Source organism: Micromonospora sp. NPDC005413 (assembly GCF_040606435.1).
Classification (GTDB): domain Bacteria; phylum Actinomycetota; class Actinomycetes; order Mycobacteriales; family Micromonosporaceae; genus Micromonospora.
Genome location: NZ_JBEXEV010000001.1, coordinates 172346 through 287409 on the forward strand (window position 1 = coordinate 172346; position 115064 = coordinate 287409).

The window sequence follows — 115064 nt, forward strand, 5'->3', positions numbered from 1 at the left end:
GGCAGGTAGCGCTGCTTGGCGCTGGATGTCTGGGCGTTCAAGAACACCCGCTCCACCTCGGCGAGCGCGCCCCGCAGCGGCTGGCTCGAGGTGTAGGTCACCAGGGCCGTCTCATTCTTGTTCGTCATGTCGACGGTCGCCTCGATGTTCTCGTCACCCGTGCCGTAGAGCACGCAGTGACGGAACTCCTCGGGCAGCGACTGCCACGACCGGCCGAGGTCCACGCCCCGCTTCTCGGCAAGCGCCGGTACGAACGCGTGCTCCCCTGATCGCCATTTCGCGTACCAGGGCGAGGCCCCCCCGAAGAGCGGACGCTCCGGGTCGGTGATGACCAGGTCCTCCTGCGCCTGCCAGCGCCCACCCACACCGTGGCAGTCCGCACAACTCCCTTCCGGGCTATTGCGGTCGAAGTTGGCGGTCGTCAGATGCCCGTCCCCACTCTCCACCGCCGGGTCTGCGCCGATCCCTGGAAGGCGCGAGTACAGCAGCCCCAGGTACCCGTCGATGCCGGTGATCGTCGCGACCGTGGAGCGGGGGTTGCGGTTCAGACGGCGCTGGTCGACCGCGAGCGTCGCGCCGAGGCCCAGGATCCGGTCCACCTTCGGTCGATTACGCTGGGTGATGTACTGCCGTACGAACGGCGAAAGCCCTTCCAGATAACGCAGCTGGGCTTCGTTGTGCAGGGTGTCGATGGCCAGCGAGGTCTTGCCGCTGCCGCTCACGCCGGTGAAGGCGACGAGCCGCCCCTTGGGAATACTCACGGACACGTCCCGCAGATTGTTGGTACGAGCCCCCACCACCTCGATGGTCTCGCCCCTCATACTCGCGCCGTCCCTTACCAATGCAGTCAACCTTCGTCCACCCTCTCGCAACGCAGCAGGACACGGGCGGGGAGGCCCCCACCCACGTCAATCAAACCGATCACGCCGCTACGCGGCAGATCGTCATCACATGGGGCTGAGCGGCCGCTTCACCAGATCTCTCGGCACGTGGCCGGTCCCCATGCGGCCCGTGCTGGGGATCAGGACTGGGGCACCGGAGTGAGCTTTGCGATGCCCGGGGCGTAGACAGTCATCCAGTGCGGATGCAGCCGGTCATAGACCACGTCGTTGTCCCAGTCGAAGAAGTCGTCGCCGTAGAAGTCCTTGAAGTACGCGAGCAGGTCCGGCCAGCCCGGGGCCGGCTCGTCGTTTTGTGGGTTGAGGACCTCCACCTTCCCGTGCGTGAACACGCCCAGGTCCGCACCGCGCATGTGCGCGGCGCTGTCGGCGGGCCGCGCCGCGAGGTGGCGTGCCTTGGCGGCGCCGCGCGCGCCGAAATGCCACTTGCCGTGCAGGAAGTGCCCGTCTACACCGCTGATCCGCGGCTCGCCCTTCGCCGCCATGGTGGCCAGGGCGAGGGTGCAAGATCTTCTGACGTTTCGCGCATGCAGTCCGCATCTTTTCGTATCTATCGGTGGGGCCCGGTTCCCACGCCCACCATCGACGCCGACCGGTGAGACCATGCTCGGCCCAAAATCTGACACCTTGTGTCATGTTTCTTCGTCCGTCTTTCGGACGCCCCCCTGGCCGGATGCCACCCAGCGACTGGCGCTGTTGGGCCAAGGCGTCTCGCTAACGGCACCTCTCTGTGTCAAGGCGTTGGCAACAGAGAGGTCTCCGTCAGATCCACAGTCCCAGCGAGCGCGAGGGATCGCCGCACATCGTGAGGCGATCCCTCGCGGTCGGCCGCCTGGCCTTCGTGCGGGCGCTAACCGCTGAATGCCGTTACTGGATGGGAACGTGGAGGTCGCGGAATGGGCCGACCGTGACTTTGAGGGTGTCGGCGGTGTCGGGCAGGGCGAAGAGGTTCCAGAACTCGCGGGTCTGGCCGGCTGCGAACTTCTCGGTGCTGATGCGAACACCGGAGACGTCTGTGCATGCGCAGTAGAAGTCGACGCCGTTGTCGGTGGGGACCTCGAGGCGGCCGGGTAGGTATTGGCGGTGGGCGGCAACGTCGGTCATGCGGACGTTGGTTGCGGCCTGGTACTTGTACGCCTCCCAGTCCTGAGCATGGTGAAGGTCGCGGAACCAGGTCTCGGCCGATCCGTCATTGGTGATCTTGTAGGTGAGCAGACCAAGACCGCCGGGCAGCCGGCGCAGGCCGGTGACCTGCATGGCGATGGGCTGGCCGTCGGCCTTTGTGGTGCCGGTCAGGCCGGTCGCGCCGGGAGAGGTCGGGGCCGCCGGTTCCTGGGTAGCGGGCTGAGGTTTGGGGAAGGTCACCGTGACGCGGCGGTTGCGACGTTTGCCCTCGTCGCTGTCGTTGCTGTAGAGCGGGCGGCGGGAGCCGTACCCCTGGGCCTGGAAGCGGATCCCGTTCCTGGTCAACAGCGCCGACAGGGCGTGCTCTACCGCCTGAGCACGGCGCAGCGACAGTGGGTCGTTGATGGCGTCGTTGCCGGAGGAGTCGGCGTGGCCCGCCACCGTCACGACTGTGGCGGGGGAGGCGTCGATGAGCTTGGCCGTCCGGGCCAGGACCGACTTGGCTTTGGGGGTGAGGGTGGCCTTGCCTACCGCGAACAGCACGTCGGAGGAGAGGTTGACCTGTAGGTCCTTGCCGTCGTCAGCGGTCTCTTCCGACTTGTCCAACGATTCGGAGGGGAGGACGAGGCGGCGGGTGACCGGGGTGACGGTTTCGGCATCGGGGTCGGGAAAGTCGCCAGCCGGAGCCTCGTCGCTGATGGGCACGTTGACCATCGGCGGTCCTACCGGGGTGACCACAATGGCCGTCGCGGGGTTGCCCGCCGGCGCGGGCAGCACCGCGTAGACGGTGATCGACTGGCCAGGGTCGATGAAGCGGCCGAGGCCGTCGCGGTCCCAGTCGCTGCACAGGCAGGGGGAGCCGGCGGGTTTGTACGGCAGGAGCCAGGTCCGGGCCTGCGCGTCGAGCACGCCGATGCCGGAGGCCCACTTGATCGCCCCGAGCGGGCGGGTGCGGTCGCCCATCTCGCCGGCCCAGGACAGGTGCTTCTCGGTGCCGGTGTTGGACAGCCGGATCTGGGCGATGAGGTGCTTGCCCTTGACGCGGTTGAGACCGACGACCTCGACCTTGAGGTTCTCGGTCATGGTGCTGCGGGTTTCGGCCAGGGCCGTGCCGGTGTTGGCGGTGGCGGTGGCGGCCGGAGTGCTGGAGGCGGGCGGGGACGCGGCATCCTTCTTCGGCAGCACCCCGCACCCGGCCACTGCCAACGTGAGTACGGCGCTCAGGGCCAGCATCCGGCTATACCTGGGGGAGATTGTCTGACGCCGGAAATAGCGGAGTTTGGTCATGATCCTCGACTGCGGTCGGCGTGGTTGGTCGCGAGTGGAAACGGACTGGCGCAGCAGCTTGCTCGCCTCCTCTTTCTCGTGTACCTCGTGCCGCATGGCCAGCGGGCAGCCGCGTCCGCGATTCTGGGCCGGAGCCGCCAGCTATACGTGGGTCATTGCGGCCTCAGCGGCTTATGGCGGTCTCCCGCCCCACACGCGTCAGCTTTTCGGGATTGCGTACGTGGTAGGTGCCGGTGATGTAGCCGTTCTCGACCCGCACCGCCACCACGCCGTCGATCTCCCCATTGACTCGGACGAGCAGCCCCGGGCCGCCATTGATCTGTACCACCTCGACGGACCTTTCGACGTCGCGTTTCCACCAGCCGGCGGTCAGCAAGCGAGCGACCTTTCCTGCCCCGACGATGGGCTGCAGCAGGGCATGTTTGATGCCGCCGCCGTCGCTGAGGGCGACGACGTTCGGCGCCAGGATGTCGAGCAGGCTCTGCAGGTCGCCGGTTTCGACCGCGCGCTGGAAGGCCCCGAGCGCGGCTCGGGTCTGGGCAGGGGAGGCGATGCCGCGTGGCCGGCGGGCAGCGACGTGCGCCCTCGCCCGGTAGGCGATCTGGCGTATCGCTGCCGGGGTCTTGTCGACGGCTTCGGCGATCTCGTCGTAGTCCAGGGCGAACACCTCGCGCAGTACGAACACCGCCCGCTCGATCGGCGCGAGCGTCTCCATCACCAGCAGCATCGCCATCGACAGGCTGTCGGCCAGTTCGACGTCCTCGGCCACATCGGGAGTGGTCAGCAGCGGCTCGGGCAGCCACGGCCCGACGTAGGACTCCTTGCGCCGATCGAGCGCACGCAGCCGGTCCAGCGCCTGCCGGGTGACGATCCGCACCAGGTAGGCTCGCTTCTCCCGGACGGTCATCAGATCGACGTCCATCCATCGCAGCCAGGTCTCCTGCAGGACGTCCTCGGCGTCGGCGGCCGAGCCGAGCATCTCGTAGGCGACGGTGAACAGCAGGTTGCGATGGGCAACGAACACCTCGATCGCCGAATCCACAGGGTCCACGCGGTCGGGGCGATCGAGCGGCTCGACTGTGTCCGTCGTTGGCTCGCCGCGCTGGCTCATGCCTGGCTCCCGCCTGTTCAACCTTGGTCCTGCCACACGCACTAGACGCCGCTCCCGACCGCTTTGTGACAGCCGCGAGCGATGACCCACGTCATACGCGCGCGCTGTTACAGGGCGCGGGTCGCCGGCGTCTTGTGATCGTCAGGACGCCGCCGAACGATCCGCGCGGCACGCAACACCACGAGTGAGGACGAAGTCATGGCAACCACGAAGGCGCAGGCCCCGGCAGCCGATTCGCGCCGCTGGGCCGCGTTGTTCTTTATAGGTCTGGCCCAGCTCATGATCGTTCTGGATGGGACGGTCGTGAACATCGCGCTCCCGTCGCTCCAGCGGGATCTGGGAATCTCCGACGGCGACCGACAGTGGATCATCACCGCGTACACGCTGGCATTCGGCAGCCTGCTGCTGCTCGGCGGCCGGATCGCCGACTACACCGGCCGCAAGCGAACCTTCCTGATCGGACTGCTCGGCTTCGCCGCCGCGTCGGCGCTCGGCGGCGCGGCGGACACCTTCGAGTTGCTACTGAGCGCCCGTGCCCTGCAAGGCGGCTTCGCCGCGCTGCTCGGGCCGTCCGCGCTGTCGCTGCTGACCGTGATGTTCACTCAGCCCAAGGAACGCGCCAAGGCGTTCGGGATCTGGGGCGCCATCACCGCCGTGGGCGGCGCGATCGGGCTGCTTGCCGGCGGGGCGCTGACCGACTACCTGGACTGGCGCTGGTGCCTGTACGTCAGCGTCCCGATCGCCCTGATCGCGGTGGTTGGCGGGTACACGCTGCTGGCCGAGTCGCGAAGCAGCGGCAGGGCCCGGTTCGACATCCCCGGCGTGCTGCTGGTGACCGGCGGGCTGGTCGCGATCGTGTACGGCACGAGCCAAGCGGAGTCCAACGGCTGGGGTTCGGCAAAGGTCATCGGTCTGTTGGCTGGGGGCGCGGTGCTGCTCGCCGCGTTCGCCCTCGTCGAGAGCCGGGTGTCGCAGCCAATACTGCCGCCCCGCCTGATCGCCAACCGAACCCGCGGCGGCGCCTATCTGAGCGTGGGACTGGCCATGGTCGGAATATTCGGGGCATTCCTCTTCATGACCTACTACCTGCAGGTCGTCAAGGGATACACGCCGATCAGGACGGGCGTGGCTTTCCTCCCTATGACCGTGGCGGTCCTGATGTCGGCCGGCGGGCTCGCCACCCGGCTGCTGCCCAAGGTCCCGCCGCGGATGCTGATCGTGCCGGGCATGCTGCTGATCGCCTCCGGCATGCTGTGGCTGCGCACCATGGAAATCGACACCGCCTACGTTGAGGGCGTGCTGGTCTCGGGACTCCTGCTCGGCTTCGGGGCGGGCATGATCATGCCGGTGGCCTTCAACTACGCCACCCACGGCGTCGACCAACGCGATGCGGGCGTAGCCTCGGCCAGCGTCAACACCGCGCAGCAGATCAGCAGCTCGATCGGAACCGCGCTCCTCAACACCATCGCCACCAGCGCGACCGCGAACTACTTGGCCTCGCATGCCCTGCAAGGGACGAGCCCGGTCTTCGCCAAGAAGGCGATGCTGGAAGGCTTCGTGACGGCCGGCACCTGGGCCGCGGGGATCCTCCTGGCCGGCGCGCTGATCGTCGCTCTCCTGATGAACACCCCGCGCCCCAAACACCAGGCCGTCACCGAGGACGCCAAAAGCGCGGAACAACGGCATGCGCCGTCACCGACCCCAGCGACAACCGGCTAACCCAACACAAGATCCATTTTTTAGCCGCAGGCTGACGACCTGCGGCTTTCCATTTCTGTCCCCGATGTGCGGGTCGCACGGACCTCTGCTGTGCTCAGCCTACTAAAGATCTGCGGAGGCAGCCTTTACCGTTCCTGCCGTTCGCACGACCAAGTGTTCGGTATGCCGGCATGCCGCCGGAGTCCTCGGATCCGGCCACGTGGCCGCTGGCGCACGTCGGCTTCGGCGTCGGCTACGGCCCGACGGCACAGGGCTTATTGGGCCAAGCGCGGGTCACCGAACATTGCCGCTGTCCCCGATGATCTGGTTGAAGGGCACGATCGCACCGCCGGTCGCCGGTCGCCGGTCGCCGGTCGCCGGTCGCCGGTCGCCGGCCGGCGGTCGCCGGCCGGCGCACCGCCAGCGAGCAAGGCGCTCGCCCAGTCGCCGCCGGTGGACGCGATGGTCAGCGCGGTGGTTGCGCTGCCGGCCAGGGCGCTCAGCGCCAGGAGTAGTGACGCGGACCAGGCGCCCAGCCCTGCAGAAAGACCTGGTAAGCGGCCAGAATTCGACAACAGCAGCCGTTCCGCGCAGTGAAACCGGAGCCGCAGCAGCGCGCGAGGGAGACAATCATCACATTCATTGAACTCGCCTCGTCTATTGACTCTGACGCATGTTGATGTTTGACGGAGACCTAAAAACGGACGACTTTACATTGCCCATTGTCATTCGATAACAGTGCGCGCGATGATCTCGAGCGGATCGGGTCGGACCGCCCGGGCCGGTCGGAAGGGATGCGCTCGTGAAACGAACGAACGATGGGCCCACACTGCCTGGCGAGGGTGACACCGACTATGCGCGCTACATGCGTACGGATGCGCTGCTCGACCTGCAAAGGCGGCCGGGGGAGATGATTCACCGCGATGAACTGCTCTTTCAGGTGACGCACCAGTCCACTGAACTGTGGCTCAAACTGGCGGCGGCCGAGTTGACTGAGGCGATTGCCCGGATCGACGTGGGTGAGCCGGCGCCGGCCGAACTCCTGCTCGCCAGGGCCACGCTCGCCGTACGGCTCATCACCGACCAACTCGACATGTTGGGCCACCTGCGTCCGGCGGATTTTCAGGCGATGCAGCCAGCACTTGGCAATGGGTCGGGTGCGGAGTCGCCGGGCTGGCGGCAAGCCCAGGCCGCGGGCCGCAAGCTCGGCCAGGCGTTCGCCACCTTCCTCGCCGACCGAGAGGTCGACCTGGTGACGCTCTACTCCCGGGAACCGTCCGACCCTGCCTACCGTCTCGCCGAGGCCATGGTGGAGTTCGACGATCGGGTCTCGTCATGGCGGGTGCGGCATTACAAGCTCGCGATACGAGTTGGCAGCCACGGTGTCATCGGCACCGCGGGCAGCCCATCGGGCATGCTCGCCAAACTGATCGACTACCGCTTCTTCCCCGACCTGTGGCAGGGACGCGCGAACCTTGCCCTGGGTAGCCCGGTGGGCGAGAGCTGCCTTGCATGAGCTGACGAGCTGGCTATCGGCCGGCGCCGACCCCGGTGCCTTTCCCTACACGACGGTCGTGGCTGAGTTCCACCGGACCGGCAAGCACTTCGTCGCCGACGACGTCCTCGTTCTCCTCGACCGGATTCGAGCGATCATGCCGCAGGCCGAGGAAACAAGGCTTCTGCGGGACTTTCTCGACGTCGCGCTTGACAAGCGGGACGGTCGATACGACTACCAGAGCTACTTGGCACTGAACCTGCTTCGGATGCCGCGCGATGAGTCCACCAACGACCGGCGGGTTGACCTGCGACGACAACACGACCGCCTCTACGTGCACCTCATCGCCGATGCCCTTGCGTTCGAGTTGGCAGCCGAAGCTGGTGCGACCGATCTGCTTCCCCTGCACCGACCGGGACCGGAACGGGTGGCCAAGCGTTACCGGCTCGGGCTCCGGGCGGTGTCGGCGGCGCTGGCCCGGCAGGGCCGATCGGCCACGGTCGATCCGGCCGAGCCCGCGGCTGCGGTGGCCGTGTTGCACGCCGTGGTGGTCGCGGACCAGAGCCTCTCAGAGCGGCGCGATCTGCTGATCGGAATGCTGCCGGTCTACGTGGTGCACGACGAGTACCTGTTCATCCGGGTGCTTCAGGCATACGAGGCCACGTTCGCGATGCTCGCCGCTGAGGTACGGGCGACGGTCGAGGCTCTGACAGGCGGGCACGCCGGGGCGGCGGCCGATCGACTGGCGTACGGCCGGGAGCTGCTCAATGCTGCCGCGCCGCTCTTCTCGCTGATGGCCACCATGCAGCCGGAGTCGTTCCGCACGTTCCGCGTCTACACCGAGGGTGCCAGCGCCATCCAGTCCCGGTCCTACAAGCTCGTCGAGTCACTGTGCCGCTCACCGGAGGAGCCGCGCCTGTCCTCCGCCGCCTACCTGTCGGTGCCTGAGGTGCGCGACCGGGTGCTGGCCGGCCAGCCGTCGATCGAGCACGCCTACCACGCGGCGAGTCGACTCGGCCGTCTGCGTGAACCTGACCGCCTCCTACTCGACACGCGTATGGGTGAGTTCGCGAACGCGCTGACCCAGTGGCGTCAGACCCATTACCGAATTGCTATCCGGATGCTCGGCACCCGCACGGGCACCGGATACACCGAGGGCACTCCATACCTGGCGACGGCCCGATCCATACCAGTCTTCACCACGGCAGACAACGCGAGGAGACCCGCGATGAACGGACTCCCTGAGCCTTTCGCCAATGCGCAGGCGACGATCCGCGAGCAGTTTCCATTGTTGAGCACATGCGTCTACCTCAACAACAACTCGACCGGTGCCGTACCCAAGGGTGCTGAACACGTCCTGACCCACTACTGGGAAACGCTACGTACCTGGCGCGACGGCGTCTGGGAAGGCTGGCACGACGGCCTCCAAAAATACACCGACGAATTGGCGGCGTTCATCAAAGCCCAGCCGGGCAGCGTGGCCATCGACACCAACTTGAGCACCTTACTGGCGCGGGTCGCCTCCTGTTTCGACTACCAGGCACCCCGCAACCGGGTGGTGACGACCGACCTGGAGTTCCCGACCATCCCGTTCATCTGGAACGCGTTCCGGCGATACGGTGCCGAGCTCGACGTGGTCGGCTCGGGCGGGCCACACCTCGACGAGGAGGAACTGCTGCGGCGAATCGATGAGCGGACGTTGCTCGTGTGCGTGTCACACGCCAGCTATTCGTCCGGAGCCACCGTCGACCTGGGTCGTCTGGTGAAACACGCACACAACGTCGGAGCCCTGGTGATCGTCGACGCGTTCCAGAGCGTCGGGATCATGCCGCTCGACGTCACGACACTCGACGTCGACTTTGTCCTCGGAGGCGCGCACAAGTGGATGTGCGGCGTCGGCAACGCCTTCCTGTACGTTCGCCCCGACCTGTTGCCCGGCCTCCAACCCGCGGCAACCGGCTGGCAGGCGGGCGACCGGGCGCTGACGTTCCAGCCGTCGACGGGCTGGGCGCCCGACGCGCGACGGTTCACCGGCGGGACGCCGTTCCCGCTCACGTCGCTCATCTCCCAGGTCGGCCTGGACCTGCTCAGCGGTGTCGGCATCGAGGCGATCCGAGCGCATTCACTGGTCTGCACGGACCGGATCCTCCGGCGGGCCGAGGCGGCCGGCATCCCGGTTGTCAGCCCGGTGGAGCCGCACCGGCGCGGCGGCGTGGTGTGCCTGGACATCCCCGACGGCGAGGCGGTCAAGCACCGGCTGGCCCAGCGCGACATGATCTGCAGCTGGCGTAATTACCTGCGGATCGGCCCCCACATCTACAACACGTTGGACGAGATAGACGAGTTCATGGACGCGCTCGAGGACGAGTCACGGGGAAGTCGGCGATGACCCCCACCTTTTCGCCGCGTGCGCTCATGAGCTTGCTGTTCAACGGCTCCAAAGCCGTCGACGTGGTGACGACCGCGCTCAGAATCGGGCTGCTCGACGCGCTGGAACCTGGTCCGGTGAGCCTTCGCGAGCTCGCCGAACGCTTCGAGGTGCAACCGTTGCGGCTCTACAAGTTCCTGGATTGCCTGGAGAGTCTCGGGTTCGTCGAGCGGAACGAGCCGAGCGACGACATCACCGAGACGACCTATCGCGCCGATCCGGGGCTCCGTGCCGCGGCGGCGGCTGCCGTCGGGCCGGACGCGATCGAGCGCGACCGCGACACGTACCCATGGCAGCGGTTGCACGGCCGGTTGGAGGAGAGTCTCCGCGGCGACGTGAGCATGACCGACGACGACTTCTCCTGGCCTCCGAAGACCGACGAACAGACGGAGGCGTTCGAGCGGAGCATGTCCCTCGGGCTCGGACCGGTCATCGAAACCTTCGACCAGCACGCGCACCGTCTGTGGCCAGGGCGACGCCGCTTCCTCGACGTCGGCGGTGGTGCCGGCACGCTTGCCGCGCACGTCCTCGACAACGCCCCGGACCTGCTGGCCGACGTCTACAACCTGCCGACCGTCGCTCCGCTGGTCGAGGAGACCCGCAAGCGGTGCGGCCACCCGGAACGACTCGGGTTCGTCGGCGGCGACTTCTTCACCGAGCCACTACCGGCCGGCTATGACGCGCTCGCGTTCGTCCGGGTGTTGCACGACTGGCCTACCCCGGACTCTCGCAGACTCATCGAAAAGGCGTACGAGGCCCTGCCACCGGGCGGGCTGCTGCTGATCTGCGAGGAGTTCCGCACTCCGGACCGGCTCGCGATGCAGTTCTTCTGGTCCTACTTCCTCATCGGCGTCGACAGTTCCGTCAGCCGGCTTCGCGAGGTCAGCTTCTACACCGGGGTGCTCGCGGAAATCGGATTCACCAACATTGAGGTCCTGCCCGGAAGCTGGGAACTCGTCGTGGCACACAAGCCGGGCTGACCGGACGAGCAGCGTAGAGCCGCACCGGGTTGGTGCTGCCGGAAGAAGGGAGCGCAAGGGGTCGCGCCGGTCTCGACCGGCGCGCATCCTGGGCGAGCCGGCCGTCACGTTCTCTCTGGTCTCGCCGCGCCCGGCGCGTCCGGGGGTTCGACGGGTGCCCATTGTGTCCGTCGCCTCGACGGTGCCTGCCGACTCCGGCTGGGGGTAACAGCGATCGATCAGGCAAACGGGTGTGGATCGAAGCTGATGCCACCCCGTTCGGCCATCCGGAGCACCCGTCGGCCGAGGCGCGGGGGTCTGCGCAGGTACACGGTGTAGCGCGACGCCTGGAACCGTAAGTCCATGTCGCGCCCCTCCAGGTGCCAGCAGGGCTCCCCCAGGCGCGAGGCGGGCTCCCGGCGCAGGTTCTTGAGCTCCAGCGGCAGGCACACGGAGTGCAGGCTGCCGACGATGTCCCAGACGCTGGTGAGAATCAGCGTCGCCGGCGCTACCCAGAATTGAACGTCCCGCGTGGGTCCCGACTCGACTCGGCGCACGATGTAGTCGAGGTCGAGATGCAGCTGCAGGGCTGACGGCGCGGTGGGGTCGAGGTCATCCTGCTCCTGGAACTCCTCCGGGGTCAGGTCCTCGGGTGGACCTTCGTCGTCGGTGACGGCGAGTGCGTGAATTCGGCAGTAGTCCCACGACGTCTCCGCCAGTTCCTGATCCGTCAAGGTGGCCTTCCGGAGGCCGGACTCGGAGTGCACGACTGTCTCCATGGAACGATTATCGCCACGTAGGGCGTCGACAGCTACAGAAGTCGATCGTGGTTAGAATCCACGGCTCGAACGATTCGTCGTCCAGCGTCGAGCAGTCCGTCTGGATGTCACGCCAGGCTCGACGCAGACCGAGTCAGCCGTCACTAACGCGCGGACAAGTACCGCATCGTAGACATTGACTTTGGTCAAGATCAGGTGCGCGCATCTGCCGCAGGCCGAGCGTGATGGCCGGTCGATGACATGTTCGACCGGTCAACTCACCGTAGGCGCATCGAGATGAGTCCTGACCTAGCGTTGATGGATATGTGTGAACAGCGGTTGGTCTTACGGGCGAACACCGGCGCTTTCAGGCTGTCCACGTGCATCTTGTTGTCGAGGCGTGGACCCCATGGCGTCGACGCTGAGTCTGGCCGCTCGCACCGTCGGCCGTCGTCATGACGATTTTACGGAGTACGTGTGTCGAATCGCTTGCGGTACGAAGTGGTGGACGTCTTCACGGATCGGCCGTACGGCGGTAACCCGCTGGCCGTCGTGCTGGACGCGGACGGGCTGGCCCCGGCCGCGATGCAGGCGGTGGCCCGCGAGTTCAACTTGTCCGAGACGGCGTTCGTGTGCCGCCGCACCCGCAGGGGCGCCGGGTACGCGGTGCGGATCTTCACGCCGACGACGGAGATCCCGTTCGCTGGGCACCCCACGATCGGCGCCGCGGCCACGCTGGTCCGGCTCGGCCGGGTGCCAGCCGGCCCAGTGGTGCAAGCCCGGTCGCGCGGGCGTCCGGATCTGGCCGATGAGCGGATGTTCGTGGCTACGAGTGTTCATGCGACGGTGTGGCCGTCCACGCGGCGACGACATCGACGTGGCGCAGGCCGGACCCGTCATGGCGGCAGCGGATGTTCAGGCCGCGGCCTTGGAACCTGCCCGAGCCGGTCACCATGATCAGCCACACGAGCGGCCGACAATCCTGACGGAAACTGTCAGTTGAGGGCCGTACCATCCGAGACATGCGAGCGACCGGAACATTCGACGTAGCTGACTTTACGGCGGCCTCCGTGCCGATCTCCGAGATCAAGACCGGCTTACCGGTCGGCTTCGCCACCATGCGCAAGACGTTCACCGGCGACGTCGACGGCCGATCCGAAACACTCTTCACGGCCGCCTTCGACGCCGCGACCGGCACAGGCACGTACGTCGCGATGGAGTCCTTCGAGGGCGGCATCGCCGGCCACGCGGGCACCTTCAACTTCGTGCACTCCGCCACCACCACAGGTGAGAACCGGCAGGCCGAGTTCCTGGCGATCGTCCCCACAAGCGGCACCGGCGACCTGACCGGCATCCGCGGCACAGGAGGCATGACAGTCGACGAGGACGGCACCCACCGCATCTGGTTCGACTTCGAATTGTCCTGACACCCGCCTCCCGGGTGGTCAATGGCGGCAGGGATCGTCCGGTGACTACGCCGACAGCGCACGTACTCCCGGGCGGCCCGGGGCGGGTCAGGAGTCGATGGGCGCTGGCCCGCGCGGCTGTCGTGGCACCGTTCAGCCGGCGTCAGGGTCGGGAGCTGTTGTTCTGCCTGGCCGGGCTGCCCTTCGCCATGGTTAGTCCGCTGGTGCTCTTCGTTTTCGCCGTGGACATGATCTGGTTGGCGGCCGACGGCGGACGGGGTAACCCGTCCGCAGCCGAGATGGTCATCGCCGGTGTCTGTTTGGGACTGCTGCTCGTGCTGCTGGTGTCGACGACTGGGGCCCGGAGGCTCGGCTCGTTGCAGCGCACGCTCGCGACCCGGCTGCTCGTGGTGCGAGTCGGGGCGTCGCCGCCGGTGCGGCGAAGCCCTGGCGGTCGGGCCTGGCCCCGCCCGGGCCCTCGCGACGGGGCCGGTTGGCGGGTGATGGCCTACCTGCTGGCCAAGCTGCCGGTCGGGCTGGCCGAGCTGTACGCCGTGTTCTTCTGGGTCGGCGGGCTGGTCAACCTGGCGTATCCGCTCTGGTGGGGGGCGTTCCGCAACCACCCGCCGGGGGTCCGGCTGAGTCCGGTGCCGGGGCGGTCTCGCCTTCGCAGTGGGCCTCAGCGTCGCGCCGACCCAGCTCAGCCCTGGCCGCCTGCATGATCGTCGGGGGTGCGGGCGGCCGTGGCCTCCTCGAGCTCGAGCAACCGGCGGCGGAGCCGCTCCGTCTCGGCAGGGCTTCCGTCGCGGAGGAGGACGACCGCCCGCTGCCAGGCTTGCCGCGTAGCATCTGGGCGACCGAGGCAGAGGTGACTCTCGCCGAGATGCAACAGGCTCTCGGCCTCCTGGAAGCGGTCGCCGACCTGCCGGGACAGTTCCAGAGCCAGGTCGAAGCAGGACACCGCCCGGTCGTACTCGCCGAGGCGGTGGTGGATGTATCCGAGGCTGTCCCATGTCTGGGCCGCAGCGGTGACGTTACCCATTGCCTCGTGCAGTGTGAGTGCCCGAAGGCAGTGGTCCAACGCCGTGGCAAGGTCGCCGAGTTGGGCGTGATCCCACCCCAGCGCGTTGAGCGCCCTGGCCTGGCCCACCTTGTGTCCCACGTCGGCGAAGATCGACAGGGCGCGCTCGTCCTCGGCGAGTGCCGCCCGGTGACGGCCCTGCAGCTCGTACACCCATCCGAGGTAGAGGCGGGTGTAAGCGTGGCCGGACGGTAGGTCAAGCTCGATGAAGAGCCTGCAGGCGTCGCGAAGATGGGCGACGGCTTCGTCGTGCCGGCCTACCTGCACCGCGGCCAACGCCAGTTCCCGCAGCGTGTGGGCCTGGCCGAGGATATCCCGTCCGTGCTTGGCCGCCCGCAGCGCGATGCGCTGGACCGAGGCCAGGTCCTGCCAGTACGCCTGTCGGCTCAGGAAGGTGGCGAGAGCCCAGGACAGCCGCCACGCATGGCCGTCGTAGCCGGCGCGCTCGGCGTCCGCCACGATGGCGAGCAGCACCGGACGCTCCGCGTTCAGCCAGCGCGATGCGTCGGCCCGGTCGTGCAGACGCTCGACTGCGACGCCCGTCGTCGGAGCAGGCAGGTCGATGGTGTCCCGGTGTGGATCGGTCAGGAGCGCGGCGGCGTGGGCCGTGTGCACGTAATGGTCGTAGAGGCGCTGCCGTGCGTCACGGTCGTCGTCGTCGGCGGCCAACTCGGCCGCGTAGGCGCGGACGAGGTCATGCGAGGTGTACCGGCCCAGGCCGTGCCCACTGACCAGGTGCGCCCTGGACAGATGCTCCAGAATCCGCTTCGTCGGGTTCACCGGCAGTCCGGCCAGACTGGCCGCGGCAGCGGCGCTGACGTCGGGCCCGGGGTGCAGCCCGAGCAGCCGGAACAGCCGGGCCGGCTCCGGTCTGAGCGCCCGCCACGACCAGGACAGGACCGCCCGGACGTCCGCGGTGGGTTCCCCCGTGGCCAGCGCGTCCAACCTGCCTGGGCGGTCGACCAGGTCGTCGGCCAGGTCGTCGGGCGACAGGGCTCGGTTGGTGCTCGCGCGAGCGGCGACGATGGAGAGCGCCAGGGGCAGGCCGGCGCACGATGCGACGATCTGTTCGATGCGAGCCGCCCATGCCGCCGTGCGTCCTCGCCCCAGCCTGCGAGCCAGCAGGTCGAGGGACTGCTGAGTGCTCAGCGGATCCAGCGGCAGCGGGTAGGCGCCCTCCGTGGTGAGCAGCCCCACGAGCTGATCGCGGCTGGTGATCACCACAAAGGAGTGGGATGCGGACCCGGGCAGCAGCGCGCGAACCTGATCGGCGTCGCGTGCGTTGTCCAGCAACACGAGCATCCTCCGGCCGGCCATGAGGCTGCGGTAGAGGGCCGTCTGACCGTCCAGGTCGCGCGGTATCGACTCCGGCCGTGTGCCGAGCGCCTCCAGGAAGCCACGAATCGCCGTCGACACCGGCAGTGGCCGGTTGTCGGGGGAGAAACCGCGAAGGTTCACGTAGAGCTGGCCGTCCGGAAAACGGTTCAGGTGCTGATGGGCCCAGTGCAAGGCCAGCCACGTCTTTCCCATGCCTCCGACGCCTGAGACCACCGCCGCCACGCCCGAGCAGGATGCGAGCTCGTCACCCAACAGCTCGGTGAGCCGGTTCAGTTCCTGCCGCCTGCCGACGAAGATCGGTGGGACCGCAAGTAGCTGACGTGGGACGGGAGCGTCCTCCGCGTCCATCACGGTTTCGCTGGGCGGTGGCACGACCGGGTGTGCCGAGCCCGGATCCGCGCTCCGGGCGGTGTGGCCGCTGGTAGCCCGTCCGGTGGCGGTCACCGGCCCGGAACCGGTGCCCCGGCGGGCACCGCCGGCGTTCTGCGGAGCTCCCGTCAGCAAGGCCTGGTGCAGGATCTGCAGCTCGTCGCCCGGGTCGATACCCAGTTCCTCGGCGAGGTGCTGCCGCACCGTGGCGTAGCGGTCGAGCGCCTCGGCGGTCCGCCCCGCCTGCTGCAATGCCCGCATGAGCGACGCGGCGAGCGGCTCGACCAGTGGGTAGTCGTCCGCCAGCTCGCCGAGCCGAGCGATGACCGGGTCCGGGTGATCGAGCGCCAGTTGGGCCTCCGCCCAACCGAGGGTCGCCTCGAGCCGCTGCCGACGGCAGCTCTCCCGCACCTGCTGCGGCCATGAACCGCCGAGCCCGGCCAGCGGATCGCCGCGCCACAGCTCCAGCGCCTCGTCGAGCAGCGCCGCTCGACGGTTTTGGGGCACCGCCGGTTGGCGTGCCGCGTCGACCAGTCGCCGGAAGCGGTGCAGGTCGACCGCGTCCGGGTCGACGTCGAGAAGGTACCCGTCCGGACGCCGCCGCAACCGGGTGTGAGTCTTGGGCCTCGCGGCCACCGGGGCCAGCAGCCGCCGGATCCGCATCACGTGCACGTAGAGGGCGTTGCGTGCGCCGGCTGGTGGATGCTGATCCCACACCCGATCCACCAGCACGGGGACGGACACCGGTTGACCGGCGTCGACGATCAGCGCGGCGAGGACAGCCCGTTGCTTGGGCGGCCCCAAATTCACCGATCTACCGGCAACGATCAGCTCCAATGGACCGAGTATGCGGAACTGCGCCATGGTCCCCCAATCGCGAAGCGCGACCGCCGTTTAGATTTTCTTAAGATCATTACATATGCGCCGGCGGCATGATTCCACCGTCCCGACCCGTAGAACGGGCCCGGTGCTCCGTTCGGTGCACGGCGGCACGTTCTGCTCGACCGGAAGGAGTGCACATGTATCGGAAGTTGGAGGCGGCCGGGAGCCGCTTCCTCGCGCTGTTCGTGCCGACGGTGGAGGCGGAGGCCGCCTGCGGCCCGCAGAAGGTGGTGAACTACTCGTCCTGCTGGCAGTGCGAAGCTCCCTGCGGTTACTACGCGAGGTGCAGGGCGATCTGCCGCGATGGCTGCGGTTGCCAGGTGACCACCTGCTACTGCTAGTAGCCGGCGTGCCCGGTGGCCCCACGCCACCGGGCACGCCCCGCACCCCCGCTTCGCAGCCAATCCACCAGAGGAGCAACTGTGGTCTATCTGGCAATCGGAGTTCAGTGCCTCCTCGGAACGGTGTTCGTCGTGTCGTCGTGGACGAAACTGGTCGGTCGGCATTCGTTCCGCGAATTCGTCACGTCGGTGGATGATCTCGGCCTATTGCCGATCCGCTGGGTTCGACCGATCGCGTGGCTGGTCGTCGGTGGCGAGCTTGGAGTCTGTGGCCTGCTCCTGGTTCGCGCGGTTGAGCTGGCGTACGTCCTCGCGGTGTTTCTGTTGGTCGCGTTCGCGATCGTGGTCGCGCTGACGCGGCGTCGCGGCGTCTCCGCGACCTGTCGCTGTTTTGGCGCCTCCACGGCCCCGTTCGGGCGTCGCCACATCGTCCGCAACGGAGCCCTCGCGGCGGCGGCGCTGGTCGCGGCGTTCGGTACGCAGACCGCCGCTCGCGGCAGCACCGGCGGGACGGCGGTCGCGATGCTCGCGGGCCTCCTCGTCGGAGTGGTCGTCGTGACCCTCGACGACATCCTCGACGTGCTCCGGCCGTCGCCGGTACGCCCTTGGCGCCCCGTCGACACGAAGAGCAGGGTCCACGGCTGATTCAGCACCCGGGCGCACACACCGCCCCGGCTCATCAAGGGAGTTGTTCATGTCGATCATCACTGCGGCCGTCGTCCTACTCGCGGCGGTCTGCGCGTTGCAGTTGCTCCTCACCATCGGGGTGATCAGACGGCTCCGCGAGCACACGGACGCCCTGGCTGGTCTCGCACAGTCACCGGCGTCCCTCGGGGTCGGCGACGAGGTGGGCACGTTCAGTTCGGCTACCGTGGACGGCGAACCGGTGGAGCGGGACTCGATCACCGGTGAGACTCTCGTCGCCTTCTTCACGCCCGGCTGCGGACCGTGTGAAAAGCGCCTCCCGGAGTTCGTCTCGTACGCCGGCAGCTCAGCGGGCATGCGTGATCGACCGATTGCGGTCGTCGTCGCCGCCGAGGTAGGCGACGCCGACGTCTACGTCGAGGCCCTGCGACCGGTCGCCCGGGTGTTCGTGCAGGACTCCGACGGGGCGCTGTGCAGGGCTTTCCAGGTGACCGCGTTTCCGACGGTATTGATGGTGGCACCTGAGCGGGACGGGCGGGTCGTGATCACCGCCGACCGGATCCGGCTCGACCAGCCCGCGTCCGTACCGGCATGAACCCACGGTCGTCCCGGCGTGCGGCCCTCAAGGGGCGGCGAACTCGCAGCGGACCGGTCGGGGTACGGAATCTTTCGGCCGCATGCGCGCTCCCGGCATCGGCCGCACCCGTTACGTTCGCCGGGTACGTCGGGGTGACGCTCATCGCCGGGGCGGTGCCCGTGGTGTTGGCCTGGTTGGCGAAGCTGGTGCTCGACGGCGTGGTCCGGGGCAGTACCGAAGGCCGACTGGTCGCACTCGCTGCTGGCCTGGCCGCGGCGGGAGTGGTCTCTGCGGTGCTGCCGCAACTCGGCCAGTACCTTCGCGCCGAACTCGACCGCGCCGCCGGGCTCGCCGCCCAGAAGCGGCTGTTCGACGCGGTGGACCGCTTCGTCGGGCTCGGGCCCTTCGAGGACCCGGTGTTCCTGGATCGTCTTCGGCTGGCCCAACAGTCAGCCGCGATGATGCCGACCCAGGCCGTCGACGGGGTTCTGGGCGCCGGACGGTCCGCCGTCACCATCACCGGTTTCCTCGGCACCATGTTCCTGATCAGCCCGCTGATGACGGGGCTGGTGCTGGTGGCCGGAGCGCCGACGCTGCTCGGTGAGCTGGCGCTCGCGCGAAGACGCGCGCGGATGCACTGGGAGATCGGACCGGTCGAGCGACGGGAGATGTTCTACAGCGGCTTGCTCTCCAGCCTGGAAGCGGCCAAGGAGATCCGCCTCTTCGACACGGGGGCGTTCCTGCTTCGACGCATGCTTGCCGACCGTCGCGCCGGCAACGCCGTCAAGCGGTCGATGGACCAGCGCGAACTGATCACTCAGGCCGGGCTGGGCCTGCTGGCCGCGGTCGTATCCGGCGGTGGTCTGCTGTGGGCCGTGGACACTGCCCGGCAGGGCCGCCTGTCGGTGGGGGACATCACCGTCTTCGTCGCCGCCGTGGCGGGTGTGCAGTCGGCGCTCGGCGCCCTCGCGGCCGAGGTCTCCCGCACTCATCACGCGGCACTGATGTTCGACCACTACCTCGCGGTGACCACGGCGGGGCCCGACCTACCGGTGGCGGTCGACCTGCCCGCGCTGCCCGCCCTCACGCACGGCATCGAACTGCGCGACGTGTGGTTCCGCTACTCCGACGACCATCCCTGGGTGCTGCGTGGGCTCACTCTGCGCATACCGGCCGGGTGTTCCCTCGCACTGGTGGGCCTCAACGGTGCGGGAAAGTCGACCCTGGTCAAGCTTCTCTGCCGGTTCTACGACCCCACGCGCGGCAGCATCCGTTGGGACGGCCGAGACGTCCGCGAACTGGACCCGGGGGAGTTGCGGCGGCGGGTGAGCGCGGTCTTCCAGGACTACATGGAGTACGACCTGACCGCCGGCGAGAATATCGCGCTCGGCGACCTGACGGCGCTCGACGACCCGGCGATGATCGAGGCGGCGGCGCGCCGGGCCGGGATACACGAGCGGCTGGATCGGTTGCCGCGGGGGTACGACACGCTGCTGTCACGGATCTTCTTCATGGAATCCGAGAAGGACGATCCCGATACCGGCGTGGTGCTGTCCGGTGGGCAGTGGCAGCGGCTGGCCCTGGCCCGGGCCTTCCTCCGTGGCGATCGGGACCTGTTGATCCTCGACGAGCCGTCGGCCGGGCTGGACCCGGAGGCCGAACATCTCATCCATGGCTCGCTGCGCCGGCAGCGGGCCGGGCGGACGAGCGTGCTGATCTCGCACCGGCTCGGGGCGGTGCGAGACGCCGACGTCATTGCCGTGCTCGACGACGGCCGGGTCGTCGAGCAGGGAACTCATCAGGAGCTTATGGCTGCCGGCGGCGCTTACGCCCGGCTCTTCGCTCTGCAGGCCGCCGGCTACCGGCCAGCGGAGAGGTCGTCGCTGTTGTCAGGGGCAGGGGGCGCGGTTGGCGTCCCGGACATCGGGAGGCTGTCGTGACCGTCGGATGGTGGATCGGCTCTCTGCTGGGTGCCCTGACGGCGGTGGGTCTAGCAACCCTCTACAACGGACGGCGGCTGGTTCCGGTGACGGTCCACGGTCACAGCATGTATCCGACCTACACCTCGGGTGAACGCATCGTGGTCCATCGGCGCCGCCGGGTCAGGGTGGGGCAGGTGGTGGTGGTGGAGCAACCGGCGGCGGGCGGAGGATGGGCACAGTCACCGGTGATCGGGCCGGCGCCGGCGCGGGCCGTGGCCCTGCGACGTTGGATGATCAAGCGGGTGGCTGCCCTACCGGGCGATCCACTGCCGCCGACGCCTATACCCGTCGCCGGCGGCGTCGGTGCGGCCGTGCCGTCGGGGTATCTGGTCGTGTTCGGCGACAACCAGCGGGCCAGCTTCGACTCGCGGCACATCGGCCTGGTGCCGGTGGAACGCGTGCTCGGCGTGCCGCTCGTGAATCGCCCGGCCCGCCCGCCGGACGGTGTCCACCAGGTCGGTCATCGACCCGCCTTACGGCATTGACGAGGGACGCGGGAGGGTTCGGTCAGGCACCCGTGCCACACGAGGAGCGGCCGAGAGCATCTCGATCTCCCTGCCGCCGGGCCGGGGCTCAGGCCGGGCTGATCCTCCCGGCCCTGAGCCCCGTCGGGTCAGGCTGTCGCCATCTGGCGGACGTGCTCGCCCTTGGCGAACTCCTCGACCATCTTCGTGCAGAAGGCCGGGAGGTCGCTGGGGCTGCGGCTGGTGACCAGGCCGTTGTCGACCTGCACCTGTTGGTCCACCCAGTTCCCGCCGGCGTTGCGGATGTCGGTGCGCAGGCTGGGGAACGAGGTGACGGTCCGACCGTTGACCATGCCGGTCTCGACCAACGACCAGGGGCCGTGGCAGATCGCCGCCACCGGCTTCTGTTGTTGGAAGAACGCCCGGACGAAGTCCATCGCCTGCGGGTTCATCCGGAGCCGGTCGGGGTTGACCGTCCCGCCCGGCAGCAACAGGGCGTCGTAGTCGGCCGCATCGGCCTCGTTCACGGTCCGGTCCACGTGATAGTGGTTGGCCGGATTGATGTCCTGGTTCATCGACTGGATCTCGCCGGATTGCAACGAGATCAGGTGGACCTCCGCTCCTGCCTGCTCCGCGGCAGCCCGGGACTGGGTGTATTCCACGTCCTCCACTCCGTCAGTGGCGAGGCAAGCAACTCGCTTGCCGGTCAATGGCTGCTGGCTCTGCGCCATTCTGCGGCCTCCCTCTGCGGCGCCACCCCGTCGGTGGCGCATCGCTCACTCCCGGTCGGCTTCCCGGTGCGGGCAACCACAAACGGGCCAGCGAAACGCCGCCCGTGGGTGTGCTGCCTGTCGCAGCGGGTAACGCAGGCAACCTACTGGTACCCAGGCTCCAGGGAAGGTCAACATATGATCGAGCTGCCGTCCGGCCAGACAATGCCCGTGCTCGGCCAGGGAACCTGGTACCTGGGCGAGCGCCCCGCGAGGCGGCGGGACGAGATGGCCGCCCTACACACCGGGCTCGACCTGGGCATGACCATGATCGACACTGCGGAGATGTACGGTGACGGCGCTTCCGAGGAACTCGTCGGCGAGGCGATCGTCGGACGACGTGCCGACGTCTTTCTGGTCGACAAGGTGCTGCCGTCCAATGCCAGCCGACGGGGGACCGTGCAGGCCTGCCGCCGCAGCCTGCAACGACTCGGCGTCGACCACATCGACCTCTACCTGCTGCACTGGCGCGGCACGCATCCACTCGCGGAGACGATCGAGGCGTTCGCCGAACTCGTCGACGCCGGTGACATCGGGCAGTGGGGCGTGAGCAACTTCGATCTTTCCGACATGACGGAGCTACTCGAGGCGGGCGGGCACTCCTGCGCGACCAATCAGATCCTGTACAACCTCACCCGCCGCGGTCCCGAGTACGACCTACTGCCGTGGCTACGCGAGAACCGAATCCCGGCGATGGCCTACTCGCCGATCGAGCAGGGCCGACTGCTCGGCCACCCCCAGGTCACGGAGATCGCCGCCCGGCACGGGGCCACGCCCGCTCAGGTGGCGCTGGCCTGGCTGCTGCGGCAGGAAAGGGTTGCGGCCATCCCCCGATCGTCCAAGCCCGAACACACCCGGGAGAACGCGGAAGCGCGCGACCTGCATCTGACCGAGGAGGACGGTGCGGCACTCGACACGGCGTTCCCGCCGCCGGCCGGCCCGCAACCGCTGGAGATGTTGTAGCGTCGCCAACCGCCGAATGAGGTGGGGCTTGTGGGGCTGCCGGTCGGCTTCACGTCAGCCCGACCACCGCGAAGCCTTGGTCGACCGGCCAACCCGCCCACCGCCGGGCGCGCTGGCGCTCGGCTCTCCTCTCGAACCGGATTGCGGCGGGTACCCGCCCACCCCGGCGGGCGGGTACCCGCCCGCCGGGGTGAAACCGCGGTTCGCCCGTCCTCAGCCTCTTGGTGGCCGAGGCCAGTGAGTGATCCGGCGGATCACCCGCAACTGGTAAAGGCCAGCGCTGGTGATCGCGTAGAAGACGGGTAGAAGGAGAAAGATGGCGAGGCCGAGCAACGGCGCCACCAGGTAGCCGACCATCCCCGCGAGGACGTACAGGACGACCCCGGCGAGGGCCCGGAACCGCTCGACGGGAAAGAAGCCGTCCCTGACCTGGTCCTTCAGCAGGTCGGGGTTCCGGGCCAGGTAGTGGTAGAACGCCAGCCACGTCGCGCACAGCAACGCGCCGATCAGCGCGTAGAAGGCGATCGCCACACGCTGGTCCACGTTGTTGTGCTCCTGCAACGCGTGCGACACGACGGTGGTCGGAAACGGCAGCAGCGCCGTGCTGAACAGCACCAACAAATTCATCCAGTGCAGGCCGCGATCGACCTGCTGAATGCGGTTGAACGCCGCCTTGTGGTTGAGCCAGACGACGGCCACGTACGAGTAGGACGCGAGATACGCGGCATACGACGGCCACTGGTTGAGCAGGCCGGACAGGAGGTGGCCGGGTGGGACGTCCGGTACCCGGAGGTCCAGGACCAGCAGCGTGATGATGATGGCGAAGATGGCATCGCTGAACGCCACGGCACGGCTGGTGTCCGACCGGCTGCCCGGGTCCGTGCCCGACTCGCTCACCAAGCGCACCTACCCAGGTTCGTCCGCGGCAAACAGCCGGGCACCGCTCCGACCGGATGGACGTCGCGTCCGGCCACCGCGCGCGCACGGTGGCCGGACGCGAGTGGTCCGTCAGGGTTTGAGGACGACCTTCTCGCAGCCGTCCTGCTTGTTCTTGAAGATCTCGAAGCCGCGTTCTGCCTCGTCCAGCGGCAGGGTGTGGGTGATGACCCTGGTCGGATCGATCTCCCCACGCTCGATGCGCTGCAGCAGCGGCTTCATGTAGCGCTGCACGTGGCATTGACCGGTACGCAGGGTCAGCGCGCGGTTCATCCACGCCCCGGCGGGAAACTTGTCCAGCAGACCGCCATACACGCCGATCACCGACACGATGCCACCGCTGCGGCAGGACAGAATCGCCTGCCGCAGCGCGTGCGGACGCTCGGACTCCGAGCGGACCGCCTGCTTGACCCGGTCATAGGCGTAGAGGGCCGCGCTGCCGTGCGTGGCCTCCAGACCAACCGCGTCAATGCACTTGTCCGGTCCCCGCCCACCGGTCAGTTCCAGCAGCCGGGACCGCACGTCCACCTCATCGAAGTTCACCGGCGTGTGGCCCGCCCGTTCCGCCATCTGTAGCCGGTACGGCTCCTTGTCGATGGCGATGACCTTCGCGGCACCGAGCATCCGGGCGCTGTCCATCGCGAACTGGCCGACCGGGCCGGCGCCCCACACCGCCACCACGTCGGTGGACTGGATGTCGCACATCTCGGCACCCATATAGCCGGTGGGCAGGATGTCGGAGAGGAACAGCACCTGCTCGTCGGTCAGCTCGGACTCGATCTTCAGCGGACCGACGTCGGCGAACGGCACCCGCGCATACTGCGCCTGACCCCCCGCGAAGCCGCCGGTCAGATGCGAATAGCCGAAGATCCCAGCGACCGGATGCCCGAACATCTTCTCCGCGATGCCGGCGTTGGGGTTGGAGTTCTCGCAGCAGGAATACAGCTCGGCGGCGCAGGCACCGCACGCGCCGCAGGCGATCGGGAACGGCACGACGACCCGGTCGCCGATGCGCAGCCGACTCGGACCGACGCCCGGACCGACCTCGATCACCTCACCCATGAACTCGTGACCCATGACGTCGCCGTCCTGCATCGTGGGCACATACCCATCGACCAGGTGCAGGTCCGAGCCACAGATCGCGGTGGAAGTGATCCGTACGATGGCGTCGCGCTCGTTCAGGATCCGGGGGTCCGGCACGTCACGGAACTTGACCTTGTTGCGGCCCGCCCACGTGTTCGCCCTCACGCGTGGGCCCCCTTCGCGAACTCGGAATCCGACAGCGGTTGCGCCGGACGCTGCGGGAACTCCTTGCGGGCCCGTTTGCCCCACGGGGCGCCCTCGGACCGGACCACCTCGCCGGTCTCCAGCACCTGCTTGAGCCGGCGCAGGTCGTCGTCGAGCTGCTGGTGCGGCTCCTCGCCGAAGTACTTGGCGACCGCCTTGCCGACCGCGCCGCCCGGGATGTCGTACGACAAGACGACGTGCACCTCGGTGCTCAGACCGTCCGGGGCGGGCACGAACCGGACCGTACCGGCGTTCGGCACGTCGGCGTTCCCGGTCGACCGCCACGCGATCTTCTCGCCGGGCGCGTCATCGACGATCTCCGCCTCCCACTCGACGTTCTTGCCGAACGGGGCGCCGGCGGCCCAGTGGCTCGTACGGTCACCGGTGGCGCGGACCTGCTCGAGATGAGCCATGAACGTCGGGAGGTTGTCCAGAGCGCGCCAGAACGCGTAGACCTTGGGCGGGGGTTTGCGGATGGTTGTCGTGGCTGTCAGCTCCATGGATCCTCCTTTGCGTAGGCCTCGTACCGCCGGCACTGAGCCGATCTCCTTCGCCCGGGTGGCCTGTACGGCGGTCAGCAGGTCCACCACCGTGATCCCGACGATGGCGCCAGTGACAACGACGAGCCGCCGACGGCGACGCCCGCCCCGGTGGGCGATGGCCATTCCGAGCGAGGCCAGGTCCATCGCGTCGCCCACGACCCGGGTCCACGCCCAGATGCTCTTCCGCCGGCTCGTCAGGAGCCCGACCGCGTGTATCAGCTCCCGCGCCCCGACGAGCGGCACCACCGCCCGGGACGTCGGGGAGTCGTCCACGCCGCTGATCCGGCGCACCGTGTCCGATGCCGCCAGTTGTGCCACGCCCAGACCGAGACTCATCCAGCCGAGCCCGCGCCCCCGCCGCTGCACCTCGTCCTGCCTGGCCTTGGCTGCCTCTCGGGTTGCCAGTCGAGTCACGGGTAGCCTCCGTATCCGATCGCACCCGGCCGCGCAGCCCGGCTCACGGCGATCCGGGGTACGACTCAGTGGGGCCGGTTACCCCCCGGGAACCACCTGAACCCGCCGATCGACCGCTGAATCGAGATCGCTCTACCGACCCGGGCCGCCCAGACGGCGTCCGGAGGCCGCTCATCGTCGCGGCAACCGGCCGGTGAACGCCGGGACCGGCTGCCTGCCCGGCGCGGCAACGGCCCCAGTTCCGCTGCTCAGCACGACGTCACGGCCGCGGATCACCAGCGATTCGGTCGCGCATGCCCGCTCATCCCGCCCGTGATGGGCTAGCCGTCTCGTTCCGCCCGCCGCCCGGTTCGGGATGGTAGCCGTAAGCGGCGGCCCGTACCGTTTCCTCGTTCTCCAGCCCGGAGCCGATCGCGCCGCCGACGGTGGCCAGCGAGCTGGTGATCCAGGCGAGCGTCAGGTAGTCGGTGAAATTGACCGGCCGCTGCAAGGTCTGTTCCAGCACGGATGTGTCGATCAGCAGCGCCCCGACGAGCACCGTCCCAGCAAACAGCACCAGGTAGGACAATGCCGTGGCCAGAGCGAGGGTGAGGATCGTACCCAGGTTGAACAGCCGGGCCAGCTCAGCAGGCGTCTCCCGGTCTGGCTTCTCCCACAGGTCGTGCGCGACGATCAGCCAGGCCACCAACGCGGTCAGCCCGAGCACCATGATCACGGCGAGCCTGAGTCCTCCGAGCGCATCGCCCATCTGCCAGATGGTGTCCGTGGCGAGTGCGAACGCGGCCGTGCCGAACGCGCCGACGAGCAGCTTGGACAGGCTCAGCAGGGCGCGCCCCGGGCGGTTGGCGCGGACCATTCCGATCAACAGCCGCACCCGGCCGATTAGCCGCGAGGCGACGTAGCCCAGTTCCCCGTCGGCCTCGTCGACCACCCGGTGGATGGCGGGAACACGGCTTGTGATCTCGGCCGGTGCCCAGCCTGCCGGCGGCACCCGCTGGTCGGAAGCGTCGGTGAGCAGTCGGCTCACCAGATCCGGAACGACCGCGCGGGCCGCTCGCAGCTGAGGCAGTCCCAGCGCGGGTAGAGACACCATCGCCACTGCACGCCGAGCCGAGGTCTGCGCGACCAGCGGCACCCGTTCGGCGTGCAGCGGCAGGTCGGTCAGACAGATCGCGATGTCCCACCGGTCGTCGGCACGCCGTTGGGCAAGATCCTCAAGCAGCGCCTCAACGCCACCGTCACGGCGCGGCGCCACCTCACCCCAGCCTTCCCGGATGGTCCACCGCACGTCCGCGTCCACCCGCTCGGCCAGCCGGCCGGCCAGCTCGGCGGTGAGCCGGGCGGCCACCCGGGCCGGGTGGTCCGGCGGGGTCGCCACCAGTCCGACGACGATCTCCGGGCGGTCCTGTTCGCTGTCGGTCATCGGTGCTCCTCACCGCTAGCCGGGCCCGTCGCGGTCCAGCGTCACCAATGACGGCTGTGGCGTAGGCAGCCGGAGCCAGGCTGCTGTCCGCCATCGCGGTGGCGGACAGCAGCCTGGCCACGCTGAACGACACCCGCAGGTACGTCCATGCCGCCGCGGTCGGTGCAGCGGATTCGGTGGGAGATGGTCTTGTGGTTCAGCGAGGTCGTCGCGATGTATTTCTAGCCCCGACCGTCGGGGTGCAGCAGAACCTTGGTCCAACCGTCGTTGCGGGCATCGAAGTTCTGGTACCCCGTGGGCGCCTCGTCCAGCGTGAGTTCGTGGGACACCAGAAACGACGGGTGGGCCTTGCCTGTAGCGATGAGGTTCATCAGCTGCCGGTTGTAGGCCTTCACGTTGCACTGCCCGGTTGCCATGGTCTGCCCCTTGAACCAGAACATGCCGAAGTCGAACGGCACCTTGCCCTGTTTCTGTAGCGGGTCCGGCGCTCCCGGGTCCTGAGGCACGTACACGCCGACCACGCCGATCGTGCCGCCGAACCGCACGGAGTGCACGAGGTTGTTCACGGTCAGCCCCGCCTTCTCCTGGCCACTCGGGTCGTGCGCCTGGTAACCGACGGCCTCACAGCCGCGGTCCGCGCCCATCCCGCCGGTCTGCTCCAGGATCTGGTCGACCGGTGATCCCTTCGAATCGTCGATCGGGATCGCGCCGATCTGCTCCGCCAGGCGCAGCCGGTCCGGATGGCGGTCGACCACCATCACCTTGTTGGCGCCCTTGATGATCGCGGAGTACGCGGCGAGCAGGCCGACCGGTCCGCCACCGTAGACCGCCACACTGTCGCCGGGCCGTACACAGGCGAGTTCGGTGGCGTGCCAGCCGGTCGGGAAGATGTCCGACAGCATGACGTAGTCCTTCTGCCTGCTCATGTCCCGGGCGTCCGGCGGCAGGACCAGACAGTTGAAGTCGGCCCACGGCACCCGCAGCAACTCCGCTTGGCCGCCGTTGTAAGGACCCATGTCGGCGAAGCCGTAGGCGGCACCGGCCATGCCGGGCGCCGGGTTGGCCACCAGACAGAACGCGGTCAGACCCTGGTTGCAGTTGGCGCAGGAGCCGCAGGCGACGTTGAACGGCAGGCAGACCATGTCGCCCACCTTGACGAGATCGACCCCTTCTCCGACCTCGATCACCTCACCCATGTTCTCGTGCCCGAGCACCCGGCCGGGCTCCATGTCCGTGCGTCCTTCGTACATGTGCAGGTCGGACCCGCAGATGTTCGTCGTCGTAATCCGGATCAGCGCATCAGTCGGTCTCTCGATTCTCGCGTCCGGAACCTCCTTGACGCTGACAGTCCTCGGTCCCTCGTACACGACAGCCTTCATCTGCGTCCCCCGTGAAGAATTCGCTCACCGCTGAGCCATGCCATTGCTAGCGTTCACATCCTCGCAGACCGTTGAGACCCTTAAGGGTGCTTTGCGCCACCCCTGGATGCTGAGGCGGCGTAGCTGGAACCAGGAGCACCTCACGGCCTGGTGCACCGGCGCCGACGTCGAGGGCTGCCCTCGAGGCAACTCTCTTTCCGGGCAGATCGACAAGCTCCTCGATGAACTCCCGCGTCTGCACGTCTGGTCGCTCCGCCGCGAAGGGTCCGGAAAGCGCGGACATCATGGCTACGCCCGCTCGGCATCCTCGCCGACGTACCCGAAGAATCGACAGTTCGTATCTGGCGAACGAACGCGCGTTACCGCTCGAGATGGAGCCCGGCGGCGATACGGTCCACCGCCCGCTTCGCCTCGACCAGGCTCGTGCCGGTGTGCTTGCGGTAGGCGCGAACAGCCTCAATCGTCCGTCCGCTCTCCAGGTGCCGAACTACTTCTGGTTCCACGGGCGCGGCGATGCTGAGGTGATCCATCACCAGATCTGGCGTGAGCGGACCGGGCAAGGTGGAACCCGGAACCCGGCTGACGCTGGCTTTGGCGGCAACCACGAGTACGGTTTCGGTGCTCGACAAGCACGGGCGTCGGCGGCACGTCGCCCGGCCAGCCCGGTGGCGACGGACCGCGGGAGGGAGCGAGGGTGGCGCAGCAGAGAGCATTGGTGGTCCGGGGCGGGTGGGAGGGGCACCAGCCAGTCGAGGCGACGGAGTTGTTCATCCCCTTCCTCGAACGTAGCGGCTATGCCGTACGGGTTGAGGAGTCGACGGAGATCTACGCCGATGCCGCCGAAATGGCCGACACCGACCTCGTCGTGCAGTGCGTGACGATGTCGCAGATCACCTCGGACCAGTCGGCGGGCCTCAGCGCGGCGGTCATCGCAGGTACGGGCTTCACCGGCTGGCACGGCGGTATCGTGGACTCGTTCCGCGCGTCTTCCGAGTACCTGCATCTGGTGGGCGGCCAGTTCGCGACCCATCCGGGTCTGGAGCCGTGCGAGCGTCGCGGTGGCGCGGAGGACAACTTCCTGCCGCACACGGTGCGCATCACCGACCTCGGCCGGGAGCATCCGATCACTGCGGGAATTGAGGACTTCGACCTGGTCACCGAGCAGTACTGGGTGCTGCACGACGACCTGATCGACGTACTGGCCGTCACAACCCACCCAACTCAGGCGTGGCACCCATGGCACCGTCCGGTCACCTCGCCGGCGATCTGGACCCGACTCTGGGGTGCCGGGCGCATTGTCGTGACGACCCCGGGACACAGCCTTGACGTGCTGGAGCACGCGGGCGTGCGTACCGTCATCGAGAGGGGGATGGTGTGGGCGACCCGCACCGCGTCGGCATCGTAGGTCTCGGGGTCATTTCCCGCGCGTACCTGAACACGCTCGCGAACCACCCCGCGGTGCGCATCGCCGCACTGGCCGACCTCGACGCCTCCCGGTCGGCCGCGGCCGCCGCCACGATTCCCGGCGCCGAGGCGGTGAGCGTGGAGCGACTGCTCGCCCGCCCAGACGTGCAGACGGTGCTCAACCTCACGATCCCCGCGGCGCACGCCGACATCTCGCTCGGCGCGATCGACGCGGGCAAGAACGTGTATGTCGAGAAGCCGCTCGCCGTGACGTTCCCGGACGGCCGCTCGATCATCCAACGGGCCGCGTCGGCCGGCGTCCGCGTCGGGTGCGCTCCGGACACCGTCCTGGGTACGGGTACGCAGACGGCGCGGGCGGCGATCGACGGCGGGCTCATTGGACGCCCGTTGTCCGCGTCGGCCGTCATGGTCACGCCAGGGCACGAACGCTGGCATCCCAACCCCGACTTCTACTACGCCCCGGGCGGCGGTCCGTTGCTGGACATGGGGCCGTACTACATCTCGGCGCTCATCCACCTGCTCGGGCCGGTTCGCGCGGTGGGCGGAGCCGTCAGCCGCCTGCGCGCCGAGCGCATCATCGGCTCGGGCCCGCGCATCGGCCAGCGGATCCCGGCGGAGGTGGACACCCACGTGACCGGCGTGCTCGAGCACGCCAACGGTGCTCTCTCCACCATCACCACGAGCTTCGACGGTGTCGCGACGACGGCCGCACCGATCGAGGTACATGGGGAGACCGGCACGCTCGCCGTACCCGATCCGAACGACTTCGACGGTGAGGTCCGCCTCTTCGCGCTCGGCGGCACCGAGTGGCGCGTTCTCGAACCGCGGGCCGGTTACGCCGAGGGTTCACGAGGCATCGGTCTGATCGACCTTGTCAGGGCCGACGGTCAGCGTCCGCCGCGCACTGGCGGCGACGTCGCGTTGCACGTACTCGAGACGATGACCACCCTGCTTCAGTCGGCAGCCCAAGGCCAGCGGATCGAGCTGACGACGGTGGTGGAGCGGCCCGCGCCAGTTCCGCTCATTCCGGTCGAGGACTGGAAGGCATACGACGCATACGGACACTGAACGGGGGCGCGGATTTCGGAGGCAGCCACGGGCCGGGACGGGTCGATGACTTCACTGCTCAAGCTGCTTCATCTTCCGAACGCTCAATGCAAGGGTGGCCCGGCCCCCCCGGACGCCAGAGTCGTCTGCTGGTCGCCCGGCGGGGTACGGCCGCCGGTAGTCCGACGGCGACAGGGTGCCCTGAACGACGTTGAACTCGGGTCAACGGCGTCGAACGCCCCTCAACTGCACCACGCCTCCCTGCGGTTTCCGGCCGCGATGCGGGGCTCGGGTCGACCCGAGCCCCGCGTTCGAGCGATCGGCCGCCTACGCAGCCGCGCCTATGCGCCCGAGGCGTCCCAGATGGCCTTGAGTGCCGTGTCGAGTGCCTGGTCTGCCGGGACGGGTACATCGGGGACCACTCCGACGCCTTCCCAGTTGGTGCCGGTGACGCTGTTGATGGTCCGGGCGGTCGGCACGGTCACCAGGATGTGTTCGGTGACCGCGCGGCGGGCCGTCGGATGCGCGCCGCCACGTGTCGTCTCACCGACGACGACCGCCCGGCCGTGCGCCTGAAGGGTGTACGCCACGTCCTCGCCCCCGGAGAACGTTGTCGCACTGGTGAGCACATAGACCGGGCGGTCGGCATAGCGCGGCGCGGGAAGGTGCGCGGTCGTCCAGAACTGGCGTGTGGCGCCGGTGGACCGCTCGTAGAAGTCGTTGAGGTGCACCTGATCGTCGCGGAAGAAGTAGCTGCACCACATCGCGGCTCCCTCCGGTGCTCCGCCGGCGCATGCGCGCAAGTCCAGGATGAGCGCGGAGCTGAGGGCGACCAGTTGCATGGCCGCGCCGATCGCGTCGGCGCCTTCATCGGCGTACGCGATGCGCCGCACGTCGATGAGCCCGACGTTCCCGTCCAAGTGCTCGACACGGCGGATCCCCTGGTTCTCCGCCCTGAGCAGCGCGAGAAACGCGGCCCGCCCCCCGTCCTCGTCCGCTGGATCCAGCGACCGCGGCTGGTCCGTCCACAGCAGCCGCAGATGCTTGTCCGGGCACACCTCCTGAAGGTGAGCGGTCACCGTCTCGCAGAGCACCGGCCCATCCAGGTCGTCGTACTCGCCTGCCGCGAGACGGCGCCGGATCGCGGCGGCGATGTCCACGGCCTTCGCAGGAAAGACGTACCCTGCCTCGATCCGATCCAGGGCCTGTCCAATTATCTGTTCGATTGAGAGCACGGCGGGCGACGGTAGACCGCAAACAGCCTCATGACCACCGAATTTCGCGCAGGCCTATTCAGAGCACGTTCCACCTGGATGGTGAGTCTGATCAGTCAGACGATGGTGGCGACGACTTTGTCGAATGCGGGCGCTCGTCCGTCGGCGCTGCCGTTGGCGGATCGTCGGGCGACCTGGTCCGAGCGCTCCGGGATGACGTGCCGGGCGAAGTCGGGGTCCTTCGTGCAGCGTCGATTCGGCGCCAGCCATCGCGATCGCGTCGCCCCGCCCGAGCGTGTCGTCGATGTCGAATTCGGCATGGACGATGTCGCCCGAGGTCGTTCATCCAGCGGCGGGCCTGACAGTGGAGGTCAGTCGCTGGGGCGGCGACCGGTGGAGCGGAGTGACCAGCGACCGCTCTCCTGATCCGGCTCGTCGTCCCCCACCGGCTTGCCCAGCCGGGTCACCCAGTCGACGAACTCCGCGTCCTGCCTCGGCAGCGGCTCGCCGTCCGCCGGGTTGCCCGCGCCGTCCCCGTCAACCCGGGACCTGTTGCGCCGGAACAGGCCCAGCCGCCCGCTGGCCCGTTCCGCCTCGACGACGGATGCCGGGCTGGCCGGCGCGGGAACCGCGGCGACCGGATCGGTCCCGGCGGGACCGGCCGGCGCGGCGTCGTTCGTGGGCGGGGACCCGGCGCGCCGGGCGGTCGCGAGGGCGTCCCAGTTCGCGGCCCGGTTCAGGTTGGGCAGGGGCGGCCGGCGCCGAGGTGGGAGCGCCGGTTCGGGCCTCCCTTGCGTGCCGGCCGAGTGGGTCGCCTCGGCGCCGGGGGCGGGCTCGGTCGAGGACGGCACCCGCCGCGCCGGAACGACCGTCCAGCTCGCCTGAACCGGTGTCCGGTCGGTCTTCGGCGGCTGGTACATCCGGCGGGTCCCGGGGGCGACGAGTGCCCCGTCGGGCGGCGTCGCGTCGGGTTCGATGTTGTCGGCCTCCACCTGCGCCGTCCCGGAGCCGTGCCCGCCGGGTCCCGTGGGAATGTGGGCCACCGTCGCGGGGGCCGGTTCCGATGTCTCCGGGGTGTCGTCGAGGTCGGCCGGTGTGGCGAGGTTGGCGGGTGCGGTGATAGCAGCCGGTGCAGGGGTGCGCGTCGCGGAATCGGCCGGTACGGCGCTGGCGTCCCGGTGGCCAGCCGGCGAACCGAAGCCCAGCGGTCCGGCTGCGGTCGGGAGCTTCGCTGCGACCGGCCCCGTGCCGGCCAGGTCGACGGGCTCCGGCTCGTCGGTCGTACCACCAGCGGCCAGCGTCATGGCCTCCGGCACGGCGGGGCCGGCGGGCAGCGGACGGAGGATGCCGGTCGGCTCGACGACCCGCGCTTCGGCGGTGCGTGGCAGGAGCGGCCAGCGGAACAACGCGGCGGCGGCCGAACCGAACACACCGGCGGCGACGGCGAGCAGCGCGCCATAGTACGGCGTGATCTGGTACCGGTCGACGGCGTCGCCGGGACCGGCTGTCAGGTAGGTGAACGCGACCAGCACCGTGCCGGCCGTGCCGGTCGCGCCGTTGACCAGCGGCGGATGCCCGCGCCAGCGGGCCAGCCCGCCGGTCGCCGCGCCGATGAGCAGGGCCACCGCAGGCAGAATCAGGATCGCCTGCCGGTATGCCGTGTCGGCGTCGAGCCCGGCCGGCTCCAGCACACCCAGCCGTACGGCGGGCATCGGCCCGGCGGTTGCGAGCGACGGGACGACCGAGACGAGCGCCAGCAGCCAGACCACGCCGCCCACCGCCGCCATGTTCCAGCCCAGCGGCGGCTTCAGCAGTACGGCGATCGCGGCACCCGCGCCGACCAGCGCGCCGAGGGTCGCGCAGATGCCGAGGGCCCAGATCGGGTCCACCGAGAAGCGCTCGGCGGCCTGGGCCGGCCGGAAGCAGAGGGGCGCCACGACGGTGGCGCCCAGCGCGGCGGCGGCGGCGACGGCCACCAATCTGCCGGTGCTCCCCAGCACCCCGGACCGGCGGGCCAGGCGTGCGGTGAAGACGGTGCCGGCCAGGGCGGCGTGTGCCGCGAACCAGCCCACCCAGACGAGCTGGGCAGGCCACTGGTTGGCGGTGCCGTCGGTGGAGGCGCCCGTGATCTGGACAATGCCGAAGCTGAACGCGATGCCGAGCTGACCGGCACCGGCGAGCACGCCCATCCCGAGCGCTGTGAGCAACAAATTACGCCAGGTGCGAGAGACCATGTCGGGCACGTTACGCACCAACTGCGTCGTTTTTTACCGGAATGCCGGATTCCATGTCGGACCGCCAGGTGACGCCCAGCGAAGTCGTCACCGACGTCGCCCGCTCGGCGGCCTGGCCAGCCGAACCGGCCGTGGCAGCTCATTCGGGTGCTGCCGGTTCTGCGGACGCCGCCCGGGACAGGACCCGAGCGGCGCGTCTCCGACATGGTGAACGGTGCCTGATGCGGTACTAGTTGCGCGTGCTCCACTGCTGGTTGGCACCGCCATGGCAGGCCCAGAGGTGAAGTTGCGTCCCATTGGCCGTGCCGGAACTGACGGCATCGAGGCAGAGCCCTGATTGAGTTCCAGTGATGGTGCCGTTGGTGTTCAGGTTCCACTGCTGGTTGGGTTGGCCGTTGCAGTCCCAGATGATGACAGCGGTGCCGTTGCTGCTGCCCGCCCCGCTGGCGTCCAGGCACTTGTTGCCGTAGATGGTCAGGGTGCGGTTGGCGGTGAGGGTCCAGCGCTGGTTGGTGCCACCGTGACAGTCCCACAGTTGCGCGCGGGCGCCGTTGCTCGTGCTGGAGTTGGGTATGTCCATGCAACGGCCGGACTGGCTACCCGCGATCAGCACGTTCTGCTGGCCGGCCGGCGGGCTCGATGGCGGGGGAGTGGTGGGCGGTGCGGTAGACCCGAACTGGGTGAAGAACCGCCACACCTCCTGCTTGACCCAGCTCCGCGCGCCGCTCTCACATCCGGCGCACCCATCCACTGGACCTTGCTGGTGGCCGCCGTCGAACGCGGCCCAGACCACCGGATATCCGGCCTGGCATGAGTAGGCGGTGGTGATGTGGGTCCGGCTGCCCGGCGCCGGCTCGGGCGGGTTCTGCGCGGCACAACCATTGTTCCTCACGAACCTGTCACGTAGCGACCGTCCGCTTGGGATGTTGTCGTTGATGCCGTGAATCCCCAGGTACGCCACTGGTTGGGTGCCGCCGCTGCATCCGCTGATCGCCCCTGGGGCCGCGATTGCCGCAACTGCACGAAACACCGTCGGTCGGGAACACGCCAACGAGTAGCTCATCGCGCCGCCGTAGCTGAACCCGACCGAGAACCGTTGTGTCGTGTCGACACAGAGAGCGTTCTCGATCACGCGGATCATGTCGTCGGTGAAGGTCACGTCTTCACCATTGGAATTGCCCCAGCCGTTGCTGATGCCCTGCGGGGCGACGAAAATCGTGGTGTTGTTCGCCTGGGAGAGCATGCCGTAGTAGGCCCACGCGGATCCGTCGGTTCCGCCCGACGCGACGTCATTGGCGGTGCCGCCCAGCCAGTGGAACCCGAAGGCGAGCCGGTGGGCATAGTTGTTGTTGTAGCTGTCGGGAAGCCGAAGGATGAAACTGCGGCTCTTCCCGCTGCTCTGGATGGTGTGGGTGCCGCTGTTCAGTCCGGGGGCCTTGCCGCAGCCGGCAGTGGTGGCCGCGGACGCCGATGCGACAGTCGCGACGACGTACACGCCGACGGCGACCAGGACCATGACAGCCAGGGCCGCCCCTAACCAGGGGGTGGAGAGTTTGCGATGGGGCACAGCTGAGCCTCCTTGTGGGTGAATGACCATCCGTGGGGTCGGTGCCGGGTGGTTCGGCGGCCGAGCCGCGTGGTTCCGCCGCCGAACCGGACTGGCGAGCACGGCGATCCCGGCGAGGCCGTGCACAGCCGGACCTACCGTTGCCCTCCCGAGACGTTCGCGGGGCTCAGCTCCGGCTCCATCGTTGGTTGGCCGCGCCGGTGCAGTCCCAGATCTGGATGCGCGTGCCGTTGGCCGTGCCGTTGCCGACCACGTCCAGGCACCGGCCGGAACCAACGGCGGTGATCGTGCCGTCGGCATTGAACCGCCACCGCTGGTTGGACTGGCCGTTGCAGTCCCAGATGATCACCGAGCTGCCGTTCGCGGTGCCGGCGCCGCTGACGTCGAGGCACTTTCCGCCGAAGACGCGCAGCTCCTGGGCGGCGGTCGAGGTCCAGCTCTGGTTGCTCTGGCCGTGGCAGTCCCAGATGATCGCCGCCGTGCCGTTGGCCTGTGCGGCGCTGTTGACGTCCAGGCACCGTCCGGAGGACGTGTTACGCAGGGCCGACGTGCCGCTCGGCGGCGGGGTGGTCGGCGGCGGGGTGGTCGGGCCCGACGTTGGGTCGGTGCCGCCGAACTGGGTGAAGAACCTCCACACCTCGCCCTTGGTCCAGGTCCTGACCCCGCTGTCCCCGCCGCCGTCCACCGGGCCGGGGGTGTGCCCGCCGTCGAAGGCGGCCCACACCACCGGATATCCGGACCGGCAGCCGGAGTAGGTGGTGGTGATGTGGGTCAGGCTGCCCGACCTCGGCTCGGGCGGGTTCTGTGAGGTGCACCCGTTGTTGCGCACGAACGTGTCACGTAGGGACCGCCCGGCGGAGACGTTGAGCACCGGGTCCCCGATGCCATGGATTCCCATGTACGCGATCGGCTGAGTGCCGCCGCTGCACCCGCTGAGCTGCCCACCGGAGTAGACCGCGACAGCGCGGAAGACACCTGCCCGGGAACAGGCCAGCGAATAGCTCATGCCTCCGCCGTAACTGAAGCCGAGCGCGAAGAGCTGCGTCGTGTCGACACACAGATCTGCCTCGATCAGCCTGATCATGTCGTCGACGAAGGTGACGTCCTGGCCGCCGGGGTTGGCCCAGCCGTTTCCGTTGCCCTGGGGGGCGACGAAAATGGTGCTGTTGTTCGCCTGCTGCCGCAGCCCGTAGTAGGACCAGGCCGCTCCGTCCGACCCACCGGAGTCGACGTCGTTGGCGGTGCCGCCGTTCCAGTGAAATCCGAAGATCAATCGGTACGGGTGACTCCTGTCGTAGTTGTCAGGAATCCTCAGGATGAAACTACGGTTCTGGCCGCTGCTCTGGATGGACCGTTGGCCGCTGGTCAACGTGGGCGCTCTGCCGCACCCGGCGGTCGTTGCGGCTGCTCCGGCGTTCGCGGCCGACGCAGTGGTGCTCAAGCCACCGGTCAGTGCCGCCGCGCCCACGGTCACGACGACAACCGCCGTCGTCGCAAGAAAACCAAGGATGGGTCTACGTCTTGTCATGATGGGGCTCCCGCCACTCGGCACGATCTGATTCAGGTAGAGGGGTCCACGGCGATTCCCGCGCCGCCACGACGCGCCACTCCGGGTCACCTCCGCCGACCACACTCGCCGGGGACGAAACCCAGAAGGCGCGATGTGCCCACGGCGCTGGCCGGCTCATCGCCACAGGTTCCCGCCACCGGTCTCGCCGCCCACGCGGGACCGGTCGGTCGTCGAATCGTCGGCGGTCCACACCGCACGCAACCGACCGCCGGACGGTGCTGGAGCACTCGGCTCGACGTCGAATCGATTCGCCCCGACGCTAGGTCGTGTAGTGAAGGATGTCAATGCCGGGTCCGGCACGTTGCCGCCCGGAGAGCCCGTTCGATGCGAAACGGGCCCGCGACCGTGGTCGCCGGGCGGTCCGGGGCTCGTGGGAACGGGCCCTCGCGGCGGTGCGGATCGGCAGACGGGCCCCGCCCAGCCCGCGCTGCGACCCAAATCAAACGAACATCTTCGATGCCTTGACACGCTGGATGTGCATCGCTAACACTTGTCCGCAACACGAACTTAACGAACAGAAAACATGGCGTCTGACGCGCCAGGGCTGTCCACGAGGCGCGTCGCTCGCCGTCCGCGATTGCGCAGCCCAAGTCATACGTGCGCCGGCCTTGTTAGCGCTAACGTGCGTGTTCGCACTGAGATGGTACTGCGCACAAGGGGCGCGTCATCACCGGCCACCACTCGGCGATCCGGGTGACCCCGCAACGACACCTGGTACATCGCTTACCACCGCGTATGCCCCTCCGCGAAGGAGAAGGACCCATGTCGAGAGTCCTCGCCCGGCTCTGCTTCTACCTGCGCCACTACGGGTTCGACTTCCGGCTGGAAGCCAACGACGGCACCGCCACCTTCGCCGCCGACGCCACCTTCCGGCAGGTCGCCGGCCTCGCCAACTCCTCCTGGACGTCGTTCCAGTCCTACAGCCACCCGGACCGCTACATCCGGCACTACAACTACCTGCTCCGGCTCGATCCCGCCTCCGACGCGCAGAGCCGCGCCGACGCCACCTTCCGCGTAACCAGCTGAACTCCGACTGCGCCCCCACACCGATTGGACACGTCATGACACGGACCAGCTCGCCTCCGGGTCACGGATCGCGGAGCACCTGGTCGTTGCGCCGGCTGCCGATCATCCTGGTCACCGCGTTGACCGCGATGGTTGGCGTCGTGGGCGTCGCGTCGTCGCCGGCCACTGCCGCCACCAACCAGTTCCGGGGCGTGAACTGGGCCGTGTTGGGTGACAACTTCAGCACCGGTCCGCTCGTCGTGCAGGGCCTGAGCTCGTCCGACAGCAACGCGACGGTGCGGGCCAAGGCCAACGCCCTCTACGACGACATGGCCTCCACCATCGGGGTGAACACCGTCCGGCTGCCCATCAACACCCACACGGTGGGGACGGCGTGGTGGGAGGCGTACCGAGGCGCCATCGACGCCGCCACCGCCCGCGGATTCAAGGTCATCCTGGCCTACTGGGAGGACGGCGCCGCCTCCGGCGGCAGAATCACGAACCTCGCCGCGTGGAACGCGATGTGGTCCACCGTGACCAACACGTACGGCTCGAACACCAACGTCTACTTCGAGCCGATGAACGAGCCGCACGGTTACAGCTCAGCGGAGTGGCGCAATGTCGCCGCCGACTGGCTCAGCTACCACTATTCGGCGGTGCCCGGCCGGGTGCTCATCGGCGGCACCGGCTTCAGCCAGGACCTGCGGGACATCTGCAACGACACCCGCTTCAACTCGACACTGCTGTCCTTCCACCACTACGCCTTTTTCTACGGCGCGATGACCTACGACGCCTTCCGCAGCCACATCCAGACCCGCCTCGGCAACTGCGCCTCCCGCGCGGTCGCCACCGAGTTCGGCGCGCCCATGAACGACGGCCGCAACTACGCCGATGCGAGCAGCACCGACAACTTCGTACGCCACATCCGCGCCATGGCCCAGGTCATGCGCGACAACCAGATGGGCGGCACCTACTGGCCCGCCCTCGGCGGCAAGCCCGGCAGCATCGGTTACGACTGGTACTCGATGTTCTCCCTCAGCGGCAGCGGCACCGACCTCAACCTGACCGTCCGCAACGCCTCCGGCGCTGACCGGATCCGGTATGGCTGGGGCGACACCATCGGCGGCGGCCCCACGACACCGCCGCCGTCGACGGGATCGTTCTACCGGATCACGGTGCGGCACAGCGGCAAGGCCATGGACGTCCAGTCACCGAACACCGACAACGGCGCGCGCGTCGGCCAGTACACGTACGGCGGCAATGGGTGGCAGCAGTGGCAGTTCCAGGACGCCGGCAGCGGCTACTGGCGCATCATCAGCCGGCACAGCGGGAAATGCCTCGATGTGGTGAGCGCTTCGACCGCCGACGGCGCCGAACTCGTCCAGTACACCTGTGGCACCGGCGCCAACCAGCAGTTCCAGATGGTCGCCAACGGCAGCTACTTCCAGCTTCGGGCACGCCACAGCGGCAAATGCGTGGACGTACCGGCTGCATCGACCGCAGACGGTGTGGTCCTCAAGCAGTATCCGTGCAACACCGGCACCAACCAGCAGTGGTCGCGCTCGACTGTCTGACGATCGTCTCCCACCCCCGCAGCGTACGGCCGGCGCAGCCGTCGAACTGGTCGCGAACCTTCGGAACTCTTACAACGGTCGCCATCGTCTCATCGGCACTGCCTGGCGCCGCTCGCGGACATTGACATCCGTCGCTTTAGTGGTAAGGATTGTTGCCTGAGAGCGCTCTCACGCCCTGATCAATCCATCTGGAGGTGCGCCATGATCCGCGAACTGGGTGTTGTCCTGGGGGTCGCGACGCTCGTCACCGCGCTGGCCTCGGTGCCCGCCGACGGCGCGTCAGCCGCCCCGCCGCCCGGCCCGGTGCCGCCGGCCGCCGCCCACCCGTCACCCGACCTCCCGGCGGGCCAGCGGGCCGCCCTGCGCCGCGACCTCGGCCTGACCGACGACCAGATCCGCCAACGGTCGACCGTTGAGGCGGGCGCGCCGTCGATCGAACGACGACTACGCGCCGAGTTGGCAACCACCTACGGCGGCTCCTGGATCGCGGCGGACGGCACCACCCTGGTGGTCGGAGTGACCACGGCCGCCCGCGCCGGCCGGGTCCGCAGCGCCGGCGCCCAGCCGCAGGTGGTCCGCTGGAGCATGGCCGACCTGGACCGGACCAAGGCCGCCCTCGACCGCGAGGCCGACCGCGCCGGCGCGACCGTGCACTCCTGGTACGTGGATCCGGCGAGCAACAGCGTGGTGGTCCGGGCCGCGGACACCGCGACGGCCCGCGAGTTCGTCCGCGCCACCAGCGCCACCGCCGACACGGTGCGCACCGTGTCGAGCGCGCAACCGTACCGGCCGGTGTACGACGTCCGGGGCGGCGACCAGTACGTCATCAACAACAGTGTGCTGTGCTCGGTCGGGTTCGCGGTCGCCGGTGGCTTCGTCACCGCCGGACACTGCGGCGGCGTGGGCAGCACCACCAGCGGTAGCGGCGTCGCGCAGGGCACCTTCCGGGGCTCGTCCTTCCCGGGCAACGACTACGCCTGGGTGCAGGTCAACTCCTCCTGGCAGGCCACGCCGACGGTGAACACCTACAACGGCGGCACGACCAGCGTCGCCGGCTCCGCGGAGGCGGCGGTCGGCAGCTCGGTCTGCCGCTCCGGCCGGACCACCGGCTGGCGCTGCGGCACGATCACCGCCCGGGATGTCACGGTCAACTACTCCGGCTCTCTGGTCTACGGGCTGGTCGCGAGCAGCGCGTGCGCGCAGCCCGGTGACTCCGGCGGCTCGTTCATCTCCGGCAACCAGGCCCAGGGCGTCACCTCCGGTGCCGGCGGCGACTGCAACTCCGGCGGCACGACCGTCTACCAGCCGGTGAACGAGATCCTCGGCGCGTACGGGCTCGCCCTCACCACCACCGGGGGCGGCGGTGCGAGCCAGATCATCGGGTACGCCGGCAAGTGCATCGACGTCCCCAACTCCAACGGCGCCGACGGCCAGTACCTGCAGCTGTGGACCTGCAACGGCACCAACGCCCAGCGGTGGACGTTCGCTGGCGACGGCACCGTCCGGGCGCTCGGGTTGTGCATGGACGTGGCCGGGGGGTCGACCGCGAACGGCGCGGTGATCCAGCTCGCGAACTGCAGCGGCAATCCGGCCCAGCAGTTCGTGCTCAGCGGGGCCGGAGACCTGGTCAACCCGCAGGCCAACAAGTGCGTCGACGTGCAGGACTGGAACAGCGCGGACGGCGCGCGGCTGCTGCTCTGGGAGTGCCACGGCGGCGCCAACCAGAAGTGGCGGCGCGGCTGAGTCAACTCCGGCCGGGGACGGGGCAGCCGCGCCACCGGCCGCCCCGTCCCCGGCCGCGATCGGCGAGCCTATGGGGAGTGGTGGCGGAGACGGACGATCACCGCCGCGCCGGTGGCGACCTGGGAACGGCCACCGCCGGCGCGGCCCGGCGTCAGAGCCGGGAGGTGAAGGTGGCCAGGAAGCCTCCTTCTGGCAGCATGATCGTGGGCACGGCGCCGAGTAGTCGCTTGCCGTTAGGTCGCGCACAACCCCTAGATGTTCGAGCCGTCGGGCGGCAGGTCGTCGGGCGGCTGTGGGGATCCGCCTTCGCCAGCGGCGTCGGGGCAGGGCAGCCCGAGGGTGTAGGCCGTCATCGACAACGATCCGTAGGCGTAGCCGTGCACGAGGACGTCGGTGTCCTGAGTGTCGGCGGTCGCGGCCAGACCGGCGAGGTAGAGCGCGGGAATGAAGTGATCCGGGGTCGGCACCGCGTGGCGGAAGTCGCGGTGGGTGTCGAGCGTCGCGAACTCGCCCGGATTGGTCAACATGCGGGTTTTGGCGTCCTCGTCGAAGCGCTGGGCCCAGTCGTAGCCGTCGTCGGTCAGCTTCCAGTCCATGCCGCGTAGGTTGTGCACGACGTTACCGCTGGCGATGATGAGCACTCCGCGTTGTCTCAGTGGAGCGAGCTTGGCGCCGAGCTGAAAATGGTAGTCCAAGGGCTTGTCGGCGTTGATGCTGAGCTGTACGACCGGGACCGAGGCGTCAGGGAAAGCGTGCGTCAAGACAGACCAGGTGCCGTGGTCAATGCCCCAGCTGTCGAGGTCGGCACCGACCCAGGTCGGGTGAACGGCGTCGCTGATCTCCGTAACCAGCTCGGGCAGCCCCGGCGCGGGGTACTGCACCTCGAACAATGCCTGCGGGAAGCCGTAGAAGTCGTGGATGGTCCGCGGCCGGGGCATCGCGGTGACGGCGGTGGCATTGGTGTACCAATGCGCGCTGACGACCAGGATGACACGGGGCCGAGGCACCGCGGCACCGAAGGCCCTCCACGAGGTGGTGTATCGGTTGACCTCGAGGGCGTTCATGGGATTGCCATGGCCGATGAACGCGGCGGGCATCAGTGCAGCTGAGCCGCCGGAGGGGACTGCGTTCACGTCGGGCCCTTCCGGAGTTGCCGTCGGAGCGTCACCTGAAGTGTCGGTAGATCTTCAGAGTAGACCCCTGACGGCCGGTCGACGGCGAACTCCGGATCGGCGACCCGGTTCTTCGTGGGCATCCGCTGAACCCTGGGGTTCAACCCAGAATGCTGACCGCCGAGCCGGCCCGTGGGCGCCCACACAGAGACGTGGGGCCGTCTGTCGGTAACGTCAGTCGTCCCGTCCCTGGCGGTGGAGCCGAACCGGGACGGCCACTCCACCGGGCTACCCCACCGCGGTCGCCTTGTCCGCCGCCGCGAGAAAGTCGTCCACCAGGTCGGCGGCGTCCTCGATGCCGGTGGACACGCGCACCAGCCCGTCCCCGATGCCGGTCGCGGCCAACTGTTCGGCGTCCACGATGCCCGCCCACATCGACCGGGGGTGCACCACCAGCGTGCTGACGCTGCCCAGGCTGGCCGCCCGTTTCGCCAGCCGCAGCCCGGCCAGCAGCGCGGCGGCACCCGCCCGGCCCGCCCTCAGGTCGACGCTGAGCACCCCGCCGAAGCCGGTCATCTGTCGTCGCGCCAGCGCGTGCTGCGGGTGCGACGGCAGCCCCGGGTAACGGACCCGGGCCACCGCCGGATGCTCCTCCAGCGCCCGGGCCAGGGCCAGGGCGTTGGTGTTGTGCCGCTCGACCCGCAGCGGGAGCGTACGGATGCCACGCAGCAGCAGCCACGCGTCCACCGGGCCGAGGGTGCTGCCGGTGACGATGGCCGTCTGCCACACCCGCTCGACCAGTTCGGCGGAGCCGACGACCACCCCCGCCGACACGTCGGAGTGGCCGCCGAGGAACTTGGTGCCGCTGTGCCACACCAGGTCCGCGCCGGCAGCCATCGGACGTTGGTTGATCGGCGTGGCGAAGGTGTTGTCGACCACCACCAGCGCGCCGGCCGTATGAGCCAACTCCACCACGGCTGTCAGGTCGGTCAGCTCCAGCAGCGGATTGCTCGGCGTCTCCACCAGTACGAGGCGGGTCTTTGGCCGCAACGCCCGTTCGAACGCCGCGGTGTCGGTCTGGTCGACCTGGGTGTACGACACCCCGAACCGTGGCAGCAGTCCGGTGGCGAGCGAGGTGGTGCCGCCGTACGTGCTGCGTTGCACCACCACGTGGTCGCCGGCGGAGAGCAGGGCCAACGCGACGGTGCTGATCGCGCCCATCCCGGAGGCCGTGACCAGGCCCGTCTCCGCACCCTCCAGATCGGCGACGACGGCTGCCACCTGGGCGTGGTTCGGGTTGCCGTAGCGCGTGTAGAAGGCACTGCCCCGCGTTTCGGTGGCGATCGCGGTGAACTGCTCATCGGACTCGGCGCTGAAGGTCACGCTCTGCACGATCGGCGGCGCCACCGCCCCACCGGGGATCAGCCCGTCGTCGCCGTGTACGGCGCTGGTGCCGAAGCCGGTCACCGTCGATCCTTCCGGGCCACCCGGTCCACCAGGTTGCCGTAACTGCCCAGCGTCACGAACTCGGGCAGCGTGAGGTCGCTGCCATGGCGCTGGCGCAGCACGGTGACCATTCGTAACGCGCGCAGCGAGTCGCCGCCGGCCGCCGACCAGTCGGTCGCCGGATCGCCCGGCGCGACGCCGAGCACCTCCTGCCAGGCCATCGCGACCCGGGTCGCCCATCGCGCCCGCCCGTCGTCGGGGGCCGTCCGCCCGCCGGTGGGTACGGCGGGCAGCGGCGCGTTCGGGTCGGCCGCCAGCAGCCGGCGGAAGCCGTCGGCGAAGGCGTCCACCCGGTCCGCGGCGATGTTGCGGTGGTCGTACTGGAGGGTGAGGGCCAGGCGGCCGCTGTCCGGGTCCAGTTCGGCGTCGACGGCGAGGCTGAACGCCACGTCCACGGTGACGCCCCGACTGTCCACGATGCGGGTTTCGGCGCCGGCCGGTGCGTTCGGGAAGTGGGTCCAGTTGAAGAGGTGATCGAAGCGCGGCCCGGAGCCACCGGCGCGGACGATCTCAGCGAGCGGGAAGCGGTGGTGCCCCATCATGTCCCGTTCGGCCCGCCACACCTCGGCCGCCAGTTCGGCCAGCGAGCGGGTGCCCAGCTTCACGCTGACGGGCAGGGTGTTGAGGAACAGCCCGAGGGTGGCGTCGCTGCCCTCTCCCTCCGGCCGCCCGCCGACCACCAGGCCGCTGACCACGTCGTCCCGGACGGCGAGTTCACCGATCATTCGCAGGTGGATGGCGAGCAGCCAGCTCTTGACCGGCACCCCGGCTACCCGCGCTGCCTCGGTGACCAGGTCGGTGATGTCCGCCCGCAGCGGCACCTGCTGGGTGGTGGTGGTCCGTGGGCCCGCCCCACCGAGCAGCAGCGGCGGTAGCGCGCCCGGGCCGTCCAACCAGAATCGGCGGGTCGCCTCCTCAGCGAGGGCGCGTCGCTCGGCGGCCACGTACTCCCGGAACGGCAGGCCGGGGCGGACCGGGTGCGTCGTGCCGGCTCGCTCCCGGTCGTACGCGGCGAGCAGATCGCTGCGGAACAGGTGCAAACTCCAGCCGTCGAGGATGGCGTGGTACTCGGCGATGATCAGAGTGAAGGCGTCGGCGTCCTCCCGGACGGCGTGCAGCCGCAGCAGCGGGGGACGGGCCCAGTCGAAGGGGCGTACCCGTTCGGCCGCGACGAGCTCGTCGATCCGAGCCCGGCGGGTCTGCGGGTCGGCGCCGCTCACATCCGTCACCGGCACCTCGACCGGCACGTCGGCGTGCACGAGCTGCAACGGCTCGGAGTACGCGCCCATCGCGAACCCGGTCCGCAGCGCCGGGTGGGCGGCCACCAGACCGGCCAGCGCGCGCCGCAGGGAGGGCTCGTCCAGCGGCGCGGCGATCCGGTGCGCGGTGACGTTGTGGTACATCGCCGGGTCGCCGGTCAGCTCAGAGTGGTAGACCATGCCCTGCTGGAGGGCGGTCATCGGGTACGCGTCGGCGAGCCCGCTGGGCAGCAGCTCCCGGTCGGCGGCGGCCACCAGCGTGAAGCGTCCGGCCGGTTCCGCCGCCACCGTCACGTCGGCCGCGTCGGTGTCGGCGAAGGTGATCTCGCCGTGCGTGACCAGCTCGCGGATCGTCTGGTACGTGAAGATGTCGCCGAGTCGGAAGGACAGGCCCCGCTTGTTGGCCGCGACCTGCATCTGAATGCTGCGGATGGAGTCGCCGCCGAGCGCGAAGAACGAGTCGGTCACGCCGACGGCCGCCGTTCCGAGAACCTCCCGCCACGCCTCGACCAGGATCTCCTCGGCCCGGTCGGCGGGGGCCACCGCCGTGCCGTCACGGGGACGGTCGAGGCGGGGCGCGGGCAGTGCCGCCCGGTCGAGCTTGCCGTTGCGGGTCAGCGGCAGCTCATCGAGGAGCACCACTGCCGCCGGCACCAGGTGGGCCGGGAGCCGGTCGGCCAGCCAGCCGGAGAGCCGCTCGTCGAGGGGCCCGGCCGTCGGTCCGGTCGGGACGACCACGGCGGGGCGTGGATCGGCGGCGTACTCGGGCCGTACGGCGTGCAGAGTGTGCCGGTCGGTGCCGGCCAGCAGGTCGTCCTGCCGGGTCACCACGTCGAAGCCCCGCGCCTCGAAGAGGGCGACCAGCTCGGCCAGCCTGCCCTCGGTGTCGCCGCCGACCGCGTCGTGCACCTCCATGGCGACCTGCGCGATCAGCGGCCAGTGCCGATCCTCCAGCCCGGCGAGCACGTCCGCCTCGGCACGCTGTACGTCGATCTTCAGCAGGTCGATCCGCTCCGGGACGATCTCGTCGAGGACAGCCGACAGCGGGCGGACCGGCACGGTGAGCTCCCGGCCGTCGAAGCGGTCCGCGAGCAGCTCGTCGGCCCGGTCGAGCAGCAGGTCGCTCGTGTCCGCACCGGCGTCCCGCTCGTTGGCGAGGAACCGTTTGATCACCGCCACCTCGGCGTCCGGATCGGCGTACGCGGCGTGGCCCGACATCATCGAGTAGCCCGGGTAGTAGGTGAAGGAAACGTCCCCCGCCGCCCGGGACAGCCCAACACCGTGCACGGTGGCCGGTACGCCGAACTCGGCGACGTTGCGGCGCAGCACGTCCGCCACCGACGGCACCGGCTCGAACGCGTGGATCGTCGCGTCCGGGCAGACGGAGTGCACGAACAGCGAGAACATGCCGATGTTCGCGCCCACGTCGAGCACGGTGGCCCCGGGCCGCAGCACGATCCCGTCGCGCAGGTAGACCTGCTGGACGAAGATCTCGTCGTACAGGTAGCGGGTCTCGTGCGGGTTGACCCCCGCGACGCGGTCGACGTCGACCGCTGGGCCGCCCGGCCGCACGTAGGCGACGAGCCGAGCACCTTGTCCGTCGTCGTCGCGGGCCACCACGGCGGCGTCCGTGACCTCCGGGTGCTCGCGCAGGGCCGCGGCCACCTCGCCGGGCTCCACCCGGAATCCGCGGATCTTCACCTGGTCGTCCAGTCGACCCAGGTAGCGCAGCCGCCGGTCGGCGTCGAAGCGGACCCGATCGCCGGTGCGGTACACCCGCTCGGTGCGCCCCGACGGCAACGCCACGGACACGAACCGCCGCGCGGTGGCCGCCGGATCGCCCCGGTATCCGTCGGCGAGCTGAGGTCCGCTGACGCAGAGTTCCCCGGCCACGCCCGGGGGCACCGGCCGCAACTGCTCGTCGAGCACCCACACGGCGACGCCGGGCAGCGGCCGGCCGATGGTCGGGGCGTCCCCGGCACGCACCTGCGCGGCGCTCGTGTCCACGGTGCACTCCGTCGGGCCGTACAGGTTGACCGCGCGGACGCCGGGCAGCGCCGCCACCGTCTCCCACAGGTCGGGCGCGATCGCCTCCCCACCCAGCAGCAACAGGCCGGGCAGCCGGGTGTCACCCGCCCCGGCGAGCAGGATGCGCAGTTGAGAGGGGGTCAGGTCGAGCACGTCGACGTCATTATCGGCCAGCGTGGCGGCCAGCACGGCCCCGTCCCGGCGGGCCTGTTCGGGCACCAGGTAGAGGCTGCGGCCGTGGCCGAGCTGCACAAGCTGCTTCACCGAGGCGTCGAAGGTGAGCGGGGCGTTCACCGCCACGCGCAGGCCGGGGCGGCTGTCCGCGTACACGACCTGCTCCAGGGCGTCGGCCAGGTGAGCGGCAGCACCGTGCGACACCTGTACCGGACGGGGCGTGCCGGTGGAGCCGGAGGTGAAGATGACGTACGCCGGGTCGCTCGGAGCCGGGACCGCGGCGGGCGGGCGGTCGCCGGCCGCGACGAGGTCGTCGACCGTCACGGTCGCCGGGCCGCCATCGCCAACGACGATCTCCGCGCCGACCGCGCGGACCTGGGCGGCGAGCCGGGACGCCGGGGCTTCCGGGTCCAGCGGAACGAAGACCGCACCGGCGCGCAGCACGCCGAGGAACGCCACGACCGTGTCCCGCGACCGGGCGGCCAGCACCCCGACCGGGGTGCCCGACCGGCCGCGCGCGGCCAGCGCGCCAGCGACCCGCGCGGCCCGCTCCCGCAGCTCACCGACCGTGTACGCGCCGTCCGCGTCAACCACCGCCACGGCCTGCTGGTCCATTCCCGCTAGGCCCGCGTCGAAAAAATCCACGAGGGTACGCGTCGGCGCCTCCGACGGCGCCCCCGCCGCGTCGGCCAGCCAGCGTGCCTCGTCGTCGCCGACCACGGCCGGCGCGGCGGCGGTGGTGAGCGCGGTGGGCAGGGTCCGCAGGGTCGCCAGCACCGCGTCGAGCAGCCACTGGCCGCCGACCACGGTCAGGGTGATCCGGTCGCCGTCGGTCAGTGCGGTCAGTTGCGGACCGGCCGACGGCGGGGTGGTGACCTCCACGACGACGCCGCCGAGCCCGGCCACCGTGGCCGGGGCGGCGGTGGGCGGCGCTGCGAAGCCGGCAATCGCCTCGGACTGCTCGTCCACCGGGTCGACCAGGTGGAACGTGTCGTCGGCGGTGGTCTCCGCGGCGTGGACGAGGGCCAGCAGTTGGGCGGGTACGGCGGGCAGCGGCAGGGCCAACCGGAGCGGGCCGTAGCCGCCCAGTGGGCCCACCACCTCGGCCGTCCCGGCGGCGTGGCGCCCGTCGCTCCAGCGGGCCAGCACCAGATCCACCTCGTCGGCGCCCTCCGGCCCCTCGGCCCGGCGGGACACCGCGAGCGCCCATGCGGCCAGCAGCACCGTGGACGGCTCGACGCCGGCGGCCCGCGCCACGTCGGTCAGCTCGGCGGCGGAGACGGTCGCGGAAACCACTGTGGTCGGGTCGTCCCCGTGCGGGGTGACCAGCCGCGCGGCCGGCGCGGTCGGTGTGCCGGCGGCGGGCGCCTGCTCGCGCTCCTCAAGCTGCCACTCGGCGACGTCGAGGAACTGCAGCGCCTCCGGGTCCTCCGGCAGAACCTCACCGGCGTACGCCCGGGCAAGGTCGGCGAGGACCAGGCGCAGGCTGGCCGGGTCGGCGATCAGCGGTGTGGCGGTCAGCTCCAGGGCATCGTCGGTGAGGGTGACCGACAGCTCGCCCTGCGCGCCGAGGGTGACGCTGCGGCTGTCGTCGACGTCCTGCATCGGCACCCGCAGGCCCGGGTGGTGCACCAGGGTCAGGCGTAGCGCCTCGTGCCGGGCCACCACCGCGTCCAGGGCGGTCTGCAAACAGGCCGGGTCCAACGGGTGGTCGAGCCGCAACCGCGCCCGGACCAGATCCTGCTTCCCGGACCAGGCGAGTCGCTGGACGGGGGACAGACGGTAGCCGTTCACAGGACGCTCCGGTTGATGTAGAGGTCGGACATGGCGACCAGGATCTGCCGGTCGCCGCTGAAGGGTTCGCGACCGTGGGTCGCCAGGAAGTTGTCCACCACCAACACGTCGCCGCGCTGCCAGGGAACCGACACCGCGTGTTCCCGATACAGGTCGCGGAGCCCGGTGACCACCTCGTCGGGGATCGGTTCACCGTCGCCGAAGTAGGCGTTGCGGGGCAGCCCTTCCGGGCCGTACTCGCGTATCAGCGCGCCGGACACCTCCGCCGGCATGTTCGACACGTGGAACAGGTGGGCGTGGTTGAACCACACCGTCTCCCCGGTACGCGGGTGCGTGGCGACCGCCTGCCGCCGGGCCCGCGTCCGCAGCCCGTCGGCACCGAGCCAGGTGAACTCGGTCGCCGACGCGGCGCAGTACGCCTCCACCTCGGCCCGGTCGGTGGTCTGGAACGCCTCCTGCCAGGGCAGGTCCAGGTGCGGACCGTAGTTGCGCACGTAGCGGACCCCGGAGCGGAGGAACCGTTCCCGCACCTCGGCGGGGATCAGCGGGGTGATGACCCGTTCGCTGGTCAGCGGGGTGGCCCCGCCGCTGCCGGTGGCCGGTTGCGCGCACCAGAAGTAGAGGTAGCTGGGCCAGTTGTGCGAGTACGACATCTCGTGGTGCAGCGGGATCCACTGCTCGGCGTTGAACTCGGTGGAGGTGAACACCCGGTCGGCGACCTCGTGCCGGGGCGCGGCCCGTTCCAGGTAGCCGAGCAGGTCCGGGCTGACCGCCCGGGCGGCCTGGCTGAAGTCGTCGGGGGTGCGCACCTCGAAGCCGCGGAAGAAAACCGCCCCGTAGCGGTCCAGATCCGGCAGCAGGTCCTCGCGCCTGCCGGCGAGCCATTCGGCGAGGTCGAGGTCGGGCACGGCGGCCTCGACGAGCAGCACGAACTCCTCGTCCACGAGCACCCGTCGGGACACCGGCGAGCTGACCGTGCCGGTACCGCGCCGACGCGCCGGCCCGCTCATGCCTTGTCCCCGTCCGGCACCGCGCCGGACCGGACCGCCTCGGTCAGCTCGGGCGCGGCGATCGGGTCGGACATCGCGGTGAGGATCCGCCGGGGCGGGGTGAACGGCTCCCGAGCATGCGCGGCGAGCATGTTCTCCACCAGCAGCACGTCGCCGCGCTGCCAGTCGAAGGACCGGGTCTCGGCGGCGTACGCGGCCCGCAGTTCGGCCAGCACCTCGTCTTCGATGGGCGTGCCGTCGCCGTACGCGGTCTGGTAGGGCAGGTCCTCCTCGCCGAGGGCGGCCCGCAGGCCGGCGCTGACGTCGTCGGGCAGGGAGGTGACGTGGAAGAACAGCGCATGGTTGAACCAGGTCCGCTCGCCGGTGACGGGGTGGCGGCGTACCGCCGGGCGTACCTGCCGGGTCCGCAGCTGCCGGTCACCGACCCACTCCACGTCGACCAGCGCGCGGGCACAGTACGCCTCGACGTCCTCGCGTTGCTCGGTCTGGAACGCGGTCTGCCAGGTCAGGCTGATACCGGGTAGGTAGTTGCGGCGGTAGAGGACGCCATGCCGCTCGAACGCGGCGACGGTCTCCGGGCGGAGTCGGGCGAGCACCCGGCGGCTGTCCGCGAGGGGGGTACGGCCACCCGCGGCCGGCGCCACCTCGCAGTGGAAAACGATGCGCAGCGGCCAGCTCACCGTGTACGACTGCTCGTTGTGCAGCACGATCGGCTGGTCGGCGGGGTGCTCGGTGGACGTGTACACCCCCTCGGTGACCTGACTGCGCGGTGAGGAGCGTTCGCCGTAGGAGAGCACCTCGTCGGAGAGGGCGGCCATCACGGCGCGGAAGTCGTCGGCGCCGGCCACGGCGAAGCCACGGAACAGCACGGCCCCGTGCCGGCGGGCCAACTCGTCGACCTCGCCGCGGTGCCCGGCCAGCCAGCCGCTCAGGTCGACGTCGGGCACGTTCGCCCGGACCAGCGCCGGCAGTGGGCCGCCGGGCCAGTCGGGGCCCACGTCCACCAGGTTGCGGTCGCGGCCGCGACGGGGAATGGTCCGCGCGACCCGGGTCTGCTCAGTCATCTCTCGCTCCCAAGGTGTCGACGCAGTCGGCGAGACTGCGCCGGGGGTCGGCGGCGGCGGTACGCAGCAGCGCCGTGAACCGGCGGTGCCACGCGACCACCCCGTCGTGGTCGAACAGGTCAGTTCGGTACGTCCAGAGCGCCGCCAGCCCGTCCCGCCGCTCGTCGAGCCAGAGGGTCAGGTCGAGCCGGGCGGTGTCCGGGGTCAGCTCCACGCCGGTGAACTCGATGCCGGCCGCGCCGCGGTGCCGGGCCGGCGGGGCGTTCTGCACGCCGAAGGCGACCTGCACCAACGGTGTGCGGTACGGACGGCGGGTGGGTCGCAGCCGTTCCACCAGCAGGTCAAAGGGGACGTCCTGGTGGGCGGCGGCGAACAGGGTGGCCCGGCGGGCCTCGGCGAGCAGGTCGGCGAAGCGGCGCTGGGGCGCGGGGCGTAGCCGCAGCGGCACGGTGTTGACGTGGCAGCCGACGCTCTGCTCAGCGGCGACGCTGGTCCGGCCGGCGAAGGCCACGCCGATCAGCAGGTCGTGCCGGCCGGTGGCCGCGCCGAGCAGGGTGGCGAAGGCGGCCAGCCCGACCATGTGCAGGCTGACCCGTTCGGCTCGGGCCAGCTCGCGTACCGCATCGGCCGTGTCAGGGTCCACTGTGGTCCGCAGGGCCGCACCGGACCGCGCGGCGGTCCTCGGCCGGCCCGGCCCGGCCTGGGCCGCGCGCCGGTCGAACCGGTCCGGTGGGTCGGCGGGCAGGTCGAGCAGGTCGGGTGCGCCGCGCAGCTCGTCGAGCAGGTTGCCCAGCGCCCGTCGCCCCGCCGGCCCGGCCAGCCAGTCCCGCTGGGCCAGGGCGAACGCCGCCGGCCCCGCCGCCGGGGGCTCCGGCGCCGACGCGCCGTTCCCCTCGGTGTCGTACGCCCGGGCCAGCTCCCGAACGATCAGGCCGAACGACCAGTCGTCGCAGACGATGTGGTGCACGACCAGCAGCAGCGCCACCGCACGGCCGGTGTCGTCCGACATCAGGTGGGCGCGGAGCAGCGGCCCGGTGGCCAGGTCCATGGGGGCCCGGGTGGCCTCGGCGGTGAGCCGGGTGAGCCGCTCGTCGAGCGGCGTGCCCGGTTCGGGCGGCGCGACGATCGGCGGCGGTCCGGCGGTGGGCCGGGCGTGCTGCATCGGTCCGTCCGGTCCGGACGGAAACACCGTGCGCAGGGCCGGATGCCGGTCGACCACCCGACGCAGCGCCCGGGTCAGCCGCTCGGGGTCCAGCGGCGCGTCGAACCGCACGGCGAAGGCCAGCAGATAGGAGGTGTCCGCCGGGTCGAGTCGGTGCAGGAACCACAGCCGGGTCTGCGCGGCCGAGAGCGGAGCGGGGCCGGCCGGTGCCGGGCCGACCGGCTCCCCGACCGGCGTCGGCTCGGCGGTCAGCCCGTCGAGGTGCGCCGCCAACGCGGCGACCGTCGGGTGCGCGAAGAGATCTCCCGGTCGGACTGAGCGACCGGTCGCGGCAGCCAGCCGGATGGCGCAGCGGACCGCGAGCAGGGAGTCGCCGCCGAGGGTGAGGAAGTCGCTGTCGGCGGCGGTGACCGGGACGCCGAGCACCTCGCGCCACACCGCCGCCACCGCGCCGGCCGTCCCGTCGAACGGTCCGGCGTCGGAGCAGGCGTCGTCGCCGAGGGTGGGGGAGGGCAGCGCCGACCGGTCCACCTTGCCGTTCGGCAGGGTGGGCAGCCGGTCCAGCCAGACCACGGTCGCGGGGACCAGAGGCGCGGGCAGCACCCCGGACAGGCGGGCCCGGACGTCGTCGCGCCGCTCGCCGACCAGGTAGCCGACCAGCAGGGGGTCCCCGCTCGGCCCGTCCCGCAGGGCGGCGGTCGCCTCGCGTACGCCGGGCAGGGCGGCCAGGCGGGCGGAGACCTCGCCCAGCTCGATCCGGTAGCCCCGCAGCTTCACCTGGTCGTCGAGTCGACCCAGGTACGCCAACTGCCCGTCCGGGCGCAGCCGGACCCGGTCGCCGGTGCGGTACATCCGCTCGCCGGGGCGGAACGGGTCGGGCAGGAACCGGGCCCGGGTCTCCTCGGGACGGTCGAGATAGCCCCGGGCCAGGCCCGCCCCGGCCAGGTGCAGCTCGCCCGGATCACCCGGCGGGACCGGCCGCCCGTCGGTGTCGAGAACGTACGCCCGGGTCTGCGGCAGCGGCCGACCGATCGGTGGGTCCCCGCTGTCCGGCGGCACCTCCGCCCAGGTGGAGTAGGTGGTGTCCTCGGACGGGCCGTAGAGGTTGCAGAGTCGGCGCACGCGCGGACGCGCCCACACTCGGGCGGCCAGCGCGGCGGTGAGCGGCTCGCCGGCCAGGCAGACCGTCCGCACACTCGCCGGCAGGGCGCCGGCGGTGAGCAGTTCCCCCATCGCGGAGGGCACGGTGTTGACCAGGGTGACGGGCAGCCGGTCCGCGCCGGGGGCGGCGAGGGCGAGTACGTCGTCGACGAGCAGCACCCGGCCGCCCCAGCAGAGCGGGCCGAAGATCTCGAAGACGGACAGGTCGAAGCAGACGGAGGTGGCGGCGAGCAGGCCGCCCAGTTCGACATCGTCGAAGGTCTGCCGGGTCCAGTGCAGGAGCACCGACGCCGAGCGGTGTTCGATGGCCACGCCCTTGGGTTGCCCGGTGGAGCCGGAGGTGTAGATGACGTACGCCAGATCGGTCGGCGTCGTCGGCACCGCCGGGTCGGTCGCGTCGCCGACGAGGTCCAGTCGGTCGATCGGGACGGCCCGGTCGAGGAACCGGTCGGCGAGGTCAGCGTGGGTCAGCACCAGCCGCGCCCCGGAGTCGGCGGTCATGAAGGCCACCCGCGCAGGCGGGTACGCCGGGTCCAGCGGGACGTAACAGGCACCGGCCTTGAGCACGGCCAGCAGGGCCACCACCAGCTCGGGCGTTCGCGGCAGGCAGACGCCGACGCGTTCCTCCCGGGTCACTCCGCGGGCGAGCAGCGCCCGGGCCAGCCGGTTCGCCGCCTCGTCGAGCTCACGGTACGACCACGCGCGGTCGCCGTGCCGTACCGCCTCGGCCTCCGGGGTCCGGGCGGCCTGTGCGGCAACCATCCGGTGCAGACAATCCACGTCGGTCGGCCCACCGGCGGCGGGTCGGGGGGTTCGGCGGGTCGGCCCGGCGAGTCGGGCGGGGGCGCTCATCGCCGACCACCGCGCCCAACCGCCCGGACCGGCTCGACACCTCGGCTTCGGTGCACCGCGAGTCGACGGTCGGCCTCGGCCTGCACGTGGTCCTTGTCGGCGACGATGACCGTGCCGGGATCACTGTCGGGCAGTTCGTTCTCGACGTCGCGGATCGGTCGGTAGGCGATGCCGACGGCGGCGAGGGCGAGCGAGCAGAGTCCGGCGACGATCGCCGCGAGCGCCATACCCCGACCCGGTCCGGTGCCGACGACGGCCGCCAGCACACCGTCGGGCGACACCAGCGGGGCGAAGACGTGCTCGGCGAGCGGACCGGCGGAGAGGAAGCCGGCCGGCACCATCAGCCAGGACAGCATCTGACCCATGGACAGCACCCGTCCCTGCAGCTCCAGCCCGACCTTCGCCTGCACGATGGCCAGCCAGTGCGTGTTCACCAGAGCCGTGGCCAGGCCCATGCCGAACAGGCCGAGGGCCGGGAACAGCGGGTGCGGGCGCAAGCCGACGGTGAGCAGCGACGCGCCGAGGACCACGACGCTGGCCAGGATGCCGGTGGTCCGCCGTGCCGTGCCGCCCCACACACCCATGAGGACCGAGCCGACGAGCATGCCGACGCCACTGGCGGCGAGCACCCACCCGAGCACGGCCGGATCACCGAACGACAGGGTCAGCGGGGTGACCAGGACCTCGACCATGGCGAAGAAGTAGTTCAGCGACGCGGTCAACACGACAAGCGCCACCAGGCCGTGCCGGCGGACGATGAACCGCCAGCCGCCGAGGACCGCCCGTCGGAACGACTCCTCCTGGCGTACGAACAGGGTGTTCGGGAAGCGGACCGACAGGGTCACGGCCACCGCGACGGTGAAGGTGAGCAGGTCGATGACGACGATCCCCCGCAGCCCGACCGCGATCACCAGCGCACCGCCGAGCAGCGGTGCCAGCACCGTGCTCGTCGCGGTGCCGAGGGAGACGATCCCGTTGGCACGCCCGTAGTACCGCTTGGGCACCAACTGCGTGACCGCCGCCAGGTAGGCGGGTAGCTGGAAGGCGGTCGCCACCGCCGTGACGGTGATGGCGGTGAACACGTGCCAGAGTTGGAGCTGGCCGAGCCACAGCAGCAGGGCGAGGCTCACCGTGCCGGTCGCGGCCAGACAGTCCGCGATGATCATGATCAGCCGTCGGTCCCACCGGTCGGCCAGCGCACCCGCCACGGGGGACAGCACCACGGCGGGCAACAGCGCCAGGACGGTTGCGGTGGCGAACAACGAGACCGACCCGGTCTGCTGGTACACCCACAGGCCCATGCCGAAGCCGGTCAGCCCGCTGCCGATGAGTGAGACGAGCTGACCCATGGCGATCAGGTAGAACACCGTCAGGCTGGGCATCGCACGACGTGCGGCGGGCAGGGTGCGATCCGTCGCCGGCTCCGGGACCGCCGTTACGGCCACGTCGGCAGGCGGAGGCGCGGCGTCGGCCGGCGGCTCGACGGGCCTCGCGGTCGACGGATCGCAGGTCGCCTGGATGATGCGCGCGACCTCGGCGGGCTGATGTTTGGCGAAGTAGTGCCCGGCCCCCTCGATCACCTCCAGCGACACCTGGTCGGAGAAGAACTCCCACTCCAGGTGCCGCTCCTGGTACAGCTCGGTGGCGCGGTCGCCGCTGCCGACGATGTTGACGATCGGGGCGGACAGCTTCCGCGGCAGACCCTCGGCGTAGACAGCGGTGTAGTAGTCCTCGGCCTTCGCGGAGTCGGCCAAAACCACCCGCATCACGAAGTCCTTCTCGCGCTCGTCGAAGACCTCCGTGAAGAAGCCCATCGCGCGCAGCGCCTCCAGGGTCCGCCGTTTCGACCACCAGCGCTCCATCGGGAACCATCGGCGCAGCCAGGTGAACAGCCGGCCGGGCAGTCGCGGGGCGGGGAAGTGGGCGCCGACGACCACCCCGGTCAGCTCGACGCCGGCCGCTTCCAGACGGCGGGCCAGCTCCACCGCCTCGGCACCGCCCACGCAATGCCCGTACACCGCCACCGGCCCGGTGATCTGGTCGAGGACCTCGGTGACACAGCGGTCCACCAGCTCGTCCATGCCGAGCAGAGGCTCGTCCGGGCGGTTCACGTCGTGGCCGGGCCGCTCCAGGGCGTACAGCGCCACACCCGCCGGGAGGGCGTCCGCGAGCGGCTGGAAGGTGATCGCGCTACCACCGCCGAACGGTACGCAGACCAGCGTCAGCCGCGTCGGCGTCGCCGGTCGCGACGGGGTCAGCTCGTGCAGCAGCCGCCCGGCGGACCCCCCGGTGGCGTCCAGGTGGTCGGTCAACGCCCGGATCGTCGGGTGGCGGAACAGGTCGAGGACGCTGATCGCCGGATCGTTCCCGGCGAGCGCCTTGATGGCCTTGAAGGAGTCGCCGCCGAGGTCGAAGAAGTCGTCGTCGATGCCGACGGTGTCGTAACCGAGCACCCGCGCCCACCGCTCGGCAAGCGCCTTACGCAGCGGGGTGTCGGGCGGCGTCGCGCCGACACCTGCCCCGCCGCGGACCGGTGCCGGCAGGGCGGCCCGGTCGACCTTGCGGTTGGCGCTCAGCGGCATCCGGTCGAGCACCACGAACGCGGAGGGGATCATGTAGTCGGGCAGGTAGGTGCGGGCGAACGCCCGCCAGGGCGTCGGGTCGACGCCGAAATCGGGTACGGGGTCCGGTGCCGCGCCGCCGTCCGCCGCGTCCACGTCGGTGGTCAGCGTCAGGTAGGCCACCACACTCTTCTCGCCGTCGTCCTCGCGGACCACGACGGCGGTGTCGCGGACCGCCGGGTGGCGGCGCAGCACCGCCTCGATCTCACCGAGTTCGATGCGGAAGCCGCGCACCTTCACCTGCGAGTCGCTGCGGCCGGCGAACTCGATGCGGCCGTCGGCCAACCACCGGCCGAGGTCGCCGGTGCGGTACAGCCGGCCATCGGAGAACGGGTCCGACACGAACCGCTGCGCGGTGAGCTCCGGGTCGCCGAGGTAGTCGCGGGCCAGTCCCGCGCCGCCGAGGTACAGCTCACCGAGTACGCCGACGGGGGCGGGGGAGAGCTGCGGGTCGAGTACGTAGGCGCGAACATTGCCGATCGGGCGGCCGATGGTGAGGTGCGTGAAGCCGGGCTCGAGTCGCTCCATCGTGGACCAGACGGCGGCCTCGGTCGGGCCGTAGAGATTCCACAACGCGCCCACCCGTTCGGCGAGCTGCCGGGCCAGCGGTGCGGACACGGCTTCGCCGCCGCACACGGCTGTCAGGCCGGGCAGTCCGGTCCAGCCAGACTCGATGAGCAGCCGCCAGGTCGCCGGGGTGCCCTGGGCCAGGGTGACCTTCTCGGCGGCGAGGAGTGCGGCCAGTCGCGGCGCGTCGTAGCCGACGTCGCGGCCCACCAGCAGCATCCGGGCACCGACAACGAGGGGCAGGAAGAGTTCCGGTACGGACATGTCGAAGGCGAAGCTGGCCATCGCGAGCATCGTGCCGTCGCTGGTGAGGCCCGGCCGTTCGCGCATGGCGGCCAGGGTGTTGACGACCGCGCCGTGCGTCACCCGGACCCCCTTGGGGTGGCCCGTCGAGCCGGACGTGTAGATCACGTACGCGAGGTGGTCCGGCCCGGCGAGCGGCTCGGGGTCCGTGTCCGGCCCACTCTGCCGAGTTGCGTCGCTGAGCAGTACCTCGCCGGCGTACCCGGCGAAGCGGTCGGTGAGGCCAGCCTCGGTGACCAGGACCGTGGCGCCGCTGTGTGTCAGCACGTACCGCTGCCGCTCGATCGGATAGTCGGGATCCACCGGGACGTACGCGCCGCCGGCCTTGAGCACACCGAGCAGCGTGACCGGCAGGTCCTCGGAGCGGTTGAGACAGACGGCGACCGTGCCGTCGGGGCCGACGCCGGCCCGGCGGAGCCGGTGCGCGAGCCGGTTGGCCCGGGCGTTGAGCTGGGCGTAGGTGAGGGTGGTCGCCCCGAACGTCACGGCGGGCCGGTCGGGGTTCGTGGCGACCTGGTGTGCGATCAGCTCGACCAGGGTCGGTGTCCCACCGTCGCGGCCGGTCGTGGCCCAGCCGAGCGGGGCGGCGGTGTCGTTCCACTCGCCGACGCGGGCCAACTCGGTGGGGGTGAGGACGGCCAGGTCCGCCAGCAGGACGCCGGGGTCGGCGACGGCGGCGGCGAGCAGCGTCTCCAGGTGTCCCATCATCTGCTCGGCGGTGGTCGCGTCGAACAGGTCGGTGTTGTACTCCAACCGGAACCGCAGCCCCTCGGCCACCTCGTACGCGTACAGGGCGAGATCCTGCTGGGCGATGCCCGGCTCGACGGCGAACTGGACCATCCGCAGCCCGGTCGTCCCCAGGTCCCGCTGCTCGGGGAGGTTCAGCAGATTGAACATCACCTGGAACAGCGGGTTTCGGCTGAGGTCGCGGGGCGCGTCGACGAGGTCCACCAGCCGCTCGAACGGCACCTCCTGGTGGTCGTACGCGCCCAGCGCGGTGTGCCGTACCTGCCGGAGCAGCTCCTCGAAGGTCCACTCGCCGTCGATCGAGGTCCGCAACGGCAGCATGTTGACGAAGAAGCCGACCATGGGTTCAAGCTCGGCGCGGACCCGTCCGGCGACCGGCGTGCCGACGCAGATGTCCCGCTGGCCGGTGTAGCGCCACAGCAGCACCTTCAGGGCGGACAGCACCGTCATGGCGAGCGTGGCGCCGCGAACCTGGCTGAACCGACGCAGCTCGTCGGCGGTCCGCGGAGGCAGGACCCGGGCGTGGACAGCGCCGTGGAAGGTCTGCACGGGAGGCCGGGGCCGGTCGGTCGGCACCTCCAGGACGCTCGCCATCCCGTCGAGCTGCTCGCGCCAGTACCGCAAGTCGTCGCTGTCGGCGTCGGCCAGCCGGCTGCGCTGCCAGCGCGCGTAGTCGCTGTACTGGACGGCCAGTTCGGGCAGCGGCGCGGGACGACCGTCCAGAGCAGCGGAGTAGAGGGTGGCGACCTCGCTGGCGACGATGCCGAGTGACCAGCCGTCGGAGACGCTGTGGTGCATGGTCAGCGACAGCACGTGGCGGTCGTCGGCGATGCGCAGCAGCACCGCCCGGAACAGCGGCCCACGGGCCAGGTCGAACGGGCGGCCGACGTCGGCGGCCAGGGCGGCGTGCGCCCACGGCGGCACCGCGTCGGCGACCGTCGGCTCCACGATGCTGCGGGGGACCGGGGAGGTGTCATCCGCGCCCGTCGGCGCGTTCACTATCGGCAGGTCGACCGGGCCGGGCGGCAGGACGTCCTGCACGGGGTCGCCGTCTCCTCCGAGCGGGAAGACGGTACGCAGGGACTCGTGCCGACGGGTCAGCTCCGCGAGGGCCCGGCGCAGCGCCTCGACGTCGAGGGCGCCGTCCAGCAGCAGTGCCGTGCCGACGGTATAGGCGTTCTGCGCGTACGCCTGGTCGAGGAACCACAGTCGGTGCTGCCCGGAGGAGAGTGGCGCCGGCCCGACGTCCGGTTCGGCGCGCGGGATGGCCGGAACGGAGACGGGCTGCTCGGGCGCGGCGGCGGGTGCGGTGCCGGCCGCCGGCAGAGCCGCCGCGATCCCGGCGACGGTCGGTGTCGCGAAGACCGCCTCCAGCGGCAGCGCGACGCCGAGCCGGGCTCGCAGCCGTACGACGAACTGGGTGGCCAGCAGCGAGTGCCCGCCCAGCTCGAAGAAGTTGTCGAGCGCTCCGATCGGCCGGATTCCGAGCAGCTCGGTCCAGAGCTCCGCCACGCGCTCCTGCGCGGGCGTGCTCGGGGCGACGTAGGCCGTACTGACGGCCGGCCGGTTGCCGACGTCGACGGGCTCGGGCACCTGCGGGCCGCCCGGGTCAGCGGGCGGCCGATCCGCCGTGCTGTTCCGTGACGCCAGCTCCACCCAGTAGCGGTGCCGCTCGAAGGGGTAGCCCGGCAGCGCCAGCCGGTTGCGGGGCCCACCGTGGAACGGTCGCCAGTCGACCTGCGCGCCGGAGAGCCACAGCCGGCCGACCGCGTCGAGCATCGTGGTGAGGTCGTCGGCGTCGGCACGCGGGTGCCGCATCGCCGCCACCACTTGGCCGGGTCGCACTCCGGCCAACCGGGCCAGGCCACCGAGGGCGTGCCCGGGGCCCAACTCCGCGAGGACGACGTCCTGCTCGGCGAGCAGCGCGGCCGACTCGGCGAACCGGACCGGCTCCCGCATGTGCCGCACCCAGTACGTGGGGTCCGTGACCTGCCCGGGAGTGACCGGACCTCCGGTCAGGTTGGCCAGGTACGGGCGATCCGGCTCGTGGTAGGTCACCCGGCGTGCGTGGTCGGCGAACTCGTCGAGCACCGGATCGAGCAGGGGGGAGTGGTATCCCCGGGTGACCCGCAGCGGGCGGCACTCGATCCCGTCGGCGGTCAGCCGTCGACGCAACTCCTCGATCGCCTCCGGAGCGCCGGACAGTACGCACAGCTCGGGTGCGTTGACGGCGGCCAGCGACAGGCCGTCCGTCAGCAGCCCGGTCACCGCCGTCTCGGGCAAACTCACCGCGAGCATCGCCCCGGGCGAGGTCCGTTCGACCAACTCACCGCGGGCGCTCACCAGCCGCACCGCGTCGTCCAGGGAGAAGACACCCGCGAGGCACGCCGCGACGTACTCGCCGAGGCTGTGTCCCACCATCAGGTCCGGGGTGACCCCGCGGGCGAGCAGCGACCGGGCGAGGGCGTACTCGGTGACGAACAACGCGGGCTGGATCAGCCGGGGCCGCGCGAGCAGCCGCTCCGCCTCCGGATGGCCGTCGGGCGCCGGGCACAGCAGCGTACGCAGGTCGAGGCCCAGGTCGTCGCGGAGCAGCTCGGCGCATTCGTCCACCACCGCCCGGTAGGTCGGCTCCGCGCGGTACAGGCCGGCGCCCATCGCCACGTGCTGGGCGCCGTGCCCCGGGAAGGCGAACACCAGCGCGCGCCGGCCGCCCGGGTGAGCGCCGCTGAACTGACGCTGCGGCTCGTCGAGGGCGACCAGCGCATCGGCGCGGTCCGCCGCGACGAGGAAACGGCGGTGGGTCATCGGCTGACGCCGGCCCAGGTTGGCCGCCACGTCGGCGAGGTCCACCTCGGGGTACGCGCCGAGCCAGTCGCGGACCTGGCGCGTCTGCCGCTCCAGCGACTCGACCGTACGCGCCGACACGACCAGCAGTTGCGGCCCGGTGGCCGGCGTGGCCGGCGGCGCGGCGGCCGTGGCCGGCGGTTCCTCCAACACGACGTGGGCGTTGGTGCCACCCATGCCGAACGAGCTGACCCCCGCCCGGCGTGGGCCGTCGCCGGGCCACGGCCGGGCGGTGTCGTTGAGGTAGAACGGGCTGTTCTCGAAGTCGATCGCCGGGTTGGGTCGGCTCACATTGATGGTCGGCGGCAACGTACGGCTGTGCAGCGCCATGATCGTCTTGAGGAGGCCGGCCACGCCGGCCGCGGCGTCGGTGTGCCCGATGTTGGCCTTGGCGGAGCCGAGGGCGCAGAAGCCCTGCTCGTCGGTGCCCCGCCGGAACGCCTCGGTCAGGGCGGTCACCTCGATGGGGTCGCCGAGGCTGGTACCCGTACCGTGCGCCTCCACATAGCTCACCGACCGGGGGTCCACGCCGGCCGACGCGAGGGCGCTGCTGATCACCGCCACCTGGCCGTCGACGCCCGGCGCGGTGTAGCCGGTGCGGCGGGCGCCGTCGTTGTTGATCGCGGAACCGCGGATCACCGCGTAGACGGTGTCGTTGTCCGCGACCGCGTCCTCCAACCGCTTGAGCGCGACGATGCCGACCCCGCTGGAGGCGATGCTGCCGCGCGCGTCGGCGCTGAACGGTCGGCAGTGCCCGTCGGGGGAGTACACCCCGCCGTCGTGGAAGAGGTAGCCGCGCCGCTGCGCCGGGAAGACGCTGACCCCGCCGGCCAGGACCAGGTCGGACTCGCCGGTCAGCAGGCTCTGCCGGCCGAGGTGCACGGCTACCAGCGAGGTCGAGCAGGCCGTGGCCACGGTGACCGCGGGGCCGGTCAGGTCGAGTTTGTAGGCGACCCGGCTGAGCAGGAAGTCCTTGTCGTTGCTGATCGACAGCTGGTGCTCACCGATGCTGTGCACCAGCTCCGGGTGGCTGCTCAGGTTGTCGAGCAGGTACGTGCTGCGACCCGACCCGGCGAACAGGCCGATCCGGCCGGCGTGGTCGGACGGGTCGTAGCCGGCATGCTCCAGCGCGTGCCAGGCGCACTCCAGCAGCATCCGGTGCTGCGGGTCGAGGGTCTGCGCCTCCCGGGGCGTGACGCCGAAGAAGGCCGCGTCGAACTCGTCGATCCCGGGCAGCCAGGTGCCGGCCCGGACGTACGCCGGATCGTCGAGCCGGGTCGGGTCCGCCCCGTCGGCGAGCATCTCCTCGACGGTGAACTCCCCTACCGACTCCACCCCGGTGCGGATGTTGTGCCAGTACTCGTCGATGGTCTGCGCGCCCGGGAAGCGACAGGCCATGCCGACGACGGCGATCAGTCCGCTGGGCTGGCCGGTGTGGCCGGTCGCGCCGGTCGTTGGTCGGGCATTGCGGACCGGAGCGGCGGCAGGGGCGGTCGTGCCGGTGGTGACGGTGGTCAGGAACGTCGCCAGGGATTCGACCGTGGGGTTTCGGAACAGGTCGGTGACCGTGACGACGTCACCGAGCTGCGCGCGCAGCCGTTCGAGGACGGCCAGCAGGCGCATCGAGTGGCCGCCGAGGTCGAAGAAGTTGTCCCGCGTCCCGACCTGCGCGACGCCGAGCACCTCGCCCCACACCTGCACGACCAGCCGTTCCAGCCGGATCCGGGCGGAGTCCCAGTGCGCTGGTCCGGGCTCGGCGGGGGCGGTCGCCCGTTGCGCTGGTTCGACCGTAATCCGCTGCCGTGGCACGGTTCGACCGGCCGCGGGCAGCGCCGCAGCGTCCACCTTGCCGTTGCGGGTCAGCGGCAACGCGTCGAGGAAGACGAAGGCGGCGGGCACCAGGTAGGACGGCAGCTCGGCGGCGAGCGCCGTCCGCAGGGCCGCCGCATCGGTCTCCGACCCTCCGGCCACGTACGCGACGAGTCGCGGGTCGTCCGGGTCGTCGCGGCGCAGCTGCACCGTCACGTCGCTGTCCGGACGGCACCGCCGGATCGCCGCCTCGATCTCGCCGCACTCGACCCGGTAACCGCGCAGCTTGACCTGGTTGTCGGTGCGGCCCAGGTATTCGAGGTTCCCGTCGGGGCGCAGTCGCACGAGGTCCCCGGTGCGGTACAGCCGCGCGCCGGGGACGGACGAGAACGGGTGCGGAACGAACCGCTCCTCCGTCAACGTGGGCTGGTGCAGGTAGCCGCGCGCCACGCCGGCTCCGCCGACGTACAGCTCGCCGACCACGCCCACCGGGACCGGATTCAGCCAGGTGTCCAGCACGTACAGCTCGGTGTTGGCGATCGGCCGGCCGATCGGCACCGACCCGTCCTCCGGGGTGGCCGGGTCGACCTCGTACGCGGCGCAGCCGACCACGGTCTCCGTCGGTCCGTATTCGTTGACCAGCTTGGTGTGAGGGGCGTGCGCCCGCCACGCCGTCACCTGGTCGGCGCGCAGGTTCTCGCCGCCGATGACGAAGCACCGGGTGCGGTCGGCCATCTCGGCGGGGCTGAGCTGGTGGCTGACGAGGTCGAGCTGGGCCGGGGTGATCTTGACCAGCCCGAAGGCCGGCCGCTGGTGGCGCAGCGCCTCGCCGAGCGCCTCCGGGCCGAGGTGATCTCCGAGCATCAGCACGGTAGCCCCGCTGATGAGCGGGACCAGCAGGCTCGTGACGGTCAGGTCGAACCCGACCGACGAGTGCAGCGGGACGGTGTCCCCGGGTTGCAGCCGGTAGGCCTGGGCGGCCCAGCGCACGTAGTTGCAGACGCCCCGATGGGTGACCATGACGCCCTTGGGACGGCCGGTGGACCCTGAGGTGTGGATGACGTACGCGAGGTCGTCCGCCGAGGGCGCCGGCCGCCGTCGCGGCCGTCGCCGCGGGCCGGCCTCCCAACCGGGTTGGGCCTGCGCGACCGGCGTGTCCACGTCGGGCACCAGCAGCGCCCTGCCGTCGGGCACCAGATGCGCCAGCTCCGCGCAGGTGAGAACGACCGGGGTGGCCGTGTCGTCGACCAGGTAGCGCAGCCGGGCGGGCGGGTTCGCCGGATCCATGGGTACGTAGGCCGCGCCGGCTCGCAGCGCGGCGAGCACCGCCACCGCGAACGACACCGAGCGCGGCAGCAGCACACCCACCAGGCTGCCGACGCCGACGCCCCGCCCGCGCAGGGTCTCCGCCAGCGCCTCGGCCGCCGTGTGCAACTCGTGGTAGCTCAGCACGGTGGCCTCGTCGGTCACCGCTACGCCGTCGGGGGTCCGGCGCGCCTGCCGTTCAATCAGTTCGTGGACCAGATCGTCGGGTTCGGCGGAGGTGGCGGTCCCGTTCGCCTCCACGACGAGCTGCCGGTACTCCTCGGGGGTGAGCATCACGGCCGAGCCGACCGGTGCGCCCGGGTCGGCCACCAGCGAACGCAGCAACGTCTGGAAGTGTCCGGCGAGGCGGGCCATCGCGTCGTCGTCGAACAGGTCGGTGCGGTACTCCAGCACGGTCCGCACGCCGTCGTCGTTCTCCCGTACCGAGACGGTGAGGTCGAACTTGGCGGTGGTGCAGGGCATCTCGATCGGGGTGACGTCGAGGCCGTCGAGGCTGGGCGGTGTGGCCTCGCGGCCGTACACGAACATCACCTGGAACAGCGGGGTGAAGCCGGGTCGGCGGGCCGGGCGCAGCGACTCCAGCAGCGCCCCGAAGGGAAGCTCACCGTTGTCCAGGGCCTGGAGGGCGGCGGTGCGCACCCGTCCGAGCAGCGTCTCGAATGTGGGGTCGTCGTCCAGTCGGGCACGGACGGCGACGGTGTTGAGCAGCAGCCCGACGAGCTTCTGCGCCTCGCCTCGCCGACGGTTCGCCACCGGCGTGCCCACCACGATGTCGCGTTGCCCCGTCCAGCGCGCCAGCAGCACGTGCAGGACGGTGAGCATGACCATGTACGGGGAGACGCCGACGCGTCGGCACAGCGCCAGCAGGCCGTCGGTGGGCACGTCCAGCGGGACCGACAGGGTGGTACCCGCGCCGGACGGCACCTCGGGCCGGGGGCCCCGGTTGGGCAGCTCCAGGACGGCGGGCGCGTCGGCGAGCTGCGCGTGCCAGTGGTCGCGCTGCGCCGCTGCCTCGGCCCCGTGGAGCCAATCGTGCTGCCACGCCGCGTGACCGCGTTGGTCCACGGCGACCGGATCGAGGTCCGCGGGCCGTCCGCTGCGGTGGGCGGCGTAGAGCCGTTCCCACTCGTCGTGAAGGATGCCGAGCGACCATTCGTCGACGGCGACATGGTGGAACGTCAGCAGGAGCACGTGCTCCTCCGGCGCGCAGCGCAGCAGGCTGGCCCGCAGCACCGGTCCGCGTTCCAGATCCAGCGGGATGCGCGTCTCCGCGTGCATCCGGGCCTGCGTCTCCTGGTCGCGTTGCCAGGCGGGCAGCCCGCTCAGGTCGTGCACCCGCAACAGCCCCGGGTGCGGCTCGTGGACCACTTGGACGAGGCGCCCCGACGGCCCCACGGTCGCGTCGGCAGGTGCCAGGGTGGTACGTAGCGCGGCGTGCCGGGCCACCAGTTCGTCGAGCGCTGCGGCCAACGCCCCCACGTCCAGCGGCCCGATGAGCCGGTACGCCAGCGGCACCAGATAGCTGGCCGGCTCGGGGTCGAGGCGGCTCAACGACCACATCTGGCGTTGCTCGTGAGTGGCCGCGACCGGGTCGCCCGCAGGGTCGAGCCGGCGTGACGGAACGGGCGCCGCCTGCCGAGACCTCATGACGTCGGTCATTGCGTCCGTCTCCTCCTTGGTGCCAGCAGTGGCCGGACCGTCGCCGCGGCCCTGGCTCGGCAATGCTCGTGACAATGGGTGTCCGAACCTGCTCCGACGGCCGGTCGACGAGGGGTCGGCCGGGCTGTCAGAGCGGCCACGGATGCGGTGCGGGCATGCGGTGACACGACCGGCCGATCGGTCGCCCGCGGCTCGGAAGCTATCCAGGCCGGGGTCGGTGATCAATCGCTCATGCGACAGCTGTCGTTCTTCTGATGCGCTCCCTGTCACAGGATTGCACTCATGATCTTTGATGGGATCCGCAGATCGTGCTGGCCGTCGATGCGTTCGGTGCGGGCCGTTGCGCGTTCGTCCATTGCCGTCGGTCGCACGGTTCGAAACCGTGCACGGTCGACTGGATAAAAGAGCTCCGGTGGGAGGTCGGCACCGGGCGGCCGGCCGAGTCTCATTTCCGGACCAGATCGGATCATCCCGAACATCGACACCTGTTCATCACCACGATCCCCCGGACGCCAGCGCGAGCTGCTCGGGATCGGGGCAGAAGAGTGGCGACTAATGGGCGCTGGACCGGGACAACGGCCGGCGGATCTACGTGGCGCTGGTGGGGCATTGCCTGACGGAGGGTGGGCTTGCTTCGAGTCATTCGCTGGGATTTTGAGCGGTGAGGGCGACGAGACCGACTAGGGTCATTTTGTGCGTGTTTGAGATGATCTCGTTTGTCCCCGGCCCGCGTACGCGGTTGACCCCACTGCCCGGATGACCCAGCACCGTCGGCCCCGCGCCCCAGAGGAAGGCAACCCCGGATGAGTCCACCTGCCGTCGCCCTGGCGACCCGCCGGATCGAGCAGGCACGGGCGCAGGAGAACTTCCCCGTCGCGCTGCGGGTGCTGCCCCGTCGGCACCGCCGTCACCTGCTCGCCGTCTACCGGTACGCGCGCCACGTCGACGACCTCGGTGACGAGCCACTCGCACCCGGGGTCGACCGGCTCACCGCGCTCGACCGGGTGGAGACCGAGCTGCGGGCGCTGTACGCCGGCCGGCCGGTGAGCGACCGGGTGGTGCGTGCCCTCGCGCCCACCGTGGCCGAGTGCCGGCTGCCGCTCGACCCCCTGCTCCGGCTGGTCGAGGCCAACCGGGTCGACCAGCACGTCAGCCGGTACGCGACGTTCGCGCAGCTGGTCGACTACTGCACCCTTTCGGCCAACCCGGTCGGGGAGCTGGTCCTGCACGTCTTCGGGCAGGCCGGGCCGGCGCGGCTTGCGCTTTCCGACCGGATCTGCACCGCGCTGCAACTCGTCGAACACCTTCAGGACGTCGCCGAGGACTACCGTCGGGGCCGGGTCTACCTGCCCGCCGAGGACCTCGACCGGTTCGGCGTCACCCAGGCCGACCTCACCGGCCCCACCGCCGACCGGAGGCTGCGCGAGCTCATCGGCTTCGAGGCGGAGCGGGCCCGGGCCTGGCTCGACGCCGGCGCCCCGCTGGTGGCGGCCCTGCACGGGTGGGCCCGGCTGGCGGTGGGCGGCTACCTCGCCGGGGGCCGGGCGACGCTCGACGCGCTGGCCCGCGCCGATTACGACCCGCTGCGGGTGACCGTCCGTCCCCGGGGCCGCCGGGTCTTCCGTCGCTGGCTGAGCGCGATGGTGCGGAGCGCCGGATGACCGCGACCACGGACGTGGCGGCCGCCTACCGCCGCTGCGAGCACATCACCCGCAGCCAGGCCGCCAACTTCTCGTACGGCATCCGGCTGCTGCCGCCGGCGAAACGCCGCGTCCTCTCGGCCATCTACGCCACCGCCCGCCGCATCGACGACATCGGCGACGGGCACCTGCCGCCGGCAGAGAAGCTGGAGCGGCTGGGGGAGATCCGGGCGGCACTGCGGCGGTTGCCCGGCGACAGCGGCGGCGACGCGGTCCTCACCGCGCTGGGTCACGCCGCGACCCGGATGCCGATCCCGCTGGAGGCGTTCGACGAGCTGATCGACGGCTGCGCGGCCGACGTGACCGGCCGGCGGTACGCCACCTTCGAGGAGTTGCACTGGTACTGCCGCTGCGTGGCGGGCTCCATCGGCCGGCTCTCCCTCGGCGTGTTCGGCACCGGCGACCCGGGTCGCGCCGCGCCGCTGGCCGACGCGCTCGGCGTGGCGTTGCAGCTGACCAACATCCTGCGCGACCTGGTCGAGGACCGGGCCGACGGGCGCGTCTACCTGCCCGCCGAAGACCTGGAACGGTTCGGCTGCACGCTGAACCTGAACGACGGCGGGTTCACCGACCCGCCCGCGCGGCTCATCGAGCTGGTGCGTTTCGAGGCAGGCCGGGCCGCCCACTGGTACGACATCGGGCTGCGGCTTCTACCGATGCTGGACCGGCGCAGCGCGGCGTGCACCGCCGCGATGGCCGGCATCTACCGGCGGCTGCTCGCGCACATCGCGGCCGACCCGCTGGCGGTCACACACCGGCGGGTGTCGCTCCCGGCGCACGAGAAGGCCTGGGTGGCGGCCCGCGCGCTCGTCGGGCGGCCGACATGACCGGGTCGCTGGAGGTCCCACCGACCGGTACGGGCGGGGTCTGCGTGATCGGCGGCGGGCTGGCGGGCATCACCGCGGCCATCCGGCTTGCCGACCTCGGCCTGCCGGTGACGCTGCTCGAGAGCCGGCCGGAGCTGGGCGGGGCCACCTACTCCTTTCGCCGTGAGGGCCTGACCGTCGACACCGGGCAGCACGTCTTCCTGCGCTGCTACCACGCCTACCGGGGCCTGCTGGACCGGCTCGGGACCACCGCCGGCACCGACCTGCAACCGCGTTTCGCGGTGCCGGTGCTGCTCCCGGGACGGGCACCGCACCTGCTGGCCCGTCGCCGGCTGCCGGCCCCGGCGCATCTGCTGCCCGCGCTCGCCGGCTACCGGCTGCTCAGCCCTGGTGAGCGGCTTGCCGCGGCGCGGGCCTGCGCGGCGCTGCGGCACGTCGACCCGGACCGGCCCGCCACCGACGCGCGCAGCTTCGGCGACTGGCTGGTCGAACACGGCCAGAGCGAACGCAGCCGCCGGCGGCTCTGGGACCTGATTTGTGTGGCGGCGCTGAACCTGCCGTGCGGCGAGGCGTCGCTGGCGCTCGCCGCCCGGGTGTTCCGCACCGGGCTGCTGGACGACGCGGACGCCGGCGACATCGGCCGGGCCCGGATCCCTCTGGTCGACCTGCACGCGGTCGCGGCCCGACGGCTGCTGGCCCGGCTCGGCGTCTCGGTGCACACCCGGTCCCGGGTGCGCTGGATCCAACCGGAGCCCAGGGGTTTCCGGATCGGATTGAACGACGGCGAGCTGACCGCGGACGGCGTCGTGTTGGCCGTGCCGCACCAGGTCGCCGCGTCGCTGGTGCCGCCGGCTGCCGCGCCCACCGCCGGCGACTGGCACCGGCTGGGCGCGGTGCCGATCGTCAACGTGCATCTGCGCTACGAACGGCCGGTCACCGCGCTGACGATGGCCGCCGCGGTGGAGTCCCCGGCGCAGTGGATCTTCGACCGGTCGGGGCCGGGTGCCGACGAGCAGCACCTGGTGGTCTCCCTGTCGGCCGCCGACGCCGATGTCGACCGTCCCGCTGCCGACCTGGTGGCGACGCAGCGGGCGGCCCTCGCCGAGCTGTTCCCGGCCGCCCGGCGCACTCCGGTACGCGACGCGTTCGTGACCCGGGAGCCTCGGGCCACCTTCCGACAGACCCCCGGTACCCGGGCGTACCGGCCGGTGCCGACCACCCGCCTGCCCGGGCTGGTCCTGGCCGGCGCATGGACCGACACGGGCTGGCCGGACACGATGGAGGGCGCGGTGCGCAGCGGCCGGGAGGCCGCCAACGTCGTCGCCCGCCAACTCGTGTCCCAGCCCCGACACCACACGGAGGCCGCACGATGACCGTTGTAGGCAGTAGCAGCACGGACCAGATCCAGAGCCACGTCGAGCCGGCCATCTGCGCGTTGCTCGACCGCCTGGACCCCGGCAACCGACTGGTCGCGGGCTACCAGCTCGGGTACTGGGACGCCGACGGCTCACCCGCCACCCGGCAGGGCAAGGGCCTGCGTCCCATGCTGGCGCTGCTCTCGGCTCGGGCCACCGACGCCGAGCCCGAGGCCGGTGTCCCGGCCGCCGCCGCGGTCGAGCTGGCGCACAACTTCTCGCTGCTGCACGACGACGTGATGGACGGTGACACCGAACGCCGCCACCGCCCGACCGCGTGGACGGTGTTCGGGGTCGGTCCGGCCATCCTCGCCGGCGACGCCCTCATCGGGCTGGCGTACGAGGCGCTCGTCGAGGTGCCCGGCGGGTGTCCCGCGGCCCGGCGGCTCGCCCTGGACGTCCGGGCGTTACTCGCCGGGCAGGCGTCCGACCTGGGCTTCGAGCGGCGCGACGACGTCACCCTCGACGAGTGCCTGGAGATGGCCAGGAACAAGACCGCCGCGCTGCTCGCCGGCTCGTGCGCGCTCGGGGCACTGCTCTGCGGCGGCCCGCAGACCCTGGTCGACGGGCTGTCCCGGTTCGGCCTCCACCTCGGGTTGGCCTTCCAGCTCGTCGACGACCTGCTCGGGATCTGGGGCGATCCGCAGCGCACCGGCAAGCCGGTCGGGTCGGACCTGCGCTCCCGCAAGCGCAGCATTCCGGTCGTCCGTGCGGTGACCAGCGGGGGCAGCGCCGGCCGCGCACTGGCTGAGCTGTACCGGTCGCCGGCGCCGCTGGCCGCCGACGACGTGACGCGGGCGAGCGACCTGATCGAGGCGACCGGGGCGCGCGAGTGGACCAGGCAGCGGGCTCGGCAGGAGACCGAGCGGGCCCTGGCGGAACTGGCCGCTCTGGACCTGCCGGAGGGCGTACGCGGCGAGCTGACCGACATCGCCGCCTTCATCACCGGGCGGGACCACTGATGACCGAGCTGCTGTCTCCGGAGCCCACCGCGTCCGTCCGGATCGGCTCCCCGACTGGCACGCATCCGCCCGGCGCCGCTTCGGAGGCGCTGCGTCGCGCCCGGGACCATCTGCTCGGGTTGCAGGACGAGGCCGGCTGGTGGAAGGGCGAGCTCGCCACGAACGTCACCATGGACGCCGAGGACCTGCTGCTACGGCAGTTCCTCGGCATCCGGACCGCGGAGCGCACCAGCGAGTCGGCCCGGTGGATCCGGTCCCAGCAGCGGCCGGACGGGTCGTGGGCGACGTTCCACGGTGGTCCGGGGGACCTCTCCACCACCATCGAGGCCTACCTGGCGCTGCGGCTGGCCGACGACCCGCCGGAGGCGTCGCACATGGCGGCCGCCGCCCAGTTTGTCCGCGCGCACGGCGGCGTGGCGGCGAGCCGGGTGTTCACCCGGTTCTGGCTGGCCCTTTTCGGCCACTGGCCGTGGTCCCGACTGCCCGCCATTCCGCCCGAGCTGGTGCTGCTGCCGTCGTGGATGCCGTTCAACATCTACGACTTCGCCTGCTGGGCCCGGCAGACCATCGTTCCGCTGTCGATCGTCCGCGCGCTGCGTCCGGTGCGGGACCTTGGTTTCTCCGTCGACGAACTGCGCACCCGTGCGCCGGCGTCGCGGCCGCCGCAGCTCACGTCGCGTTCGGGCCTGCTGTACCGGCTCGACCGGCTCGCCAACGGCTACGAGCGGATCGCCAGGGGACCGGTCCGCCGGCACGCCCTGCGGCGCGCCGCCGAGTGGGTGGTGGCCCGGCAGGAGGCCGACGGCTCATGGGGTGGAATCCAGCCGCCCTGGGTCTACTCGCTGATGGCGCTGCACCTGCTCGGCTACTCCTTGGACCATCCGGTGCTGCGGGCCGGCCTGACCGGGTTGGACCGGTTCACGGTGCGGGAGCAGACGCCGGACGGCCCGGTCCGCCGGTTGGAGGCGTGCCAGTCGCCGGTGTGGGACACCGCGCTCGCCGTCGTCGCCCTCTCCGACGCTGGTCTGCCGGCCGGGCACACCGCGCTGGTCCGGGCGGGCGGCTGGCTGCTCGAGGAGGAGATCCGGGTCCGCGGCGACTGGGCCGTTCGCCGGCCGCACACCCCGGTCGGCGGTTGGGCTTTCGAGTTCGACAACGACGGGTACGCCGACACCGACGACACCGCAGAGGTGATCATGGCGTTGCGGCGGACCGGGGTACCGGTCGAGCCGGCTGTGCTGCGGGCGACCCGGTGGCTGTTGGGCATGCAGTGCCGCGACGGCGGCTGGGCCGCGTTCGACGCGGACAACACCCGTGCGGTCCTCGGCGACCTGCCGTTCTGCGACTTCGGCGAGGTCATCGACCCGCCCAGCGCCGACGTGACCGCCCATATCGTGGAGGCGCTGGCGGCGGAGAACCTCGCCGACACCGTGCCGCTGCGCCGCGCCACGCACTGGCTGCTGCGGGCCCAGGAGCCGGACGGCTCCTGGTTCGGCCGCTGGGGCGCCAACCACGTGTACGGCACCGGGGCGGCGGTGCCGGCCCTGGTCGCGGCCGGCCTGCCGCCCGGTCACCCGGCGCTCCGCCGGGCCGTCGACTGGCTGCTCGCGCATCAGAACCCGGACGGCGGGTGGGGCGAGGATCTGCGCTCCTACCGGGACCCGGCCTGGATCGGCCGCGGCGAGTCGACCGCGTCGCAGACCGCCTGGGCTCTGCTCGCGCTGCACGCCGCAGGCCACGGCGCGGGGGAGCCGGCGAGGCGCGGCGTGGGCTGGCTGGTCGACACCCAGCGCCCGGACGGCGGCTGGGACGAGCCGCAGTACACCGGCACCGGGTTCCCGGGCGACTTCTACATCAACTACGGGCTGTACCGGCTGGTCTTCCCGGTCAGCGCGCTCGGTCGGATCCTGGACGCGCGGGCGACCGGTGTCGAGGCCACGGTGACCCGGTGACCGGCCCGGACGGCCCGGACGGGACGCTCTACGCGCCCATGCGGCTGGAGGCCGCCGCGCTGCGGCGCGGCCTGTCCGAACGACCGGGACAGCTGACGCTGCGCCGCACCGGTATCGGGCCGCGGCGTGCCCGCGCAGCCGCTACCGATCGGCTCACCGCAACGGGACCGGTCGCCGTCGCCGGCATCGGCGGGGGCCTGGCCTCCGGCCTGGCACCGGGCGACGTCGTGGTGGCCAGCGAGGTACGCGCCGACCCGCTGATCCCGAACGGCTCGCAGGGCGTACGGCGAATGCCGGACGCCGCCCTGCTCGCCGCCGCGCTGCGCCGACGCGGGCTGCGGGTGCACGTCGGCCCGGTGGTCAGCACCCACCGGCTGGTCGACGGCGCGACCCGGGCCCGGCTCGCCGCGACCGGCGCACTGGTCGCCGACCTCGAATCGGCATGGCTGCTGGCCGGCGCCGACGACCGGCCGGCGGCCTGCGTCCGGGTGGTCGCCGACACCGCGGCCGGGCCGCTGTACCGGCCGGCCACGGTGCGCCGGGTCCGCACCGCGCTGCGCGTGCTGCCGGAGGTGGCGGCGGCGCTGGCCGAGTGGGCGGCGGCGGCGCACAGCGTCCACCGGGTCGTGCTGGCCTCGCCCCGATCCTTCTGCGCCGGAGTCGAGCGGGCGATCGCGGTGGTGGAGCAGGCGCTGCGCCGGCACGGCCCACCGGTCTACGTACGCAAGCAGATCGTGCACAACGCCCGGGTGGTGGCCGACCTGCAGGCCCGGGGAGCGGTCTTCGTCGACGAACTCGACGAGGTCCCGGACGGGGCGCTCACCGTCTTCTCGGCGCACGGGGTCGCGCCGGCCGTACGCCAGGAGGCCGCCGACCGGCGGCTGCCGGTGATCGATGCCACCTGCCCCCTGGTCACGAAGGTGCACGCCGAGGCGCGCCGGTTCGTGGGCCGGGGCGACACGGTGCTGCTGATCGGGCACCCCGGACACGAGGAGACCGACGGCACCCTCGGCGAGGCGCCGGAGCGGATCCGTCTGGTGCCCGACCCGGCCGCGGCCGAGACGGTGCGGGTGGACGACCCGGCCAGGGTGTCGTACCTGGTGCAGACCACGCTGGCGACGGACGAGGCGGCGGATATCGTCGATGCGCTGCGGCGGCGGTTCCCGGCGCTGTCCGGTCCCGGTTCGGACGACATCTGCTACGCCACCACCAACCGGCAACGGGCCGTCACCGCCGTGGCCGGGCAGGCCGACCTGGTCCTTGTGATCGGCTCGGCCAACTCCTCGAACTCCCGCCGCCTCGTGGAGGTGGCAGAGCGCGCCGGGTCCCGGGCGTATCTGGTGGACGACGTGGGCTGCGTGGACCTGCGCTGGCTGGGCGGGGCCGCGACGGTTGGCGTTACCGCGGGCGCTTCGGCGCCGCCGGGGCTGGTCGACGAGGTCGTCGCCGCCCTCACCGCACTCGGGGCGGGGGAGGTGAGCGAGCACACCACTGCTGTGGAAGACGTGCGTTTCACCCTGCCGAAGGAGGTACGTCAGCCGTGAGTATGCCGATGCGTCAGAGCCTGCGGGTCGCGCAATACCTGGTCGGACAGAAGCTGCGCCGACGGGAGCGGTTTCCGCTGCTGCTGGAACTGGAGCCGCTGTTCGCCTGCAACCTGAAGTGCGCGGGCTGTGGCAAGATCCAGCAGCCGGCGAGTCTGCTCAAGCGCCGGATGCCGGTGGAGCAGGCGTTGGCCGCCGTGGAGGAGTGCGGGGCGCCGATGATCTCCATCGCGGGCGGCGAGCCGCTCATGCACCCGGAGATCCACACCCTCGTCGCCGAACTCGTGCGGCGCAGGAAGTTCGTGTTCCTCTGCACCAACGCGGTGCTGCTGCCCAAGAAGATCGACAAGTTCCGTCCATCGCCGTACTTCGCCTTCACCGTGCACATCGACGGGCTGCGGGACCGGCACGACGCGTCGGTCTGCAAGGACGGCGTCTTCGACGAGGCGGTGGCGGCCGTGCGGGACGCGCAGCGGCGCGGCTTCCGTGTCACCACCAACACCACGTTCTTCAACACCGACACCCCGCAGACGGTGATCGAGGTGCTCAACTACCTCAACGACGACCTGCGCGTGGACGAGATGATGCTCTCGCCGGCGTACGCCTACGAGAAGGCGCCGGACCAGAATCACTTCCTGGGCATCACGGAGACCCGGGAGCTGTTCCGCAAGGCATTCGCCGGAGGCCGGCGGGCACGCTGGCGGCTCAACCACTCGCCGCTGTTCCTGGATTTCCTCGAGGGGCGGGTCGACTTCCCGTGCACCGCGTGGGCGATCCCGTCGTACTCACTGCTGGGCTGGCAGCGGCCCTGTTACCTGATGGCCGACGGCTACGCCGGCAGCTACCGGGAGCTGCTCGACTCGACCGACTGGGACAGCTACGGCCGGGGGCGCGATCCCCGCTGCGCGAACTGCATGGCGCACTGCGGCTACGAGCCGACGGCGGTGCTGGCCACCATGTCCTCGCTGCGCCAGTCGCTGCGGGCGGCCCGGATGAACTGAACGCGGTGGCCTCGGGACATCGGCCCGGTCAGCCGAATCGGCTGGCCAGGCGGCGGTACACCGCCGGCAGCAGGCCCTGCATCGCCACCGGCACCCGCAGCCAGGCCGGCAGATAGACCTCCGCCTGGTTCCGGACGATCGCGTCGGTCACCGCGTCTGCCACCCGGTCCGCCGGCATCGGCCGGGGTCGGTTCCGGTGGTACGGCCGGCCCCGACGGGCGAAGAACGCTGTCTGCACCACCCCCGGCACGACCACCGTCACGCCGACCCGACGGCAGGCGGATTCCAGCCGGAGGCTCCGCGCGAAGGCGTCCAGGCCGGCCTTGCTGGCCGCGTACACGGCTTCCTCGGCCACTCCCAGTCGGCCCGCGATCGAGCCGACGAAGACCAGGTGTCCGCCGCGCCGGCACATTCCGGGCAGCAGCGCCCGGGTCAACTCGACCGGGGCCCGCAGGTTCACCGCGAGCACCTCCTCGACGCGCTCGGCCGGCATCGTGCCGAACGGCCCCGCCCAGCCGACGCCGGCATTGTTGACCAGCACGTCCACCCGACCGTGCCGGTCCATCGCCCGCTCGGCCAGCTGGCGGGCGGCGTCGGGTCGGCCAAAATCGGCCAGCAGCGGGATCGCGCCGGTATCGGCGGCGATCCGGTCGAGCCGGTCCGGGTCCCGGCCGACCGCGAGGACGTGGCTGCCCGCCCGGGTGAGCCGCCGTACCAGCGCAGCCCCGATGCCCGACGACGCTCCGGTGACCAGGACCACCGAACCGGTCAGGCGCACGGACGTACCCCCGGCGGCGCCGGCCCGGCGGGCACCGCGACGTCAACCCCCGGGTCACCGCCGCCCACGGCCAGTGTGCCGCCGCTCGCGGCTGCCTCGCCGTCGTCCCCGCCCGGGGCCACGGCGTCTCCGCCCGGGTCGCCGTCGTCCCCACCCGCGGCCGCGTCGACGTCGACGAGCAGCGCGGCCAGGTCGGCGTGGAGCGCGGCCACGAAGGCGGTGCCGCTGTCGGCGAGCGACTCGTCCAGCAGCACCCCGATTTCAAAGGTGGGGCCGCACCGCAGCACGCCGACGCCCACCGGTACCCCGTCGGCCAGGGCGACCACCGGGGTGGCCGTCCGCACCGACGCACCGGCCAGCCGTTGGGTCCGAAACGGCGCCGGCATGTAGGAGACGATGACGTTGAGGTGCCGGCTGGTGTAGACGCGCCGGGCCGCCGCCGCGTGCAGCGGCGCGGGGAGCGCGCCCATCGCCCGCATCACCAGGCCGGCGGCCTCGGCCTCGCCGCTGGCGAGCGCGGCGCGCAGCGACTCGCGTACTTCGGTGACCCGGTCGCGAGTCGTTGCCCGCGCCAGCGGGAGGTCGAGGCTGACGGCACCGGTCCAGTTTCCGTGGGTGGCCGCCCGCCGCCGCGGGCTGGCGGAGACCGCGAACATCGCCCGCAGCCGTGGGGGCGCCGGCGCCGGGTGGACCCGGTCCAGCGCCCCGGCGGTGAGGGCCACCATCAGTTCGCTGGTGTGCGCGCCGCAGGCCCGGGCCGCGCGAAGGACCTCGGCGGCGGGCAGGCTCGCGGTGACCAGCCGCCGACGCGGCGAGCTGAGGGGCCGGTTGAGCGGGCTGCCGGGCGCGGCCCCCTGCGTGGCGAGGCGGGCCAGCCCCCGCGCGGTGAGCCGGGCCTGCCGGGCCACCTCCCGGGCCCGATCGCCCGGGCGGCCCCGCCGGTCGCCGCGCGGGGCCGGTGCACGTCCCGCGTCCACCGCTGCGTCGGCCCGGTCGTCGGCCGGAGCCCGCGTCGGGGCACTGGTGCCGAGCGCAGCACCCCGCGATGGGGTCCGGTCGCCGGCCGCGTCCATCAGGCGTTGCAGGACGCCGATCGCGGAGAGCCCGTCCCCGAGGCAGTGGTGCAGCTTGACCGCGACCCGGGTACGGCCGTCGGGAAGGCCGCTGACCAGCAGCATCCGCCAGGGCGGGCGGTCGAGGGCCAGCGGCTGGGACCAGAACCGGTCCACCGCGGCACCACCGTCGTCGTCGGGCTCGACCCGGACCTCGTCGAGGTGCGCTGCGGCGTCGGCGTGTCGGTCGACGACCCAACCGGGCCGGCGCCACCGGCCCCGGGACACCAGACGGCGTCGTAGGGTCGAAATGGCGGGCAGCCGTCGGGCCAGCAACGCGGTCAGGTCCGCCCGGGTGAGCGGCCGGCCGTCCGGGCGGGGGCCCAGATCCAGCACGGTACCGATCTGCTGGGCCACCATGGGCGATTGCACGTGTAGGAAGAACGCGTCCTGCGCGCGCAGCGGCCAGCTCGGCGGTCTGCCGTTCGGGGCCCGTCCGCCGGGCCGCGAACCGTCCGCCGTCGCCTCTGCCGGCGGTCGCCGATCGGCCAGCGCCGGCAGCCCGAGGTACGGCAGGAATGGCCCGGGTGGGACCTCGACCAGGCGGGCTGGCGGTCGATCGACCAGCCGGGTACGGACGCACGCGACGAGGGAAGCCGGATCCTGGGCGGTCTCGGCGAGCCCGGCGGCGGTCATCAGCGCAGCGTTGGCAGCCCCGTGCGCGGCGATGGGCCGGTACATCACGACCGGCGTGCCGGTGGCCCACGCTTCCAGCGCCGTGGCTCCGCCGGCGTTGGTGACCAGCAGTCGGGCGGCCCGCAGCAGGGTCGGCATGTCGTCGACCCACCGCCGGATCACCAGCCGGCCCGGGGGGACGTTCAACGCCTCCAGCCGGTCGGCGAGCCTTTCGTTGCGCCCGCAGACGGCGACGACCTGCACCGCGTCCCCGATGCCGACCAGCGCCGCGATCGCCTCCTCCACCGCACCGAAGCCGTACGAGCCGCAGGCGACCACCACCGGTGGCCGTTCCGGGTCGAGACCGCAGCGCCGGGCTGCGTCGACCTGGTCGCCGGGATGGAACCGTTCGAGTACCGGTGGGGCGCAGACGCCGAGCGGTGCTCCGGGCGCGGCGATCGCCGCCACCGGCAGCGCCGACGGATGCACCACGACCGCCAGATCGAGCTGCGGGTAGACCCAGAAGGGGTGCGGGGCGAAGTCGGAGACCCAGGCGCCCATCGGCACGTCGAGCCCGCGATGCTGGCGGAGCCAGGCCAGCCCCGCACTGCCCAGCGGATAGGTCGAGACGATCAGGTCGGGGTCGAACGCCTCGATGGCCGGCGCGAGCCGGCGGCCTGCCCAGGCGCCGGTGAACCACTTGGAGGCCGTGGCAAACCAGCGGTGCCGCCAGAGCGAGGCCCAGAAGAACTCGTACAACCAGGGTGTCGTCGCGACATTGGTGACGTAGGTGCGCCGGAAGCCACGGCCGACGCCCGGTCCCATGACGTCGAGCGTGTCCACCCACCCGACTCGGCTCCCCGGCCAGAGCGCGTGTACGCGCTCCTCGAGCGCCCGGCCGGTGGCGTCGTGGCCACCGCCGATGTCGGCCGAGACGACCAGCACCCGCCGGGCTGTCCGCTCGGCCGGCTCGGACCCGGCGGGCGCGGCTGGCCGGCCGGGCGCGTTCACCGGCCGCTCGCACGGCCGGGGCGATACCCGGCCGAAGACGGGTATGCGCAGGTGCTCCGGGCGGTCCCGTCCGGGGTCCAGGACCACGGGAATCCGTCATGGCCTTCGGCTTCGTGCTCGCTATCATCGCCGCGTCGTGCAGCGCCACCGCGGCGATCGTGCAGTCGATCGGCGCTCGCCGGGTGGCGGCCACCGAGCACCTCGACCCGCGCCTTCTGCTGCGGTTGGTACGCAACGGCCTCTACGCGACGGGTCTGGCGCTGGACGGCGCGTCCTCGCTGCTCACCTTCACCGCGCTGCGGACCACGCCGCTCTTCGCCGTGCAGGCGGTGCAGGCGGCCAACCTCGGGATGGTCGCGCTCATCGCCCTGCTCGTGCTGCGGATCCGGCTCGGTGCCCGGGACTGGGTGGCGATCGGTGCGGTGGTGGTCGGTCTGCTGCTCCTGGTGCTCACGGCGGTCAGCGGGCCGCCGGCCGAGGTGCCGGGGTCGGCCGGCTGGTGGCTGCTCGCGACAGTGCTCGCCCTGGCCGTCGCGGCGTACCTGGGTAGTCCGCGGATGTCCGGGCCGGCCGTGCCGGGTCTCCTCGCCGGGCTGTCGTTCGGCTGCGCGGCGCTCGGCGCCCGGCTGATCGGCGGGGCCGGCACGGTCGGCGAGGTGCTGGCCAACCCGGCCACGTACGCCGTGGTGCTGGCGGGGCTGACCGGCCTGTTGCTCTACGCCACCGCCCTGCAACGCGGCACGGTCACCGTGGCCTCCGCGTCGACGATCCTCGGGCAGACCGTGGCCCCGGCGACGGCCGGCTGGCTGCTGCTCGGTGACGGGGTACGGCCCGGGTCCGTGCCCGTGGCGGCGGTGGGGTTCGCGCTGGCCGTCGCCGGGGCGGTCGCGCTCGCCCGGCACGCCGAGCCGCACCCGCCGCAGCGCGAAGAGGCGACCCACAGCCGGTGCTGAACCGGGACGCGCGGACGCGGTCGCTGACATGTGGGTGCCCCCAGGCGGTGCGCGGCAAAGGGGCGCCGCCCCTTTCGAGATGATCGTCAGCTTAACGAGCCAATTGCGGCTTCTTGGGATATTTACCAACTCTCGGCACCGGACGCGGGGCACCGAGCGGAGTCATGGCAGTCGGGAGGCCGTCGTCGCTCGGCAGGTGGCAGCTGCGGCCGCTCGGCGTCCCCGGTGGACCTCGCGAGGCGACCCGCACCCCTGCCGCGGTGGCTGACCGCCCGCCCCACCGCACGGGCACCGGACGGCCCGTTTAACCCGATCCGTACGGGGAAGCCGCGAGCGCCGGAAAGCGGCCGAGCAGGTGCCCCGACCCGGTCGCGGCGCTGCTGCGTCAGCGCAGACCGGCACGTGACGTCTCGTGGTGGAGGAGGGCAGCCCAGGTGAGCGGCCCGGCTGGCGCACGATGAACGCGATGTGGGAGATGGCGGCCGGGATACCGGTCGCCCTCGGCGCGGCGGCAGCGTTCGCCGGGTCGTCGGTCCTGCAGTTCCGCGCCTCCCACCAGGTGCCCGAAGCGCCGGCCGGCCGGCCCAGCCTGCTGTTGGCTCTCTTCCGCCTGCGGGGCTGGCGATGGTCTGTGGTGCTCGCGGCGGCGGCCTTCGCCCTACAGGTCGTGGCGTTGAGCCTGATCCCGCTGATCCTGGTGCAGCCACTGCTGGTGACCGGGCTGGTCTGGTACATCCTGCTGTTCGCCGCAGCCGGGCACGACCGCGTCGACCGGACGTTGCTCCTGGAGTCGATGCTCTGCCTGCTCGGGCTCGCCGCCTTCCTGGTGATTGCCCGGCCGACCCGCGGTCAGGGTCAGGGACTCGAGGCGTTCTGGCCGGCGTTCCTGCTCTGCGTCGCCGTGGTCGTCGGCGTGGGACTGAGCGTGGCGGCCGCGCTGGGGCTGGACCGGCGCTGGCGCCCGCTGCCCCTGGCCATCGCGTCCGGTATCTGTTACGGCGTAACGGCCGGCCTGATCAGCAGTCTGGCGTTCCACCTCGAGGAGAGCCCGGCGGCGATTTTCGGTCAGTGGCAGGTGTACGCGATCGCCGTGCTCGGTCCGTTCGGGGTGCTGCTCAGCCAGAACGCCTACCAGGCTGGCCCGATGGGCGCACCGGCGCTGGCCGCCATCACGGTCACCGACCCACTGGTGGCCATCCTGGTCGGGCTGCTCTGGTTGGGCGAGTCGATCCGCACCGGCCCGTTGCCTCTTCTCGGCGAGGCGCTCGCCCTGGCCCTCGTGGTGTGCGCGGTTTTCCTGCTCGCCAGGCGGGCGCCGCACGTCAAGGGCGCCTAGGCGGGCGGGCCGGTGACGACGAACAGAGCGGCCAATCTGCTGCGCGGGCGTGAGAGTCCGCAGCGGCCGACCTTCCTGGAACTGTTCTTCGATCTCGTGTACGTCTTCGCGCTCACCCGGATCGTGCACGAGTTGGTGCTGGACTACACCAGGGGTCACGTCGCCGATACCTTGACCACTTCCCTGGCGGAGAACGGCGAGACTCTGCTGCTGCTATTGGCCGTCTGGTGGATCTGGACCCAGACGGCATGGATGACCAGCAGATTCGACCCGTTCCAGCCGGAGATCCAGTTCGTTGTCCTCGCGACGATGCTCGGGAGTCTGTTCCTGGCGGTCGCGATATCCGGGGCTCTCGCCGAGACCGGCCTGCTCTTCGCGAGCACGTATGTCGCGATCCAAATGGGCCGCACCCTCTTCTTCGTAGTTACCTTGCGGGGTCACGATCTGCGCCGCGTCAACATGCTGTCGTTCGTCTGGTTCGGCGCGTCGGCCGTGCCGTGGCTCACCGGAGCCTTCGCGCCAGAGTTGACGCGCAATTCGCTGTGGACACTGGCCCTGGCGATCGACTACCTGGGGGGCAGACTCGGCTGGCCGGTACCGCGGCTGGGCCGCTCGCGGGTGTCCCCGTGGGCGGTCGCGGGCGAGCACCTGGCCGAACGCTACTGGCAGCTCGTCATCGTCGCGCTTGGTGAGACGATCCTGACCTCCGGTTCGAGTCTTCTACGCGGTCCGATCGTGGATGAACGAACATTGGCCCTTACCTTGTCGTTCCTCACCACGGTGTTGCTGTGGCGGATCTACTTCTATCGAGCCGGCCAGATCTTGGGTGAGGCCATCGCGGCATCCGCCGACCCCGGCCGGCTCGGTCGGTCGGCCGAGCTCTGTCACCTGCTCATGGTGTCCGGCATCCTCGTCACCTCAGCCGGTTCCGAACTCGTCTTGATAGATCCGTCCGGACACGCCAAACCCGCGTGGGTCGGCGCCATCCTCGGAGGGCCCGCGCTCTACCTCGCCGGGCGCTCGCTATTCGAGCACGTGGCCTTCGCCCGCGTATCCCGGCCACGGCCGATCGGGATCCTCGCCCTCGCGGCCTTAGCGCCGGTGATGGTCGGCCTGCCGCCGCTCATTGTCGCTGCGGCAGCTGCCGCCGTCCTGCTCGGCGTCGCCTTCTCGGACGCGATCCGAGCCCACGGACGTCCACTGGAGCAGGCCTCACCGCCACACTGACGCGTACCCGTTCAGGGCTGGGTGCCAACTGCGATCGAGGGCGCGGAGGAGCTGTTGCGGTGCGACCAGATCCTCAGCGAGGGACCGGGGGAGCACTCGGACGTCGACTATCGACAGTCCTGCGCGTTCGCCCAGGCCATGCGAGGTGCGGACCTGGCTTGGCGGCGGGAACTGGCCGGCGAGACCGTGGCTGACGTCCGGGCCAACGTCGAGCACGGGCATCCCGAAGCCCCGGCCAACATCCGGGCCCGGATCGCGGATCTGCGTCAGGACGTTGCTTCCCGCTCGGGAAATGGGAGATCAACCAGCATTGTCCAGCCCACTTGGACACAAGCGGCCACGCCGGCACCGGTGCGGCGTGGAGCAATGGTCCTCGCCGAGAGGCCGGCGGCTGTCGACCACGGTGTAAAGACGGGGATCATCCGCGCGCGGATGACCCGCTGTGAAAGGCTTTGCCTCGGCCTGTGCCGTTCCCCCGAAGCGGTCCCGTGCATCGGGGAGCCGATGTGGGGGCGATGCCACGAAGCGGCTCATTACTGTGGCGTCCGCGCAGTCGCGCGCAGGGCCGAAAGTCGGCTCCGTTCCCTAGGTAGGGTGATTGACGTTGGCAGCAGGTCGCGCTGGTGCGGCGCAAGTCACGGTGGCCCGGGTTGACGGTTATTGCGTCCTGGCGTCCCGCCTGGTCCCGCGCGTGCTCGGCGCGCTGCCGGCGATCCGCCGGCGGCCAATGGCCGTCGCACCGGCACCGGTACGGCTGCCGTGACCAGGCTGGCAGACTGGCTGCTGGCCCTGCACGGCGTCGGCGTCTATCTGCTGGTCGGGTTGCTTGTCTTCGCGGAAGACGCGCTGTTCATTGGGTTCCTGCTCCCCGGGGAAACAGCTGCCATTCTCGGCGGCGTCGCCGCCAGCCGCGGCCACGTCGCCCTCTTGCCCATGATCGCCGTGGTCGTCGGTGCCGCGATCCTTGGCGACAGCGCCGGATACGAAGTCGGCCGCCATCTCGGCCCGCGGCTGCTGAGCACCCGCCCCCTGCGACGCCGCGAACAGCGGATAGACGCCGCGCGCGATCTCCTCGCCCGCCGCGGCGGCACGGCCGTCTTCCTTGGCCGCTTCGTCGCGTTCCTCCGCGCGGTCATGCCCGCCCTGGCCGGTGCCGCCCACATGCCCTACCGCACATTTCTGGCCTTCAACGCCGCCGGTGGCCTGGTCTCAGGGATCGGCACGGTGGTACTCGGTTATCTTGCCGGGAACTCGTACAGCACCATTGAGAAGACCTTCGGCCGGGCCACCGCCCTGATCATCCTCGCGATCGCGGTCGTCGCCGTCATCACCTGGTGGATTCGCCGCCACACCGCCCAGCGACACTCGGCCAGCGCACCTCCAGAACCTGGCGGCCGAGCGCACGACACCGATTGAAGGAATGCCCTGGTCCGCGGGGCTGAGGACAGCGCCCGGGCCAACCCCGTCGCCAGGTCGCGATCTCCTCGGCCGCATCACGGCCTCGCGCCAACTGCCGGACGCTGTCCGCACGCCCAGCCCTGTCAGCTCACGGCGGACACCCTCGAGGTCGTGTTCCCAGCCCGGTCATCCGGTCACCAGCCTTTCCCGAAGCGGTCGTACGAGGAACCGGCCGATCAGCGGCCAGAGCAGCACCACCAGCACGGTGGCGTAGATCAGCCAGGACACCCAGCCACCGAGCAGACCGGAGAGGTCGCCACCGGCCAGCTGCAGCGCCCGCCGGCCCTGCAACTCGGCACGTGGACCGAGGATCACCCCGACGATCAGCGGCAGGATCGGCAGCCCGAAACGGCGCATCCCGAACCCGAGCAGGCCGAGGGTGAGCAACAGGAACAGGTCGAACGGCTGGGCGTTGACCGCGTACGCGCCCATCGAGGCGAAGAAGACGATCCCGGCGTAGAGGTACGGCCGTGGAACGCGCAGCAGCCGGGCCCAGACGGGCGCGAGGGGCAGGTTGAGCACGAGCAGCAGCAGGTTGCCGACGAAGAGGCTGGCGATCAGGGTCCAGACCAGGCTGGACTCCCGCTCGAAGAGCAGCGGACCGGGCTGGATGCCGTACTGCTGGAAGGCGGCCAGCATCACCGCGGCCGTGGCGTTGGTCGGCAGGCCGATCGCCAGCATGGGCACCAGCGTCCCGGCGGCGGAGGCGTTGTTGGCCGCCTCCGGCCCCGCGACACCCTCGATGGCGCCCTTGCCGAACTCCTCCGGGTGCTTCGTCAGCCTCTTCTCGGTGGCATACGACAGGAAGGTCGGGATCTCCGCCCCGCCCGCCGGCAGCGCTCCGAACGGGAACCCGTACGCGGTGCCGCGCAGCCAGGGCTTCCAGGACCGCTTCCAGTCCTGCCGGCCCATCCAGGGACGGCCCACCGGGATCACCTCGGCGGCCTTGCGCCGCAGGTGCGCGGCGATCCAGAGCGCCTCGCCGACGGCGAAGATGCCCACCGCGACCACCACCACGTCGATGCCGTCGGCGAGTTGCGGGATACCGAAGGTGAGCCTCTGCTGGCCGGTCTGGTCGATCCCGATCACACCGATGACCAGGCCGATCAGCAGCGAGGCGAAGCCGCGCACCCGGGATGCGCCGAGCACCGCTGTCACCGCCACGAACGAGAGCAGCATCAGCGCGAAGTAGTCCGGCGCGCCCAGACTGATCGCGAACGCCACCACCGGCGGGGTGACCAGGACCAGCAGCAGGGTGGCGATGGTGCCGGCGACGAAGGAGCCGATCGCAGCGGTGGCCAGCGCCTGCGCGGCTCGACCCGCCTTCGCCATCTTGTTGCCCTCGATAGCGGTCACCACGGAGGACGACTCGCCGGGGGTGTTCAGCAGGATCGACGTGGTTGAGCCGCCGTACATGCCGCCGTAGAAGATGCCGGCGAACATGATGAACGCCTGCGTCGGCTCCATCCCATAGGTGACCGGCAGCAGCAGCGCGACCGTCATTGCCGGGCCGATGCCGGGCAGCACGCCGACGGCGGTGCCGATGGTCACGCCGAGCAGCGCGATCAGCAGGTTCATCGGGGTCAGCACATTGGCGAACCCGTCGAGCAGGTGGCCGAAATTTTCCATCAGAGGATTCCTTGCAGGACGCCGGCGGGCAGGTTGACACCCAGCCCGATGGCGAACGTGTAGAAGGTGATCAGCGACAGCGCGACGGCGATCAGCAGGTTGCGGATGTGGTGCCGGCTGCCCAGTGCGAACGCCGACCCCCAGAACAGCAGGGTGCCGCTGATCACCCAGCCGAGCCGGTCGATCAGCACCGCGTTGACCAGGAAGGCGCCGATGAGCAGGAGAACCGTCCGCCAGTCGATCGGGCTGCTCAGGTCGACGTCCTCGCCGGCCTCCGGCTCACCTGCGCCGCCGCGGGCCACGTCCACCGCGTAGATCGCGGCGACCACGAGCAGCAGTACGCCGAGCAGGATCGGCACCGGCTTCGGCCCGATCGGATCGGCACTGCTGATCGCGTGCCCGATTCGGATCGCGTCGACGATGACCAGTACGCCGACGACAGCGAGGAATGCGCAGACGCCGTACTGCGCCCGGTCCGGCTTCGCCGTCCGGGCCGCGCCGTCGAGGGCGTCCGCACCCGGCGGCCGGTCGTCGGCGGCTGGTGGCCGCGCCTCCGGGGGCAGGTCCGGCGTACGCGCCGTGGCGGTCTCCGTCGTGGGGGACGCCGGATCGGCAGCCCTCGCGGTCTGCTGTGCCGGGATCGGCGGTACGACGGAAGCGGTCGCCCCCGGCGCCGCCGGGCGGGGCGGCGGGTCTCCGCCCCGGTCCGGTCGGGTCGCCATGCCGGTCACGCCAGCCCGAGCTGCTTGAGCAGGTCGGCCACGGACGTGTCCTGGTCGGTGAGGAAGGTGGCGAAGGCGTCACCGGTCACGAAGGCGTCGCTCCAGCCCCGCTTGGCGAGCTCGGCCTGCCACTCGGCGGACTCGTGCATCTTCGTCAGCGCGTCGATCCACATCTTCTTGTCGCCGTCACTGATGCCGGGCGGGGCGACGATGCCCCGCCAGTTCGTGAAGACCAGGTCGATTCCGGACGCCTTGAGGGTCGGCACCTCCTTGAGCGCCTCGATCGGCTGCTCGCTGGTCACCGCGAGGACGCGGAGCTGGCCCGCCTCGACCTGGTCGAGGAACTCGCCGAAGCCGCTGGCGCCGAAGGCCACCTTGCCGCCGAGCACCGCCGGCAGCAGTTCGCCGCCGCCGTCGTACGAGACGAAGTTGACCTGGCGCGGGTCGATGCCGACCGTCTTGGCGAGCTGCATGGGCAGCAGGTGGTCCGGGCCGCCCGGCGAGGAGCCGCCGCCGACGGCAATCTTCTTCGGGTCCTTCTTCCAGGCGACGACCAGATCGCCGATCGTCTTGTACGGCGAATCCTTCGGCACCACGATGGCGCCGGCTTCCTCGATCATTTTGGCCAGCGGGGTCGTCTGGGTGAGCGTCGCGGACGACTTGGAGGTATAGGAGGCGCCGACGACGCCCAACCCCATCTGCATGGCGAGCTTGCCGTTGCCCTTCTCGTTGACCATCCGCTGGAGGCCAACGGTGCCGCCTGCGCCGGGCAGGTTGAACACCTGCACGCCGGTGGCAATCTTCGCGTCCTCCATCACCTTGGCGGCGGTGCGGGCCGTGGTGTCGTACCCGCCGCCGGGGGTGTTCGGCACCATGATCCGCAGGCCGGCGACGGGCTTTCCGTCGTCGCCGGACCCGCTCTCGTCCTGCCCGGCGGTGGCGCCGCAGGCGCCCAGCGCCAGCGCCGTCGCGGCGGCGACGCCCATGACCAGCACGTTTCTCCGAGTTGCCATCATGTTTCTCTTCCGTTTCGTAGGAGTCCAGCGGCAAGATGATGGCCCCCCGGCCGACTCCGTGTCTGCCTTCTGTCACCAGCGGAAATTGAGGTCTTTGTGGTCGCGATCACGTCCCGCCGCCGCACCCTGGCCGGGCAGTTGCTGGTCCTCCAGCTCGCGATCATCGTCGTGGTGCTGCTGGCCGTGGCCGCCGTGTCCCTGGCTCAGTCGGCCGCGACCTTCAACCGGGTGGAGGGCCGGCGCGTCGCCGCCCTCGGCGAGCAGCTCGCCGGCAACCCGCTGCTGCGCGACCGCCTCACCCAGCCTGCCCCGGCGGAGACGATCGCGCCGCTGGTGCAGAACGTGCTGACCCAGGCCGGCGTGACCACGGTCAGCGTCGCCGACGCCCGCGGCCGGGTGGTCAGCTCCACCAACCCCACCCTGGTGGGCACCGCGGTAGTGCTGGGCGATCCCGAAGTAGCCGACGGCCGGAGCTGGTTCGGCGAGCTGAAGGTCGACGGGTCGCGGGAACTGGTGGCCCAGGTTCCGGTGCTCGACGACCGCAAGGAAAACCTCGGCCAATACCTGGGTGCCGTGATGATCGGTGAGGCCTCGCCGACCTGGTCACAGCGCATAGTCGGCGCTTCCTCGTACCTCCTCACCTATCTCGGCATCGCCAGCGCGCTCGGGGTGGTCGGATCCTGGCTGCTGGCCCGGCGGATCAAGCGGCAGACCCTGGGCCTGGAGCCGCGGGAGATCGCCGGGTTGGCGGAGCACCGAGAGGCGCTGCTGCACGGCATCGCCGAGGGCGTCATCGCGCTGGATCCGCAACTGCGGGTCACCCTGGTGAACGCCGTCGGGCGGCGGCTGCTCGACCTGCCCGAGCACTGCCTCGGGCTCAGCCTCGCCGACCTGCGCATCTCCGGCCGGCTGCGGGACGTGCTGGCCGGCACCGACGACGCTCCGGAAGCCCGCGACGAGGTCGTCGTCCGTGCCGGCAGGGTGCTGGTCATGAACAGAATGACAGTCAACAAGGACGGTCGTTCGCTCGGTTCGGTGACCACACTGCGGGACCGCACCGAGCTGGCCCGGCTGGAACGGGAGATCGGGTCATTCCGCAGCACCGCGGAGCTGCTCCGCGCGCAGACCCACGAGTTCGCCAATCAGTTGCACACCATCTCCGGGCTGATCCAGATTGGCGAGCACGACGAGGTGGTCCGGTACGTGGACGCGCTGAGCCGGCACCGGGCGTCGCTGGACCTGACCGTGACCAGCCGGATCCACGACACCGCGATCGCCGCGCTGCTGATGGCGAAGTCCGCGGTGGCCGCCGAGCGTCGGGTGGAGCTGCGGGTCTCCGAACGGACCAGCCTGGACCGGATGAAGCCGGAGATCACCGCGGACGTCGCCACGGTGCTGGGCAACCTGGTCGACAACGCTGTGGATGCCGTCGCCGACGGCCGGGACGCCGACGGCACCGCCGCCGTCGACGAACCTGCCTGGGTGGAGGTTGAGCTGCGCCAGGACGCCTCGTCCGTGGAGATCATCGTCCGGGACTCGGGGCCGGGGATCGCCCCGGAGCTGGCCCAGGAAGTCTTCACCCAAGGCTTCACCACAAAGGCCGCGCAGGATGGCGAGCGCGGCATCGGGCTGGCGCTCACTCGGCTGGTCTGCAACCGGCGCGGCGGGGAGATCGCGGTGACGAACACCAAGGAGGGCGCGATGTTCACCGCACGGATGTCGGTGGTCACCATGCTGGAGGGAGTTCGATGATCGACGTCCTGGTCGTCGACGACGACTTCATGGTGGCCCGGATCCACCGGGGGTTCGTCGAGCGGATGGACGGCTTCCGGGTCGTCGGCACCGCGGGCACCGGCGAGCAGGCCGTCGCCGCGGTCGACGAGTTCCGGCCCGACCTGGTGCTTCTCGACCTCTACCTGCCGGACATGTTCGGCCTCGACGTCGTGACCCGGCTGCGCGCCGCCCGGCACGACTGCGACATTCTGGTGATCAGTGCCGCCCGGGAGGCCGAGACGGTCCGCCGGGCGGTCCGCTACGGCGCGGTCAACTATCTGCTCAAGCCGTTCGGGTTCGACGAGCTACGCACCCGGCTGGAGCAGTACGCAGCGCGGCGAAGCTGGCTTCGTGCGGCGGTGGTCAGCGAACAGTCCGACGTCGACCGGGTGCTGTCCCGCGGCGGCTCGCACGTCACCCCCGCCATGCCCCGGGGTCTCAGCACCGAGACCGCGGAGCTGGTGGAACGTGCGCTCCGGCAGAACTCCGGCAGCCTCTCGGCAGCCGAATGCGCGAACCAGGTGGGAATCTCGCGGGTCAGCGCCCGGCGCTACCTGGAGCATTTCTCGAGTACCGCACGGGCCGGGGTGACCCTGCGCTACGGCGCGGCCGGCCGGCCGGAACGCCGCTACAGCTGGGTCGGCTGACGGCTGACGGCTGCCGCGGGCGTGCCGGCGGACTGGGTCTGTCTCACGGGTTGCCCGCGGTCCAGTTCCGCATCGAGACATCCGGGATGGCTGCGCCGGATCGCCCGCCGGAGTCATCGATGAGCACCAGCCGCGCGTTGATCTGAGGCGATCGTGGCCGGCCCGGCTTCTAGCCCTCTGCGGGGAGAAACCGCTGGTAGCGACGTCGCCGCCGCCGGGTCGTCTGCCCGATGAGCGGGTGTCGGTGCCGCATCTGTCACCATGGGCCGAGTGCGGCGAGATCCGACCTGGCCACCGACCAGCGTACTGGCGGGCGCCGACGTGATGCTCGTAGGCCTGTTCTCGGCAAAGGACAAGGAGTTCGGCGCAAAGCTCGACCTGCTGGCGGCTTCGGTGCAGGCACATGGTGGGCGGGTAGTGAGCCGGCAGGTCCAGCGGCGGGGCGTCTCGCACGGCGGTGCAGCCAGGATGACTGAGTCGTTCTCGCGGCGGACGCTGCTCAGCCCCGGCAGAGCGCGCGAAATCGCGCAAGCGTGCCGGGCCGCGGAGGTCGGCGTTGCGGTCTTCGTCAATCGGCTCACGGAACATCAGCGAGCTGTCCTGGGCGGCATGTTCGGGTGCCTCGTGATCAGCGGCGAGGACCTCCTCACCCCCGGCCGGTGAGCGCCCGCACATGCCGCGATCCGCGCGCCCACCCTGGCGGGCGGTCACTCGCTGCCGGGGCGGGTCGATCCGGTGCCGATTGCCCGCAGGTGTGCCAGCCCCTGCGTCCAGGACTGAATGAGGGTGGTTTCGTGGTAGGTGATGCCGTGTTCGGTGCAGAACTGGCGGATCAGTGGCTGGGCGTGGCGCAGGTTCGGTCGCGGCATGCTGGGAAAGAGGTGGTGTTCGATCTGATAGTTGAGCCCACCGAGTAGTGCGTCGAGGAGCGGGCCGCCGCGCACGTTGCGGGAGGTGAGGACCTGCCGGCGTAGGTAGTCGAGATCGTCGGCCTCGGTGAGGATGGGCATGCCCTTGTGGTTCGGGGCGAAGGAGCTGCCCAGGTAGAGGCCGAAGAGGGCCTGGTTGACCAGGATGAACACGATCGCCTGCGGGACGCTCAGGACCAGGAACACGGCCCCGAGGTAGCCGGCGAAATGCAGGATGAGCAGGCCGGCCTCCGCTCGTCGACGCCTGAGCCCGCCGCGGCTGACGACGGCCCGGACGCTGGCGGCGTGCAGATGCAGACCTTCCGCCAGCAGCAGCGGAAAGAACAGTGCCGCCTGGTGCCGGACGAACAGCGCCCGCAGGCCGCGCTGCGCCGCAGCCTGACTCGGGGTGAAGGACAGCGGAGCCACCACGATGTCGGGGTCGCGGCCTTCGGTGTTCGGATGCGCGTGGTGGCGGTTGTGCTTGTCGACCCACCACCCGTAACTGATCCCGGTCACCAGGTTGGCGCACACCAGGCCGACCACGTCGTTCGCCCGGCGGGAACGGAAAATCTGCCGATGCCCCGCGTCGTGACCGAGAAACGCCAACTGCCCGAGGAGCACCGCGACGCCGGCTGCGGTAGCCATCTGCCACCACGACGAGCCGAGCCGGACGAACACCACACCCATAAACCCGAGACAACCGAGCACCAGCGTCACCCGCGTGGCGTAGTGGCGGGGCTGGCGGTCGAGGAGGTTCGCATTTCGGACCAGGCGGGACAGGTCGGCGTACTCACTGCCCCGGTCACTGCGGGCACCAAGATCCGTATCACTCACTGTCGCTACTCTCTGTAACCGCGCCCATTGGCACGCGAAGCTCCGCCGTGACCGGGAAGGCGCGCGTTCGTCCGTGGTGCCGCAGACAACGAACAGGCGACCTGCCGCTGTTGGTCCCAGTCTTCCTCACAGCCGCACGTCGCGGAAGAAAACGGCGGCTCGCGGCGACCCGTCACAAACCCGCAGCGGGAAGCGCAGCTGGCCCGAGTTCGAACCGCTGACGATCCGTCCGCAGGGCTGGCAGCCCAAGGGCCACCCGGCCCGCCCGCCCGCCACCAGAGGATTCACGAGATCGTCCGGGGCGAGGATCGCCACCATGGGGCGCAGCCCTCTGGCGTCTTCACGGTTGCTGCTGCTCACCATCGGTCTCGTCCCGTACGCCGAGTGGTATCCCGAGGTTGCGTTGCTCGCGGAAGGCGGCTTGGACGCCTGCCTGGAACCGAGTGTCCGCGCCGAGCCTCGCCATCAGCGCGGCGATATGACGCTGTGTCGTCCGGTAGCCGATTGCGAGATGCCGGGCGATGGCCTCATCGGTGATGCCGGAGAGCAGGAGGGCGATGAGTCTGTCCTCGGAGACGGCAGGACGCCGCGGCCCAGGCAGCGCCTTCACAGTCGGAAGACGCAATGGTACGGCCCGTTGCCACAGTCCTTCGAACAGCTTGCCGAGCGCGTCGAGCAGCGCCGAGGCGTGTACCACGATCACGGCCTCGCAGCCGGCGGATTCACGCTGCAACGGCAGCACGGCCAGCCGGCCGTCGACGATGCACAGCTTCATCGGAAGGTTCGGCAACACCCGTGCCTGTTGCCCGGCGCGGATCAGCTGCTCGATCTCGGGCAGCACCCCGGTCTGTTCAATCGCGGCCCGGTTGTAGATGCACTGCAAGGTGACACCCGCTGCGAGCAGATCGAGGTCGGTCGTGCCGGTGCCGTCCGGGTCGAGATACGGAGGTGTGTCCAGGCACAGAATCTCCTGTCGCGCGTAGCGCCGCACCTGGGCGAGACGCTGGCGGACGGCGCGGTGCCCGATGACGACCTCGACGACGTCTGCCGTCGCGGCTTTGGCTCGCGCTTCTCGATATGCCGTCGCCAGCCGCTGGGCGAACTCCTCGGCCAGGTCGAGATCCACCTCTCTCTCGACCAGCACGCTGGCGGCAATCTTCTCCGGAGCGGTCGCCACGTATCGCTCTGGCGGTCCGGGCACAACGGTGATCAGTCCGGCGGCCGCAAGTCGAGCGAGCACCGTGGGGAGGGGTTCGCCGCCTGACCAGACTCCGGCGAGAGCGGCCAGGGTCGCTGACGGCCGATCGACGATCAACTCGTACGCCGCCTCCTCGCCTGGACTCATCAATCGGCTCACGGCGCCGGTGCGTCCTCAGGAGTGAGCCAGCCTCGCTGCACGGCCTGGTAACCGGCCTGGAATCGGGTGGCGGCGTCCAGCCGCCGGAGCAGGGCGCTGAGATGACGCCGGACGGTCCGCAGGTGCCAGCCGAGATGGTCGGCGGTGGCCTGGTCGGTCAGTCCCGCCATGAGCAGCGACAACAGCGCCCGCTCCGGACCGGAGGGGGCGTCCTCGTTCGGTAGTTGCTTGTCGTCGAGGCCGACGCCCACGCCGAACGGGACAGCGCGGTCCCAGTACATCTCGAACAGCGCGGACAGCGCGGACAGCAGGGTGGAGTCGCGGACGAGCAGCGCGCACTTGATGTCCGCCGGGTGCGTACGCAGCGGCACCATCGCCAGCGGCTGATCGCTCAGCAGGAGCTTCATCGGCACAGCGGTGATCCGTGCCTGTTCGCCGGCGGCGATGGCCTGGGACAGGTGGGCCAGGCGACCGGGTACAGCGACCGCCTGTCGGTCGTAGATTGCCCGCCAGCGAACCCCTCGGCTCAACTGTTCGAGTTCGGTCGGATTGCATTCCAGCGGGTCCTGGGCGTAGGGCGCTGTGTCGAAGACCCGTACCTCATGGCGGGCCCCCTGGATCAGATCCTCGGATGCCTGGAACCCAGCATCGGAGCCGTGGATCAGCTCAACGAGATGGGAGGGGTCGGTGTCGCTGCGGGCTCTGCCCTGGAACCGGGCGGCGAGGACGGCGAGGCGCTGCCGGTCCTCATGTAGCCACCGCCGGCGCTCGGCGAGCAAGGGGTCGAGCGCGATGTCGGGCGGGACGACCGCCCACCCGGCGGGCTCCTCCGCGCTGAGCCGCACGATCAGGCCTGCGGCCTCCAAGCGGGACATGGAGGCCGGGTCGCCGTTGCCAGTGGTCTCCGTCGCCCCGGCAACCACCAACGATTCATACCAGGACTGATCCACATCGGACAATCCGAGGATACGGAGCGGTCGATGATCTTCTCGCATCGTTCGGCCATGTTATGCCATCTTCGCGCCACTGGCGAGAAGCTGGTCCACGCGGCACTTCCCCGCAGATCGACCGGCTGAGAGATTCACGGCAGGAGATCATCAGCGGAAGGATCCCTCAATGACGACATCGAGGTGGGCCCGATGGCCTGCTCAACGACGACACGCCGCACTCGGCCTGGCCGTCGTGACCGCCCTGGCCACAGTCGCCGTTCCGTCGGCCGCGGCCGGTAAGCCCGACCAGACCGCCGGCACCGCGGTCCCGCCGGCCGGCACCACGACCGTGTCCTCCGACGGCCTGCGCGCCACGATCACTCTGATCACCGGCGACAAGGTGTCCTACACCGAGACACCGGACGGCCGAACAACCGCCACGCTCTCCAGCGTGCGTCCGGGGACCACCCCGGTCTACGACAGCTACGGGGACGAGAGCGGCTTCTACGTCATCCCGCGCAGCGCCACATCGCTGGTCAACACCGGTGTGCTCGACCGAGGGCTGTTCGATGTGAAGTACCTGGCGCACAACGGGTACGCCGACGACGAGAGCACGACCATTCCCGTCATCACCAGCTACCAGTCGAACGCCGCACGGAGCGCGGCGGCCGGGGGACTGGGGTTGGCCGGCGCCAGCGGGCGGATCGACCTGCCCAGTGTCTCCGGTGAGGGCCTCACCGTCGACAAGGACCGGGCCGCCGCCTTCTGGTCGACGGTGACCACGGGCACGACGCCCGGTGCGCGCACCCACACCGTTGTGCCGGCCCCCGCCAACGGCCTGCGCCGGATGTGGCTGGACCGCAAGGTCGAGGTGAACCTCGACGAGAGCGTCGCGATGGTCGGCGCCCCCGAGGCGTGGGCCGCCGGCTTCGACGGCTCCGGAGTCAAGGTGGCGGTCCTGGACACCGGGATCGACGTCAACCACCCTGACCTCAAGGGCAAGGTGGTTGGCTCGCAGAGCTTCGTACCCGGCGCGTCGGCCCTGGTCGACGGGCACGGGCACGGCACCCACGTGGCCTCGACGATCGCCGGAACCGGCGCCGCCTCGGGTGGCCGTTACAAGGGCGTCGCCCCGGGCGCCCAGCTGCTCGTCGGAAAGGTGCTCTCCGACCAGGGTCAGGGAAACATGTCGTGGGCGATCGACGCGATGGAATGGGCCGCCACGAATGGCGCCCGGGTGGTGAGCATGAGCCTGGGCGCCCAGGCGACCGATGGCACCGACCCGGCCAGCCAGGCGGTCAACCGGCTCACCGCCACGACCGGCGCGCTCTTCGTCATCGCGGCCGGCAACGACGGCCCGGGCAAGAACACCGTCGCCTCCCCGGGCACCGCGGACGCTGCACTCACCGTCGCCGCGGTGACCAAGGACGACCAACTGGCCAGCTTCTCCAGCCGCGGCCCACGAACCACCGACCGGGCGCTCAAGCCGGACATCTCGGCGCCCGGCGTGGACATCGTCGCGGCCCGGGCCAGCGGCACGTCGATGGGCCGGCCGGTGGATGAGCGCTACACCGCCGCCAACGGCACCTCGATGGCGACCCCGCACGTGGCCGGCGCCGCGGCGATCATCGCCCAACAGCACAAGGACTGGACTGCCAGCCAGCTCAAGCCGACCCTGATGAGCACCGCCAAGGACGACGGATTCACGGCCTACGAGCAGGGCGCGGGCCGGCTCGACGTGGCCCGCGCGGTACGCCAGCCGGTCCACAGCACGACCCCGAACCTGGACTTCCGCAACGGCTCCCCGAACGACAAGCCGAAGACCAGCAAAGAGATCAGCTACACCAACCCCACCGGTCAGCCCGTGACGCTGAAGTTGACCTCGAACCTGCGCCGCGTCGGCGGACAGGCCGCACCCGGCGACGCCCTGACCGCCGACCCCAGCGTCTCCGTACCAGCCGGTGGCACCGCCACCGTCACGGTCACGGCCGACCTGACCGTCCTGGAGGACGGCACCTACACCGGGTCGGTCGTGGCCACCGACGACGGGACCGGAACCCGGCTCACCACACCGGTCGGGCTGGTCCGGCAGCCGCCGCTGCGCACGATCGACATCCGTATCGTCGGCCGCCCGGGGGAACCTCTCGCCCAAGGCAGTAAGTCCTGCTGGTTCCAGCAACTGGACGACAATGGCGACGGGGACAGTTACCTCGTCGCCCTGAGCCGCAGCTGGGACGGGCCCAACGTCACCGCGGGCAGCGCCCGGATCCCCGAGGGGCGCTACAGCCTCGAGTGCGACGACAGTTGGACGGCAAAGAACAGCATCGCCGCCAATGTGGCCCTCTTCGACCCGGAGGTCACGATCACCCGTGACACCGTGTTCAAGTGGGACCTGGCCACTGACGTCGTGCCGATCAACGACGTCGTCACCCCACTGCCCACAGAGACCGTGATGCACATGATGGGACACACCCGCACCGCCGCGAGCGGCCGGACGTCCTACAGCGCGACGATCGCGGGCAGCGCCTACGGCATGAAGTTCTACGTGTCTCCCACCTCGAAGCGCGTCACCGTCGGCACGTACAAGTTCTTCTTCGAACAGCTCCGGGCGGCACCGGAGGCGGTCACCACCGTGCAGGGCAGGGGCAGTGTGCAGGTGCGGCCCATCTACCTGGCCGACTACGATTTCGTGCCCAAGTTCGCCACCGACCAGCGCCTGCGGCTCATGACGGAGGCGGACTTGCGAGCCGGCCGGGACGTACGCGGCAAGCTCGTGGTGATCGAGAGCGACCCCTGGGTCGCCATCGATGAGGAGGTGGACCTCGCGACCCGGGCCGGCGCGGCCGGTGTGCTCAACCACGTGGTGGGTGACAGCCCGGTCGGCTCCGGCAGCACGCCGTTCCTGGACACGGCCGCGGTGAAGATTCCCGTGCTCTGGCTGGACGGGGCACAGTGGTCGAAGGTCGCGAAGGTGCTCCAGGGTGCCAGCCGCCCCTCCGTCACCATCCGCAGCCAGCTCGTCAGCCCGTACGAATACAAGCTGCGGTTCTACGAGAACGGCCGGATTCCGCGGAAGTTCGACTACCGCGTCAGCTCCCGGACCCTCGCCGTGCGGCAGACCGAATACCACGCGCAGTTCGCGCCGGTGCCCCTCCAGCCGAATGCCTACGAGGTGAACCACACCTTTGCGCCGGAGGACAAGTTCAGCATCAACTACGCCCACCACTTCGACGCGCCGACCAGCCGGACCGAGTACTACAGCGTCACCGGGCGGGACATCCGGTGGAGCCGGGACTACGTGGTGTACAACCGCAACGACGAGGCCGCCCCGGAGCGCTCCATCCAGACCGTCAACGGCTTCAGCATTCCCTCCTCCGAGTCGGAGACCATCAACCAGGGGCCCACTGTGCTCGGGACGGTCACCCCCGGCGCTGAGTGGAAGCCGAACATGGTGGCCAGCCTCTGCATGGTCTGCCGCGAGGGTGACGACCTGTACGTGTACCTGGGAGGCACGGTCCCCGTCAACGATCCCGAGAAGTGGGTTGTCTCGGACGGCAGCGTGAGCTACTCGCTGAAGCGCGACGGCGTCGAGATCCCTCCCGCCGCCGGTGGGGTCGACCTCCCGCACTACGCCCTCGGTGCGGACCCGGCCACGTACACGCTGCACACCGCCTACGAGGACCAGTACAGCGGGCAGAAGTACGGCAAGAAAATCAACACCGACTGGACTTTCGGGTCGAGGCGCGTCGAGGCGGGCAACGTCGGCATCCCTTACCAGTGCCCGTCCACCTACCTCGGCAGCAAGGGAGCCTGCGGCTGGCAACCGCTGATCCAGCTCAACTACGACCTCGATCTGGCCCTGGACGACACCGCCCGGGCGGGGCGGCCGTATGCCTTCACGGTGACGCCGCAGCAGCCCCAACCGACCGGAGCGCCGGCCATCGCCGGGCTCAAGCTCTCCGTCTCGTACGACGACGGCGCGCACTGGACGCCGGCCCGGGTTTCGCGTGGGCGTGACGGCGTGTACCGGGTCCAGGTCACGCACCCGTCGCTGAGTCGTACCACTGGTGCGGTCTCCATCCAGGCAGAAGCGTGGGACACCGCAGGCAACCGGGTGGTTCAACAGATCGACCGCGCCTACGGGCTCTCCGCCGGTAGCCCTTCCCACCGTTAGCAGGGACAGCCAGGCGAACTGACCAGGGAGATTGCCGGGATGGTCTAACGAGACGACACGACCCATAGGCCCACGGTGCGCGCTGAGATCAGCTTCAGCGCGCACCGTTTGCGTTTGCGAGTGGTAGGTCAGCCGAAGGCCGAGCTGGCGGTAGACCTCGGCCTTGTCGCGGGGTCGGCATCCCGGAGCACGGTGACGATGTCCCCGAGGGCCCGGACCAGCGTGGCGATCTCTGCGTGGCTCATCCGGCATGGGGGCACGGGCCCGCCCGGGCCGTTGCCCGGGGCAAGCTAATCTAAATCCACAGGTCACTCGGCTGTCACACCGTCCCCACATCCGCCACCTCCCTGCCGGACCGCGACCGGGTTCGGCGTAACACCGTGCAGGGGTATCTGAGGAGGGCCGAGCATGGGCACCGCTTGGGTGACGGCAGTGGCCTTCGTGGTCGGCGGCGTCGTCGGCGCCTCGATCATGGCGCTGAGCGTGCGCCGGACGGCCGCCGCGAGGAGCAACGAGCTGGCGCAGCTCGAGCAGTTGGTGGAGCGGCGGGCGGAGCAGGTGACCGCGCTGAGCCATGAGCTGCGGACCCCGTTGAGCATGATCAAGGGGGCGGTCGATCTGTTGCGGGAGGGCAGCCCAGGACCGCTCACAGCTGCGCAGGCCCGCTTCCTGCAGGTCCTGGATCAGCAGTGCACGCAGGTCATCGGGCTGTGCGAGAGCCTACTGATCCAGGCCAAGATCGAAGCCGGGTTGTTCACGCCACACCTGGAGAGGGTGGACGTGTCGGTGGTGGTGCGCGAGGTGGTGACCGCAATGCGACCGTTGTGTGTGCAGCGGCAGCAACGCATCAGCCTCGACATGCCACAGGTGATGCCGCGCATCCGGGCGGATCCGATGCTGCTGACCCAGGCGCTGACCAACCTGCTGTCGAACGCGAGCCGGTTCACCACGACCGGCGGGAATCTCGACGTACGGGTCATGCTGATCGACAATGGTGTGGCGGTGTACGTGACCGACGACGGCGCGGGCATGAGTCAGGCGGAGCGGCAACGCCTGTTCCACCGCTTCGCCACGGGTCGACCGTTGGCCGACGGCACCGGGCTCGGCCTGGTGATCACGAAGACCATCGTGGAACTGCACGGAGGCGAAATCATGGTGCACACGGCGTCGACCCGGGGGACCACCATCCTCCTGACCCTGCCGGACCGGTCGTGACGGGCACCGGCGAGCAGCCCGGGGGTGGGCCTACCGCGCTGGTGGTCGACGACGAGCCGCAGATGACGATCATCGTGGAGTTCGCTCTGCAGACCCAGGGCTTCACCGTCCTCACCGCCCACGACGGCGCTACCGCCCTGCATCTGCTGCGGACGCACGCGGTGGACCTCGTGGTGTTGGACGTGATGATGCCGACGATGGACGGGCTGACCCTGTGTCAGCGGATTCGGGCGCGCTCGGAGGCCCCCATCATGTTCCTCACTGCGATGTCCCAGCGTGACGATGTCATCACTGGGCTGGAGCACGGTGCCGACGACTACGTCACCAAACCGTTCCACCCGCGGGAGGTGGCGCTGCGTGCGCAGGCGTTGGTGCGCCGCCGCCGTGGCACGGGCGCCGCCATCCGGGTCGGGGCACTGGTCATCGAACCGGCCGCCCAGACCGCGACGTTGGCACAGCATCGGCTCGACCTGCCGTTCACGGAGTTCAAGCTGCTGCACCACCTCGCGGTTCGCCGGGGCGTGCCGCAGTCGTGGCAGGACCTGCTGCGGGAGGTCTGGGGCACCACGGACCTGATCGGGGGGCGCGACGTCGTGAAGTCCGCGGTGTATCGGTTGCGGTCGCGGCTCGCCGGCCTACCAGGCGGATCAGCGTACGTGTGCACGCTGCGCGGAGTCGGCTATCTGATGCCCGAGATGGCTACGGAATCTCCCACCGGGGGAAATGCGTCCTCCGCGCCGACTTGGTGACGGCGGCGTCACCAGCACTCACATCGCTGTCACCAGAGCGTCGTTCACGCGCCCTTAACGTGGCCGTCACATCGCACACATCGATTCTGGCGGCTTCAGCAAGGGAGACACATCGTGATGACGAACAGAGCACGGGGAAACCGCACGCTGCTGGCGGCTGCGCTGGCGGCCTCGGTGCTGCTGGGCGCGGCCGGCTGCGCCCGCGAGGGTGGTGGCGAGGCCAGCAAGGACTCCGGCGTGGCGCACGTGGTCTGCGGAGCCACCGAGGAATGGTGTGCCGCGACCACGAAGAAGTTCACCGAGTCGACCGGCGTGAAGGCCGACTTCGTGCGGCTCTCCAGCGGCGAGGCGCTGGCGCGCATCAAGGCCGGCAAGGGCAACGCCGAGTTCGACGTCTGGTACGGCGGGCCCGCCGACGGATACGCCTCCGCCGGCGACGAGGGGCTCCTGGAGCCCTACGTCTCCCCGAACGCCAGTGTCATCCCGGACAAGTACAAGGACCCGCAGGGCACCTGGACCGGCGTTTACGTCGGCGCCCTGGGCTTCTGCAGCAACAGCAAGCTGCTGGCGGAGCGGAGCCTGGAGGTTCCCGACTCGTGGACGGACCTGCTCGACCGGAAACTCGCGAAGGACATCGGCATCGCGCACCCGTCGACGTCGGGCACCGCGTACACGGCGCTCTGGACGCAGGTGCAGTTGGCCGGCAGCGACGAGACCAAGGCGTTGGACTACATGCGCAAGCTGCACCCGAACGTGCTGCAGTACACCAAGTCGGGTTCGGCCCCCGGTCAGATGACGGCCCGCGGTGAGGTCGCGGTCGGGATCATCTTCGCGCACGACTGCGTGGCCACGATGGAGGCGGGCTTCCCCGACCTGAAGGTGAGCTTCCCGACCGAGGGCACCGGGTACGAGACCGGCGGTGTCGCCCTGGTGAAGAACGCCAAGAACCCGACCAGCGCCCGCAAGTTCGTCGACTGGGCCCTCACCACTGAGGCGCAGGAGGTCGGCCCGAGCGTCAAGGCGTACCAGTTCCCGACGAACCCGAACGCGAAGGTCTCGGAGAAGGTCGTCCCGCTCGCCGGCATCAAGATGGTGGAGTACGACGCGGTGGTGGCTGGTAAGGCGAAGTCGGCGCTCAACAAGCGGTTCGACACCGAGGTCGCGCAGGCGCCGAAGTCATGACCATGTTGTTGTCCGATCCAGGGGTGGGCGCTCCCACCCCACCCGAGGTGATCGCGCCCCGACGGCGGCGCCGTCGGCTCGGCGCGGGGCTGCGGGTCCTGGTCGGGATCTGTGCGGCGGTGGTGGTGCTCGGTGCGGCGGTCCCGCTCGTGGCGGTGCTGGCCACTGCCTTCGCGCCGGACGCGCTGCCCCGGTACGTCGAGTTCTTCACCTCCTCCGTCGACCTGGGCATCCTGCGTAACACGTTGGTGCTCGGGGCGCTGGTCGGGTTCTTCGGCACCGCCCTGGGGTTCCTGTTCGCGTTCGTCCAGGCCCGACTGGACGTGCCAGGTAAGAAGATCCTGCACATCATCGCCCTGATGCCGATCGTCAGCCCACCGTTCGCGGTGGCCACCGCCACTGTGGTGCTGTACGGACGGCGCGGTGTGATCAGCAACGGCGTGTTCGGGCTGGAGTACGACATCTACGGCCTCGACGGCCTGGTGATCGTGCTGTCACTGTCGCTGTTCCCGGTGGCGTACCTGGGCCTGCTCGGCATGATGCGGGGCCTGGATCCGGCACTGGAGGAGGCGGCGATGAACATGGGCGCCAGCCGCTGGCAGATCATGCGCCGGGTGATCCTGCCGCTGCTGGCCCCCGGGCTCGTCGCCCCGTTCCTGCTGCTGTTCGTGGAGGCCATCGCCGACCTTGCCAATCCGCTGGTGCTCGGTGGTGACTACACGGTGCTGGCCAGCCGCGCCTACCTGGCGGTCACCGGTGAGTACGACACCACCAGCGCCGCCGTCTACTGCGTGATCCTGCTGGTGCCGTCCCTGGCCATGTACTTCGGCCAGCGGTGGTGGCTCAACCGCAAGGTGCGCACCACCATCACCGGTCGACCGTCAGGTTCCGTGCATCTGGTCACCGGCTGGAGTCGGTGGCCGGTGTACGCCCTGGCGCTGTTCGCCGCCGCGATCATCGTGAGCATCTACAGCACGGTCATCATCGGCTCGGTGACCAAGGTGTTCGGCGTGGACAACACGCTCACCTTGGAGTACCTCAAGGAGGTGCTGGCCGGGGTGGGAGTGGAGGCGGTCCTCGACACGTTGACCTTCGCGGTCATCGCCACTCCGATCGCCGCCATCCTCGGTCTGGTCATCGCCTGGCTGGTGGTTCGCCACCTGCGCCGTACCGCCTGGTTGCTTGACCTCGGCGGCACGTTGGGTGTCGCCGTGCCGGGCACCGTGCTGGGCATCGGTTTCGTCCTCGCCTACCGGCCCGAGCGGTACATCGGCGACTACCTGGTGTTCCCCAGCCTGGTGGGCGGCAGCGCCGTCTTCGCTGGCGCGATGGCCATCGTCGTGGCGTACGTGATCCGTAGCGTGCCGGCGGGGCAGCGGACGGCGGTCGGTGCGCTGACCCAGTTGCATCCGCAGATCGAGCAGGCGTCGACCGACCTCGGGGCCAACTCGCTGCAGACGTTCCGTTGGGTGACCCTGCCGTTGATCAAGCCGGCCCTGCTCACCGGGCTCAGCTACAGCTTCGCCCGCAGCATGACCTCCGTGTCGACGATCGTGCTGCTGGTCACCCCCGAAACGAAGATCATCACTTCGCAGGTGCTCAGCGCCGCGAGCACCGGCCGGTACGGGGTGGCATTCGCCTACTGCACGGTGCTGACCGCGCTTGTCCTGGTCGCCTTCGCGATCATCCGACTGCTCGTCGGCGGGGGCGTCGCACTGCACCGCACCGCCAAGTCTGAAAGGTCCAAATGATGACCGTCGCCGCGCCCGCCGAGGCCGCTGCGCTCGCACTCGCCGGACGTGGTGAGGCCAGCACCGGACGCCTGCAACTCGAGGCTCTGACCAAGCGTTTCCGGAGCCGTACCGGGGACGTCACCGCAGTCGACAGCGTCTCGCTCGACGTCCTGCCGGGGGAGTTCATCACCCTGCTGGGCCCGTCGGGCTGCGGCAAGACCACCACGCTGCGCATGGTGGCGGGTTTCGAGGATGCCACGAGCGGGAGCATCCTGCTCGACGGCAAGGCCATCGACGACATGCCGCCGCAGCGTCGACCGATGGCGATGGTGTTCCAGAGCTACGCCCTGTTCCCCCACATGACCGTGGCGGAGAACATCTCGTACGGCCTGCGGCTGCAACGGCGGAGCAAGGCCGACATCGCCGAGGGCATGCGGATGGCGGTGACCAGCATGAACCTCGTCGGCCTGGAGAACCGCAGCCCGCACGAGCTCTCCGGCGGCCAGCAGCAGCGGGTCGCGTTGGCCCGGGCACTGGTGGTGCAGCCGAAGGTGCTGTTGTTCGACGAGCCGCTGTCGAACCTGGACGCGAAGCTGCGCGACGCCATGCGGGCCGAGATCCGTCGCATCCAGAAGATGTTCGGGATCACCAGCATCTACGTCACCCACGACCAGGACGAAGCGATGAGCATGTCCGACCGGATCGTGGTGATGAACAAGGGCAAGGTCGAGCAGGTGGCGACGCCCGGCGAGATCTACGCCCGCCCGGCCAGTGTCTTCGTGGCGGACTTCATCGGTCGGGCCAACTTCATCGAGACGGTGCCGGAGAGCATCGCCGACGGTAAGGCGACGGTGACGGTGCTCGGCCGGCGGCTGAGCGTGCCCGCCCACTCGACGGTGACGGCCGGATCGGTGGACGCGTACCTCATGGTCCGTCCTGAGACGGTGATGTTGTCCCCGGTCACCGACGGTGGGACCGGCATGGGCGTGGTGCTGCGGTCGACGTTCCACGGACCGAGCATCGACTACGAGGTGGAGACGACCGGCGGCACCGTCACGGTGACCGAGTCGGGCAAGGACTCCCGGGAAGCGCTGGCCGAGGGCACCCACGTGGACGTGGCCATCGCTGCGGACCGGGCGTACCTGCTCAACCGGGAATGAGCCTGTAGCGGCCCGCCGGCCTTCCTCATGGTCGGCGGGCCGTCACCGCTCACGTCGTCGCCGAGCGATTCCCTCAAGCGGCCGGATGCCTGACCGGGAGTGTGGCATTCGGCAGAGCAGTTTGGGGCCGATGTTGTAAACGCGCGCAACTCTATGGTGCTTGACCCTGCCACGCCCGGGTGGACCAGGCACCTGTCCCCTGTTCGCGGGGCTTGGCCGCGTCCCCACAGCGCGCGCGATGATCCGGGGCAGCTACACACCGGCGAGCCGAGCGCGGAGCAGCATGACTGGGGCAACGAGAACCGAATATCCGACCGGGCCGGACGTCGAGCACCGGGCGTCCGAGGAGCTCAGCCAGCGCAGCCAGTTCGTCCGGGCCTTCGTCGAACACGCGGCCGCGCGCCCGGCGAGTGAGCGGATGACCGTGCGGCTGCCGACGCTGATCACCGTGACCGCGCTGGTAGCGGTGGGCGCCGTCGTCGTCGGAGTCTTCTGGAACCTGCTCAAGCCGATGAGCCCCGCCCAGAAGGCGGCTTTCAAGGGCAAGGCACCGGCCAGCTCCGCCCCGCCGCCGGTCACGGGCTTCACCGCGGTCGCCGGCTGGGACTGCGAGGCGCGTGCCGACCGCGGTTTCGACGCCCAGGGCCGCACGGGGGAGTGGCGGACGATCGGCACCGGCGGCTGGAAGCAGGACGGCTGCCGCGGCACGTCCGCGACGCTGCCCCTGCCCACCGCGGAGCAGACCGGAGCGCAGACGTCGACATGGTCGTTCAGCACCGGCGAGGGCATCACCTCCTGCCAGGTCAGCGTCTATGTGCCGGCGGTGCCCGGAACCACACTCGCCGACCGCGTCAAGTACACGATCACCACCGGCACCTCCGGCACGGCGTACGCCAACTTCACCATCGACCAGCACAAGGCCGCCGGCACCTGGGCGGGCGCCGGGACCTTCCCGGTACACCGCAACCAGATCGCCGTGCGGCTCGACGCGAAGGAGGCCTCCGGAGCCAAGCAGGCGCGGATCGTCCTGGCCCAGACGCGGGTGAACTGTGCGTCCTGAGGTGGCCGCGGCCAAGATCGAACGGGTCTCCACCCGGGCGTGGAGCCGGCACCGCACGATCGGTGCGGCCGTGCGCGCCGCCAAGCCGGGCACGGTCGTGGCGGTGGCGGCCGGCACCTACCGCGAGTGCCTCGTGCTGGACGGCACGGTCACCGTCATGGCGGAGAACGATGACGGTCTGGTCGAGCTGGTCGCGGCCGAAGGGCCCGCCCTGCTGGTACGCGCCGGCACGGTCACCGCGCGCGGCCTGACGATCCGCGGCGATGTCACCGTCACCTCCGGGCACCTGAACCTGGAGGACAGCCGGGTCGGCGCCGGGTCGGTGCAGCTCACCGGCCGTGCCACGGCCCGGTTGACCGGTTGCTCGGTGGACGGCGCCGAGGACGTCGCGGTGGGCGTGGCCGACGGGGCCAGACTCGATGCCGAACGGCTGCGGGTGACCGGAGCCGCGGTGTCCGCGACCGGGTCGGCCGTGCTCACCCTCACCGACGCCGTGCTCACCGACACCCCGGGGGTCGCGGTCCGCCTCGCCGGGACCGCCTCGGCCGTGCTCACCGGTTGCGACATCGGCGGAGCCGCCGACGCCGGCGTCGAGGTCCGCGACGCCAGCGTGCTGCGCCTGTCCGGCAGCCAGGTGCACGACGTCGGCGGCGACGGCGTCCGCGTGCTCGGCAACCTGCCCGGCGACCGCGCCTGGTGGGAGGCCGTGCGGCCCGGCCGCGCCGACAACCACGAGATCCCCGAGCCGCCGGAGGGCACCGGCGTCGTCGTACGTAACTGCGAGATCAGCCGCACCGGCGGGGCCGGGCTCGTCACCGGCGGCACCTCCGGCACGCTGCTGGTGGACACCACAGTCAGCCGGGCCGGCACCGCCGGGGTGCTGGCCGCCCAGCACAGCCAGCTGGGTGTACGCAATTCCACAGTGACCGACAGCGTGCAGACCGGGCTCGCCCTGCGCGACGACGCCGAGGTTCGCTGGACCGGCGGCGCGCTGAAAACCGCTGCCGCCAACGGCGTCTTCGCGGTCGGCGCCAGCCGGCTGTTGATGCGCGACAGCGCCGTGACCACCTGCGGATTCACCGCGGTGCACCTGACCGGCACGGCGGCGGTCACCCTGCTCGGCGTCACCGTCGAGGGCACCTCCGAGCTGGGCATGCGCGCCTCCGGTGCGGCAATCCTGCATGTGCGCGGCGGCCGGGTCGAGCGGGCCGCGCTGGGCGGCATCCAGATCGACGACACCGCCGACGCCCAGCTGCGGGGGCTGACCGTGGCCGGGTGCCACACCGGCGTGCGGATCGACACCCCGCACCGGCCGCTGCTGCAGGACTGCGTCATCCGCGACATCGCCCAGACCGGAGTGGAGGTCGCGGCCGGTGCCGCGCCGACGATCACGCGGACCGTCGTACGCGGCTGCGGCGCCGCCGGCATCTTCATCGATATCGACGCCGAGCCGATGCTCGACGACTGCGAGGTCACCGAGATCGGTGGCAGCGGGGTAGCCGTCTGGACCGGCGCGCGCCCGTCGATGCGGCGACTGACGGTCACCGACACGAAGAAGAACGGCATCTACTTCGGAACGGGCGCCCACGGCAGCATCACCGACTCGACGTTCTCCCGGACCGGGTATCCCGCCGTCTACATCGGCGACGACGCCGACCCGGCGTTCCACCGGTGTGCCGTACACGAAGCCGATGAGGACGTCAGCCAGGGCGACGGGGCGTCGGCGACCTTCACCGAATGTCACAGCTCGGGGGTCGGCGCGGCGCGCTGGCCCTCGGTCGCCGTGCCGGCGACGGTCGGTGCCCCGGCGACGGTCGCCACCTCGGCGGCCGGCATCGCCCTCCAGTCCGACACCGTCGAGCTGCAGCCGCTCCTCGACCAACTCGACGAGCTGATCGGGCTAACCCGCGTCAAGCAGGACGTCGGGACGATGGTCAAGCTGATGCACCTGGTGAAACGGCGCCGCGAGGCCGGCCTGGCACCCCCGCCGATGTCCCGGCACCTGGTGTTCGCCGGCAACCCCGGCACCGGCAAGACGACCGTCGCCCGGCTCTACGGTCAACTGCTCGCCGCGCTGGGCATGCTCAGCAGCGGCCACCTCGTCGAAGTCGACCGCGGCATGCTCGTCGGCGAGTACGTCGGGCACACCGCACCCAAGACCCAGGCCGCGTTCGAGCGCGCGCTCGGCGGGGTGCTGTTCATCGACGAGGCGTACGCGCTGGTGCCCGAGGGACAGGGCGACGACTTCGGCCGCGAGGCGATCTCCACGCTGGTAAAGCTCATGGAGGACCACCGCGAGGAGGTCGTCGTCATCGTGGCCGGCTACCCCGACCTGATGCGCCACTTCATTGCTGCCAACCCGGGCCTGTCGTCCCGGTTCTCGCGCACCCTGACCTTCGACGACTACTCCGAGGTCGACATGGTCCGGATCGTCGCTAAACAGGCCAAGGACCACGACTACCGGCTCTCCGACGGCGCCCGGGACCGAGTGGCCGAGTTCTTCGCCACTGTCGACCGCGGCGAAGGCTTCGGCAACGGCCGGTACGCGCGCAAGGTCTTCCAGGCGATGACCGAGCAGCACGCCGGGCGCATCAGCACCCTTGACAGCCCCACGGACGAACAGCTCAGCACGCTGGAAGCCGCCGACCTGACCGACGTCGACTTCGACGTCCGAGGCTGAGGAGCCTGATGAGCCGCCTGGCCTTCCACCGGCCCGCCCGGATGCTGTTGCCACAGCTGCCGGAGCAGACTGTGACCCTGCCCAGCCCGCCCGAACCACCCCAGGACAACCAGGCGAACTCCGCGTGGACGCTGGTTCTGCCGCTGCTGAGCAGCGTCGGCATGGCCGCGTACATGATCACGTTTGGCAAACCCGCGCTGATCATCATCGGTGTGCTGTTCTTCCTGACCTCAGCCGGCGCCGTCATCGCGATGCGGATGCAGCAGCGCAGCAACAACGGCCGCACCGCCCGCAAGCAGCGCATCCGCTACCGCAGACACCTCGCGCTGGCCCGCGACCAGGCCCGCGAGGTCGCCCAGGCCCAGCGGACTGTCGCGACGCTCGCCGACCCCGACCCGCGGCGGCTCTGGTCGATCAGCATCAACCGGCACCGCGTGTGGGAACGACGCCAGGAAGACGCCGACTTCCTGCGGGTCCGGATCGGGCACGGTACGGTACGGCTGGCCACCCCGATCGAGCTCGACCCCAAGATGGACCCGCTGGGCGATTACGACTGGGACTCCATGCAGGCGGCACACCGGCTGATCGACCGGATGGGCTACCTCGACAACCAGCCGATGACCATCGACGTCGGCAACGCCGGAGTCATCAGCGTCCTCGGCGAGCCGGCCCGCACCGATCTGCTGACCCGGGCCCTGCTGTGCCAGATCGCGGTCCTGCACGCCCCCGACGACGTCAACCTGGTGGTCGAGACCGGCGGCGCCGACCACTGGGAATGGGCCAAGTGGTTGCCGCACACCTTCGAGCCGGACGCCCGCAGTGACAGTGGATCGGTGTCGCTGGTCGCCGAGGACCCCGACGTCCTGACCGCCTTCCTGCAGGCCGAACTCATCCGGCGCACCGAACTCCAGACCACCCGACGCAATGGGTTCAGTGGCGATCGCCCCGCCACCAAGCAGCGGCGGTTGGTAGTGCTCTTCACCGGATTCGCGCCGTTCTCCGAATGGGGTCGCTCCGACCTGATGGCCGCCCTGCTCGCCGGGGCAGGGCCCCAGCTCGGCCTCACTCTGATCTTCTGCGGCGACCGGGAGCTGGACGAACCCAGCCGGGTCGACCTGCGGATCCGCTTCGACGACGCCGGGAATGTGGTCACCGAAGGACGCCGCGAACTGGTCGTCACCCCGGCGTTGCGCTGCCGCCCCGACGACGTGTCGCCGTTGCTGGCCGAGCTCATCGCGCGCAACCTCGCACCGCTGCGGCTCAGCGACGAACGCGACCAGGTACTCACCCGCACCCGCTCGCTCAGCGAGATGATCCTCGGCACGGACCCCGGTCGCGGCGACGTCACCAGCCGATGGGTCACCGCCGGCGACCCGCGGATGCTGCGCGCACCGATCGGGGTGGACGGCGACGGCCAGACCGTCGTGCTTGACATCAAGGAATCCGCGCAGGGCGGCTCCGGGCCGCACGGCCTGATCGTCGGCGCCACCGGATCCGGCAAGAGCGAACTGCTACGTACGATGGTCACCGGCCTCGCGCTGACCCACTCGCCGGAGCTTCTCAGCTTCGTCCTCATCGACTTCAAGGGCGGTGCGGCGTTCGCGCCGCTGCAAGGCCTGCCCCACGTCTCCGGGTTGATCACCAACCTCGCCGACGACGCCGCCATGATCGACCGGGTGCTCGCCGCCCTCATGGGCGAACAGCAGCGCCGTCAGCGGATCCTGCGTGACGCCGGCAACTTCGACACCGTCCGCGAATACCAGATGCGCCGCGCGGCCGGCGCCGAGGCAGCCGACGGCACCCCGCTCGAACCGCTGCCCACGCTGCTCATCGTGGTCGACGAGTTCGGCGAGCTGCTCTCCGGGCGCCCCGAGTTCGCCGAGCTGTTCGTCCAGATCGGCCGGGTCGGCCGCAGCCTCGGCATGCACCTGCTCATGGCCACCCAACGGCTCGAGGAGGGCAAGCTGCGCGGACTGGACTCGCACCTGTCCTACCGGATCTGCCTGCGCACCTTCAGCGCCGCCGAGAGCCGAACGGTCATCGGCACCACCGACGCATACAAACTCCCCCCGATCCCCGGGTCGGCGTACCTGAAAGTGGACGAGTCGATCTACCAGCGGTTCCGCGTCGCTCACGTCTCCGCCCCCTACGTCAGCGCGGAGGAACGGTTCAGCGCCGGCCGCGGCGACGGCGCGCTGCTGCCGTTCGACCTGCGCACCTACACCTCGATCGCGCAGGAGACCGACGAGCCGGAACTCAGCGCCCGGCCCGGCCCGACCGAGCTGAAGATCGTGGTGGACCGGCTGACCTCGGTCACCAGCCCTGCGCACCAGGTGTGGCTGCCGCCGCTGCCCGCTGCGCTCGCCCTCGACCACCTGATCGGCCGGCCCTCCGTCCAGGAGGAACGCGGCTACTCCGCGCACGTCTGGCCGCTGTCCGGGCGCCTCGCCGTGCCGATCGGCCTGCTCGACCTGCCAATCAGACAGGACCAGGAAACGCTGGTTATGGACTTCGGCGGCGCTCACGGGCACCTCGCCGCCGTCGGCGCGCCACGGACCGGGCGCAGCTCGCTCCTGCGCACGATCATGCTCGCCGGAATGCTCACCCACACCCCCGAGGAGATGCGGTTCTACTGCATCGACTTCGGCGGCGGGACACTTCACCCGTACGCGGCGGCACCGCACGTCGGCACGGTCGCCGGTCGCGCCGAACCCGAACTGGTCAGCCGCACCTTCGCCGAGATGCGCGCACTGATCGTCGAACGGGAACGCACCATGCGCGCCAAGGGCATCGAGACCTTTGCTGACCTCGACGCCCCGCACGTCTTCCTGATGATCGACAACTGGGGTGCGCTGCGCACCGAGTTCGAGGGCGCCGAGGCCGCGGTCAACGAGATCGCCGCGCGCGGCCTGGGCGCCGGAGTGCACCTGGTGCTCACCTCCGGACGCTGGAACGACATCCGGCCCGCCCTGCGCGACAGCATCGGCACCCGCATGGAGCTGCGCCTCAACGACCCCAGTGAATCCGACGTCAACCGCCGCATCGCTGCCCGGGTGCCCTCCGGGGTACCGGGCCGCGGCATCAGCGCACCGGGCATCTTCTTCCAGCTCGTGCTGCCCCGCCTCGACGGCGTCGACTCCGCGGACGGGCTGCGCGAAGCCCAGGAGGACGTCATCGCCCGGATCGCCGAGCACTGGACCGGTCCTGCGGCACCCCCAATCCGGCTGCTCCCACAGCGCATCACCGTCACCGAACTGCCCGCCCTGGCCGCCGCCACCCCCGCGACCGTGCCGATCGGCGTCGCCGAGAACGACCTGCGCACCGTCGGGCTCGACCTCACCGCCGGCGAGCCGCACTTCCTCATCTACGGCGACGCCGGGTCCGGCAAGAGCACCTTCTTGCGTACGTGGCTGACCGGGCTCACCGAACGCATTTCCCCGTACGACATGCGGGTGGTCCTCTTCGACTACCGCCACTCGCTCATGGACGCCGTGGGACCCGACCACCTCGGCGCGTACGCCGGTGACGCCGAGAGCGCACAGGTCTACGTCCAGAACGTCGTCGACAAACTCAAGGAACGGATCCCGCCGCCCGGCATCACCCCCGCCCAGCTCAAAGCCCGCGACTGGTGGGAAGGAACGGAAATCTACGTCGTCGTCGACGACTACGACCTGCTCTCCGGCGGCCCGCAGGCGGTGCTCACCCCGCTCATACCGTTCGTCCCGCAGGCCCGCGAGGTAGGCCTGCACCTCGTCCTCGCCCGCCGGGTCGCCGGCATGGTCCGCTCCGGCATGTCCGACCAGCTCGCCAGCCGCATCCGCGACATGGGTTGCGGCGGCATCGTGCTCTCCGGCGACCCCCGCGAAGGCGTCATCCTCGGCGACGAACGGGCCGCCCAGCGCCCGCCCGGCCGTGGTGTCCTGGTGCGGCGCGGTCACCCCAACCAGCTCATCCAGACCGCCGTTCCCGTGCCAGCGCTCGAACCCGTCAACTGAAAGGCCGTCGCATGGCGAACGAACACACCCGTGTCACAGTGGTGGGCACCTATCGCAGCGTCGACATCGCCCTGCCGTCGCTCAGCCCGCTGGGGGAATACACCCCACGCCTCGCCGAGATCTGCGGCCAGGACGGCTCCGACCAGCTACCACCCGTCTGGTCACTGGCCCGCGCCGACACCGGGCCGTTCGCCCTCGACACCGCACTGCTGCAGGCCGGCGTCGTCGATGGCGAGGTGCTCTACCTGTACGACCTCGCGGGGGGCCCGATCGACGTCCCCTACGTCAAAGACATCGACGAGGCCGTCGCCGAGGAAACCGAACAGCTACGCCGCGACACCGTCCACCCCGGGCCCGTCGTGCTCGCCCTCGGCCTCGCCCTGCTGATCGCAGCGGTCGTCCTGCTCTCGCTGCGGTATCGCACCGACACCGGCGCGGCCGTGGGGCTCACGGTCGTCGGCATGGCTTTGCTCGGCACCGCTTGGGGGTTGCGCCAACGCCAGACCGCGGTGCCGGTCGGCCTCGTGCTGACCGTCGCGCTCACCGCCGTACCCTGCCTCGCCGGCGCCGGTCTGCTCATCGCCCGCGGCCTCGGCGGCAGCGGCTGGGCCTGGGGCGGCGCCGCCATCGGCGCCAACACCGCGATGCTCATGGCGATCGCGATGCTGCCCGAAACGATCTTCGTCGCGGCCGAGGTCTCTCTGCTCGTGGGGTGTCTGACCGTCGCACTCACCGCCGGCCTGGAAGCCGACGGTGTCGAATCCGCGGCGATCGCCGCCACGGTCGCCACCGGAATGCTGGCCCTCGGCCGCCGCCTCGCCGCCCTCATCACGGCCTGGATGCCCGTGCGGCCCATCCCCGAGCTCGTGCACACCTCGGCCCGGATCCTGCCCGTCGTGCTGGCCGGTCCGGCCCTCACCCTCGCCGTGGCCTTGCCCGTGCTGGCCCTCTCCGGACGCCGGTTCGCCGTGATCCTCGCAGTCTTCATCTGCATCGCCGTCGCCGCCCGGGCACGCGGAGCGGCGTTCACCACCGAGCTATACCTGCTCGGCGGGGCGGCAACCATCGGCGTCTTCGGGCTGCTGGCCGCGGCAGCGCGCGCGTTCACCACCTCCGGCGGTGCGGCAGCGTTCATCCTGCTCGGGGCGGGACTGCTCGTCGTCGCGGCCGGAGTCGCGATGAGCGTGTTCATCCCGCCGGCCAAGCCACACGGACCCGGCCCCAAACCGCCGATCCGCCGCAGCCGCGCCGAAGCGCTCGGCGTCCTCGCGGCGATCGTCATCGCGCCGCTGACCATGGGCGTCTTCGGCGTCTTCAGCCACCTGATGATGGTGGGACGCACGATCTTCTAGCGCCTCTAACTCTTCACGGACGTCAAGTGGCCGAGCTCGATCGCGCGGCGGGTCAGCTCGGCCTTGTTGTTGGCGTTCAGCTTCGCGCGGATCCGCTTCGCGTACGTGTTGACCGTCGCCTGGGAAAGGCCCATCCGCGTGGCGATCTGCGAGTGCGTGAAGCCGGACGCGATCCACCGCAACGTTTCCACCTCGCGCGGTGCGAGCCCGCCCTGCTCGTCAGCTGGAGAACCCGGCAATTCGGCCGGGAACCGGTCCGCCAGCCGCGGGCACAGGTAGAAGCCACCCTGCGCGGTCACCCGCATGGCCTCCCGCACCGCCTCCTGCTCCGCGAGTCGGCTCACGCAGCCGCGCGCCCCCGCCCGGACCGCCGCCATCAGCCCCGGGCGGCCCGTCCAGTCGGCGCTGACGAGCAGATGCCCGAACGGCGCGGCCCCGCGGACCAGCCCCAGCGTCGACGCATCCGGCTCCGCCGCATCCAGAACCACCAGGTCGTACGTCGCATCGGCCGGCAGATCCGTCAGCGCAGCGACCGCCGCAACCACCCGCAGATCCGGATCGTCGCCGGCCAGCTTTTCCAGGCCGGCTCGCCAGATCGGCTGATCCGCCACGACAGCGACTTCGAACATTGCTACCTCCCAGGCCAGGTCCCGCCTTAGAACGGTTGGAAGCCCGCGCCGGTTCGAGGACGTCGCAAAGTTCCTCCCAAAACATCCTCCGACGTCCCCGAACAAGTGTCTTGCCGCCTGCTCGGTCGTCGCTCATAGTCTCGAAGCGCATCCCCGCCGCGAGTCGAGGAGATCGACGTGCCCACCGAGACCAGCGCCGACGGCACCGTCGTCGACTACGACAGCAACGGTCGCCCCGTGCGTCAGCAACTCCCCGACGGAACCGTCTTCGACGGCTTCACCGCCGAGGGCAAACCCACCCACGTGACCCTCCCGGGAAACCAGGACGTCTCCATCACCTACGGCGGTGATGGGTCGAGTACGTGGTCGTATGCCGACGGCACCACGGTCTCCCGAGACTCGTCGGGCGCGTTGACGCACCAGATCACGTCTGATGGGGCGTCGTTCGATCGGTTCACGGCTGATGGCAGGCCGACGCATGGCAGTG

General features: G+C 70.6%; 76 protein-coding genes and 3 pseudogenes (1 of these 79 cut by a window edge). 44 read left to right on the plus strand and 35 right to left on the minus strand.

The genetic code is table 11. The features are described from left to right. From ABZS37_RS00725 to ABZS37_RS00740, 4 genes are all read right to left on the minus strand, one after another. Positions 1 to 821, minus strand: the start of a protein-coding gene (locus tag ABZS37_RS00725) for an excinuclease ABC subunit UvrA (RefSeq protein WP_355165076.1). The gene continues 1669 nt to the left of window position 1, outside the view; 821 of the gene's 2490 nt are visible here — the first part of the coding sequence; it begins with the start codon at positions 819 to 821; its stop codon lies off the left edge, out of view. 200 nt (positions 822 to 1021) lie between these two features. Then, complete coding sequence (locus ABZS37_RS00730) at positions 1022 to 1384, minus strand: hypothetical protein (RefSeq protein WP_355164689.1); 363 nt, start codon at positions 1382 to 1384, stop codon at positions 1022 to 1024. Between the two features lie 382 nt (positions 1385 to 1766). Then, positions 1767 to 3257 (minus strand): OmpA family protein, encoded by a 1491-nt coding sequence (locus ABZS37_RS00735; protein WP_355164690.1) that lies wholly within the window; start codon positions 3255 to 3257, stop codon positions 1767 to 1769. A gap of 217 nt (positions 3258 to 3474) precedes the next feature. Next, positions 3475 to 4422, minus strand: a complete 948-nt coding sequence (locus ABZS37_RS00740) for an RNA polymerase sigma-70 factor (RefSeq protein ID WP_355164691.1) — start codon at positions 4420 to 4422, stop codon at positions 3475 to 3477. Between the two features lie 198 nt (positions 4423 to 4620). Between ABZS37_RS00740 and ABZS37_RS00745 the strand changes: the two genes are divergently transcribed. The 4 genes from ABZS37_RS00745 to ABZS37_RS00760 all read left to right on the plus strand — a co-directional run bounded on the left by ABZS37_RS00745 (position 4621) and on the right by ABZS37_RS00760 (position 11023). Further along, positions 4621 to 6141, plus strand: coding sequence for an MFS transporter (locus tag ABZS37_RS00745; protein WP_355164692.1), 1521 nt, complete (start codon positions 4621 to 4623; stop codon positions 6139 to 6141). Between the two features lie 781 nt (positions 6142 to 6922). Next, complete coding sequence (locus ABZS37_RS00750) at positions 6923 to 7636, plus strand: tryptophan 2,3-dioxygenase family protein (RefSeq protein WP_355164693.1); 714 nt, start codon at positions 6923 to 6925, stop codon at positions 7634 to 7636. A gap of 58 nt (positions 7637 to 7694) precedes the next feature. Continuing rightward, the gene (locus ABZS37_RS00755; RefSeq protein ID WP_355164694.1) at positions 7695 to 10004 is read left to right on the plus strand and encodes an aminotransferase class V-fold PLP-dependent enzyme; all 2310 of its coding nucleotides are present in this window, start codon (positions 7695 to 7697) and stop codon (positions 10002 to 10004) included. Then, the gene (locus ABZS37_RS00760) at positions 10001 to 11023 is read left to right on the plus strand and encodes a methyltransferase (RefSeq protein ID WP_355164695.1); all 1023 of its coding nucleotides are present in this window, start codon (positions 10001 to 10003) and stop codon (positions 11021 to 11023) included. Before ABZS37_RS00755 ends, ABZS37_RS00760 begins: the two co-directional genes overlap by 4 nt. Before the next feature lie 218 nt (positions 11024 to 11241). On the opposite strand, the gene ABZS37_RS00765 is transcribed toward ABZS37_RS00760, so the two are convergent. Then, positions 11242 to 11781 carry a hypothetical protein gene (locus ABZS37_RS00765; protein WP_355164696.1) on the minus strand — a complete coding sequence of 180 codons (540 nt, stop codon included), beginning with the start codon at positions 11779 to 11781 and terminating at the stop codon, positions 11242 to 11244. 456 nt (positions 11782 to 12237) lie between these two features. Here ABZS37_RS00765 and ABZS37_RS00770 point away from each other — a divergent pair. The 3 genes and pseudogenes from ABZS37_RS00770 to ABZS37_RS00780 form a co-directional block, all read left to right on the plus strand. Then, a pseudogene (locus ABZS37_RS00770) lies at positions 12238 to 12552 on the plus strand (PhzF family phenazine biosynthesis isomerase); the annotation flags it as partial. Between the two features lie 230 nt (positions 12553 to 12782). Then, complete coding sequence (locus tag ABZS37_RS00775; protein WP_355164697.1) at positions 12783 to 13187, plus strand: DUF3224 domain-containing protein; 405 nt, start codon at positions 12783 to 12785, stop codon at positions 13185 to 13187. A 41-nt stretch (positions 13188 to 13228) separates the two neighbouring features. Next, entirely contained in the window at positions 13229 to 13888 is a 660-nt protein-coding gene (locus ABZS37_RS00780; RefSeq protein ID WP_355164698.1) for a sensor domain-containing protein, read from the plus strand. Here ABZS37_RS00780 and ABZS37_RS00785 read toward each other — a convergent pair. Beyond that, a complete protein-coding gene (locus tag ABZS37_RS00785; protein WP_355164699.1) occupies positions 13867 to 16791 on the minus strand; it encodes a BTAD domain-containing putative transcriptional regulator in 2925 nt (974 codons plus the stop codon). The two genes, ABZS37_RS00780 and ABZS37_RS00785, sit on opposite strands and share 22 nt — an antisense overlap. A 182-nt stretch (positions 16792 to 16973) precedes the next feature. Between ABZS37_RS00785 and ABZS37_RS00790 the strand changes: the two genes are divergently transcribed. The 5 genes from ABZS37_RS00790 to ABZS37_RS00810 all read left to right on the plus strand — a co-directional run bounded on the left by ABZS37_RS00790 (position 16974) and on the right by ABZS37_RS00810 (position 20866). After that, positions 16974 to 17177, plus strand: a complete 204-nt coding sequence (locus ABZS37_RS00790; RefSeq protein ID WP_355164700.1) for a hypothetical protein — start codon at positions 16974 to 16976, stop codon at positions 17175 to 17177. An 81-nt stretch (positions 17178 to 17258) separates the two neighbouring features. Further along, a complete protein-coding gene (locus ABZS37_RS00795) occupies positions 17259 to 17822 on the plus strand; it encodes a MauE/DoxX family redox-associated membrane protein (RefSeq protein ID WP_355164701.1) in 564 nt (187 codons plus the stop codon). Between the two features lie 49 nt (positions 17823 to 17871). Next, complete coding sequence (locus ABZS37_RS00800; RefSeq protein WP_355164702.1) at positions 17872 to 18417, plus strand: hypothetical protein; 546 nt, start codon at positions 17872 to 17874, stop codon at positions 18415 to 18417. A gap of 134 nt (positions 18418 to 18551) precedes the next feature. Beyond that, positions 18552 to 20339, plus strand: a complete 1788-nt coding sequence (locus ABZS37_RS00805; protein ID WP_355164703.1) for an ABC transporter ATP-binding protein — start codon at positions 18552 to 18554, stop codon at positions 20337 to 20339. Continuing rightward, a complete protein-coding gene (locus ABZS37_RS00810) occupies positions 20336 to 20866 on the plus strand; it encodes a S26 family signal peptidase (RefSeq protein WP_355164704.1) in 531 nt (176 codons plus the stop codon). The genes ABZS37_RS00805 and ABZS37_RS00810 overlap by 4 nt, the downstream gene beginning before the upstream one ends. Positions 20867 to 20994: 128 nt before the next feature. Here ABZS37_RS00810 and ABZS37_RS00815 read toward each other — a convergent pair whose 3' ends face one another. Next, on the minus strand, positions 20995 to 21576 hold the full coding sequence (locus ABZS37_RS00815) for a type 1 glutamine amidotransferase domain-containing protein (RefSeq protein ID WP_355164705.1): 582 nt from the start codon (positions 21574 to 21576) through the stop codon (positions 20995 to 20997). Positions 21577 to 21753: 177 nt separating this feature from the next. Between ABZS37_RS00815 and ABZS37_RS00820 the strand changes: the two genes are divergently transcribed. Continuing rightward, positions 21754 to 22578 carry an aldo/keto reductase gene (locus tag ABZS37_RS00820; RefSeq protein ID WP_355164706.1) on the plus strand — a complete coding sequence of 275 codons (825 nt, stop codon included), beginning with the start codon at positions 21754 to 21756 and terminating at the stop codon, positions 22576 to 22578. A gap of 213 nt (positions 22579 to 22791) precedes the next feature. On the opposite strand, the gene ABZS37_RS00825 is transcribed toward ABZS37_RS00820, so the two are convergent. The 6 genes from ABZS37_RS00825 to ABZS37_RS00850 form a co-directional block, all read right to left on the minus strand. Next, positions 22792 to 23475, minus strand: a complete 684-nt coding sequence (locus ABZS37_RS00825) for a TMEM175 family protein (protein WP_355164707.1) — start codon at positions 23473 to 23475, stop codon at positions 22792 to 22794. 111 nt (positions 23476 to 23586) lie between these two features. Continuing rightward, positions 23587 to 24762: a zinc-dependent alcohol dehydrogenase gene (locus ABZS37_RS00830; protein WP_355164708.1), complete on the minus strand. Its 1176-nt coding sequence runs from the start codon at positions 24760 to 24762 to the stop codon at positions 23587 to 23589. After that, on the minus strand, positions 24759 to 25757 hold the full coding sequence (locus ABZS37_RS00835; protein WP_355164709.1) for an SRPBCC family protein: 999 nt from the start codon (positions 25755 to 25757) through the stop codon (positions 24759 to 24761). Before ABZS37_RS00835 ends, ABZS37_RS00830 begins: the two co-directional genes overlap by 4 nt. 301 nt (positions 25758 to 26058) lie before the next feature. Then, a complete protein-coding gene (locus ABZS37_RS00840; protein WP_355164710.1) occupies positions 26059 to 27180 on the minus strand; it encodes a hypothetical protein in 1122 nt (373 codons plus the stop codon). Between the two features lie 221 nt (positions 27181 to 27401). Continuing rightward, positions 27402 to 28559: a glutathione-independent formaldehyde dehydrogenase gene (locus ABZS37_RS00845; RefSeq protein WP_355164711.1), complete on the minus strand. Its 1158-nt coding sequence runs from the start codon at positions 28557 to 28559 to the stop codon at positions 27402 to 27404. 359 nt (positions 28560 to 28918) lie between these two features. Beyond that, positions 28919 to 29188: a hypothetical protein gene (locus ABZS37_RS00850; RefSeq protein ID WP_355164712.1), complete on the minus strand. Its 270-nt coding sequence runs from the start codon at positions 29186 to 29188 to the stop codon at positions 28919 to 28921. Positions 29189 to 29253: 65 nt separating this feature from the next. Here ABZS37_RS00850 and ABZS37_RS00855 point away from each other — a divergent pair, with 65 nt between their 5' ends. Both ABZS37_RS00855 and ABZS37_RS00860 read left to right on the plus strand, forming a co-directional pair. Then, positions 29254 to 29964, plus strand: coding sequence for a ThuA domain-containing protein (locus ABZS37_RS00855; protein ID WP_355164713.1), 711 nt, complete (start codon positions 29254 to 29256; stop codon positions 29962 to 29964). Next, a complete protein-coding gene (locus ABZS37_RS00860) occupies positions 29934 to 31052 on the plus strand; it encodes a Gfo/Idh/MocA family oxidoreductase (protein WP_355164714.1) in 1119 nt (372 codons plus the stop codon). Before ABZS37_RS00855 ends, ABZS37_RS00860 begins: the two co-directional genes overlap by 31 nt. A gap of 320 nt (positions 31053 to 31372) precedes the next feature. Here the strand turns inward: ABZS37_RS00860 and ABZS37_RS00865 are convergent, their stop codons facing one another. From ABZS37_RS00865 to ABZS37_RS00885, 5 genes and pseudogenes are all read right to left on the minus strand, one after another. Further along, the gene (locus tag ABZS37_RS00865) at positions 31373 to 32266 is read right to left on the minus strand and encodes a S41 family peptidase (RefSeq protein WP_355164715.1); all 894 of its coding nucleotides are present in this window, start codon (positions 32264 to 32266) and stop codon (positions 31373 to 31375) included. A gap of 116 nt (positions 32267 to 32382) precedes the next feature. Then, positions 32383 to 32469, minus strand: a pseudogene (locus tag ABZS37_RS00870) (IS5/IS1182 family transposase); the annotation flags it as partial. Positions 32470 to 32616: 147 nt separating this feature from the next. After that, positions 32617 to 34479, minus strand: coding sequence for a hypothetical protein (locus ABZS37_RS00875; protein ID WP_355164716.1), 1863 nt, complete (start codon positions 34477 to 34479; stop codon positions 32617 to 32619). Between the two features lie 229 nt (positions 34480 to 34708). Continuing rightward, positions 34709 to 35995 (minus strand): ricin-type beta-trefoil lectin domain protein, encoded by a 1287-nt coding sequence (locus ABZS37_RS00880; protein ID WP_355165077.1) that lies wholly within the window; start codon positions 35993 to 35995, stop codon positions 34709 to 34711. Between the two features lie 217 nt (positions 35996 to 36212). Continuing rightward, positions 36213 to 37415 carry a ricin-type beta-trefoil lectin domain protein gene (locus tag ABZS37_RS00885; RefSeq protein WP_355165078.1) on the minus strand — a complete coding sequence of 401 codons (1203 nt, stop codon included), beginning with the start codon at positions 37413 to 37415 and terminating at the stop codon, positions 36213 to 36215. Here ABZS37_RS00885 and ABZS37_RS00890 point away from each other — a divergent pair. The 4 genes and pseudogenes from ABZS37_RS00890 (at position 37363) to ABZS37_RS00905 (ending at position 41938) form a co-directional block, all read left to right on the plus strand. Further along, on the plus strand, positions 37363 to 37605 hold the full coding sequence (locus tag ABZS37_RS00890) for a hypothetical protein (protein WP_355165088.1): 243 nt from the start codon (positions 37363 to 37365) through the stop codon (positions 37603 to 37605). The two genes, ABZS37_RS00885 and ABZS37_RS00890, sit on opposite strands and share 53 nt — an antisense overlap. An 803-nt stretch (positions 37606 to 38408) precedes the next feature. Further along, positions 38409 to 38642, plus strand: a pseudogene (locus tag ABZS37_RS00895) (AbfB domain-containing protein); the annotation flags it as partial. 35 nt (positions 38643 to 38677) lie between these two features. Then, positions 38678 to 40195 carry an RICIN domain-containing protein gene (locus ABZS37_RS00900; protein ID WP_355164717.1) on the plus strand — a complete coding sequence of 506 codons (1518 nt, stop codon included), beginning with the start codon at positions 38678 to 38680 and terminating at the stop codon, positions 40193 to 40195. 201 nt (positions 40196 to 40396) lie between these two features. Beyond that, a complete protein-coding gene (locus tag ABZS37_RS00905) occupies positions 40397 to 41938 on the plus strand; it encodes a ricin-type beta-trefoil lectin domain protein (RefSeq protein ID WP_355164718.1) in 1542 nt (513 codons plus the stop codon). Between the two features lie 251 nt (positions 41939 to 42189). On the opposite strand, the gene ygiD is transcribed toward ABZS37_RS00905, so the two are convergent. The 7 genes from ygiD to ABZS37_RS00940 form a co-directional block, all read right to left on the minus strand. Continuing rightward, positions 42190 to 43035, minus strand: coding sequence for a 4,5-DOPA dioxygenase extradiol (ygiD, locus tag ABZS37_RS00910; RefSeq protein ID WP_355164719.1), 846 nt, complete (start codon positions 43033 to 43035; stop codon positions 42190 to 42192). A gap of 303 nt (positions 43036 to 43338) precedes the next feature. Continuing rightward, a complete protein-coding gene (locus tag ABZS37_RS00915; protein WP_355164720.1) occupies positions 43339 to 44517 on the minus strand; it encodes an aminotransferase class I/II-fold pyridoxal phosphate-dependent enzyme in 1179 nt (392 codons plus the stop codon). Further along, complete coding sequence (locus ABZS37_RS00920) at positions 44514 to 49811, minus strand: amino acid adenylation domain-containing protein (protein ID WP_355164721.1); 5298 nt, start codon at positions 49809 to 49811, stop codon at positions 44514 to 44516. Before ABZS37_RS00920 ends, ABZS37_RS00915 begins: the two co-directional genes overlap by 4 nt. Next, a complete protein-coding gene (locus ABZS37_RS00925) occupies positions 49808 to 50821 on the minus strand; it encodes a TauD/TfdA family dioxygenase (protein WP_355164722.1) in 1014 nt (337 codons plus the stop codon). Before ABZS37_RS00925 ends, ABZS37_RS00920 begins: the two co-directional genes overlap by 4 nt. Continuing rightward, positions 50818 to 51885 carry a TauD/TfdA family dioxygenase gene (locus tag ABZS37_RS00930; RefSeq protein WP_355164723.1) on the minus strand — a complete coding sequence of 356 codons (1068 nt, stop codon included), beginning with the start codon at positions 51883 to 51885 and terminating at the stop codon, positions 50818 to 50820. The genes ABZS37_RS00925 and ABZS37_RS00930 overlap by 4 nt, the downstream gene beginning before the upstream one ends. Continuing rightward, positions 51878 to 55060, minus strand: a complete 3183-nt coding sequence (locus ABZS37_RS00935) for an amino acid adenylation domain-containing protein (RefSeq protein ID WP_355164724.1) — start codon at positions 55058 to 55060, stop codon at positions 51878 to 51880. The genes ABZS37_RS00930 and ABZS37_RS00935 overlap by 8 nt, the downstream gene beginning before the upstream one ends. Further along, complete coding sequence (locus ABZS37_RS00940; RefSeq protein WP_355164725.1) at positions 55057 to 66939, minus strand: amino acid adenylation domain-containing protein; 11883 nt, start codon at positions 66937 to 66939, stop codon at positions 55057 to 55059. Before ABZS37_RS00940 ends, ABZS37_RS00935 begins: the two co-directional genes overlap by 4 nt. A gap of 803 nt (positions 66940 to 67742) precedes the next feature. On the opposite strand from ABZS37_RS00940, the gene hpnC reads away from it, so the two are divergent. From hpnC to hpnH, 7 genes are read left to right on the plus strand one after another with little or no spacing between them, the layout of a single operon-like run. Next, the gene (gene hpnC / locus ABZS37_RS00945; RefSeq protein ID WP_355164726.1) at positions 67743 to 68600 is read left to right on the plus strand and encodes a squalene synthase HpnC; all 858 of its coding nucleotides are present in this window, start codon (positions 67743 to 67745) and stop codon (positions 68598 to 68600) included. Further along, the gene (gene hpnD / locus ABZS37_RS00950; protein WP_355164727.1) at positions 68597 to 69466 is read left to right on the plus strand and encodes a presqualene diphosphate synthase HpnD; all 870 of its coding nucleotides are present in this window, start codon (positions 68597 to 68599) and stop codon (positions 69464 to 69466) included. Before hpnC ends, hpnD begins: the two co-directional genes overlap by 4 nt. Further along, on the plus strand, positions 69463 to 70839 hold the full coding sequence (hpnE, locus tag ABZS37_RS00955; RefSeq protein WP_355164728.1) for a hydroxysqualene dehydroxylase HpnE: 1377 nt from the start codon (positions 69463 to 69465) through the stop codon (positions 70837 to 70839). Before hpnD ends, hpnE begins: the two co-directional genes overlap by 4 nt. Further along, positions 70836 to 71843, plus strand: a complete 1008-nt coding sequence (locus ABZS37_RS00960) for a polyprenyl synthetase family protein (protein WP_355164729.1) — start codon at positions 70836 to 70838, stop codon at positions 71841 to 71843. The genes hpnE and ABZS37_RS00960 overlap by 4 nt, the downstream gene beginning before the upstream one ends. Further along, positions 71843 to 73795, plus strand: coding sequence for a squalene--hopene cyclase (shc, locus tag ABZS37_RS00965; protein ID WP_355164730.1), 1953 nt, complete (start codon positions 71843 to 71845; stop codon positions 73793 to 73795). The genes ABZS37_RS00960 and shc overlap by 1 nt, the downstream gene beginning before the upstream one ends. Then, positions 73792 to 75339 carry a 4-hydroxy-3-methylbut-2-enyl diphosphate reductase gene (gene ispH, locus ABZS37_RS00970; protein ID WP_355164731.1) on the plus strand — a complete coding sequence of 516 codons (1548 nt, stop codon included), beginning with the start codon at positions 73792 to 73794 and terminating at the stop codon, positions 75337 to 75339. The genes shc and ispH overlap by 4 nt, the downstream gene beginning before the upstream one ends. A gap of 2 nt (positions 75340 to 75341) precedes the next feature. Then, positions 75342 to 76340: an adenosyl-hopene transferase HpnH gene (gene hpnH / locus ABZS37_RS00975; RefSeq protein WP_355165079.1), complete on the plus strand. Its 999-nt coding sequence runs from the start codon at positions 75342 to 75344 to the stop codon at positions 76338 to 76340. Positions 76341 to 76368: 28 nt separating this feature from the next. Here hpnH and ABZS37_RS00980 read toward each other — a convergent pair whose 3' ends face one another. Together ABZS37_RS00980 and ABZS37_RS00985 are read right to left on the minus strand one after the other, a co-directional pair. After that, positions 76369 to 77118, minus strand: coding sequence for an SDR family NAD(P)-dependent oxidoreductase (locus ABZS37_RS00980; protein WP_355164732.1), 750 nt, complete (start codon positions 77116 to 77118; stop codon positions 76369 to 76371). After that, the gene (locus ABZS37_RS00985; protein ID WP_355164733.1) at positions 77109 to 79856 is read right to left on the minus strand and encodes a wax ester/triacylglycerol synthase domain-containing protein; all 2748 of its coding nucleotides are present in this window, start codon (positions 79854 to 79856) and stop codon (positions 77109 to 77111) included. The genes ABZS37_RS00980 and ABZS37_RS00985 overlap by 10 nt, the downstream gene beginning before the upstream one ends. Before the next feature lie 98 nt (positions 79857 to 79954). Between ABZS37_RS00985 and ABZS37_RS00990 the strand changes: the two genes are divergently transcribed. The 4 genes from ABZS37_RS00990 to ABZS37_RS01005 all read left to right on the plus strand — a co-directional run bounded on the left by ABZS37_RS00990 (position 79955) and on the right by ABZS37_RS01005 (position 84788). Beyond that, on the plus strand, positions 79955 to 80809 hold the full coding sequence (locus ABZS37_RS00990; protein ID WP_355164734.1) for a hypothetical protein: 855 nt from the start codon (positions 79955 to 79957) through the stop codon (positions 80807 to 80809). A gap of 415 nt (positions 80810 to 81224) precedes the next feature. Continuing rightward, on the plus strand, positions 81225 to 82145 hold the full coding sequence (locus ABZS37_RS00995) for a DMT family transporter (RefSeq protein ID WP_355164735.1): 921 nt from the start codon (positions 81225 to 81227) through the stop codon (positions 82143 to 82145). A gap of 12 nt (positions 82146 to 82157) precedes the next feature. Next, positions 82158 to 83372 (plus strand): low temperature requirement protein A, encoded by a 1215-nt coding sequence (locus ABZS37_RS01000; protein ID WP_355164736.1) that lies wholly within the window; start codon positions 82158 to 82160, stop codon positions 83370 to 83372. A 759-nt stretch (positions 83373 to 84131) separates the two neighbouring features. Then, positions 84132 to 84788 carry a DedA family protein gene (locus tag ABZS37_RS01005; RefSeq protein ID WP_355164737.1) on the plus strand — a complete coding sequence of 219 codons (657 nt, stop codon included), beginning with the start codon at positions 84132 to 84134 and terminating at the stop codon, positions 84786 to 84788. A 168-nt stretch (positions 84789 to 84956) separates the two neighbouring features. Here the strand turns inward: ABZS37_RS01005 and ABZS37_RS01010 are convergent, their stop codons facing one another. Genes ABZS37_RS01010 through ABZS37_RS01020 form a run of 3 tightly spaced genes read right to left on the minus strand, consistent with a single transcriptional unit; the run spans position 84957 to position 88194 of the window. After that, on the minus strand, positions 84957 to 86459 hold the full coding sequence (locus ABZS37_RS01010; protein WP_355164738.1) for a tripartite tricarboxylate transporter permease: 1503 nt from the start codon (positions 86457 to 86459) through the stop codon (positions 84957 to 84959). Continuing rightward, positions 86459 to 87181, minus strand: a complete 723-nt coding sequence (locus tag ABZS37_RS01015; RefSeq protein ID WP_355164739.1) for a tripartite tricarboxylate transporter TctB family protein — start codon at positions 87179 to 87181, stop codon at positions 86459 to 86461. Before ABZS37_RS01015 ends, ABZS37_RS01010 begins: the two co-directional genes overlap by 1 nt. 5 nt (positions 87182 to 87186) lie before the next feature. Then, positions 87187 to 88194, minus strand: a complete 1008-nt coding sequence (locus ABZS37_RS01020) for a tripartite tricarboxylate transporter substrate binding protein (RefSeq protein WP_355164740.1) — start codon at positions 88192 to 88194, stop codon at positions 87187 to 87189. A gap of 99 nt (positions 88195 to 88293) precedes the next feature. Between ABZS37_RS01020 and ABZS37_RS01025 the strand changes: the two genes are divergently transcribed. The 3 genes from ABZS37_RS01025 (at position 88294) to ABZS37_RS01035 (ending at position 91280) form a co-directional block, all read left to right on the plus strand. After that, positions 88294 to 89949: an ATP-binding protein gene (locus ABZS37_RS01025; RefSeq protein WP_355164741.1), complete on the plus strand. Its 1656-nt coding sequence runs from the start codon at positions 88294 to 88296 to the stop codon at positions 89947 to 89949. After that, the gene (locus ABZS37_RS01030) at positions 89946 to 90617 is read left to right on the plus strand and encodes a response regulator (protein ID WP_355164742.1); all 672 of its coding nucleotides are present in this window, start codon (positions 89946 to 89948) and stop codon (positions 90615 to 90617) included. The genes ABZS37_RS01025 and ABZS37_RS01030 overlap by 4 nt, the downstream gene beginning before the upstream one ends. A gap of 270 nt (positions 90618 to 90887) precedes the next feature. Then, entirely contained in the window at positions 90888 to 91280 is a 393-nt protein-coding gene (locus tag ABZS37_RS01035; RefSeq protein ID WP_355164743.1) for a hypothetical protein, read from the plus strand. 44 nt (positions 91281 to 91324) lie between these two features. Here the strand turns inward: ABZS37_RS01035 and ABZS37_RS01040 are convergent, their stop codons facing one another. The 4 genes from ABZS37_RS01040 to ABZS37_RS01055 form a co-directional block, all read right to left on the minus strand. Continuing rightward, the gene (locus ABZS37_RS01040) at positions 91325 to 92362 is read right to left on the minus strand and encodes an acyl-CoA desaturase (protein ID WP_355164744.1); all 1038 of its coding nucleotides are present in this window, start codon (positions 92360 to 92362) and stop codon (positions 91325 to 91327) included. Positions 92363 to 92488: 126 nt separating this feature from the next. Next, positions 92489 to 92722: a hypothetical protein gene (locus ABZS37_RS01045; protein WP_355164745.1), complete on the minus strand. Its 234-nt coding sequence runs from the start codon at positions 92720 to 92722 to the stop codon at positions 92489 to 92491. Next, entirely contained in the window at positions 92703 to 93539 is an 837-nt protein-coding gene (locus ABZS37_RS01050) for a TrmB family transcriptional regulator (RefSeq protein ID WP_355164746.1), read from the minus strand. The genes ABZS37_RS01045 and ABZS37_RS01050 overlap by 20 nt, the downstream gene beginning before the upstream one ends. Positions 93540 to 93715: 176 nt before the next feature. Next, on the minus strand, positions 93716 to 94594 hold the full coding sequence (locus tag ABZS37_RS01055; protein WP_355164747.1) for a hypothetical protein: 879 nt from the start codon (positions 94592 to 94594) through the stop codon (positions 93716 to 93718). Between the two features lie 241 nt (positions 94595 to 94835). On the opposite strand from ABZS37_RS01055, the gene ABZS37_RS01060 reads away from it, so the two are divergent. The 10 genes from ABZS37_RS01060 to ABZS37_RS01105 all read left to right on the plus strand — a co-directional run bounded on the left by ABZS37_RS01060 (position 94836) and on the right by ABZS37_RS01105 (position 113948). Next, positions 94836 to 98822, plus strand: coding sequence for a S8 family serine peptidase (locus tag ABZS37_RS01060; RefSeq protein ID WP_355164748.1), 3987 nt, complete (start codon positions 94836 to 94838; stop codon positions 98820 to 98822). A 408-nt stretch (positions 98823 to 99230) separates the two neighbouring features. Then, positions 99231 to 100037: a HAMP domain-containing sensor histidine kinase gene (locus ABZS37_RS01065; RefSeq protein ID WP_355164749.1), complete on the plus strand. Its 807-nt coding sequence runs from the start codon at positions 99231 to 99233 to the stop codon at positions 100035 to 100037. After that, positions 100034 to 100786 carry a response regulator transcription factor gene (locus ABZS37_RS01070; RefSeq protein WP_355164750.1) on the plus strand — a complete coding sequence of 251 codons (753 nt, stop codon included), beginning with the start codon at positions 100034 to 100036 and terminating at the stop codon, positions 100784 to 100786. Before ABZS37_RS01065 ends, ABZS37_RS01070 begins: the two co-directional genes overlap by 4 nt. A 117-nt stretch (positions 100787 to 100903) precedes the next feature. Further along, on the plus strand, positions 100904 to 101968 hold the full coding sequence (locus tag ABZS37_RS01075) for an ABC transporter substrate-binding protein (protein ID WP_355164751.1): 1065 nt from the start codon (positions 100904 to 100906) through the stop codon (positions 101966 to 101968). Further along, positions 101965 to 103719: an iron ABC transporter permease gene (locus ABZS37_RS01080; protein WP_355164752.1), complete on the plus strand. Its 1755-nt coding sequence runs from the start codon at positions 101965 to 101967 to the stop codon at positions 103717 to 103719. The genes ABZS37_RS01075 and ABZS37_RS01080 overlap by 4 nt, the downstream gene beginning before the upstream one ends. Further along, complete coding sequence (locus ABZS37_RS01085) at positions 103719 to 104861, plus strand: ABC transporter ATP-binding protein (RefSeq protein WP_355164753.1); 1143 nt, start codon at positions 103719 to 103721, stop codon at positions 104859 to 104861. The genes ABZS37_RS01080 and ABZS37_RS01085 overlap by 1 nt, the downstream gene beginning before the upstream one ends. 283 nt (positions 104862 to 105144) lie before the next feature. Next, positions 105145 to 105921, plus strand: a complete 777-nt coding sequence (locus tag ABZS37_RS01090; protein WP_355164754.1) for a hypothetical protein — start codon at positions 105145 to 105147, stop codon at positions 105919 to 105921. Next, on the plus strand, positions 105911 to 108601 hold the full coding sequence (locus tag ABZS37_RS01095; protein WP_355164755.1) for a right-handed parallel beta-helix repeat-containing protein: 2691 nt from the start codon (positions 105911 to 105913) through the stop codon (positions 108599 to 108601). The genes ABZS37_RS01090 and ABZS37_RS01095 overlap by 11 nt, the downstream gene beginning before the upstream one ends. Before the next feature lie 8 nt (positions 108602 to 108609). Beyond that, on the plus strand, positions 108610 to 112596 hold the full coding sequence (gene eccCb / locus ABZS37_RS01100) for a type VII secretion protein EccCb (RefSeq protein ID WP_355164756.1): 3987 nt from the start codon (positions 108610 to 108612) through the stop codon (positions 112594 to 112596). An 11-nt stretch (positions 112597 to 112607) separates the two neighbouring features. Further along, entirely contained in the window at positions 112608 to 113948 is a 1341-nt protein-coding gene (locus ABZS37_RS01105) for an EsaB/YukD family protein (protein WP_355164757.1), read from the plus strand. Between the two features lie 5 nt (positions 113949 to 113953). Here the strand turns inward: ABZS37_RS01105 and ABZS37_RS01110 are convergent, their stop codons facing one another. Next, positions 113954 to 114577: a response regulator transcription factor gene (locus ABZS37_RS01110; protein ID WP_355164758.1), complete on the minus strand. Its 624-nt coding sequence runs from the start codon at positions 114575 to 114577 to the stop codon at positions 113954 to 113956. A gap of 177 nt (positions 114578 to 114754) precedes the next feature. On the opposite strand from ABZS37_RS01110, the gene ABZS37_RS01115 reads away from it, so the two are divergent. After that, positions 114755 to 115064: hypothetical protein (locus ABZS37_RS01115; RefSeq protein WP_355164759.1), on the plus strand; the 310-nt coding region annotated here is incomplete at its 3' end.

Coding starts and splice junctions, on each gene's coding strand:
- ABZS37_RS00730 (WP_355164689.1), bottom strand. CDS start 1,384: ATGGCGGCGAAGGGCGAGCCGCGGATCAGCGGTGTAGACGGGCACTTC.
- ABZS37_RS00735 (WP_355164690.1), bottom strand. CDS start 3,257: ATGCTGGCCCTGAGCGCCGTACTCACGTTGGCAGTGGCCGGGTGCGGG.
- ABZS37_RS00740 (WP_355164691.1), bottom strand. CDS start 4,422: ATGAGCCAGCGCGGCGAGCCAACGACGGACACAGTCGAGCCGCTCGAT.
- ABZS37_RS00745 (WP_355164692.1), top strand. CDS start 4,621: ATGGCAACCACGAAGGCGCAGGCCCCGGCAGCCGATTCGCGCCGCTGG.
- ABZS37_RS00760 (WP_355164695.1), top strand. CDS start 10,001: ATGACCCCCACCTTTTCGCCGCGTGCGCTCATGAGCTTGCTGTTCAAC.
- ABZS37_RS00765 (WP_355164696.1), bottom strand. CDS start 11,781: ATGGAGACAGTCGTGCACTCCGAGTCCGGCCTCCGGAAGGCCACCTTG.
- ABZS37_RS00775 (WP_355164697.1), top strand. CDS start 12,783: ATGCGAGCGACCGGAACATTCGACGTAGCTGACTTTACGGCGGCCTCC.
- ABZS37_RS00790 (WP_355164700.1), top strand. CDS start 16,974: ATGTATCGGAAGTTGGAGGCGGCCGGGAGCCGCTTCCTCGCGCTGTTC.
- ABZS37_RS00800 (WP_355164702.1), top strand. CDS start 17,872: ATGTCGATCATCACTGCGGCCGTCGTCCTACTCGCGGCGGTCTGCGCG.
- ABZS37_RS00815 (WP_355164705.1), bottom strand. CDS start 21,576: ATGGCGCAGAGCCAGCAGCCATTGACCGGCAAGCGAGTTGCTTGCCTC.
- ABZS37_RS00820 (WP_355164706.1), top strand. CDS start 21,754: ATGATCGAGCTGCCGTCCGGCCAGACAATGCCCGTGCTCGGCCAGGGA.
- ABZS37_RS00840 (WP_355164710.1), bottom strand. CDS start 27,180: ATGACCGACAGCGAACAGGACCGCCCGGAGATCGTCGTCGGACTGGTG.
- ABZS37_RS00845 (WP_355164711.1), bottom strand. CDS start 28,559: ATGAAGGCTGTCGTGTACGAGGGACCGAGGACTGTCAGCGTCAAGGAG.
- ABZS37_RS00875 (WP_355164716.1), bottom strand. CDS start 34,479: ATGGTCTCTCGCACCTGGCGTAATTTGTTGCTCACAGCGCTCGGGATG.
- ABZS37_RS00880 (WP_355165077.1), bottom strand. CDS start 35,995: ATGGTCCTGGTCGCCGTCGGCGTGTACGTCGTCGCGACTGTCGCATCG.
- ABZS37_RS00890 (WP_355165088.1), top strand. CDS start 37,363: ATGAAACTACGGTTCTGGCCGCTGCTCTGGATGGACCGTTGGCCGCTG.
- ABZS37_RS00900 (WP_355164717.1), top strand. CDS start 38,678: ATGACACGGACCAGCTCGCCTCCGGGTCACGGATCGCGGAGCACCTGG.
- ABZS37_RS00905 (WP_355164718.1), top strand. CDS start 40,397: ATGATCCGCGAACTGGGTGTTGTCCTGGGGGTCGCGACGCTCGTCACC.
- ygiD (WP_355164719.1), bottom strand. CDS start 43,035: ATGCCCGCCGCGTTCATCGGCCATGGCAATCCCATGAACGCCCTCGAG.
- ABZS37_RS00925 (WP_355164722.1), bottom strand. CDS start 50,821: ATGAGCGGGCCGGCGCGTCGGCGCGGTACCGGCACGGTCAGCTCGCCG.
- ABZS37_RS00930 (WP_355164723.1), bottom strand. CDS start 51,885: ATGACTGAGCAGACCCGGGTCGCGCGGACCATTCCCCGTCGCGGCCGC.
- ABZS37_RS00935 (WP_355164724.1), bottom strand. CDS start 55,060: ATGAGCGCCCCCGCCCGACTCGCCGGGCCGACCCGCCGAACCCCCCGA.
- ABZS37_RS00940 (WP_355164725.1), bottom strand. CDS start 66,939: ATGACCGACGTCATGAGGTCTCGGCAGGCGGCGCCCGTTCCGTCACGC.
- hpnC (WP_355164726.1), top strand. CDS start 67,743: ATGAGTCCACCTGCCGTCGCCCTGGCGACCCGCCGGATCGAGCAGGCA.
- hpnD (WP_355164727.1), top strand. CDS start 68,597: ATGACCGCGACCACGGACGTGGCGGCCGCCTACCGCCGCTGCGAGCAC.
- hpnE (WP_355164728.1), top strand. CDS start 69,463: ATGACCGGGTCGCTGGAGGTCCCACCGACCGGTACGGGCGGGGTCTGC.
- ABZS37_RS00960 (WP_355164729.1), top strand. CDS start 70,836: ATGACCGTTGTAGGCAGTAGCAGCACGGACCAGATCCAGAGCCACGTC.
- shc (WP_355164730.1), top strand. CDS start 71,843: ATGACCGAGCTGCTGTCTCCGGAGCCCACCGCGTCCGTCCGGATCGGC.
- hpnH (WP_355165079.1), top strand. CDS start 75,342: ATGCCGATGCGTCAGAGCCTGCGGGTCGCGCAATACCTGGTCGGACAG.
- ABZS37_RS00990 (WP_355164734.1), top strand. CDS start 79,955: ATGGCCTTCGGCTTCGTGCTCGCTATCATCGCCGCGTCGTGCAGCGCC.
- ABZS37_RS01010 (WP_355164738.1), bottom strand. CDS start 86,459: ATGGAAAATTTCGGCCACCTGCTCGACGGGTTCGCCAATGTGCTGACC.
- ABZS37_RS01015 (WP_355164739.1), bottom strand. CDS start 87,181: ATGGCGACCCGACCGGACCGGGGCGGAGACCCGCCGCCCCGCCCGGCG.
- ABZS37_RS01020 (WP_355164740.1), bottom strand. CDS start 88,194: ATGGCAACTCGGAGAAACGTGCTGGTCATGGGCGTCGCCGCCGCGACG.
- ABZS37_RS01030 (WP_355164742.1), top strand. CDS start 89,946: ATGATCGACGTCCTGGTCGTCGACGACGACTTCATGGTGGCCCGGATC.
- ABZS37_RS01055 (WP_355164747.1), bottom strand. CDS start 94,594: ATGTCCCGCTTGGAGGCCGCAGGCCTGATCGTGCGGCTCAGCGCGGAG.
- ABZS37_RS01060 (WP_355164748.1), top strand. CDS start 94,836: ATGACGACATCGAGGTGGGCCCGATGGCCTGCTCAACGACGACACGCC.
- ABZS37_RS01065 (WP_355164749.1), top strand. CDS start 99,231: ATGGGCACCGCTTGGGTGACGGCAGTGGCCTTCGTGGTCGGCGGCGTC.
- ABZS37_RS01075 (WP_355164751.1), top strand. CDS start 100,904: ATGACGAACAGAGCACGGGGAAACCGCACGCTGCTGGCGGCTGCGCTG.
- ABZS37_RS01080 (WP_355164752.1), top strand. CDS start 101,965: ATGACCATGTTGTTGTCCGATCCAGGGGTGGGCGCTCCCACCCCACCC.
- ABZS37_RS01085 (WP_355164753.1), top strand. CDS start 103,719: ATGACCGTCGCCGCGCCCGCCGAGGCCGCTGCGCTCGCACTCGCCGGA.
- ABZS37_RS01090 (WP_355164754.1), top strand. CDS start 105,145: ATGACTGGGGCAACGAGAACCGAATATCCGACCGGGCCGGACGTCGAG.
- eccCb (WP_355164756.1), top strand. CDS start 108,610: ATGAGCCGCCTGGCCTTCCACCGGCCCGCCCGGATGCTGTTGCCACAG.
- ABZS37_RS01105 (WP_355164757.1), top strand. CDS start 112,608: ATGGCGAACGAACACACCCGTGTCACAGTGGTGGGCACCTATCGCAGC.
- ABZS37_RS01110 (WP_355164758.1), bottom strand. CDS start 114,577: ATGTTCGAAGTCGCTGTCGTGGCGGATCAGCCGATCTGGCGAGCCGGC.